Origin of the sequence: Dermacoccus sp. NHGro5, from assembly GCF_017565385.1 — a bacterium.
GTDB classification, from domain to species: Bacteria; Actinomycetota; Actinomycetes; order Actinomycetales; family Dermatophilaceae; genus Dermacoccus; species Dermacoccus nishinomiyaensis.
In genome coordinates this window covers 1-115,343 of record NZ_JAGEKQ010000026.1, presented here as the reverse complement: position 1 = coordinate 115,343, position 115,343 = coordinate 1, and the positions used below count along the sequence as shown (strand labels likewise).

General features: G+C 69.7%; 89 protein-coding genes, 2 tRNA genes, 1 pseudogene and 1 riboswitch (1 of these 93 running past the window's edge). Of the genes and pseudogenes, 29 read left to right on the top strand and 63 right to left on the bottom strand.

Annotated elements, in window-relative coordinates; genetic code table 11:
• The 5 genes from J4Z35_RS11520 to J4Z35_RS11500 form a co-directional block, all read right to left on the bottom strand.
• Positions 1-656: the 5' end (the start) of an AAA family ATPase gene (locus J4Z35_RS11520; RefSeq protein ID WP_074040520.1), read on the bottom strand. Its footprint begins 2,185 nt before the window's first position; the window shows 656 of its 2,841 coding nt (coding positions 1-656); its start codon is at positions 654-656; its stop codon lies beyond the left edge, outside the window.
• A 301-nt stretch (positions 657-957) separates the two neighbouring features.
• Positions 958-2,154 carry a phosphoglycerate dehydrogenase gene (gene serA / locus J4Z35_RS11515; protein WP_074040542.1) on the bottom strand — a complete coding sequence of 399 codons (1,197 nt, stop codon included), beginning with the start codon at positions 2,152-2,154 and terminating at the stop codon, positions 958-960.
• A 163-nt stretch (positions 2,155-2,317) separates the two neighbouring features.
• Positions 2,318-5,245 (bottom strand): vitamin B12-dependent ribonucleotide reductase, encoded by a 2,928-nt coding sequence (locus J4Z35_RS11510; protein WP_074040521.1) that lies wholly within the window; start codon positions 5,243-5,245, stop codon positions 2,318-2,320.
• Positions 5,246-5,325: 80 nt separating this feature from the next.
• Entirely contained in the window at positions 5,326-5,784 is a 459-nt protein-coding gene (nrdR, locus tag J4Z35_RS11505) for a transcriptional regulator NrdR (protein WP_006946570.1), read from the bottom strand.
• A 310-nt stretch (positions 5,785-6,094) separates the two neighbouring features.
• Positions 6,095-6,523, bottom strand: a complete 429-nt coding sequence (locus J4Z35_RS11500) for a LysM peptidoglycan-binding domain-containing protein (protein ID WP_131940810.1) — start codon at positions 6,521-6,523, stop codon at positions 6,095-6,097.
• A 337-nt stretch (positions 6,524-6,860) separates the two neighbouring features.
• On the opposite strand from J4Z35_RS11500, the gene lexA reads away from it, so the two are divergent.
• On the top strand, positions 6,861-7,577 hold the full coding sequence (lexA, locus tag J4Z35_RS11495) for a transcriptional repressor LexA (RefSeq protein ID WP_006946650.1): 717 nt from the start codon (positions 6,861-6,863) through the stop codon (positions 7,575-7,577).
• Positions 7,578-7,667: 90 nt separating this feature from the next.
• On the opposite strand, the gene J4Z35_RS11490 is transcribed toward lexA, so the two are convergent.
• Positions 7,668-8,501: a Sir2 family NAD-dependent protein deacetylase gene (locus J4Z35_RS11490; protein WP_208065578.1), complete on the bottom strand. Its 834-nt coding sequence runs from the start codon at positions 8,499-8,501 to the stop codon at positions 7,668-7,670.
• A gap of 70 nt (positions 8,502-8,571) precedes the next feature.
• Here J4Z35_RS11490 and J4Z35_RS11485 point away from each other — a divergent pair, with 70 nt between their 5' ends.
• Positions 8,572-9,504, top strand: a complete 933-nt coding sequence (locus J4Z35_RS11485; protein WP_062258691.1) for a LysR family transcriptional regulator — start codon at positions 8,572-8,574, stop codon at positions 9,502-9,504.
• On the opposite strand, the gene J4Z35_RS11480 is transcribed toward J4Z35_RS11485, so the two are convergent.
• From J4Z35_RS11480 to hflX, 9 genes are all read right to left on the bottom strand, one after another.
• Positions 9,495-11,981, bottom strand: coding sequence for a ComEC/Rec2 family competence protein (locus tag J4Z35_RS11480; protein WP_074040523.1), 2,487 nt, complete (start codon positions 11,979-11,981; stop codon positions 9,495-9,497). The genes J4Z35_RS11485 and J4Z35_RS11480 overlap by 10 nt on opposite strands.
• Positions 11,978-12,868, bottom strand: coding sequence for a ComEA family DNA-binding protein (locus tag J4Z35_RS11475; protein WP_082740959.1), 891 nt, complete (start codon positions 12,866-12,868; stop codon positions 11,978-11,980). The genes J4Z35_RS11480 and J4Z35_RS11475 overlap by 4 nt, the downstream gene beginning before the upstream one ends.
• Positions 12,869-13,012: 144 nt before the next feature.
• On the bottom strand, positions 13,013-14,188 hold the full coding sequence (locus J4Z35_RS11470) for a DegV family protein (RefSeq protein ID WP_074040524.1): 1,176 nt from the start codon (positions 14,186-14,188) through the stop codon (positions 13,013-13,015).
• Positions 14,188-17,058, bottom strand: a complete 2,871-nt coding sequence (gene leuS, locus J4Z35_RS11465; protein ID WP_062258681.1) for a leucine--tRNA ligase — start codon at positions 17,056-17,058, stop codon at positions 14,188-14,190. Before leuS ends, J4Z35_RS11470 begins: the two co-directional genes overlap by 1 nt.
• Before the next feature lie 225 nt (positions 17,059-17,283).
• Positions 17,284-17,544: a 30S ribosomal protein S20 gene (gene rpsT, locus J4Z35_RS11460; RefSeq protein ID WP_006944584.1), complete on the bottom strand. Its 261-nt coding sequence runs from the start codon at positions 17,542-17,544 to the stop codon at positions 17,284-17,286.
• Between the two features lie 201 nt (positions 17,545-17,745).
• Positions 17,746-18,717: a DNA polymerase III subunit delta gene (holA, locus tag J4Z35_RS11455; protein ID WP_074040525.1), complete on the bottom strand. Its 972-nt coding sequence runs from the start codon at positions 18,715-18,717 to the stop codon at positions 17,746-17,748.
• 63 nt (positions 18,718-18,780) lie between these two features.
• Positions 18,781-21,129 (bottom strand): ATP-dependent DNA helicase, encoded by a 2,349-nt coding sequence (locus J4Z35_RS11450; protein WP_074040526.1) that lies wholly within the window; start codon positions 21,127-21,129, stop codon positions 18,781-18,783.
• Positions 21,130-21,246: 117 nt separating this feature from the next.
• Complete coding sequence (locus J4Z35_RS11445; protein ID WP_074040527.1) at positions 21,247-23,979, bottom strand: glucosidase; 2,733 nt, start codon at positions 23,977-23,979, stop codon at positions 21,247-21,249.
• 152 nt (positions 23,980-24,131) lie between these two features.
• Positions 24,132-25,658, bottom strand: a complete 1,527-nt coding sequence (gene hflX, locus J4Z35_RS11440) for a GTPase HflX (protein WP_006944588.1) — start codon at positions 25,656-25,658, stop codon at positions 24,132-24,134.
• A 173-nt stretch (positions 25,659-25,831) separates the two neighbouring features.
• Here hflX and J4Z35_RS11435 point away from each other — a divergent pair, with 173 nt between their 5' ends.
• Positions 25,832-26,497, top strand: coding sequence for a methyltransferase (locus tag J4Z35_RS11435; protein WP_006944580.1), 666 nt, complete (start codon positions 25,832-25,834; stop codon positions 26,495-26,497).
• Positions 26,498-26,520: 23 nt separating this feature from the next.
• On the opposite strand, the gene dapF is transcribed toward J4Z35_RS11435, so the two are convergent.
• The 7 genes from dapF to J4Z35_RS11400 all read right to left on the bottom strand — a co-directional run bounded on the left by dapF (position 26,521) and on the right by J4Z35_RS11400 (position 34,023).
• Positions 26,521-27,393: a diaminopimelate epimerase gene (dapF, locus tag J4Z35_RS11430; RefSeq protein WP_062258675.1), complete on the bottom strand. Its 873-nt coding sequence runs from the start codon at positions 27,391-27,393 to the stop codon at positions 26,521-26,523.
• 12 nt (positions 27,394-27,405) lie between these two features.
• On the bottom strand, positions 27,406-28,383 hold the full coding sequence (gene miaA / locus J4Z35_RS11425) for a tRNA (adenosine(37)-N6)-dimethylallyltransferase MiaA (protein ID WP_062258673.1): 978 nt from the start codon (positions 28,381-28,383) through the stop codon (positions 27,406-27,408).
• A gap of 17 nt (positions 28,384-28,400) precedes the next feature.
• On the bottom strand, positions 28,401-29,699 hold the full coding sequence (locus J4Z35_RS11420) for an MFS transporter (protein ID WP_208065577.1): 1,299 nt from the start codon (positions 29,697-29,699) through the stop codon (positions 28,401-28,403).
• Positions 29,700-29,745: 46 nt separating this feature from the next.
• Positions 29,746-31,284 carry a tRNA (N6-isopentenyl adenosine(37)-C2)-methylthiotransferase MiaB gene (miaB, locus tag J4Z35_RS11415; RefSeq protein WP_006944587.1) on the bottom strand — a complete coding sequence of 513 codons (1,539 nt, stop codon included), beginning with the start codon at positions 31,282-31,284 and terminating at the stop codon, positions 29,746-29,748.
• Between the two features lie 63 nt (positions 31,285-31,347).
• Complete coding sequence (locus J4Z35_RS14560; protein WP_083603909.1) at positions 31,348-32,274, bottom strand: regulatory protein RecX; 927 nt, start codon at positions 32,272-32,274, stop codon at positions 31,348-31,350.
• An 82-nt stretch (positions 32,275-32,356) separates the two neighbouring features.
• Positions 32,357-33,451 (bottom strand): recombinase RecA, encoded by a 1,095-nt coding sequence (gene recA, locus J4Z35_RS11405; RefSeq protein WP_006944576.1) that lies wholly within the window; start codon positions 33,449-33,451, stop codon positions 32,357-32,359.
• A 338-nt stretch (positions 33,452-33,789) separates the two neighbouring features.
• Positions 33,790-34,023, bottom strand: coding sequence for a DUF3046 domain-containing protein (locus J4Z35_RS11400; RefSeq protein ID WP_038567672.1), 234 nt, complete (start codon positions 34,021-34,023; stop codon positions 33,790-33,792).
• A 98-nt stretch (positions 34,024-34,121) separates the two neighbouring features.
• Here J4Z35_RS11400 and J4Z35_RS11395 point away from each other — a divergent pair, with 98 nt between their 5' ends.
• Positions 34,122-39,515, top strand: a complete 5,394-nt coding sequence (locus tag J4Z35_RS11395; RefSeq protein WP_074040528.1) for a DEAD/DEAH box helicase — start codon at positions 34,122-34,124, stop codon at positions 39,513-39,515.
• Positions 39,516-39,564: 49 nt separating this feature from the next.
• Here the strand turns inward: J4Z35_RS11395 and J4Z35_RS11390 are convergent, their stop codons facing one another.
• From J4Z35_RS11390 to rimO, 4 genes and pseudogenes are all read right to left on the bottom strand, one after another.
• Entirely contained in the window at positions 39,565-39,858 is a 294-nt protein-coding gene (locus J4Z35_RS11390) for a helix-turn-helix transcriptional regulator (protein ID WP_006944575.1), read from the bottom strand.
• Positions 39,859-40,008: 150 nt separating this feature from the next.
• Positions 40,009-40,509 carry a nicotinamide-nucleotide amidohydrolase family protein gene (locus tag J4Z35_RS11385; protein WP_074040529.1) on the bottom strand — a complete coding sequence of 167 codons (501 nt, stop codon included), beginning with the start codon at positions 40,507-40,509 and terminating at the stop codon, positions 40,009-40,011.
• Positions 40,506-41,147 carry a CDP-diacylglycerol--glycerol-3-phosphate 3-phosphatidyltransferase gene (gene pgsA, locus J4Z35_RS11380; protein ID WP_074040547.1) on the bottom strand — a complete coding sequence of 214 codons (642 nt, stop codon included), beginning with the start codon at positions 41,145-41,147 and terminating at the stop codon, positions 40,506-40,508. The genes J4Z35_RS11385 and pgsA overlap by 4 nt, the downstream gene beginning before the upstream one ends.
• 52 nt (positions 41,148-41,199) lie before the next feature.
• A pseudogene (gene rimO, locus J4Z35_RS11375) lies at positions 41,200-42,680 on the bottom strand (30S ribosomal protein S12 methylthiotransferase RimO).
• A 68-nt stretch (positions 42,681-42,748) separates the two neighbouring features.
• On the opposite strand from rimO, the gene J4Z35_RS11370 reads away from it, so the two are divergent.
• On the top strand, positions 42,749-44,506 hold the full coding sequence (locus J4Z35_RS11370) for a MauE/DoxX family redox-associated membrane protein (RefSeq protein ID WP_074040530.1): 1,758 nt from the start codon (positions 42,749-42,751) through the stop codon (positions 44,504-44,506).
• Between the two features lie 266 nt (positions 44,507-44,772).
• On the opposite strand, the gene J4Z35_RS11365 is transcribed toward J4Z35_RS11370, so the two are convergent.
• Complete coding sequence (locus J4Z35_RS11365; RefSeq protein WP_143181253.1) at positions 44,773-47,733, bottom strand: DNA translocase FtsK; 2,961 nt, start codon at positions 47,731-47,733, stop codon at positions 44,773-44,775.
• 578 nt (positions 47,734-48,311) lie between these two features.
• A riboswitch (SAM riboswitch) is annotated at positions 48,312-48,426 on the top strand.
• A 43-nt stretch (positions 48,427-48,469) separates the two neighbouring features.
• On the opposite strand from J4Z35_RS11365, the gene J4Z35_RS11360 reads away from it, so the two are divergent.
• Complete coding sequence (locus tag J4Z35_RS11360; protein WP_074040531.1) at positions 48,470-50,035, top strand: aminotransferase class V-fold PLP-dependent enzyme; 1,566 nt, start codon at positions 48,470-48,472, stop codon at positions 50,033-50,035.
• 283 nt (positions 50,036-50,318) lie between these two features.
• Here J4Z35_RS11360 and J4Z35_RS11355 read toward each other — a convergent pair whose 3' ends face one another.
• Together J4Z35_RS11355 and dapA are read right to left on the bottom strand one after the other, a co-directional pair.
• Positions 50,319-51,998 carry a ribonuclease J gene (locus tag J4Z35_RS11355; RefSeq protein ID WP_062258077.1) on the bottom strand — a complete coding sequence of 560 codons (1,680 nt, stop codon included), beginning with the start codon at positions 51,996-51,998 and terminating at the stop codon, positions 50,319-50,321.
• A complete protein-coding gene (gene dapA / locus J4Z35_RS11350) occupies positions 51,998-52,888 on the bottom strand; it encodes a 4-hydroxy-tetrahydrodipicolinate synthase (protein ID WP_074040532.1) in 891 nt (296 codons plus the stop codon). The genes J4Z35_RS11355 and dapA overlap by 1 nt, the downstream gene beginning before the upstream one ends.
• 130 nt (positions 52,889-53,018) lie before the next feature.
• Here dapA and J4Z35_RS11345 point away from each other — a divergent pair, with 130 nt between their 5' ends.
• From J4Z35_RS11345 to J4Z35_RS11330, 4 genes are read left to right on the top strand one after another with little or no spacing between them, the layout of a single operon-like run.
• Positions 53,019-53,813, top strand: a complete 795-nt coding sequence (locus J4Z35_RS11345; protein WP_062258080.1) for a thymidylate synthase — start codon at positions 53,019-53,021, stop codon at positions 53,811-53,813.
• On the top strand, positions 53,810-54,307 hold the full coding sequence (locus J4Z35_RS11340; RefSeq protein WP_062258083.1) for a dihydrofolate reductase: 498 nt from the start codon (positions 53,810-53,812) through the stop codon (positions 54,305-54,307). The genes J4Z35_RS11345 and J4Z35_RS11340 overlap by 4 nt, the downstream gene beginning before the upstream one ends.
• On the top strand, positions 54,304-55,212 hold the full coding sequence (locus J4Z35_RS11335) for an AzlC family ABC transporter permease (RefSeq protein ID WP_062258085.1): 909 nt from the start codon (positions 54,304-54,306) through the stop codon (positions 55,210-55,212). Before J4Z35_RS11340 ends, J4Z35_RS11335 begins: the two co-directional genes overlap by 4 nt.
• Positions 55,209-55,514, top strand: coding sequence for an AzlD domain-containing protein (locus tag J4Z35_RS11330; protein WP_038567630.1), 306 nt, complete (start codon positions 55,209-55,211; stop codon positions 55,512-55,514). The genes J4Z35_RS11335 and J4Z35_RS11330 overlap by 4 nt, the downstream gene beginning before the upstream one ends.
• Before the next feature lie 48 nt (positions 55,515-55,562).
• On the opposite strand, the gene J4Z35_RS14745 is transcribed toward J4Z35_RS11330, so the two are convergent.
• The 3 genes from J4Z35_RS14745 to J4Z35_RS11320 all read right to left on the bottom strand — a co-directional run bounded on the left by J4Z35_RS14745 (position 55,563) and on the right by J4Z35_RS11320 (position 58,390).
• Entirely contained in the window at positions 55,563-55,694 is a 132-nt protein-coding gene (locus tag J4Z35_RS14745; RefSeq protein WP_144693322.1) for a type II toxin-antitoxin system VapC family toxin, read from the bottom strand.
• A gap of 269 nt (positions 55,695-55,963) precedes the next feature.
• Entirely contained in the window at positions 55,964-57,127 is a 1,164-nt protein-coding gene (locus J4Z35_RS11325; RefSeq protein WP_038570627.1) for an acyl-CoA desaturase, read from the bottom strand.
• Positions 57,128-57,241: 114 nt separating this feature from the next.
• Positions 57,242-58,390, bottom strand: coding sequence for a ferredoxin reductase (locus tag J4Z35_RS11320; protein ID WP_208065576.1), 1,149 nt, complete (start codon positions 58,388-58,390; stop codon positions 57,242-57,244).
• A gap of 85 nt (positions 58,391-58,475) precedes the next feature.
• Here J4Z35_RS11320 and J4Z35_RS11315 point away from each other — a divergent pair, with 85 nt between their 5' ends.
• Positions 58,476-59,624, top strand: a complete 1,149-nt coding sequence (locus J4Z35_RS11315; RefSeq protein WP_062257527.1) for a helix-turn-helix domain-containing protein — start codon at positions 58,476-58,478, stop codon at positions 59,622-59,624.
• Positions 59,621-60,445: a hemolysin III family protein gene (locus J4Z35_RS11310; RefSeq protein WP_062257525.1), complete on the top strand. Its 825-nt coding sequence runs from the start codon at positions 59,621-59,623 to the stop codon at positions 60,443-60,445. The genes J4Z35_RS11315 and J4Z35_RS11310 overlap by 4 nt, the downstream gene beginning before the upstream one ends.
• A gap of 110 nt (positions 60,446-60,555) precedes the next feature.
• Here J4Z35_RS11310 and J4Z35_RS11305 read toward each other — a convergent pair whose 3' ends face one another.
• Entirely contained in the window at positions 60,556-61,452 is an 897-nt protein-coding gene (locus J4Z35_RS11305) for a FadR/GntR family transcriptional regulator (RefSeq protein WP_082740689.1), read from the bottom strand.
• Positions 61,453-61,548: 96 nt separating this feature from the next.
• Between J4Z35_RS11305 and J4Z35_RS11300 the strand changes: the two genes are divergently transcribed.
• The 3 genes from J4Z35_RS11300 to J4Z35_RS11290 are packed head-to-tail and all read left to right on the top strand — an operon-like array spanning position 61,549 to position 64,663.
• Positions 61,549-62,310 (top strand): (Fe-S)-binding protein, encoded by a 762-nt coding sequence (locus J4Z35_RS11300; RefSeq protein ID WP_038567617.1) that lies wholly within the window; start codon positions 61,549-61,551, stop codon positions 62,308-62,310.
• Complete coding sequence (locus J4Z35_RS11295; protein WP_006946361.1) at positions 62,307-63,947, top strand: LutB/LldF family L-lactate oxidation iron-sulfur protein; 1,641 nt, start codon at positions 62,307-62,309, stop codon at positions 63,945-63,947. Before J4Z35_RS11300 ends, J4Z35_RS11295 begins: the two co-directional genes overlap by 4 nt.
• Positions 63,944-64,663: an LUD domain-containing protein gene (locus J4Z35_RS11290; RefSeq protein WP_006946357.1), complete on the top strand. Its 720-nt coding sequence runs from the start codon at positions 63,944-63,946 to the stop codon at positions 64,661-64,663. Before J4Z35_RS11295 ends, J4Z35_RS11290 begins: the two co-directional genes overlap by 4 nt.
• On the opposite strand, the gene J4Z35_RS11285 is transcribed toward J4Z35_RS11290, so the two are convergent.
• The 11 genes from J4Z35_RS11285 to J4Z35_RS11235 all read right to left on the bottom strand — a co-directional run bounded on the left by J4Z35_RS11285 (position 64,650) and on the right by J4Z35_RS11235 (position 77,429).
• Positions 64,650-65,327: a DedA family protein gene (locus J4Z35_RS11285; protein ID WP_006946364.1), complete on the bottom strand. Its 678-nt coding sequence runs from the start codon at positions 65,325-65,327 to the stop codon at positions 64,650-64,652. The genes J4Z35_RS11290 and J4Z35_RS11285 overlap by 14 nt on opposite strands.
• A 155-nt stretch (positions 65,328-65,482) precedes the next feature.
• The gene (gene dapB, locus J4Z35_RS11280; RefSeq protein ID WP_006946352.1) at positions 65,483-66,229 is read right to left on the bottom strand and encodes a 4-hydroxy-tetrahydrodipicolinate reductase; all 747 of its coding nucleotides are present in this window, start codon (positions 66,227-66,229) and stop codon (positions 65,483-65,485) included.
• A gap of 10 nt (positions 66,230-66,239) precedes the next feature.
• Positions 66,240-68,024, bottom strand: a complete 1,785-nt coding sequence (locus J4Z35_RS11275; RefSeq protein ID WP_235006122.1) for an alkaline phosphatase D family protein — start codon at positions 68,022-68,024, stop codon at positions 66,240-66,242.
• Positions 68,024-69,130, bottom strand: coding sequence for a YihY/virulence factor BrkB family protein (locus tag J4Z35_RS11270; protein WP_062257533.1), 1,107 nt, complete (start codon positions 69,128-69,130; stop codon positions 68,024-68,026). The genes J4Z35_RS11275 and J4Z35_RS11270 overlap by 1 nt, the downstream gene beginning before the upstream one ends.
• Before the next feature lie 135 nt (positions 69,131-69,265).
• Entirely contained in the window at positions 69,266-71,746 is a 2,481-nt protein-coding gene (locus J4Z35_RS11265; RefSeq protein ID WP_062257521.1) for a polyribonucleotide nucleotidyltransferase, read from the bottom strand.
• A 170-nt stretch (positions 71,747-71,916) separates the two neighbouring features.
• Positions 71,917-72,186: a 30S ribosomal protein S15 gene (gene rpsO / locus J4Z35_RS11260; RefSeq protein WP_006946370.1), complete on the bottom strand. Its 270-nt coding sequence runs from the start codon at positions 72,184-72,186 to the stop codon at positions 71,917-71,919.
• A gap of 181 nt (positions 72,187-72,367) precedes the next feature.
• Entirely contained in the window at positions 72,368-72,799 is a 432-nt protein-coding gene (locus J4Z35_RS11255; RefSeq protein ID WP_062257519.1) for a hypothetical protein, read from the bottom strand.
• Positions 72,774-74,942, bottom strand: a complete 2,169-nt coding sequence (locus tag J4Z35_RS11250; RefSeq protein ID WP_062257517.1) for a penicillin-binding transpeptidase domain-containing protein — start codon at positions 74,940-74,942, stop codon at positions 72,774-72,776. The genes J4Z35_RS11255 and J4Z35_RS11250 overlap by 26 nt, the downstream gene beginning before the upstream one ends.
• Complete coding sequence (locus tag J4Z35_RS11245) at positions 74,939-75,502, bottom strand: hypothetical protein (protein ID WP_062257515.1); 564 nt, start codon at positions 75,500-75,502, stop codon at positions 74,939-74,941. Before J4Z35_RS11245 ends, J4Z35_RS11250 begins: the two co-directional genes overlap by 4 nt.
• Positions 75,499-76,257, bottom strand: a complete 759-nt coding sequence (mreC, locus tag J4Z35_RS11240) for a rod shape-determining protein MreC (RefSeq protein ID WP_062257513.1) — start codon at positions 76,255-76,257, stop codon at positions 75,499-75,501. Before mreC ends, J4Z35_RS11245 begins: the two co-directional genes overlap by 4 nt.
• A 146-nt stretch (positions 76,258-76,403) precedes the next feature.
• On the bottom strand, positions 76,404-77,429 hold the full coding sequence (locus tag J4Z35_RS11235) for a rod shape-determining protein (protein WP_074040534.1): 1,026 nt from the start codon (positions 77,427-77,429) through the stop codon (positions 76,404-76,406).
• Between the two features lie 949 nt (positions 77,430-78,378).
• Between J4Z35_RS11235 and J4Z35_RS11225 the strand changes: the two genes are divergently transcribed.
• Entirely contained in the window at positions 78,379-78,726 is a 348-nt protein-coding gene (locus tag J4Z35_RS11225; protein WP_062257508.1) for a TraR/DksA family transcriptional regulator, read from the top strand.
• Positions 78,727-79,024: 298 nt separating this feature from the next.
• Here the strand turns inward: J4Z35_RS11225 and ndk are convergent, their stop codons facing one another.
• From ndk to ileS, 5 genes are all read right to left on the bottom strand, one after another.
• On the bottom strand, positions 79,025-79,444 hold the full coding sequence (gene ndk / locus J4Z35_RS11220) for a nucleoside-diphosphate kinase (RefSeq protein WP_062257506.1): 420 nt from the start codon (positions 79,442-79,444) through the stop codon (positions 79,025-79,027).
• A 97-nt stretch (positions 79,445-79,541) separates the two neighbouring features.
• A complete protein-coding gene (locus J4Z35_RS11215; protein WP_006944409.1) occupies positions 79,542-80,405 on the bottom strand; it encodes an undecaprenyl-diphosphate phosphatase in 864 nt (287 codons plus the stop codon).
• Entirely contained in the window at positions 80,402-80,812 is a 411-nt protein-coding gene (locus tag J4Z35_RS11210; protein ID WP_006944394.1) for a DUF4233 domain-containing protein, read from the bottom strand. Before J4Z35_RS11210 ends, J4Z35_RS11215 begins: the two co-directional genes overlap by 4 nt.
• Entirely contained in the window at positions 80,809-82,500 is a 1,692-nt protein-coding gene (locus J4Z35_RS11205) for a folylpolyglutamate synthase/dihydrofolate synthase family protein (protein ID WP_006944412.1), read from the bottom strand. The genes J4Z35_RS11210 and J4Z35_RS11205 overlap by 4 nt, the downstream gene beginning before the upstream one ends.
• A complete protein-coding gene (gene ileS, locus J4Z35_RS11200) occupies positions 82,497-85,913 on the bottom strand; it encodes an isoleucine--tRNA ligase (RefSeq protein WP_083603912.1) in 3,417 nt (1,138 codons plus the stop codon). The genes J4Z35_RS11205 and ileS overlap by 4 nt, the downstream gene beginning before the upstream one ends.
• Before the next feature lie 667 nt (positions 85,914-86,580).
• Between ileS and J4Z35_RS11195 the strand changes: the two genes are divergently transcribed.
• Complete coding sequence (locus J4Z35_RS11195) at positions 86,581-87,276, top strand: SDR family oxidoreductase (protein WP_074040536.1); 696 nt, start codon at positions 86,581-86,583, stop codon at positions 87,274-87,276.
• A gap of 37 nt (positions 87,277-87,313) precedes the next feature.
• On the opposite strand, the gene J4Z35_RS11190 is transcribed toward J4Z35_RS11195, so the two are convergent.
• Positions 87,314-87,808 carry a DUF6584 family protein gene (locus J4Z35_RS11190; RefSeq protein WP_074040537.1) on the bottom strand — a complete coding sequence of 165 codons (495 nt, stop codon included), beginning with the start codon at positions 87,806-87,808 and terminating at the stop codon, positions 87,314-87,316.
• 264 nt (positions 87,809-88,072) lie between these two features.
• Positions 88,073-88,660, bottom strand: coding sequence for a GAD-like domain-containing protein (locus tag J4Z35_RS11185; RefSeq protein ID WP_074040538.1), 588 nt, complete (start codon positions 88,658-88,660; stop codon positions 88,073-88,075).
• 176 nt (positions 88,661-88,836) lie between these two features.
• Between J4Z35_RS11185 and valS the strand changes: the two genes are divergently transcribed.
• Complete coding sequence (gene valS, locus J4Z35_RS11180) at positions 88,837-91,551, top strand: valine--tRNA ligase (RefSeq protein WP_074040539.1); 2,715 nt, start codon at positions 88,837-88,839, stop codon at positions 91,549-91,551.
• A gap of 66 nt (positions 91,552-91,617) precedes the next feature.
• Here valS and clpX read toward each other — a convergent pair whose 3' ends face one another.
• Positions 91,618-92,859 (bottom strand): ATP-dependent Clp protease ATP-binding subunit ClpX, encoded by a 1,242-nt coding sequence (gene clpX, locus J4Z35_RS11175; protein WP_074040540.1) that lies wholly within the window; start codon positions 92,857-92,859, stop codon positions 91,618-91,620.
• A 243-nt stretch (positions 92,860-93,102) separates the two neighbouring features.
• On the opposite strand from clpX, the gene J4Z35_RS11170 reads away from it, so the two are divergent.
• Genes J4Z35_RS11170 through ugpC form a run of 4 tightly spaced genes read left to right on the top strand, consistent with a single transcriptional unit; the run spans position 93,103 to position 97,425 of the window.
• A complete protein-coding gene (locus J4Z35_RS11170; protein WP_208065575.1) occupies positions 93,103-94,053 on the top strand; it encodes a sugar ABC transporter permease in 951 nt (316 codons plus the stop codon).
• On the top strand, positions 94,050-94,988 hold the full coding sequence (locus tag J4Z35_RS11165) for a carbohydrate ABC transporter permease (RefSeq protein WP_143181295.1): 939 nt from the start codon (positions 94,050-94,052) through the stop codon (positions 94,986-94,988). Before J4Z35_RS11170 ends, J4Z35_RS11165 begins: the two co-directional genes overlap by 4 nt.
• Before the next feature lie 40 nt (positions 94,989-95,028).
• Positions 95,029-96,345, top strand: a complete 1,317-nt coding sequence (locus J4Z35_RS11160; protein ID WP_074041100.1) for an ABC transporter substrate-binding protein — start codon at positions 95,029-95,031, stop codon at positions 96,343-96,345.
• Positions 96,346-96,348: 3 nt separating this feature from the next.
• Positions 96,349-97,425, top strand: a complete 1,077-nt coding sequence (gene ugpC, locus J4Z35_RS11155; protein ID WP_074041099.1) for a sn-glycerol-3-phosphate ABC transporter ATP-binding protein UgpC — start codon at positions 96,349-96,351, stop codon at positions 97,423-97,425.
• 118 nt (positions 97,426-97,543) lie between these two features.
• Here ugpC and J4Z35_RS11150 read toward each other — a convergent pair whose 3' ends face one another.
• The 5 genes from J4Z35_RS11150 to J4Z35_RS11130 form a co-directional block, all read right to left on the bottom strand.
• A complete protein-coding gene (locus J4Z35_RS11150; RefSeq protein ID WP_006944395.1) occupies positions 97,544-98,209 on the bottom strand; it encodes an ATP-dependent Clp protease proteolytic subunit in 666 nt (221 codons plus the stop codon).
• Between the two features lie 23 nt (positions 98,210-98,232).
• Positions 98,233-98,856: an ATP-dependent Clp protease proteolytic subunit gene (locus J4Z35_RS11145; protein WP_038567538.1), complete on the bottom strand. Its 624-nt coding sequence runs from the start codon at positions 98,854-98,856 to the stop codon at positions 98,233-98,235.
• A gap of 238 nt (positions 98,857-99,094) precedes the next feature.
• Entirely contained in the window at positions 99,095-100,699 is a 1,605-nt protein-coding gene (tig, locus tag J4Z35_RS11140) for a trigger factor (RefSeq protein WP_074041098.1), read from the bottom strand.
• 113 nt (positions 100,700-100,812) lie between these two features.
• Positions 100,813-100,886, bottom strand: a tRNA-Pro gene (locus tag J4Z35_RS11135).
• A gap of 120 nt (positions 100,887-101,006) precedes the next feature.
• A tRNA-Gly gene (locus tag J4Z35_RS11130) sits at positions 101,007-101,080 on the bottom strand.
• Between the two features lie 231 nt (positions 101,081-101,311).
• Between J4Z35_RS11130 and J4Z35_RS11125 the strand changes: the two genes are divergently transcribed.
• Complete coding sequence (locus J4Z35_RS11125) at positions 101,312-101,503, top strand: antitoxin (RefSeq protein ID WP_006945905.1); 192 nt, start codon at positions 101,312-101,314, stop codon at positions 101,501-101,503.
• Positions 101,504-101,617: 114 nt separating this feature from the next.
• Here the strand turns inward: J4Z35_RS11125 and J4Z35_RS11120 are convergent, their stop codons facing one another.
• The 3 genes from J4Z35_RS11120 to J4Z35_RS11110 all read right to left on the bottom strand — a co-directional run bounded on the left by J4Z35_RS11120 (position 101,618) and on the right by J4Z35_RS11110 (position 104,081).
• The gene (locus tag J4Z35_RS11120; RefSeq protein ID WP_074041097.1) at positions 101,618-102,766 is read right to left on the bottom strand and encodes a PP2C family protein-serine/threonine phosphatase; all 1,149 of its coding nucleotides are present in this window, start codon (positions 102,764-102,766) and stop codon (positions 101,618-101,620) included.
• A gap of 140 nt (positions 102,767-102,906) precedes the next feature.
• A complete protein-coding gene (locus J4Z35_RS11115; RefSeq protein WP_038567531.1) occupies positions 102,907-103,374 on the bottom strand; it encodes a ribose-5-phosphate isomerase in 468 nt (155 codons plus the stop codon).
• 56 nt (positions 103,375-103,430) lie between these two features.
• A complete protein-coding gene (locus J4Z35_RS11110) occupies positions 103,431-104,081 on the bottom strand; it encodes a DsbA family protein (protein ID WP_082740853.1) in 651 nt (216 codons plus the stop codon).
• 119 nt (positions 104,082-104,200) lie between these two features.
• On the opposite strand from J4Z35_RS11110, the gene pepN reads away from it, so the two are divergent.
• The 4 genes from pepN to J4Z35_RS11090 all read left to right on the top strand — a co-directional run bounded on the left by pepN (position 104,201) and on the right by J4Z35_RS11090 (position 110,467).
• On the top strand, positions 104,201-106,786 hold the full coding sequence (gene pepN, locus J4Z35_RS11105; protein WP_074046195.1) for an aminopeptidase N: 2,586 nt from the start codon (positions 104,201-104,203) through the stop codon (positions 106,784-106,786).
• A 264-nt stretch (positions 106,787-107,050) separates the two neighbouring features.
• The gene (locus J4Z35_RS11100) at positions 107,051-108,136 is read left to right on the top strand and encodes a mechanosensitive ion channel family protein (RefSeq protein ID WP_074046194.1); all 1,086 of its coding nucleotides are present in this window, start codon (positions 107,051-107,053) and stop codon (positions 108,134-108,136) included.
• A gap of 73 nt (positions 108,137-108,209) precedes the next feature.
• The gene (locus J4Z35_RS11095; RefSeq protein ID WP_006945874.1) at positions 108,210-108,614 is read left to right on the top strand and encodes a globin; all 405 of its coding nucleotides are present in this window, start codon (positions 108,210-108,212) and stop codon (positions 108,612-108,614) included.
• Positions 108,615-108,751: 137 nt separating this feature from the next.
• A complete protein-coding gene (locus J4Z35_RS11090) occupies positions 108,752-110,467 on the top strand; it encodes a glycoside hydrolase family 13 protein (protein ID WP_062258283.1) in 1,716 nt (571 codons plus the stop codon).
• A gap of 158 nt (positions 110,468-110,625) precedes the next feature.
• Here J4Z35_RS11090 and J4Z35_RS11085 read toward each other — a convergent pair whose 3' ends face one another.
• The 3 genes from J4Z35_RS11085 to J4Z35_RS11075 form a co-directional block, all read right to left on the bottom strand.
• On the bottom strand, positions 110,626-111,663 hold the full coding sequence (locus J4Z35_RS11085; protein WP_074046204.1) for a Gfo/Idh/MocA family oxidoreductase: 1,038 nt from the start codon (positions 111,661-111,663) through the stop codon (positions 110,626-110,628).
• Between the two features lie 273 nt (positions 111,664-111,936).
• Positions 111,937-112,650 (bottom strand): hypothetical protein, encoded by a 714-nt coding sequence (locus J4Z35_RS11080; RefSeq protein ID WP_062258270.1) that lies wholly within the window; start codon positions 112,648-112,650, stop codon positions 111,937-111,939.
• Entirely contained in the window at positions 112,647-113,126 is a 480-nt protein-coding gene (locus J4Z35_RS11075; protein WP_038567517.1) for an acyl-CoA thioesterase, read from the bottom strand. The genes J4Z35_RS11080 and J4Z35_RS11075 overlap by 4 nt, the downstream gene beginning before the upstream one ends.
• A 102-nt stretch (positions 113,127-113,228) precedes the next feature.
• Here J4Z35_RS11075 and J4Z35_RS11070 point away from each other — a divergent pair, with 102 nt between their 5' ends.
• Both J4Z35_RS11070 and J4Z35_RS11065 read left to right on the top strand, forming a co-directional pair.
• Positions 113,229-114,200: an acyl-CoA thioesterase II gene (locus J4Z35_RS11070; protein WP_006945875.1), complete on the top strand. Its 972-nt coding sequence runs from the start codon at positions 113,229-113,231 to the stop codon at positions 114,198-114,200.
• Between the two features lie 122 nt (positions 114,201-114,322).
• A complete protein-coding gene (locus tag J4Z35_RS11065; RefSeq protein ID WP_006945991.1) occupies positions 114,323-114,919 on the top strand; it encodes a GNAT family protein in 597 nt (198 codons plus the stop codon).
• The last annotated feature ends 424 nt before the right edge of the window (positions 114,920-115,343 follow it).

The following is a 115,343-nucleotide window of genomic DNA, read 5'->3' as shown; positions in this document are numbered from 1 at the left end:
GGCTTCTCGCCCAGCGCCGTGACGACGCGCTGCGCCCGGTAGGCGTCGGCGGGGCTGAACGCACGGCACAGCGTCACGAAGTCGACGTAGCGCTCGGCGTGCGTGAGGTGGCGCCCCATCCACCCCAGGGTCGCGAACGCGTCCGCCCCACCCGGCCACAGCACCGGCCAGTCCCCCTGGCCGGAGGTGGCCCACACGAGCGACAGGAACGTCGGCACGCGCGCGAGATCAGGCCCACCGGATCCGATGACGTCCTCGAGACGCGCGATCGACGTGCCCGCCTCGTCGAGCGAGGTCGGGGTGACGAGCACCTTCGCCAGCACGTCCTCGAGCTCGCCGAGGCGGTCCTCGCAGTGCGCTACGACGCGCGGCAGCCAGTGCCGCGCGAGCGCGCCGGCCCCGACATATGGGCCCGGCCGCGCGCCCCACTGCGCGAGGGCCTCGGCGAAGCGTTCGATGTCGGGGCGGCGGATCATCGCCTCGACGTCAGCCCTCAGTTCGACGTCGCGGGCGTGCGCGAGCGCGTCGAGCTGCTGCCACGACGCGACGAACGCGGGGTCGGCCTCGACGTGCTCGGCCATGAGGTCGTACGTGCTCCGCCACCGACCCAGATCGGTCTCGCGCTGGCCATCCGCAGCCTCGTCGGACCACGTCATGGGGGCTTGCATCACACCGTCACTCCCGGCACGGCGAACCCTCAGCGAGGGCCGCCGTCACCTGCGTCGAAGGGGGCATTCGGCGACGCGGAGCCTGCGGCTGCGGCGTCGTCGGTTCTGCCGGTCAGTCTAGCCTGCGACTCACCCTTCGGACGGTGTGCGTCCGGTGGCTCGAGAGGACGTCCGAAGGCGCCGGCGCCCACGCGATGGCGCGGGTACGCGCTTCGCGTGGGCGGTTCGTGGGCCGCTGACGCTGCACTCGTACACCGTCGCGGGACGGGTCGCGGCAGGTCGGTGCGGCTCAGCGCACGACGCGCAGCCTGATCGTCTCCGGCATCGCGCGCAGCTGGTCCAGGACGGCGTCGGGCAGCTGGGAGACGACGTCGGTGACGACGTAGCCGGTGTCCGCGGCGGTGTCGAGCATCTGACCCTCGATGTTGACGCCGTGCTCGGCGAGGATGCCGTTCATGCGCGCCAGCGCACCCGGCACGTTCTTGTGGAAATGCACGATGCGGTGCTGACCCGGGCGCTCGGGCAGGTTGAGCGACGGGAGGTTGACGTTGAGCGTCGTCGAACCACGCTGGACGTAGTCGCGCAGCTTCGCGGCGACGAACCGTCCGATGTCCTCCTGCGCCTCCTCCGTCGAGCCGCCGATGTGCGGCGTCAGCACGACGTTGGGGATGCCCTGCAACGGTGAGTCGAACGGATCGCCCTTCTTCTTGGGCTCGGTCGGGAACACGTCGACCGCCGCACCGGCGATGTGACCGGATTCGAGATGCGTCTTGAGCGCGTCGTAGTCGACGACGAAGCCGCGCGAGAGGTTGAGGAACAACGAGCGCGGGCGCATCGCGGCGAACTGCTCGGCGCCGAAGAAACCGGCGTTGCCGGAGCGCCCGTCGACGTGCAGCGTGATGACCTCGGCGATCGACAGCAGCTCCTCGAGCGACGAGCAGCGTGTCGCGTTGCCGAGGGCGAGCTTGTCGTCGGTGTCGTAGAAGTAGACCTGCAGGCCGAGCATCTCCCCGACGACCGACAGCTGCGAGCCGATGTTGCCGTACCCGACGATGCCGAGCTTGCGGCCGCGGATCTCGTGGCTGCCCTTCGCGTCCTTGTGCCACACCCCGTCGTGCAGCGCGCGGTCCTTCTCGCTGAGGCGACGCGCCATCATGATGATCTCGGCGATGGCGAGTTCAACGACCGAGCGCGTGTTGGAGAACGGTGCGTTGAACACGACGATGCCCCGCCCCGCGGCGTGCGCGAGGTCGATCTGGTTCGTGCCGATGCAGAAGGCCCCGATCGCCTGCAGGTCGGGCGCGTTGTCGAGCACGCGCGCGCTCACCTCGGTCTTGGAGCGGATGCCGAGCAGGTCGACGCCCTGCAGCGCCTCGATCAGCTCGTCCTCGTCCATCGCGCCGACGCGCATGTCGACCTCGAAGCCGGCCTCGCGCAGCAGCGCCTCCCCCAGGGGGTGCACGTTCTCGAGCAGCAGTGCCTTCACGGCCGGTTCCTTTCGCTGGCGGTGACGACGACCTGACGCGTCGCTCACATCATGAGACTTCATCGAGGCGATCGCGGGACGATCCATCTCAGTGGACAAGACGGCAGGCGCCGTCGATGACTCCCGTCACCGGCGACGCCTGCCTTCATGCCTCAGCGAAGCGTCAGCTACAGCCGGAGGTGCTTCCGCAGCCCTCGCACACGTAGCAGCTACCGGCCGGACGCATCTTCGTCCCGCACGTCATGCACATCGGCGCATCCGCGGCGTGACCCTGGAACTTCTCGAGCAGCTCGGTGGAGCTGTGGATCTCGTCGCTCACCTCACGGGCCGAGGCTGCACCCGAGCCCGAGATGACCTCGTCGGCGTGCTCCTCGTCCGACGTCGTCGGAGCTGCCGGCGCAGTGGTACCCGCGCGCTCCTGACGGGCCGGGGCGGCCGTCTGCGAGTTCGACTCCGCGTCGAAGCTCTCGTCGTCGCCCTCGCTCGGAGCGTAGGAACCCGTCTCGAGCTGACGCGCACGCTCGGCCGCGGTGTGGATGCCCATGAACGAGCGCGTGTCGAAGTCGAGGTAGTCCAGCGCCAGGCGGCGGAAGACGTAGTCCATGATCGACTGCGCGATGCGCACGTCGGCGTCGTCCGTCATGCCGGCCGGCTCGAAGCGCAGGTTCGTGAACTTCTCGACGAACGTCTCGAGCGGCACGCCGTACTGCAGGCCGATGGAGACCGCGATCGAGAACGCGTCCATGACACCGGCGAGCGTCGAACCCTGCTTGCCGAACTTGAGGAACAGCTCGCCGAGGTCACCGTTCTCGTACGTGCCGGCGGTGAGGTAGCCCTCCGCGCCGCCGACGGCGAACGACGTCGTCTGCGACGAGCGACGCTTCGGCAGACGCTTGCGGACCGGACGGTACTCGATGACCTTCTCCGCAGCCGGGGTCTCGGTGCTGGTCGCGGCGGGCTCGGACTTCTTCTCCGCCTTGCCGTCGGACAGCGGCTGGCCGACCTTGCAGTTGTCGCGGTAGACCGCGATGGCCTTGAGGCCGAGCTTCCAGCCCTCGAGGTGCACCTCGGCGATATCTTCGACGCTCGCGGTCTCGGGCAGGTTGACCGTCTTCGAGATGGCGCCCGACAGGAACGGCTGGCAGGCGGCCATCATGCGCACGTGGCCCATCGGCGAGATGGCGCGCGCACCCATGGCGCAGTCGAAGATCTCGTAGTGCTCGGGCTTGAGACCGGGCGCGTCGATGACGTGGCCCTTCTCGGCGATGTGCTCGACGATCGCCTCGATCTGCTCGTCCTGGTAGCCCAGCTTCTTCAGTGCACGCGGGATCGTCTGGTTGACGATCTGCATCGAACCGCCACCGACGAGCTTCTTGAACTTGACGAGCGAGAAGTCGGGCTCGATACCCGTCGTGTCGCAGTCCATCATGAAGCCGATCGTGCCGGTCGGGGCGAGGACGGAGGCCTGCGCGTTACGGAAGCCGTTCTTCTCGCCGAGCGTGACGACGTCGGCCCAGGCCTTCGTGGCGAGGGCGTGGATGTCGCTCGCCATCGCACCCACGTCCTTGTGCGACGACAGCTCGTCGTTGGCCGCGCGGTGCTTGCGCATGACGCGGTTGTGCGCCTGGCTGTTCTGGGCGTAGCCGGCGTAGGGGCCGACGACGGCCGCCATCTCCGCGGAGCGCTTGTAGGCGGCACCCGTGAGCAGCGAGGTGATCGAGGCCGCCAGGGCGCGGCCACCGTCGGAGTCGTAACCGTGGCCCGTCGCCATGAGCAGTGCACCGAGGTTGGCGTACCCGATGCCGAGCTGGCGGTAGTCGACGGTCGTCTTGCCGATCGACTCGGTCGGGAAGTCGGCGAAGCAGATCGAGATGTCCATCGCCGTGATGACGAGTTCGACGACCTTGGCGAACGTCGCCGCGTCGAACGTGTCGTCTTCCTTGAGGAACTTCAGCAGGTTGAGCGAGGCGAGGTTGCAGCTCGAGTTGTCGAGCGACATGTACTCCGAGCACGGGTTCGACGCCGTGATACGGCCCGTCTCGGGGTTCGTGTGCCACGCGTTGATCGTGTCGTCGTACTGCACGCCCGGGTCGGCGCACTCCCACGCGGCCTTGTTGATCTTGTCGAACAGCTCACGCGCATCGACGGTCTCGATGACCTCACCGGTGTCGCGGGCGCGCAGACCGAAGCTGCCGCCGTCGACGACCGCCTGCATGAACTCGTCGTTCACACGAACCGAGTTGTTGGCGTTCTGGTACTGCACGGAGACGATGTCGCGGCCACCGAGGTCCATGTCGAACCCGGCGTCACGCAGCGCGCGGATCTTGTTCTCCTCGCGCGCCTTCGTCTCGATGAACTCCTCGATGTCGGGGTGGTCGACGTCGAGGACGACCATCTTGGCCGCGCGACGCGTCGCGCCACCGGACTTGATAGTGCCGGCCGAGGCGTCGGCGCCGCGCATGAAGGAGACCGGGCCGGATGCGGTGCCGCCCGAGGAGAGCAGCTCCTTGGAGGAGCGGATGCGGGAGAGGTTGAGACCGGCGCCCGAGCCGCCCTTGAAGATGAAGCCCTCCTCCTTGTACCAGTTGAGGATCGAATCCATCGAGTCCTCGACCGACAGGATGAAGCACGCGCTGACCTGCTGCGGGCTCGCGGTACCGACGTTGAACCAGACGGGCGAGTTGAACGAGAACACCTGGTGCAGCAGGGCGTAGGTGAGCTCGTGCTCGAAGATCTCCGCGTCCTCGTCGGTAGCGAAGTAGCCGTTGTCGCGCCCGGCCTTGGCATAGGTCAGCACGACGCGGTCGATGAGCTGCTTGAGGGAGCTTTCACGCGCGTCGGTGCCGACGGCGCCACGGAAGTACTTGGTCGTGACGATGGTGGAGGCGTTGAGCGACCAGAAGTCGGGGAACTCGACACCCGACTGCTCGAAGATCGTCTCGCCCGTCTTCCAGTTCTGCTGGAGGACGTCCCGCTTCTCCCAGGTGACCTCGTCGTACGGGTGCACGCCGGGCGTGGTGAAAATGCGTTCGATCGTGACGCCGCCGGTGCGGCGTCCCGTCTTGGCGCGGGCCTTCGTCGTCTCGGTCATGACCGTGAGCCTCCTGGCAGGTGGGGTGAGCTGGTACGTGAGGGTGATCTGGGGGGCGCGCCCTCGGCAGGCGCGCGGGGTCAGGACGCCGAGGCGGCGTACTGACGCAACTCGCTGACCGCCGTCTCGAAGTCCTCGAGCGATTCGAAGGCCTGGTAGACGGAGGCGAAGCGCAGATAGGCGACGTGGTCGAGTTCGCGCAGGGGCCCGAGGATCTCGATGCCCACGTCATGGGCGTCGATCTCGGCGGCGCCCTTCGAGCGGATGGACTCCTCCACCTGCTGGGCGAGAACGGCCAACTGGTCGTCGGTGACCGGGCGGCCCTGGCACGCCTTGCGAACCCCGGACATCACCTTGTCGCGCGAGAATGGCTCGCTGACCCCGGAACGCTTGACGACCGTGAGACTCGCGGTCTCCATCGTCGAGAACCGCTTGCCGCAGTTCGGGCACTGACGGCGCCGCTTGATGCAGGTGCCGTCCTCGCTCGAGCGCGAATCGACGACTCGGGAGTCGGTGTTGCGGCAGAACGGACAGTGCACGTCAAACCTTCCGACGGGGCTGGGACACTCGGGACGACGGCGCTCCACCCCGGGATTCCGGCCTCAGAGCGCAGATGCACATCAGCGGAGGAGAATCAACATCTAGGGGGAAGCGGGGGCCGAGGCCCCACATGTAGAGATATTAGGCCCCTGAGACCCGACGCGCAACAGCACCGAGGCCGCGTCCACTCGCCCTGCGCAACCTCGCGACGACCCCCGCCACTCGTGCGCCGCGGAATCCTGCGCCAGCCGGGGGAAGGCGACTCACGCCCCCTCGAACCCTCGAACCGACGATGGCGATCGTCACACTTCACGGTGCGGGGATGATCACCTTCTGGCCGGCCTGCACCTGCGACGAGCCGAGGTTGCTCTCGTGCTCGATCGCGACGACCGCCTGGTCGTTGCGCACGCCCGGCATCTCACGCGCCGCGATCTGCGAAAGCGTCTCCCCCGCGCGAACGGTGACCTCGTGCCGCTGCGTACCGTCGACACCGCTCGCCATCGCCCGGCCCGCGAGGATGGCACCCGCCACGACGACGAGAGCCACGCACACGGCCGTGAAGCGACGACGGGCGAAACGAACGCTTTGAGAGTTCGTGACCACCTGCACCGCGCCACCCGTGGGCACGAGGTGGAGGTGCGAGCGGGATGCCGCAGCGTCGACCCGCGCCACGCGGCGCACGTCGACACCCGAACCCAGCACGGGCTCACGTCGAACTGCAGTACTCGAAGCAACCATCGGAACCACTCCTTCTCTCGGGACACCCCCGAGGCGCCGCCACACCGTCACCGGTGCGGCTTCCTCACGCGACCCGGTCAGCCCGGAGGGACCGAGCGAACACGCGTGCGATAGAACAACTGTACGACACCCGAACGTGCTTTCGAACGGCGCGCACGGGTTTCTTCGTACACATTTTTGAAAACTGTGTGCGACACCGCGTACTGTGGGTGATGTCAGATACACAAGCACCGCGCACCGACAACCCCGTCATGGCGGGCATTTCCATCCCGCCGGAGGGTGCACGTGTCGCCACCGCGACCACCGACGTGCGACGAGGACCAGGAGGGGTCACACCATGGGTGACGTTCATTCGATGCAGGAGCGCACGCCGGGCAAGCTGACGCCACGCCAGCACAAGGTGCTCACCGTGATCCGACGTTCCGTCGACGAGCGCGGCTACCCCCCGAGCCTGCGTGAGATCGGCGAGGCCGTCGGTCTGACGAGCCCGAGTTCGGTGGCCCATCAGCTCGCCGCACTCGAGCGCAAGGGATACCTGCGCCGCGACCCGAACCGCCCGCGCGCCATGGAGGTCGTCTCCCCCGACTCGGGTGCGGCGACCCGCGGCTACCGCGGCAACGCCGTGTCTGCGCTATCCGAGTCGCAGCACGACGAGACGGGCTCGGGCGACGAGCGACCCACGCCGTCATACGTGCCGGTCGTCGGCCGCATCGCGGCCGGTGGCCCGATCCTCGCCGAACAGGCCGTCGAGGACGTCTTCCCGCTACCGCGTCAGATCGTCGGTGACGGCGAGCTGTTCCTGCTGCGCGTCGTCGGCGACTCGATGATCGATGCGGCCATCTGCGAGGGCGACTGGGTCGTCGTGCGACGCCAGGCCGACGCCGCCAACGGGGAGATCGTCGCGGCACTGCTCGACTCGGAGGCCACGGTCAAGACGCTGCGCCGCAGCGAGGGCAAGACGTGGCTCATGCCCGCGAACGAGGCCTACTCCCCGATCGACGGCGACCACGCGAGCATCATGGGCAAGGTCACGGCCGTCCTGCGCAGCATCTGAGGCGCTGGCCGCGCCGCGCGGATCGGTCCAGCGTGTGGTTGCAACTCGACTCTCAGCCCCTTCTGCGCCCCGACGTTCGACGCCGAGACGTCAGGACGTCGCGAGGTCGAGCCCCAGCGCGTCGCACACGGCGGTGAGGGTCGGGCCGAGGGGTTCGCGCACGACGAGGTCGACCCGCTCCTCGCCACGCATCGCGCCGAGCCCGACGAGGGCGACCGGCTTCTGCTGCTTGAGGGCGGCGAGCACGAACCGGTACCCCGACATCACCTTGAGCGAACTGCCGAGCACGAGCACGCCCCGGCAGCGTTCCACTGCCCGCATCTGCGCCTCCACGACCTCAGGAGCGACGGACTCACCGAACATGACGACGTCCGGCTTCACCGTCGTGGCCGTGCAGCGCAGGCACGCCGGCACGATGACACCGCGCTCCAGCTCGACCGCGACGTCCGCGTCGCCGTCGGCGAGCAGGCGCGCCTGCGTCGGCAGCTGGGGGTTGAGTTCGCGCAGGCGTACCTGGAAGCCACGGCGCCCTTCCCGCGTCCCGCACGCGACGCAGACGACGTGCTCGAGCGACCCATGCAGCTCGGTGACGTCGCGGGCACCGGCACGCGCATGAAGGCCGTCGACTTTCTGCGTCACGAGGTGATCGACGAGGCCGCCACCCTGCAGTCGCGCCAGCGCGACGTGCCCGACGTTCGGTTCCGCCGCGTCGAAGATCTCCCAGCCGACGGCACTGCGCGCCCAGTACCGTTGACGCGCCTCGTGGGTGGCGAGGAACTGTTGGTATGTCATGGGAACCGTGCGGCGCGTGCCGTCGGGGCGCCGGTAGTCGGGGATGCCGGATTCGGTCGAGATGCCGGCGCCGGTGAGGACGAAGAGCCCTCCCGCGCGCACGAAATCGGTCAGTTCCGCGACGCCGCTCATCATCCTGCCCCTCCCATAGGTCTGCGTTCGATTGTCTCAACAATGGATAAGAGCACGTTATTCTTGGTGCATGATCGATGCAGCCGGGCTCCGCGTCATGAAGGCGATCAGCGACGAGGGCAGCTTCACCGCCGCCGCTGCCGCTCTCGGCTATTCTCAGCCGGCCGTGTCGCAGATGGTGCGCCGTCTCGAGGAGAAGACCGGGACGGCTCTAGTGGAGCGCCTCGGCCGCTCGGTGCGGCTGACGGAGGCCGGGCAGGTGCTGGCGCGCACTGCGACGCCCGTCCTCAGTGCCCTCGAGGCCGCCGAGAGTGAGGTCGCCGCCATCGCTGGGTTGCGCGCCGGGCGGGTGCGCCTCATGGCGTTCCCGTCGGCATCGTCAACGCTCGTCCCGCGCGCCCTCGCACTCGTCAAGGAGCGGTTCCCAGACGTCAAGGTCAGCTTCGCCGAGGCCGAACCCCCGGAATCCCTGGCGAGCCTGCGTGCCGGCGATTGCGACGTCGCCGTGGCGTTCACGTACGACGACGCGGACCCGCTCCCCGCAGGCGAGGACCTGGACCCGTTCCTCACCCGCGGGCTCCTGCACGACGACGTGCGTCTCGCCGTCCCGCGCGATCACCCCCTCGCCGCAGCCGAGAGCGTCCGCATGGAGGAGCTCAGCGACGCCTCGTGGATCGCGGGGTGCCCCCGATGCCGTGGCCACCTCGTCAGCCTCGCCCAGGGCGCCGGTTACGCGCCCGACGTCGCGTTCGAGACGGAGGACTATGTCACCGTTCTCGGCCTCGTCGCGGAGGGCCTCGGCGTCGCGCTCATTCCCGAGCTGATCCTGCGCTCCACGTCGCATCCGGACGTCGTGACGTTGCCGCTGCTGCCGTCGAGCCGGCGCTGCGTGTTCGCCGTGACGACACCCGACCTGCAGCGGGTCCCCGCCGTCACCGCCACCCTCGAAGCCCTCGCCGACGCGGCAGCACGGGTGCCGAGCGCGCAGCACGCTCATCGCTGAGCCTGCAGGCTGATCGAGCCACCCGTCGCGAGGGCGTCCACGTCACCCTGCGTGTCGGTACGCCACACCCGCGCGTCGTGCCGGGCCAACAGTTCGAGCGTCTTCTTCGTCGGGTGACCGTAGTCGTTGCCGGCGCCCACCCCGATCACGGCCTGACGCGCGGCCGCCGCCTCGTAGAGGCGCTCGTTCTGGTTGGAGCTACCGTGGTGCGCCACCTTGACGAGGTCGAACGCGCGTCGCCGGGCGCTCTGACGCACCTGTTCGATCACCGCGGCCTGCGCCTCACGTTCGCAATCGCCCAGCATGAGCGCGTGATACGCGGGCGCCGATACGTCGAGCACGAGTGAGGCGTTGTTCTGCACCGACCCCTCCGTCATGACGCGGCGCGGCCACAGCACCTCGATCGTCACCTCGCCGATGACGAGGCGTTGTCCCGGTGCGAGCGCCCCGAGCGAAGCCCGAGGCTGTTCGAGCGCTGCTTGCACCGAACCCAACGCGCCCTGCTCGCCGCGCGATCGTGACGACGCCGCTGTACCGCGGCCTTTGAGTCCCTCACTCTCCTGAGCGCCCTCCATGACCCACGTTCCGAGGACCGCCACCGGAGCGTCGGAAGCACGCAAGACCTCAGCCAGTCCGCCCACGTGGTCGGCGTGGAAGTGGGTGAGGATGACGGCGTCGAGCGTCGTGATGCCGTGGCGCTCGAGGCATTGCGCGGGATGGCCGTCGGCAGGCCCCACGTCGATCATGACGGCGCGCGTCGCCCCGGTGCGCACGAGCGCGGCATCCCCCTGACCCACCGCGCACTGCGCATAGACCCACGCGGGCGGTGCGGCCGACTCCCCCGGCAACGGCGCGAGCACAGCCGCCAGGAGCGCCCCCGCGACCCCGAGCGCGACGAGACCGAAGCGACCGGTGAAGACGATGGCCCGCCACGCGCACAGGAGCACGGCCACGACGACAATGGCGAGCACGACTCCGGCCAGCCCCGGGAGCCAGGGCACCGAGCCGCCGGGGACGGCGTCAGCGAGGCGGGCCACTGCGCAGATCACCCAGGTGGGCAGCCCCGGCAACCACACGAGCCACCCTGCGAGCGTCGGAGCGATGACGGCGACGGTCGACACGATCATGCCACCGAGCGTCGCCGGCGCGACGAATGGCTCGGCCGCGACGTTCGCGGGGATCGAGACCCACGACACCGACGAATTGAGGGCGACGAGCACCGGCAGGCACAGCGCCTGCGCGGCGAGCGGGACGCAGGTGATCTCGACCATCCCGTCGACGAACCGGCCGCGCCGCGAACCGAGCTTCGTGAGCAGGGCCTGCGACCAGCGTCGCGCGAACAGAACGAGCCCGAGCGTCGCCAGCGCCGACAAGGCGAAGCCGACGCTGACGGCAAGCCACGGATCCCACACCAACAATCCGACGATGGCTGCCGCGAGCGCCGGGCAGGCGGCGCGTTCGCGTCCCCACGACGTGCCGAGCACTCCCACGGCACCCATCGCGGCCGCGCGCACCACGCTCGGTTCGGGTCGGCACAGGACGACGTACGCGGCGAGCGCGACGAGAGCCAGGGCCACCCGCACCCGACGTGACGTGCGCGACCACCCCAACAACCACATCGTCGCGACGAGGACGACCGTCACGTTCGAACCGCTCACGGCGTTGAGGTGCGACATGCCGGTGGCGTTCATCGCGTCCGTCAGGTCGTCCGGTAGATGGGCCGTGTCGCCCACGACGAGCGCGGGCAACAGGCCGGCGGGGTCGTCCGGCAACTGCGACGAGGCGCCGACGAGCCCGGCCCGAACAGGTTCGAGTGTCGTCACCACCCAGGGCGGAGCGCCGACGACGTCCGGGGCACCGTTGACCTGCACGACGGCGCGCGCCGCCCCGAGACGCTGCGATGGGGCCAGACGCCCGCGCGCCCGCAGGTGGGACTGCCAGGTGAGGTTCGTCCACCGACGATCGCCGACGAGGATGACGGGCGTCGCGACCTCCTGCGTGCGTCCGTGCGCCGTGATGCGGTCGATCTGGGCCGGGACGACGAAGCGCTCGTCGCCTCCGGCGCCGACGACCCGGTGCGGCTGGCCCGTCACTCTCGCCTCGAGTGTCGCGACGGCGCGGTCACGGGCCAGCGTCGTCACCGGCCCGGCTTCCTCGTGCGCCAACGTCACCTGCGCCGCAGCGAGGACGATCGTCGTCAGCGCGATGACCAGCAGCGCCCAGAGCGCCCACCCCGACCCGTGGGATGACGCCGGATTCTCGTCATCCTCGCCCTCGTGCCGGGCTCGGGCTGACTGGTCCGCCCGTAGACCAGGCAAGCGCGTCCCGAACGCGAGGGCCCCGGCGACGATCGTCACGAGGGCGAGGACGACGACCACGATCGCGGGGTCGGGGCGAGCCGAGAGCAGGGTGGCGAGGGCCGCCCAGGCGACGCACGCGGCCGACAACAACCGCATGTCGTGGCCGCCGAGACTCACACGGTGACCTTGCTGCGCAGGCGATCGAGCATCTTGTCGCCGATACCGGAGACCTCACCGAGTTCGTCGACGCTCGAGAACCGACCGTTCTTCTCACGCCACTCGACGATGCGCTGCGCGAGAACCGGCCCGACCCCGGGCAACGCGTCGAGCGATGTCGCGTCCGCGGTGTTGACGTTGACGACGCCCCCGGCCGCGGCCCCGCCACCGGGCGCTCCCGGAGCAGTCGGGCCCGCCACGGCCGCCGGAGCGCCCGGTGCGGTGGCCCCTGCAGCCGGCGCCACGGGCACCGGCGGGGGGACGCTCTCGCCCGGGCGGGGGACGTGGACCTGCTCCCCATCGGCGAGCGGCCGAGCCAGGTTGATCGCCGTCGCGTCGGCACCCGACATCCCGCCGGCCGCCGTCACGGCATCCGCGACGCGGCTTCCGGCCGGCACCTGGACGACGCCCGGGCGCCGCACCGCCCCGACGACGTGAATGCTGAGAGGCGCGCCGCTCGTCGCGCCGGCGACCGAAGCCATGGCAGTGCTGTGAGACGGCGTCGACGCAGCACCCCTACTCCCCGTCGTCGCCACGCTGGCGCTCCCGGCGATACGCGGCGATGACGACGCGATGAGCGCCTTCGGTGCCGCACCGTCATCTCCGGAACTGAGCAGCAGACGCAGCCCCAGCACGGCGACGGCGAGCACCGCGCACACGCCGATGAGCAGGGCAGCCGGACGCGAGGGACGCCATCGGGCGTCCTCGAGGCCGTCCGGTGCTCGGACGAGTCGGCGGGCGGTGCGTTCCGGTTCGGGCACCCACGTCGGTTCGTGGCGGGCGCGTTCGATCTCGGCGAGCACCTCGTCGAGCCGGTCGTCGGTCTCGGGCAGCGTTCTGCGGGTCATGCCTCGACGGTAAGAAGCCCCATCCCTCCACGCTCGCTGACGCGAGCCGAAGGTGTGGAAACGCGTGCAGGCGCGTGCCGGATGGGCCCGTGGCCGTCACAGCTGTGGAAGAGGCGCGCCCGATGCGGCTCGCAGCAGCCTTCGTCAGCCCGGCGGTTCCGGCATCACCGCGACGACGGCGCCGAGTGCTCCGGCGCCCACGTGCGCGGTGACGACGGCTCCCAGGCGCGCCTGCACCGGCGCCATCGCCCACCGCACGGCTGACGACGACGCGGCGTCGGCCTCCGCTGCAGCGCGGGCACCGTCGCCCCGTGTTCCGTCCGGCGAGGACGCTCCGAGCGCAGCCACGTCGCCAACCTGGTCGGCCGCATCGGGGCCCGCCGCGCCTGGGGCACCGTCCGCTCGCGGACCCGCAGCCCGGCTGCCCGGCCGGGCCGGCCCCGTCGCATCGTCACCGGTGCCCCCAGACGAACCGGTCGAGCTCGCTTCAGCGGAACGCGCTTCACCGTCCCGCCCCGCCCCAGGGGACGCGCCACCGCCCAACCGGTCGACGAGCACCTGCGCCAACTCGGAGTGCTGCAGCGAGTGCACGGCGCAGACGCGTTTGCCCTCGCCGAGGTTCTCGGCCTGAGCCAGAGCCCACGTCCCGAGCCGCTCGACGGCCTTGCCCCGCGATCGCACGCGCGTGAGCGGCGCGATGACGCCGTCGTCGACCTGCAGCAGCGGTTTGATCGACAACGCCGAGCCGAACAGAGCCCCGGCTCGCCCGATCCGCCCGCCGCGGCGCAGCGGTTCCAACGAGTCGACGTAGAACGCCGTGCGCGACGACGCGCACGTGGCGCGCGCCGCCTCGGCCACGGCGTCGACGTCATACCCGGCCTGCGACCAGCGCAGCGCCGCGAGCACGCCGAAACCGAGCGCCATGCCCAGCGTGCGCGAGTCGACAACCTCGACGTCCAACCCCGCCTCGAGCGACGCCAGCCGCGCCGAGCTCACCGTCGACGACAACGCCTGCGATGCGTGCAGCGACACGATGCTCGTGCATCCGGCGTCCGCGAGCGCCCGGTAGGCCTCGACGAACGCCGCCGGTGACGGGCGCGACGTCGTCACCGCTATCCCCTCGGCCTGTGCGGAGGCGACCGCGTCAGCCCCCAACTCGTCCTCGGGGCGCGTGACGTCGCCGATCGTGACGTTGAGCGGCGCGACCCTCAGCAGGCTCGCCGCGTCAGGCGCGCAGCCTGCGACCAACTCGGCGGGGAGGCAGGCGGTCGAGTCGGTGACGACACCGACCCGACCGGCCCTGCCACCGGCTCGAGCCATCAGCCCGCGACGATGTTGACGAGCTTCGGCGCGCGCACGATGACCTTGCGCACCTGCTTGCCCTCGAGGAAGTTCTGCACCTTCTCGCTGGCGAGCGCCGCGGCCTCGAGGTCGGCCTCGCTGATGTCGGCGGCGACGTCGAGACGGTCACGCACCTTGCCCGCGACCTGGACGACGGCGACGACGGTGCCCTGCACGAGGTGCGCCGGGTCGGCTGTCGGGAACGGCTCGAACGCGAGGCTCTGCTCGTGTCCGAGGCGGCGCCACAGCTCCTCGCCGAGGTGCGGGGCGAGCGGCGCCGTCATGAGGACGATGGCCTCCGCGGCCTCGCGCGGCACGGCGTCGAGCTTCGTCAGCGCGTTGTTGAGTTCGATCAGCTTCGCGACGGCCGTGTTGAAGCGCAGGTTCTCGTAGTCGCCGGTGACGCCGTCGATCGTGCGGTGCACGAGGCGTGTCGTGGCCTCGTCCATCCCCTCCTCGTCGACCCGCAGCTCACCGGTGTTCTCGTCGACGACGTTGCGCCACAGGCGCTGCAGGAAGCGCTGTGATCCGACGACGGCGCGCGTCTCCCACGGTCGCGAGGCGTCGAGCGGACCCATCGACATCTCGTAGACGCGGAACGTGTCGGCACCGTAGGTGTCGCACATCTCATCGGGCGTCACGACGTTCTTGAGCGACTTGCCCATCTTCCCGTACTCGCGGGTGACTCGCTGGCCCTGCCACTCGTAGATCGTCTCGTCGCCCTCGACGCGCTCGCGCACCTCCGCGGCCGGCACGGGTTGGCCGCGCCCGTCGCGGAAGGCGTACGCCTGGACCATGCCCTGGTTGAACAGCTTGCGGAACGGCTCCTCACTCGAGATGAGGCCGAGGTCGAACAGCACCTTGTGCCAGAAGCGCGCGTACAGCAGGTGCAGGACGGCGTGCTCCGCGCCACCGACGTACAGGTCGACGCCGCCCGGGTCGTTCGCGACACCCTTGCCGAAGCCGCGGCCCTTGCCGAGCCAGTACTCCTCGCACCCCGCGTCGACGAAGCGCTCGGTGTTCGCGGGGTCGGCATAGCGCAGCTCGTACCAGCACGAACCGGCCCAGTTGGGCATCGTGTTCGTCTCACGCGTGTACCTCTTGACACCGTCGCCGAGGTCGAGTTCGACGCTGACCCACTCGTCGGCGCGCGACAGCGGCGACTCGGGCATCGACTCGGCGTCCTCCGGGTCGTACGTCTTCGGCGAGTAGTCGGCTACCTCGGGCAGTTCGACGGGCAGCATCGACTCCGGCAGCGCGTGGGCCGTCCCGTCCTCGTCGTAGACGATCGGGAACGGCTCGCCCCAGTAGCGCTGACGCGAGAACAGCCAGTCGCGCAGGCGGTACGTGGTCGTGCCCGTGCCACGCTCGTTGGCCTCGAGCCACTCGATGACCTTCCTCTTCGCCGTCTCGATGTCGAGCCCGTCGAGCGACAGCCCGGCCGTCGACGAGTTGATCGCGGCGCCCTGGCCCGTGTACGGCTGATCCTCCGGGTGGCCCTCGCTCGGCTGGACGGTGCGCACGATGTCGAGGCCGTAGGCCTGCGCGAACTCCCAGTCACGCTCGTCCTGCGCGGGCACGGCCATGATCGCGCCCGTGCCGTAGCCCATGAGGACGTAGTCGGCGACGAACACGGGCACCGCCCGACCCGTCACGGGATTCGTCGCGAAGGCACCGGTGAACACACCCGACTTGCCCTTCTCCCCCGCCTGACGCTCGACGTCGCTCTTGCGCGAGGCCTCACGGCGGTAGGCGGCGACGGCGTCGCGCGGCGTCCCGGCACCCGCCGTCCACGACTCATTCGTCCCGGCTGGCCAGGCTTCCGGGACGATCGTCTCGAGCAGCGGGTGCTCCGGCGCGAGCACCATGAACGTCGCGCCGAAGATCGTGTCGGGACGCGTCGTGAAGACCTCGATCTGTTCGCCCGAACCGGCCTGGGTCGCGACGTCGAAACGCACCGACGCGCCGTTGCTGCGCCCGATCCAGTTGCGCTGCTGCAGCTTGATCGACTCGGGCCAGTCGAGGCGCTCGAGATCGTCGACGAGACGGTCGGCGTAGTCGGTGATGCGCATCATCCACTGCGGCAGGTTGCGCTTGAACACCGGGAAGTTGCCGCGCTCGGTGCGGCCGTCCGCCGTCACCTCCTCGTTCGCGACGACGGTGCCGAGGCCCGGCGACCAGTTGACGGGGGCGTCCGACTTGTACGCCAGGCGGCGCGCGTTGATCGCCTCAGCGCGCCCAGCGGCGTCGAGGTCGCCCCACGCCTCGCCCGACGGCGTCGCGACGCGGCCGCTCTCGTACGCCTCGACGAGGGTGTCGATCGGGCGGGCCTTGCTCTCGTCCGGGTCGTACCAGGCGTCGAAGATCTGCAGGAAGATCCACTGCGTCCACTTGTAGTACGACGGGTCGATCGTCGCGAACGTGCGGCGCGCGTCGTGCGACAGCCCGAGCTGGCGCAGCTGACGACGCATGTTGACCATGTTGTCCTCGGTCGTCTTGCGCGGGTGCTGGCCCGTCTGAACGGCGTACTGCTCGGCAGGCAGCCCGAACGCGTCGTAGCCGAGGGTGTAGAGGACGTTCTTGCCCTGGGTGCGCTGATAGCGCGCGTAGACGTCCGTCGCGATGTAGCCGAGCGGGTGACCGACGTGCAGCCCCGCACCCGAGGGGTAGGGGAACATGTCCTGGATCATGACCTTGTCACGCCCGGCGACGCCCTGCTCGTCCGCCCACGGTCCGCTCGGGTTGGGGGCCTCGAAGGTGCCTGCCTCCTCCCACGCGTCCTGCCAGCGGCGCTCGATCTGCCCCGCCAGTTCCGCGGTGTAGCGCTGGCTGTGTTCGGTCTCGCTCAAGGGATCGTCCTCACATCGCGTCGGTGCGGGCAGGCCCCGCGAAAGTTCCGGCTCATTATGTCAGGGCGGCCGGGGGCACGTCGTCGGCGTTTTCCCGCGCTGGCCGGTTCGGGCAGCGCGTCGCCTCGTCCTCGGCCCGCCCGGGCCCTGGCATGACGAAGGCCGCCACCTCGGGAGGTGACGGCCCACGTCATGCGAAGCGCTTCTCGCGAAGCACCACGGCGATCAGATCTGGTTGAGCTGCTTCGCCATGGCCGACTTCTTGTTGGCGGCCTGGTTCTTGTGGATGACTCCCTTGGAGACAGCCTTGTCCAGCTTGCGCGAGGCAGCAGCGAGGGCCGTCGACGCGGCGTCCTTGTTGCCGGCCTCGACCTCGGCGCGGAACTTGCGGATCCACGTGCGCAGTTCGGACTTGTAGGCCTTGTTGCGCTCGGTACGAATCTCGTTCGTCTTGATCCGCTTCATCTGCGACTTGATGTTTGCCACGAAAATCTCACTTCTTCGGTCGAATGTGTTCTGTCGTGAGGGCGACAGACGGCCTCTCGGATATGGCGTGGGGACACCTGGCGATGAGAGACCGCTGGTTACTGCTGTTGCGTGTGCGCACGACCTGAGCCCACACGCACTCGCTCAAATCTACCAGCCGAGCCACTGCGCGGCGCAATCGGGGCGGCGGGCCCGAGGCCGTCAGTGACGCTCGCTCGGCGCGTGGCGCTGACGACAGATCTCGAGGACCACGTGCTCGACGGCGTACTGCGGATCGCGTCCACCACCCTTGACGGCGAAGTCGGCCGCGGCGACGGCCTGGATCGCGCGTCCGAGACGGACGCCGTCCCATCCGCGCGACGCCGTCCGCGCCTTGTCGACCTGCCAGGGTGGCATCCCCAGCTGCTTCGCGAGATCCGCACTGCGTCCACTGCCGGCCGAGGCGACCTTGGCGACCTGGCGCAGCTGCGAGGCGAGGACGGCGACGATCGGCACGGGATCGACCCCGGAGGCGAACGCGTGGCGCAGCAGCCGCAGGGCCTCGGGCGCGTTGCCGGCGACGGTCGCGTCGGCCACGCGGAAGCCCGTCGCCTCCACCTTGCCGCCGTGGTAGGTGCCGACGGTGTTCTCGTCGACGACGCCGCTCGTGTCGTCGACGAGCTGACGGCACGCCGCGGCGAGCTCTGAGGTGTCCTTGCCGGCCGCCTCGAGCAGCGCCCGCACGCCCTCGGGTGCGATGCGGCGGCGTGCGCGACGAAACTCGTTCATGACGAACGCCGACTTGTCGCGATCCGACTTGATCGCCGGCGCCTCGATGACGCGCGCCTTCGCCCTCTTGAGTGCATCCAGCACGCGCTTGGCGCGGTTGCCGCCCTTGTGCAGCACGATGAGGTTGGCGTCGTCGAGACCGACCTTCAGCGCGTCCTCGAGCTCGTCGACAAGGGCGTCCGGCGCCTCGTCGAAGTCACGCACGACGATGACGCGGCGCCCACCGAACAGGCTCGGCGACAACTCCGTCGTGAGACGCCCGGGCTGGTACTCGGCGACGTCGATGCGCACGATCTCGGCCTCCGGGTGCGCGGCCGTGATGGCCTCGAGGCTCTCCTCGACGGCGCGCTGGGCGAGGATGCGCTCAGGCCCGGTGACGAGGATGATCTGCGGGACGTCGCTCATGCCGTCACCCTCTCACTCGCCACCGACAACGCGCCCGCGCCACACCATGCGCCATCCGCCACGTCAGGATCCCTGCGGGCGCAGGCCGAGCTGTTCGCAGCGCGCGACGACGGCGTCCTCGCTCATCTCGAGGTGATCGGCGAGTTCGTCGAGCGTCAGGCCCATGCCGATGCCCTCGCGCAGTTCCTCGTCGGCCTCGGCCGTCCAGGCGTGCCCGTCGGTGACGGCGGTGCGGGCGCTCTCCTCGACGGGGGCAGGCTTCGGCGGGGGTGCCTGCAGCGCGCTGGCGGTGCCCATGCCGCTGACGCCGGCCGCCTGCGCCGCGGCCAGGGCCCGGGAGCGCGCCTCCTCACGCCTCGCCCCCGACGCGGCGTCGGCACCGGCCTGCCCGGCCTGCTGTGACGTCGCGGGTTTCTTCGTCGGCGCCTTCGTCGAGCGGGTGCCGGCCTCCGCGACGGCGCGGATCGGGGGCGCGTTCTCGTCGAGGCGCGCGAGGGCCTTGAGGATGAGCGCGCGATCCGTCGTCGGCCAGAACGGTGGGAGCGACCGCTGCAGGAACCCGGCGTAGCGCGCCGTCATCATGCGCGAGTCGAGAAAGGCGACGACGCCGCGATCGTCGGCATGACGGATGAGGCGACCGGCACCCTGCGCGAGCCGCAACGCCGCGTGCGTGCCGGAGACTGCCATGAACCCGTTGCCACCCATCTTGGCGATGGCCTGCGAGCGCGCCGAGGCGAGCGGGTCGTCGGGGCGAGGGAACGGGATGCGGTCGATGATGACGAGCTGCAGGCTCGAACCGGGCACGTCGACGCCCTGCCACAGCGTCATCGTGCCGAACAGGCAGGTGTTCGCGTCGGAGGCGAAACGGCGCACCAGCGTGCCCATCTGGTCCTCGCCCTGGCACAGGACGGGGAAGTCGTCGCCGAGGCGTTCACGCATCGCCTCGGCGGCGCTCTGCGCGGCGCGCATCGAGGAGAACAGCCCGAGCGTGCGCCCGCCCGCGGCGCGGATCAACGTCTCGATCTCGTCGAACGCCTGCTCGGACATGCCGTCGCGCCCCGGCGCGGGCAGGTGCTGCGCGACGTAGGCGATGCCCTGCTTGGGGTAGTCGAACGGTGAGCCGACGTCCAGGCCGTTCCACGCCGGGCCACCCGCGCCGCGCAGGCCGAGCGTGCCGGCGACAGCGTCGAAACTGCCGCCCAGTTCGAGGGTCGCCGACGTCATGACGACGGTCCGCTCGCCGAAGATCTTGTCGCGCATGAGCATCGCGACGCTCATCGGCGCGACCCTAAGCGCCGTGATGTTCGCGCGCGCATTGTGCGAGATCCACAGCACGTCGAGTTCGCGTTCTTCGAGGATGCGCTCGCAGGTGGAGAAGATGTCCTCGATCGCCGCGCGCGCCATCTGACGCACGCCGTCGTTGTCCTGCGGGTTCTTGGGCTTGAGCTCGCTCGCGATCGAGCGTGCCGCGTCGAGGATGGCGCGGATCGCCATCTCGAGCGGGTCGGACAGCCCGAGCAGCCGCCCTTCCTGGTGTTGCTCGAGGGCGTCCTTGAGCAGGTCGGCCGAGCGCTTGAGGTCGTCGGTGTCGGCGAGGCGCCCGCACCGTTTCGCGGCGGCGCTGATCGTGCCCGTCGTCAGCTCGTCGGTGATCGTCGCCGTCACCCGATCGACGAGTTCGTGCGCCTCGTCGACGACGACGACGTCGTGCTCGGGTAGCATCTGGCGGCCCTCGAAAGCATCGATCGCCATGAACGAATGGTTCGTGACGACGACGTCGACCTCCTTCGCGTCGGCACGCGCCAGCTCGACGAAGCACTCCTCGACGACGGGGCACTTGCTGCCGAGGCATTCGTGGCTGGAGACCGACACCTGCCGCCATGCCTTCTCCGAGACGCCGGGCACGAGCTCGTCACGATCCCCCGAGTCGGTCTCGTTCGCCCACTCGCGCAGCCGGACGACCTCGCGGCCCGTGCGACCCGCGTCGGCGTCGACCTGGCCGACACCGAGCAGCGTGTCGGCGTCGTCGTCGGGGTAGCCGCCCGTCAGCTTGTGCTGGCACAGGTAGTTGCGCCTGCCCTTGACGAGCGCGTACGTCGGACGCCGCCCGAGCAGCGGCTCGAGGGCATCGGCGAGGCGTGGCATGTCGCGGTCGACGATCTGCGCCTGCAGCGCAAGCGTCGCTGTCGCGACGACGGCCGGCTTGTTGACGTCGAACGCGTGCCGGATCGCGGGAACGAGGTAGGCGAGCGACTTTCCGGTGCCGGTGCCCGCCTGGACGAGCAGGTGCTCGCCCGTCTCGATGGCGTGCTCGACGGCCTGCGCCATCTTCGCCTGGCCGGGGCGCGGCACCCCACCCACCCCACTGACGGCGGCAGACATGAGCTCATCGAGGGAGGGCAGTTCGGGCATGCCCCAACCCTAGGCCAGCGCGTACCGCGGCACCGACTCGAGCGCGCCGGGGCTGTGGATCAGCCTGCGCCGCCACCCTGACGGCGCCCCCAGCCGTCACGACTGGGGACGACGACGTCACTCCCCCGGCAGCAAACCGGGCAGCGCCGGCGCGTGGTCGGAGCAGATGTAGTGCGCGACGAGCGCGGTCCAGCCCGTCTGGTGCGCGGCGCCGAGGCCGACGCCGGTGTCACCGTGGAAGTACTCGCTGAACGTCACGTGCTCGTCCCACAGCGGGCCCTCGGGGTACTCGCGCTGATCGCCCGGGCGTCCGTTCGGCCCGAGACGGAACAGGTTCGTCAGGCGATCCTCGAGGTCGAGCACGATGTCGGACAGCTTCATGAACCGGCCCGAGTTCGTCGGGTATTCGTACTCGGTGTCGCCAGGCGTCGAGGCCGCGTAGAGGCGCAGCGCGTCGACGACGAGGAAGTTGACGGGAAACCACACAGGCCCACGCCAGTTCGAGTTACCGCCGAACAGGTCGATGTCGGACTCGCCCGGCGTGTAGTGGATCGACATCTCCCGCCCGCCGATCTGGGCGGTGTACTCCTCGCGGTAGGCGGCCGACAGCGAACGGATGCCGTATTCGGAGAGGAACTCCTCCTCGTCGAACAATCGCTTGAGCAGCAGATCCCGTCGGCGCTTGGAGATGAGCGACAGCGTCAGCTTCTCACCGCCCGAGTCGTGCTCGGCCTGCGCGATCGCCTTCATCATCGCGGGCTCGCGCTCCATCATCCACTCGACCTCACGGACGAAGTCGGGCAGTTCGTGCTGCACCCAGCTCGGCGCGATGAGCACGGCCATGAGCGGCAACAACCCCACCATCGAACGCACGCGAAGCTGCGTGATGTGGCCTGCCGGGTCGGACAGGGCGTCGTAGAAGAAGCCGTCCTCCTCGTTCCACAGGCTGGAGACGACGTCGGGGCTCGTGCGGTCCATCGCCCGGGCGAGGTTGATGAAGTACTGCAGGAACGTCGTCGCGGCGTTGTCGTAGCCGCGCTCGCGCCGCGCGAGCTCGAGCGCCATCCGCAGCATCGACTGGGAGAAGAACGCCATCCAGCTCGTCGCGTCCGACTGTTCGAGCTTGTAGCCGGGCGGCACGTCGGTGGAGCGGTCGAAGAGTGTGATGTTGTCCATGCCGAGGAAGCCGCCCTCGAACAGGTACGTCCCGTCGGCGTCCTTGCGGTTGACCCACCACGAGAAGTTGAGCAGCAGCTTGTTGAACACCTGGATGAGGAAGGACTGATCCTGGCCGCCGTCGATGGCGTACACCTGCCAGCACGCCCAGGCGTGGACGGGCGGGTTGACGTCCTCGAACGCCCACTCGTACGCGGGCAGTTGGCCGTTCGGGTGCTGCGCCCACTCGCGGCACATGAGGACGAGTTGATGCTTGGCGAACTCGGGGTCGATGTGCGCGAGCGGCACCGTGTGGAACGCCAGATCCCACGCGGCGAACCACGGGTACTCCCACTCGTCCGGCATCGAGATGACATCCGCGAGCGCCAGGTGCCGCCATCCGACGTTGCGCCCCGGGCGCCCGTCGAGGCCGGTGACGCGCGACAGCGGCGGCGCCTCGCCGGCCGGGTCGCCGGCGAGCCACTCGTCGACGTAGTAGCGGTAGAGCTGCTTGCCCCACAGCAGACCCGCGAAGGCACGACGCGCGATGTGCCGGTCGTCGGGCGAGGCGGAGGTGGGGATGACGGCGTCGTAGAACTCGTCGGCCTCGTCGCGGCGCGTGCGCATGACGATGTCGAAACCCTCACCGAATGCGGGATCGCCGGGCGGCGGCTCCTGGTGGGCGGTGCCCTTCGGTTGGTGCGCGGTGGAACGGCCCACCCCGCGCATCCGCAGCCTGACGGTGACGCTCTCGCCCGGGCCGATGTCGTCGAAGTGGTACCAGAACCCGACCTTCGTGCCGTAGTCGAGGCGGATCGCCTCGCTGTCACCGTGCACGATGCGAGCGTCGAAGCCGTCCTTCGTCAGCTCACGACGGTTGAACTCGTGGCCGAAGACGGCACCTTCGTTCGTCTCGTTGTCGCAGAAGATGATGCGCGGGCTGCCGTCGGCATGCAGCTCGTAGTCGCCGAGCCAGCCGTGCTCGGCGCGCACGGTGTTCGCGTCGACGAGTGAGATCGACGGCTCCCGGTCGTCGCGACCCCACGACCAGGTGTTGCGGTACCAGGCCTGCGGGACCAGGTCGAGCGGTGCAGCATCGGGCCCGTGGTTGGTGACGGTGTACTCGAGGCACAGGTCGGTCGGGTTCGCCTTCGCGTGCTTGACCTCGACGTCGAAGAAGCGATTCTCGGCGAAGACACCCGTGTCGATCAGCTCGTACTCGTCGTCGGTTCGCGAACGCTGCGCCGCCTCGGCGCGCAGATGGTTGTAGGGAAATTTGGCCTGTGGGTAGCGGTAGAGCCAGCTCGCCCACGAGTGCGTCGGCGTCGCGTCCGTCGGCCACCAGACCTCCTTGACGTCCTCGCCGTGGTTGCCCTCGTTGTTCGTCAACCCGAACAGGCGTTCCTTGAGTCGGTCGTCCTTGCCGTTCCACATGGCGAGGGAGACGTTGAAGAAACCGAACCGGTCGCACAATCCTGCGAGGCCGTCCTCGCCCCAGCGGTAGGCGCGCTGGTGCGCCTGGTCGAACGGCAGATACGCCCACGCGTTGCCGTCGGCAGAGTAGTCCTCGCGCACCGTCCCCCACTGCCGCGACGCCATGTACGGCCCCCACAGCCGCCAGGGGTCGCTGTCCTTCGGCGCCTGGGCGAGACGGCGGTGCTCCGCGGTGGCGGTAGGGCGGGAAGTCGGTGACACCCCCGCATTTTAGGTGAAGTGTGGGACACACCACCGCGCCGTCTGACAGGTGAGCCACCTCACCGCGTAGGCGCCGACGAGCCACCACCCTCACGGGAGCGTGACAGTGGTGGCTCGTCGTCGGCCGCCGCTGAACTCGCGACGGCGTGGCTTCAGGCGTTCGTCAGGTACGCCTGGAGTTCACCCTCGAGCTCCGGCATCACCTTGGCGTGGACGTAGGTGCCCTCGCCGCGGTGCTCGATCGAGAGGACCTCCGCGTCCGCGTGGAGGCGGCTGAGCAGGTCGCCGCGCTCGTACGGCAGCAGGACGTCGACGCGGCGCTCCGGCTTCGGCAGCTCGTCGGCGATGAGCTGGAGCAGCTCGGGCAGGCCCGCGCCGGTGCGCGCCGACACCGCGATCGCGTACTTCTCGTGGCGCATGAGCCGATCGATGACGTCGGGGTCGGCGACATCGGCCTTGTTGATGACGATGATCTCCTTGACGTCGCTCGCATCGACATCGGCGAGCACCTCGCGCACCGCGGAGATCTGAGATTCGGGGTCGGGGTGCGAACCGTCGACCACGTGCAGGAGCAGGTCGGCGTCCGCGACCTCCTCGAGCGTCGAACGGAACGCCTCGACGAGCTGGTGCGGCAGGTCGCGCACGAACCCGACGGTGTCGGCGAGGGTGTAGGCCCGCCCGTCAGCCGTCTCGGCGCGACGCACCGTCGGATCGAGCGTCGCGAACAGCTGGTTCTGCACGAGCACGCCCGCGTTGGTGAGGCGGTTGAGGATCGAGCTCTTGCCGGCGTTCGTGTACCCCGCGATGGCGACGCTCGGCACGTTGTTGTTACGTCGGCCGCTGCGCTTGGTGTCGCGCGTCGTCTTCATCTCGGCGATCTCGCGGCGCAGCTTCGCCATGCGCGTGTTGATGCGACGACGGTCGAGTTCGATCTTCGTCTCACCCGGACCGCGCGAACCCATGCCCTGACCGCCCGCGGCCTGACCGCCGGCCTGACGCGACATCGACTCACCCCAACCGCGAAGACGCGGCAGCAGGTACTGCATCTGGGCGAGCTCGACCTGGGCCTTGCCCTCCTTGCTCTTCGCGTGCTGGGCGAAGATGTCGAGGATGAGCGCGGTGCGGTCGATGACCTTGACCTTGACGACGTCCTCGAGCGCGCGTCGCTGGCTGGGCGCCAGCTCGCCGTCGGCGATGACGGTGTCGGCACCCTCGGCGATGACGATCTCCTTCAGTTCCTCGGCCTTGCCCTTGCCGAGCCAGGTGCCGGGGTCGGGTCGCAGCCGGCGCTGCACGACGCCGGCGAGCACCTCGGAACCGGCCGTCTCGGCCAGCGCGGCGAGCTCGCGCAGCGAGTTCTCCGCGTCCTCGGCGTTGCCCTCGCTCCAGACGCCGGCGAGGACGACCTTCTCCAGGCGCAGCTGGCGATACTCGACCTCGGAGACGTCCTCCAGCTCGGTCGACAGACCGTGGACACGTCGAAGCGCCGCGCGTTCTTCGCGCTCGAACTGGTCGCCGTCATAGGCGTCGACGACGAAGCCGCGCTCGTCGTAGGTGGGGGTCGCGTCGTCACTGTCGGCGAGAGCCTGGGCTCGGCGGGACAGGAAGTCGGCGGGGTTGCGCTCGTTCAGGGCTGGATCCTCACGTCGAAGGTCGTCGTTCGTTGCGGTGCGGTTCATTGTCTCGCAAGCGAGAGCCGCACCAGCATCGTCGCAGGAGAGAACGTCCGGGGCCACCGATTTAGTCCCGTCGTGCATGGAGGCAGCGGCCGGTCGTCGGGGCTGATCGCCTCGGGTGGCTGCCTGGTTGCGGCTTCCGGATGCCCCACGGACACGCCGTAGGCTGGGCCCTGATGAACGACCACTACTTCAGCGCCGAGCCCGCCTCCGCCGACGAGCGTCGCACCCTCACGCTCCGCCTCGCCGACCGCGCGGTCTCGATGACGACAGCACCCGGCGTCTTCTGCCCCGATCGCCTCGACGCCGGTACCGCCGTCCTGCTCAACCACGCTCCGACGCCGCCGCCGAGCGGGACGTTCCTCGACGTCGGTTGCGGGTGGGGCCCGATCACGACGACGCTCGCGCTGCGCTCCCCGTCAGCGCAGGTCTGGGGCGTCGACGTCAACCGTCGTGCGCTCGACCTGTGTGCCGACAACGTTGCGGCGCAGGGGTGTTCGAACGTCGCCGTCGCGCAGCCGTCGCAGGTGCCGGACCACGTCCGGTTCGACCTCATCTGGTCGAACCCGCCGATCCGGGTCGGCAAGAAGGTGCTGCACGAGCTGTTGCTGACATGGCTGCCGCGCCTCGTCGTAGGCGGGCACGCCTATCTCGTCGTGCAGCGCAACCTCGGCTCGGACTCGCTGCAGAAGTGGCTCGCCGAGCAGCTCGGCTCGTCGTATGCGATCGAGCGGCTGACGAGCGTCAAGGGATTCCGCATCCTCGCGATCGAACGCCTCGACGACGGCGGGCCGCTGCCGCTGCCGGCGTCCGACGACGTCAGCCGCAGCAGCGACGCCTGACGCGAGCGGTCACAGAGGCAGCCTCACAGCTGCGACAGGTCGATCTCGCCGTCGGCGACGAGCACGGCGGGGCCGGACAGCGCGACCTCGGTGCCCTTGATGTGCACGCCGAGCGTGCCCCCGAGCACGTCGACGCGCCAGTCGACCTGATCGGCCGGCTGGCCGCCCCACCACCACGTCGCGAGCGCCGCGGCAGCCGCGCCGGTGCCGCATGAGCGGGTCTCCCCCGAGCCGCGCTCGTGGACGCGCATGCCGATGTGCGCGTGCTCGATGGCGTGGACGAACTCGACGTTCGAGCCCTGCTCGGGGTGCGGGTCGATGTGCGGAGCGTCGCTCAGGTCCAGGGCCGACAGGTGCACCGACGGCGGCAGCGCAACGACGGTGTGCGGGTTGCCGAGGTCGAGGCTCAGGGCGGGCAGCGGGTCCGGTGACCCGTGAACCTGGACGACCGAGTCCATCCCCCGCCGCTCGGCCTCCTCTGCGCGGGCGAGGCGCCACTGGCCGAGGTCGACGGCCCAGCCGTGCGGCACGGCCACCATCTCCTTGAGCCCGGCACGCGTCGCGATCACGAACGGCGCCCCCTCGTCACCGCTCACGAGACCGCGGGAACGCAGGTACTCGGCGAAGACGCGCGTGCCGTTGCCGCACATCTCGGCCAGCGAGCCGTCAGCGTTGCGGTAGTCCATGAACCACGTCGCCTGCGGCGCGAGGTGGGCGACCTCGGGCACGTTCGCCGTGCGCACGACACGGATGACGCCGTCGGCGCCGATGCCGGCGTGGCGGTGGCACAGGTAGGCGACCTGCTCGGGCGTCAGGTCGAGCTCGCCGGATTCGTCGGGAACGAGGACGAAGTCGTTCTGCGTGCCGTGGCCCTTGGTGAAGTGGATGCGCGTCACGCGCTCATCGTGTCACACCGCGTCGGCGTCAGGTTTCGCCACCGCGCCGTGCCGCTCCGGCGCGTAGGCGACGATCTCCGCGAGCGCACGATCGAGCAGATCGGGAGCGTCGAACGGCAGCCACACCGGCCGCGGATCGGGCCGGAACCAGGCGCGCTGACGGCGCGCGAACTGGCGCGTCGCGATGGCCGTCTCGGCCTTCGCTGCGGCCTCGTCGAGGTCGCCGTCGAGCTGGCGCAGCGCCTGGCTGTAACCGATCGCGCGGCTCGCCGTGCGGCCCTGACGCAGGCCGCGGGCGTCGAGGGCGCGCACCTCGTCGAGCATTCCGGCGGCCCACATGAGGTCGACGCGGCGTTCGATGCGGGCAACGAGGACGTCTGGGTCGGCCTGCAGGCCGAGGACGATCGTCGGGCGCAGGAAGGTCTTGGTCGGCGCGCTCGCGCTGAACGGGCGCCCGGTGATCTCGATGACCTCGAGGGCCCGCACGACCCGCCGCACGTTGCTTGCGAGGATGTCGCGTGCTGCCTGCGGATCCTTCGCGGCCAGCTCGCGATGCAGGGCGCCGGAACCCTCGGCCACCGCGCGTTGTTCGAAGTGGGCGCGCACCAGCGGATCCGTCGGCGGGATGTCGAGGACGTCGAGCGCGGCGCGCACGTACAGGCCCGAACCGCCGACGACGATGGGGCGCCGGCCGCGCGCGAGGATGGCGGCGATGTCGGCGCGCGCCCCCTCCTGGAAGCGAGCGATCGTCGCCTCGTCGAGGATGTCGAGCGTGTCGATCTGGTGATGCGGGATGCCCCGACGCTCGTGCGGCGCGAGCTTGGCCGTCCCGACGTCCATGCCGCGGTAGAACTGGGAGGCGTCGGCGTTGACGATCTCGCCGCCGAGACGCTCGGCGAGGTCGAGCGACAGGTCGCTCTTGCCCGTCGCCGTCGGGCCGACGAGCGCGATGACCTCGAGGGGCGCGGGAGGGCCGTTCACGGCATCCATTGTGGCGGATGCGCCGGTCATGAGGCGCCCGGCGTGGCCGCGGCCTGCGTCCGTCGCGTGACGGCGACCAGCCAAGCCGCGATGAGCGCCGCCAGAACGACGAGCGCGCCGACGAAGAGGCTCGCACCCGCCCAGCCGGAGCGGGAGAACGGCAGCCCGACGAGCGCCCCGACGACGGACGAGCCCGTGTAGTAACCGAACAGGTAGAGGGAACTGGCCTCCGCGCGGTGCTCGTCGGCCATGGCGCTCACCCAACCGCTAGCGCTCGAATGAGCGGCGAAGAACGCGCCCGTGAACACGAGCATGCCGACGAGCACGCCGGGCAACCAGTCGACCCACGCGAGGGCGAGACCGACGAGCATGAACGCGATCGACGCGAGCAGCACCCGGCCGCGGCCGAACCGGTCGGCGAGGCGCCCCGCCCACGCCGACGTCACCGTCCCCGACAGGTACATGACGAACACGAGGCTGACGAGCGCCTGCGGCAGCGCGAACGGCTCATCGAGCAGACGGAAGCCGAGGATGTTGTAGAGCGACACGAACCCGCCCATGAGCAGGAACGCAATCGCCACGAGCGCCATGACGCGTGCGTTGCGCAGATGCGTCGCGACGTTGTGCATCGATGCTCGAACACCGATCGGTTTGGCCGCGAAGAACCGGCTCGGCGGCGCGAGGCGCACGAAAACGGCCGTGAAGACGAGGGCCACGACGGCTGCCGCCTCCATCGCCCACCGCCAACTGACGACGTCGAGGGTCAGCCCCGCGACGAGGCGCCCCGACAGCCCACCGATCGTCGTGCCCGCGATATAACGGCCCATCGCGGCGCCCAGATCGCGCCCGTCGACCTCCTCCGCGAGGTACGCCATGGCGACGGCCGGCACGCCCGCGAGCGTCAGGCCCTGCAGCGCGCGACCGGCGAGCACGACACCGAGATCGTGCGCGAGCGGGATGAGCAGGCCGATGAGCGCGGAGACCAGAGCCGACGCCGCCATGACACGGATGCGCCCGAACCGCTCCGACAGGATGCTCGCCGGCACGATCGCGAAGGCCAGCACGCCCGTCGTCGCGCTGACGGCGAGCGCCGACGTCGCCGGGGAGACATCGAACTCGCGAGCGAGCTGCGGCAGGACGGCCTGCGCCGAGTACATCGAGATGAACGTCGCCATCCCCGCCGCGAACAGCGCGGTCGTGATCCGGGTGTAGCCGTTGGTGCCGCGCCGATAACCGCGCGGCGCCTGCGGCGTCAGCTGCGCACTCGTGGGAATCCTGCTCCTGTCATGACGAGATCGCCGGACGAGCCGACGTGGGTGCCTCACGTGCGGCGGCGCGATGGTCAGCGCCGCCGTCGCTGCCGCGCGAGGTTCAGTTCGCGGCGCAGGCTGGCGCCGTCGCGACGGGCATCTGCGGCTGCCCGATCGACGGCATGCCGAGGCTGACGGCGGGCTTCGCGGCGCCGGTCGGCGTACCGTCGGCCGCCGCGTCCTGCAACGCCTGCCAGGCATCACCACCGCGGGTGCGGCGCACGCTGTACGTGCCGCCGTCGAGACCGGAGTCGGCGACGAGGTGGTGCGGCGCGCCGTACGTGACGTCGACCGTCACCATGTCACCGGGGCGCGGGCGCTTGGCACCCTCCGGCACGGCGAAGTGGACGAGACGGTTGTCCCGCGCCCGGCCCGACATGCGGTGCGTCTCGGCGTCCTTGCGGCCCTCGCTCGGCGCGACGAGCACCTCGACGGTGCGCCCCTCCTGCTCGCGGTTGCCCGCCCAGGAGACGCGTTCCTGCAGCTCGATGAGGCGCTCGAAACGCTCCTGGACGACCTCCTTGGGGATCTGGTCGTCCATCGTCGCGGCCGGCGTGCCAGGGCGGATCGAGTACTGGAACGTGAACGCCGAGCTGAAGCGGGAGGCCTCGACGACGTCGAGGGTGCCCTGGAAGTCCTCCTCCGTCTCGCCGGGGAAACCGACGATGATGTCGGTCGTGATCGCCGCGTCCGGCATCTTCTCGCGGACCTTCTCGATGATGCCGAGGAACTTCTTGCTGCGGTAGCTGCGGCGCATGTCCTTGAGCACCTTGTCGCTGCCCGACTGCAGCGGCATGTGCAGGCTCGGCATGACGTTCGGCGTCTCCGCCATCGCGTCGATGACGTCGTCGGTGAACGCCGCGGGGTGCGGGCTCGTGAAACGCACCCGCTCGAGGCCCTCGATCTCGCCGCACGCGCGCAGCAGCTTGCTGAACGCGTGACGGTCGCCGAACTCGACGCCGTAGGTGTTGACGTTCTGCCCGAGCAGCGTGATCTCGACGACGCCCTGCGCGACGAGGGCCTTCACCTCGGCGAGGATCTCACCGGGGCGGCGGTCTTTCTCCTTGCCGCGCAGCGCCGGCACGATGCAGAACGTGCACGTGTTGTTGCAGCCGACGGAGATCGACACCCAGCCGGAATAGGCCGAGTCGCGACGCGTCGGGAGCGTCGAGGGGAAGACCTCGAGGCTCTCGAGGATCTCCACCTGGGCCTCGGCGTTGTGACGGGCACGATCGAGCAGGGCGGGCAGCGAGCCGACGTTGTGCGTACCGAAGACGACGTCGACCCACGGCGCGCGCTCGACGATCGTCGCGCGGTCCTTCTGCGCGAGGCAGCCGCCGACGGCGATCTGCATGCCCGGCGTCGCGTCCTTCGTCGGACGCAGGTGCCCGAGGTTGCCGTAGAGCTTGTTCGCTGCGTTCTCGCGGACGGCGCACGTATTGAACACGACGAGATCGGGGTTCTCGGAGCGCTCCGTCTCCGGAAGCGCCGCGAAGTCGGTGTAACCGGCTTGTTCGAGCAGCCCCGAGATGCGCTCGGAGTCGTGGACATTCATCTGGCACCCGTGGGTGCGCACCTCATACGTCTTAGCCATGGCCATCCAAGTCTACGCCGGTCGGCGTGGTCGAGTTCCGGGGCGCTACGGGGCCTGATTCGTGCTCGCTCATGACGCTTCCTCCTGCACCTGCCGGATGACGGACCACACGAGCTCGCCCGAGTAGCCCTTGCGAGCGAGCAGCCCGGCGAGGCGGCGCGTCTGCGTCGGCTCGTCAAGCCGGCTCATCGTCACCATCTTCTTGCGCGCCAGGACGAGAGCTTGCTCGCGTTCGACATCGTCGTCGACCTGTTCGAGCGCGACGGTCGCGACGTCGTCGTCGATGCCCTTGCGCTTGAGCTCCTGACGCAGCGCGCGACGGGCGAGCCCCCGGGAGGCGAGCTTCGAACGCACGAGCATGGCGGCATAGGCCTCGTCGTCGACGAGCCCGACGTCCTCCATGCGGTCGAGGACGACGTCGATGACGCCCTCGCTCACCTCCTTCTCACGCAGCTTGTCGGCGAGCTGCGAGCGGCTGCGCGGCATCGCCGTGAGCTGCGTGAGGACGATCTCGCGCGCATACCCGATCGGGTCCTTCTCGCGCTCAGCCGCCTCGGCTTCCCGTCGCGCCGCTGCCCGCTTCTCGCGCCGCTCAGCTTTCTCGGCCCACGTCAGCTGCTTCTTGGCCTTGCGCTTGGCGCCTGAGCGCGCGCCTACGCCCGAGGACGAGGCGCCGAAGGACGACGTACCGAACGATGATTGGCCGAACCCGGACGACGAACCGCCCCGGCCCTGGCGCCGGCGCCCGGCGCGGCCGGGCCGGGCGCTGGCGTTGTCGCCACTGTCGTCACCGGCGAAGCGGCTTTCGTGGCCCGCCGAGCCGAAGGGACGAGCGACTCCGGCCGCAGGGTCGCCGGTCGACAAGCCGCGCGCCGTGGCCGGTCGCTCGTCGCCCCACGTCTGTGACGCGGCGAGGCTCGCCTCGCCGACGTCGACGGGGTCGACGAAGTCGGGCAGCCCCAGAGACTGCCTGACGTCGTCAGGTCGTGAAGGCATGTGTCGCGCTCACCGTCTCCCACACGCGGCGACGTCGATCCCCGGTCGGAGCGGGGGCGTCACCGCCGCGTCGTGGCGTCGATCAGAAGTCGACCATGACCTCGGCGTCGATGGGCGCGTCCGGGTCGAGGCCCTCGAGCACCGCGTCGTCGTCCGGGATGATGCCGAGCTTCTTCTTGATCTTGAGCTCGAGTTCATCGGTGAGCTGCGGGTTGTCCTTGAGAAAGGTGCGGGCGTTCTCCTTGCCTTGCCCCAACTGGTCGCCCTCGTACGTGTACCAGGCACCCGACTTGCGGACGAAGCCCTGCTCGACACCCATGTCGATGAGGCCACCCTCGCGCGAGATGCCCTGGCCGTAGAGGATGTCGAACTCCGCCTGCTTGAACGGCGGCGCCACCTTGTTCTTCACGATCTTGGCGCGAGTGCGGTTGCCGACCGGCTCCGAACCGTCCTTGAGCGTCTCGATGCGGCGCACGTCGATGCGGACGGACGCGTAGAACTTGAGGGCCTTACCACCGGTCGTCGTCTCCGGGGAGCCGAACATGACACCGATCTTCTCGCGCAGCTGGTTGATGAAGATCGCCGTCGTGCCGGTCGAGTTGAGCGCACCGGTGATCTTGCGCAGCGCCTGCGACATCAGGCGCGCCTGCAGACCGACGTGGCTGTCACCCATCTCGCCCTCGATCTCGGCGCGGGGCACGAGCGCAGCGACCGAGTCGATGACGATGATGTCGAGCGAACCGGAACGGATCAGCATGTCCGCGATCTCGAGCGCCTGCTCACCCGTGTCGGGCTGGCTGACGAGCAGCGAGTCGGTGTCGACACCGAGCTTGCGGGCGTACTCCGGGTCGAGCGCGTGCTCGGCGTCGATGAAGGCCGCGATGCCGCCGGCCTTCTGCGCATTGGCGACGGCGTGGAGCGCGACCGTCGTCTTACCCGACGATTCCGGGCCGTAGATCTCGACGACACGGCCACGGGGCAGGCCACCGATGCCGAGCGCGACGTCGAGCGCGATCGAGCTGGTGGGGATGACCTCGATCGGAGGACGCACGTCCTCGCCGAGGCGCATGATCGAGCCCTTGCCGTGGGCCTTCTCGATCTGAGCCATCACGGTGTCGAGCGACTTGATCTTGTCGCCCGATGCTGACGGGTTGGGGGTGGTGGGTGCCTTGGCCATGGCCCTTCTCCTTCGAAATCGTGGGTGGTCGCGCCTACCGGCGATCGACGAGGAGGCCGACGTGCTGGGTGACCTCGTGTCGAATCAGACGCTAGATGCGACCACCGACAACACCGGAATCACGGGCCACGCACGCTGTGGAGAAGGGTTCCCCGGCGTCGCATCTGTGGACCACATTACACGAAATAGAACACGCGTTCGAACAACGTCGCGTGGCGTGTCCGCGTGCGGTCGACGAGCCACCTCAGACCCGCGACGGCGGCACCCGCCATCCTCGTTCCGCTCACCCCTACCCACTGCCGGGACGACCCGCCCGGCTCATCGGAACCGAGACGGCCTCACTCGAACGGGTGGTCGATGACGGGCCGGTCGCGGCCCAGGCGGCGCTCTTCGGGGATGTCGAAGGCGTCGCACACGGCCAGCCAGACCCGTCGGGCGGGGACGCCGGCCGCGAGCGCCTCGTTCGCGGTGCGCCCGTCGAGCGCGCCGAAGACGTGGCTGCTCGCCACCATCGAGCCGTAGGCGTCGCCGAACTCGTCTGCCATGAGGCGGTTGAACTCACTCTCTCGCACCCCGCCACCCTTGCCCACGGGCCACTGCGGGGGCAACCTGACGGGGCGAAAACCGCGAAACGACGGGGTTGTCGGCGCCGCGTGGCACGCTTGGGCGCATGAACAGCCCTGTCGTCGAACGCTTCTGGCCGGCCACCCGTGAGTGGTTCACGGGCACGTTCGGCGCACCCACCCCCGCTCAGGAGGGCGCGTGGGAAGCGATCAGTGAGGGGCAGCACACGCTCGTCGTCGCCCCGACCGGTTCGGGCAAGACCCTGAGCGCCTTCCTGTGGGGGCTCGACCAGGTCATGCACGCAGGCGACGACGCGCAGCCCGACGCCGACCACCGCTGCCGGGTCCTGTACGTCTCGCCGATGAAGGCCCTCGCCGTCGACGTCGAACGCAACCTGCGCTCCCCCCTCGTCGGCATCCGTCACGCGGCGACGCGCCTCGGCCTGAGCGAGCCCGAGGTCTCGGTGGCGGTGCGTTCCGGCGACACGACTCCGAAGCAGCGGCGCGACTTCGCGAGCAAGGGCGCCGATGTCCTCATCACGACCCCGGAGTCGCTGTTCCTGCTTCTGACGAGCAACGCGCGCGAGCGGCTGAAGGGCGTGCAGTACGTCATCATCGACGAGATCCACGCCGTCGCGGGCACCAAGCGTGGCGCGCACCTCGCCGTCACGCTCGAACGCCTCGACGAGTTGCTCGACTCCCCCGCGCAGCGCATCGGCCTGTCGGCCACCGTCCGCCCGATCAGCGAGGTCGAGCGCTATCTCGCCGGCGGGCGCCCCGTCACGACGGTCGCGCCGCCGATCACGAAGACGTGGGAGCTCGACGTCGTCGTCCCCGTCGAGGACATGGCAGACCTCGCCTCCAGCCCGCGGGACGACGACGCCTCGTTCGACGATCACGCCCCGGAGCGGACGGCGTCGATCTGGCCCCACGTCGAGGAACGCATCGTCGACCTCATCGCCGCGCACACCTCGACGCTCGTGTTCGCCAACTCGCGGCGACTCGCCGAGCGTCTGACGGCACGCCTCAACGAGATCTGGGCCGAGCGCCTCGACGCCGCGGCGCAGGCGGAAGCGCTCGGCAGCTCAGCCGGGGCAGACGACATCGACCTCGACACGGCCGATCTGAACGACGACGACGCGACCGCCGCAGACGCGGACAAGCCAGCGCACGCATCGTCGAGCTCCCTCGTCGACCCGTGGGCCACAGGCCCCGTCGGCGACGCCATGACCGGCGCTGCCCGGGCTGACGAGGCTCGCGCCGGAGATGGCCGGGCGACCCGCGACGAGGTCATGCCTGGGTACGACGCGCGCGCCTCGACCCCACCTGCGGCGCTCGTCGGCGGTGCCGGGACGTCGGCGGGCACGCCGGCCGTCATCGCGCGCGCTCACCACGGGTCGGTGAGCAAGGACGTGCGGGCGGAGATCGAGGGCCAGCTCAAGGCGGGGCGCCTGCCCGCCGTCGTCGCGACGAGTTCGTTGGAACTCGGCATCGACATGGGCGCGATCGATCTCGTCGTACAGGTCGAATCGCCACCGAGCGTGGCGAGCGGGCTGCAGCGCATCGGCCGTGCGGGTCATCAGGTCGGGGCGACGAGCCACGGTGTGCTCTTCCCCAAGTACCGCGGCGATCTGCTGAGCGCCGCCGTCGTCGTCGACCGCATGCGGCGCGGCCTCATCGAGTCGATCGCGGTTCCGGCCAACCCCCTCGACGTTCTCGCGCAACAGGTTGTCGCGATGGTTGCGATGGACGAGTGGCGTCGCGATGACCTCGAACGGGTGCTGCGTCGCGCGGCGTCGTTCGCGGGTCTGACGGGCAGCGTCCTCGACTCCGTCCTCGACATGCTGTCGGGGCTGTATCCGAGCGACACCTTCCGTGAGCTGCGCGCCCGCATCGTCTGGGATCGCAGCGACGACGTGCTGCGCTCGCGCCCCGGCGCGCAACGACTGGCCGTCACCTCCGGCGGCACCATCCCCGACCGCGGCCTGTACGGCGTCTTCCTCGCGGGCGGCGACGGGCCGGGGCGCCGCGTCGGCGAACTCGACGAGGAGATGGTCTACGAGAGCCGCGTCGGCGACGTGTTCACCCTCGGCACGAGCACGTGGCGCATCGAGGACATCACGCGCGATCAGGTGCTCGTCACCCCCGCGCCGGGGCAGGTGGCGCGGTTGCCGTTCTGGAAGGGTGACGCACTGTCGCGACCCCTCGAACTCGGTGCGGCGATCGGTGCGTTCACCCGGGAGATGGCCGAGACGAGCGACGACGACGCCCTCACGCGCGCCCGCGAACTCGGGCTCGACGAACTCGCTGCCCGCAACCTGCTCACCTACCTGCGTGAGCAACAGGAAGCCGTCGGGCACATGCCGACCGACCGCACCGTCGTCATCGAACGCTTCCGCGACGAGATGGGCGACTGGCGCATCGTCGTGCACTCCCCCTTCGGCGCGTCCGTGCACGCACCGTGGGCGCTCGCCGTCAGCGCCCGGATGGCGGAGCGGTTCGGCGTCGAGGTGCAGGCCATGCACACCGATGACGGGCTGGTCTTCCGCCTGCTCGAGACCGAGGGCGATGACGACACCCTGACGAACGCCCTCATCGAGGCGATCGTGCTCGACCCGGACGACGTGGCCGACATCGTCACCCATCAGGTCGGCGGCACGCCCCTGTTCGCGGCGCGATTCCGCGAGTGCGCCGCGCGTGCGCTGCTGCTGCCGCGCGGTAACCCGGGCAAGCGTCAGGCGCTGTGGCAGCAACGTCAGCGGGCCGCGCAGCTGCTCGAGGTCGCGAGCGCCTACCCCAGCTTCCCGATCGTCCTCGAGGCGGTGCGTGAGGTGCTGCAGGACGTCTACGACGTGCCCGGCCTCGTGAATCTCATGCGTTCCATCGCCAAGCGCGAGGTGCGTGTCGTGCACACGCAGACGACGTCGCCGAGCCCGTACGCCAAGGCGATGCTGTTCAGCTACGTCGCGCAGTTCCTCTACGAGGGCGATTCGCCGCTCGCGGAGCGGCGCGCCGCCGCGTTGTCGCTCGACCCGGAGTTGCTCGCCGACCTGCTCGGGTCCGCCGGCGGACTGTCCGTCGCCGACCTGCTCGACCCCGACGTCGTGCGGTTGTTCGAGTCGCGCACCCAACGGCTCGCGCCCGACCGGCGTCTGCGCCATGCCGAGGATCTCGCCGATGCCCTGCGCGCCCTTGGCCCGCTGACGCTCGAGGAGATCGCCGCAAAGGCTGTGCCGGCCTCGACGTCGTCGGCCGACCCGGTGGTATCGCAGGCGGAGTCATCCGGTCCGGCGCCGACGGCGGCAGGTGAGCTGGCGGAGACCGGCGACGACGCGGTGGAGGCGACCTCGACGGACGTGACGGCTGACGACGTGGGGTCGGACGCGGCCGACCATGAGTCGGAGCTCGACCCACCTCCCGGTGCCGAGGCCCGCGACGTCGAGCCGTGGTGGCGCGAACTCGTCGCGGCCCGGCGCGCCATCGAGGTGCGTTGGGGCGGTGACGTGCGCCTCGCCGCGATCGAGGACGCGTCGCGTCTGCGGGATGCGCTCGGTGTCGCGCTGCCGCCCGGCGTTGCGCAGGCGTATCTCGAACCCGTGACGGCGCCGCTCGACGATCTACTGCTGCGATACGCGGCGAGCCACGCCCCGTTCACCGCGGCCCGCGCGGCGCGACACTACGGCCTCGGCGTCGCCGTCGTCACGAGTGCGCTGACGCGGCTCGCGCACGACTCGCGCCTCGTCCACGGAGCTCTGCTGCCCGACTCGCTCGGCGGCGGCGATCGTGACGGGGAGTTCTGCGACCCGGGCGTCTTGCGCACGCTGCGACGCATGTCGCTGGCGTCATTGCGCGCGGAGATCGAACCGGTCGCCGCGGAGCAGTACGCCCGTTTCCTGCCGCGCTGGCAGCAGGTGGGTGGGGGGCTGCGCGGACCCGACGGTGTGCTCGCCGCCCTCGAACCGCTCGTCGGGGTGCCGCTGCCCGCGTCCGCGATCGAGAGCCTCATCCTGCCGGCCCGCGTGACGAACTACCGCCCCTCCGACCTCGACGAGCTGCTCGCCGCCGGTGAACTGCTGTGGCAGGGGCACGGCAGCATCTCCGCCGACGACGGTTGGATCAGTTTCCACTTCCCCGACACCGCTCCCCTGACGCTGGCCGCGCACGCCCTTCCGAGTGAGCTCGACGCCCCCGGCCGTGAGGCGCCCGCAGAAGAGCGGTCGACGGCCGCTGCCGCATCGTCCGAGATTGCGAGATCTAGTGCCGCCCGATCTGACGCCGAGCCAGATGCGCAGACATCCGACGCGGCGGCCTCTGGCGTTGTCGATAACACCGACGATGCCGACGTCAATGGCTCGGGTGTGAGCGAACCACCCGCCGACCAACTCGCCGAGGTGGCGGGTGCCGCCGCCCCGATGACGGCTGACTCAGGTGCGCACGGCGCGACCGCTGAGTCCCGCGACGACAGGACGGCAGCGCCCACTCAGACCGGGACGCAGAAGGGGCGTTCGCCCCTCACCGGCGCCGCAGTGGCGCGAGCCCTCGGGGCTGGTGGCAGCCACCTGTTCGCCGATCTGCGCACTCGCCTGGCAACCGCGGACGACTCGGCTCTCACGAGCGCGCTGTGGGACGCGGTGTGGAACGGTCACGTCAGCGGCGATACGTTCGCGCCCGTGCGCGCTCTGCTCACCGGCGGCGCGAGTGCGCACAAGCCGCGGGTGTCGACGGCGCGCGGCTCGCGGTATGCCCGCCTGCGGGGTCCGTCGTTGTCGTCGCGTGCCGGCCGCCCCAGCGCAGCGGCCGCCGGCAGGACCCCTCCGACCGCCGTCGGACGATGGCGCCTCCTGCCCGCAGCCGAGGATGATCTCACCGAACGCACGTTCACGCGGGCCGAGGGGCTGCTCGCCCGCCACGGCATCGTGACGCGCGGCGCCGTCGTCGACGAGGACGTCGTCGGCGGGTTCGCCGCCGTCTACAAGGTCCTCGCCGGCGCCGAGGAGCGTGGGCTCGTGCGGCGCGGCTACTTCGTCGAAGGTCTCGGTGCCTCGCAGTTCGGGGCGTCGGTCGCCGTCGATGCGCTGCGTGCGACGCGCGCGCCGGAGCCCGATCCGTGGGGTGCGCGGCCCGTCGAGTGTCTCGTGCTCGCGGCCTGCGACCCGGCCAACCCGTTTGGCGCGGCGCTGCCGTGGCCACCGGCACGTGACGAGCACGCCGGTCACCGTCCCGGGCGCAAGGCGGGCGCGCTCGTCGTCATCGCCGATGGCGCTCTCGTCGCCTACGTGGAACGCGGCGGCCGCACGGCCCTCACCTGGACGGTCGAGGACGCCGTCTGGCCGGAGGTGGGCGCACGATTGGCGGGGCTCGTCAGCGGCGGCCAGGTCGACTCGCTCAGCATCAAGACGGTGAACGGGATCAGCGCCCTCACCTCGGACGAGCCGATCGTGAAGGCGCTGATGGACGCGGGGTTCGTCGCCGGGCCGCACGGCATCCGCAAGCGACGCTGAGCATCACCGCGGCGGGCTGCCCGCGACGGCGCCGCTCAGCCGAGGGCCGTCACGCAGCCTTGGCGACCGCCGCGCGGTTGGGGTGCAGGACGAGGGGTGCGTGCGCAGCCTCGGCGCGCGCGACGTTCTGGGCGACGAGGTGCAGTGTCTGCGACATCGGCAGCTCGAGCGCCTCGCAGACGGCGGCGAGCAGCTCGGACGAGGCTTCCTTCTCGCCGCGCTCGATCTCGCTCAGGTAACCGAGCGAGACGCGCGCCGCCTTCGAGACCTCGCGCAGGGTGCGCCCCTGCGCCTGACGCTGGGAGCGCAGCACGTCACCGAGCTCTTCGCGAAGCAAGATCATGCGTATCTCCTGGTGACGATGGCACGTGCGTGCCAGTTGTGGTTGCTCTCACTGTAGCGGCGACGGGTGACAACCCTCCGAGGGCCGCCGTGGACGAGCCGCCGACGACGGTTTCGTCGGCGGCGTGTTCCATACGGATCGTGTGAGCCCTCACGCCTGGTCGAGGCTCATCCGCCATGCTGCTTCGCTCGCAGCCCGACGGATCGCCGCGCGATCACCGCTGAAGGTGAACTCTTGAACGTGACAACGCACACCGTCGGGCTTGGATTCCCGGTCCGCGACCGCGATCGCCACGTAGCAGCGTCCGACAGGTTGACCGTCCTGTTCGCTCGGCCCGGCGACGCCCGTCGTCGCGGCGGCCACGTCGGCTTCGAAGAGACGTAGCGCACCGCGCGCCATCTGCGTGGCGACCTCGGCATCGACGGCTCCGCGTTCGGCGAGCAGAGCTTCGTCCACCCCGAGGACGGCGGCTTTCGCCTCCGTCGCATAGGTGACGGCCGCGCCGCGCAGCACACGGCTGGCGCCGGGGACGTCGGCGATCCCCGCGCTGACGAGCCCCGCCGTCAGCGATTCTGCGCAGGCGAACCTCAGCCCGCGACGGGTGAAATCCTCGACGAGCCGCTGAGCCGTCTCGGACGCTCCCACGCTCATGCGGCCCCTTCCTCCCCGCGCCCCCCATGACGGCGGTTGAGCCGCGCCGCCTGGACGAAGTAGTCGACGCCGGTGACGACGGTGACGACGATCGCGCCCGCGAGAATCGCCCACGCCAGCGCGTGCCCGACCCACGGCAGCGGCAGCACGAACAGCCCGGCTGCGAGTGCCTGCAGCGCCGTCTTGATCTTGCCGCCGCGGCTGGCCGGCATGACGCCGTGGCTGCGGCGGATGACGACGAATCGCAGTGCGGTGACGGCGATCTCGCGCGCGAGGATGAGCACGGTCGCCCACCACGGCACGACGTCGATGAGTGACAGGCCGACGAACGCCATGCCGGTGAGGGCCTTGTCGGCGATCGGGTCCATCAGCTTGCCGAAGTCGGTGACGAGACCGCGCTTGCGGGCGATGTCGCCGTCGATGCGGTCGGTGATCGCCGCGACGGCGAACAGCACGAACGCGATGATGCGGAACGTGTCGTCGTGCCCGCCGCGAGCGACGAGGAACCAGCCGAAGAACGGCACGAGCGCGATGCGACCCATCGTCAGGGCGTTCGCAATGTTCCAGTCGCTGACGGTCTCGCGGCCCGCAGGCGCGTCGACGGGGGCCGCAGGCTCGGAGGCTGGGTCGTCCGTCACGCCACCCTCGGTCGCGTCGGGCGTGTGGCCCTGAGTCGCACGATGCGCCACGTCAGCGCAGCTCCCCGACGAGGTCGATGCCTTCGGTGGCGACGACCTCGACCTCGACGATGTCGCCGACGCGCAGTTCGCGCCCGTCGGGGGCCTCGACGTAGGTCATGCCGTCGACGTCCGGGCCCTGCTGCCCGGCGCGGCCGACATGGCGAACGGCGGCCTCGGGGTCGTCCTCGTCGTCCGACTCGGTGGCCTCGATGAGCACCTCGAGACGCTCCCCGACGCGCTCCTCGGCTCGCTGGAGGTTGAGTTCCTCGGTGAGCGTACGGAAGTGCTCGAGGCGGGCTTCGATCTCGTCCGTGGGTAGCTTGTCCGCGTAGCTCTCGGCCTCGGTGCCGTCCTCGTCGGAGTAGCCGAAGACACCGACGACGTCGAGGCGCGCCGCGACGAGGAACTGCTCGAGTTCGTCGAGGTCCTTCTCACTCTCGCCGGGGAAGCCGACGATCACGTTCGAGCGGATGCCGGCGTTCGGCGTGCGGCGGCGCACGTCGTCGAGGAGCGTGAGGAACGACTCGCGGTCACCGAAGCGGCGCATCGTGCGCAGGAGCGGCCCGGAGGCGTGCTGGAAGGAGATGTCGTAGTACGGCGCGACGCCGGGCGTGTTCGCCATGACGTCGAGCAGGTCGGGTCGGATCTCCGCAGGCTGCAGGTACGACACACGCACACGCTCGATGCCGTCGATGGCGGTGAGTTCGGGAAGCATGGTGTCGAGCATGCGCAGGTCGCCGAGGTCCTTGCCGTACGACGTCGAGTTCTCCGAGACGAGGAAGACCTCCTTGACGTCGTGCTCCGCGAGCCAACGCGCTTCGGCGAGAACGTCGGAGGGACGGCGGGACAGGAACGCGCCGCGGAAGGCCGGGATGGCGCAGAACGCGCACCGTCGGTCGCAACCGCTCGCGATCTTGAGCGGCGCCCACGGACGGCCGTCGAGGCGGGCACGGATGACGCGCGGCGTCGCGACGGGCGAGGCCACCTCGACGTCCGACGGCTCGCTGACCGGCGCACCATGGCCGGGCAGTGCGAGACCGTCGGCGCCCTCCTGCCGCTTCGCGGGCGAGATCGGCAGTAGCTTGCGGCGGTCGCCTGGCATGTGCGCCTCGGGCTTGTGGCCGTTGAGCACCGACGTCAGGTGCGTCGACATGTCGGTGTAGGAGTCGAAACCGAGCACCGCGTCGGCCTCGGGCAGCTGATCGGCGAGCTGCTTGCCGTAGCGCTCGGCGAGGCAGCCGACGGCGACGACGGCCTGCGTCCGCCCCGATTCCTTGAGTTCGTTCGCCTCGAGCAGCGCGTCGATCGAGTCCTTCTTCGCCTGCTCGACGAACCCGCACGTGTTGACGACGGCGACGTCCGCCTCTGCGGCATCGTCGACGAGCGTCCAGCCCTCCGCGGACAGACGCCTGCGAGCTCTTCGGAGTCGACCTCGTTGCGCGCGCATCCGAGGGTGATGACGGCGACGCTGCGGGTGGGGGCGGAAGTCATGCTCGAAAGTCTAGTGGCGCCGCCCTCGCCCAAGGTTCGGCCCACGCCGAGCGACCTATCATTGGCGCGTGTATGACGCCCCTCTGATCGTCCCGGCCGTCCTCCTCGCGTTCGTGCTCCTCGTCTCCGGCGTCGCGAAGCTCGCGGATCTCGAGACCGCCGCCCAGGCCTTCACGAGCCTGCGCCTGCCGCGATTTCTCATGCGGTGGAAGGTGCCGACGCTGCTGCCGGTCGCCGAGATCGTGCTCGCGATCGCGCTCATCGTGACGTCGGGGTGGCTCGCGGCCGTGGTCAACGTAGCGGCCGTGCTGCTGTTCGTCGCCTACCTCGTCGTCATCGTGCGCGCGCTGGGCTTCGGCGAGCCCGTCACGTGCTCGTGCTTCGGCAAGCTCGGCCTCGGCTTCGTCGACCGACTCACTGCAGTACGCAACGTCGTCCTCGTCGCGCTCGCGGCGCTGTCGCTGTTCGACGCGGCGCGTGGTGACGGCGTCCTGGCGCGCCTGCGTGATTTCGACGGCGGCGAGTGGGCCTGGCTCACGGGCGTGTTGGGCGCGGTGCTGCTGACGTGGCTCATCGCTGGCCACCGCGGCGACGACTCGGTGGCTTCTGCGGTCTCGGGCCCGGTGGCCACCGCGGGCGGCGGCGACGAGGACGACTACCTGCGCGTCCCCGTCCCCTTCGCCGCCGTCACGACGCCGGGCGGGCAGAGCGTGACCCTGCGCGATCTCGCGGCGCGTGAAGCCGTTCTGCTGCTCTTGGTGTCACCGACGTGCGGCTCGTGCATCGACGTCATCGAGCACGCGCGCACCTGGCAGCGCACCATGCCGGCGCTGCGCACGAGCCTCGTGCTGCCGATGGCGCCGAGCGAGGTCGTGCCGGGCCTCGACGACGCCGACGACTTCGACCTGCTCTTCGACGAGACGTACGCCGTCGCGCGGCTGTTCGGCGTCGGCACTCCCTCGGCCGTGCTGCTCGGCGCCGACGGCAAGCTCGCCGGCGGGCCGGTGGGCGGCACGAAGGACGTCATCGCTCTCATGGGTGACATCGCCGACCAGCTCGATGCCGCGCCGAACGAGAACCCCGCCGACACCTCAACCGTGGGGGTTTCGGACGCCGCGCCATTGGACCCCGCAGTTGCCCCGGCCACCGGCGCCGCGGCCCCGAACCCTCCGAAGCCTCACGCGAGTGGCGCCCCGGCCGCCGACGCCGCCGCGTCGAGCGCCGTCGAGTCTCACGGGGTTGACGCCCTCACCGCTGAGACGCCCGTCGCCCCTGATGGCACTCGCGCCGGTGATGCCCCTGAATCTCCGGCCGCCTCCGTCAACCAAGCGCCTCAAGCCGCGGGCGTTCACAACGTCTCTGACCCCTCAGAGGCGAGCGACGATGATCTGCTCGACTACGTGCCGACGCCGACGCCGTTCATGATGTTCGAGGACGCGACGGGCGCGACGACGTCACTGCGACAGATTGGCGCGATGGGCCCAGCGATCTTTCTCTACGTCTCACCGTCGTGTGGGTCGTGTCTGCACGTCATGGACGCAGCGCCGGCGTGGCAGGAACAGCTCGGTGCCCTGCCGATCCACTACGTCGTCACGACGCACCTGCAGGCGGACGCCATCGTCGAGCGCGGCATCGACCCGGCCCGTGTCATGATCGACGAGCCGCTCGCCATCTCACAGATGATGCGGGTCGGCACGCCGACGCTGTTCGCCGTCGGCCCGACGCAGGAACTCATCGCCGGCCCCGTCTCGGGATTCGATGCCATCGAGGCGACGATGCAGGACATCCTCACCGAGGTCGCCGCTGCCCGCCCGGCTCACTCCTGACGCACCCGTCCTGTCCCCTCGCAGCCGTCCCCATCGGCGATTTACGTCCACGTTCGCGATTCCCGTCCTCTTCTGCGAACGGCGTCCACCTTCGCGATTCCTGTCCACAACGGCGATTCTTGGCCACCTTCATGGAAGTGACCAAGAATCGCGAATGTGGACGGGAATCGCACATGTGGATGTGATTCGCCGATGGGGACGGGAATCGCAGATGAGGACGCGCCCGAGCCGCCGGCGGGCGGGTCAGCGGCGGGCGGACGAGCGGGTCAGCGGGCGTTGCTCGTGAGGTTCCAGGCGTCCTCAGAACCGTCGTCATCGGACGAGTCGTGCCCGTCGTAGTACTGCTCGCCCGGCTCGGCGAGGTCGGCCTGCGACTGCGCGACGAGGTCGATCGGCCCCGCTCCCATCGAACCGCCCGCACCCATCGAGCCGGGTGCACCCGTGGAACCCCCGGAGCCGCCCGAACCCCTACCGCCGAGGGCGTCGTCCTCGTCAGCATCCGCGAAACCGTCGCCACCCGACGCATCGGGCACGTCCTCGCCCTTGAGCAACGCCAGCGTCTGCGGCAGGTCGTCGGGCTTGACGAGCACGTCACGTGCCTTCGAGCCCTCGGACGGGCCGACGATGGCGCGCGATTCGAGCAGGTCCATGAGGCGCCCGGCCTTCGCGAATCCGACGCGCAGCTTGCGCTGCAGCATCGAGGTCGATCCGAACTGTGTCGTGACGACGAGTTCGGCGGCCTGCAGCAGCACGTCGAGGTCGTCGCCGATGTCGTCGTCGATCTCCTTCTTCGGCGCGACCTGCGCGACGTCCTCGCGGTAGTTCGGCGCGAGCTGGCTCTTGACGTGCGCGACGACGGCGTGGATCTCGGATTCGTTGACCCATGCGCCCTGCACGCGCATCGGCTTGCTCGCACCCATCGGCAGGAAAAGCGCGTCACCCTGACCGAGCAGCTTCTCGGCACCGGGCTGGTCGAGCACGACGCGGCTGTCGGCGAGCGACGACGTCGCGAACGCCAGGCGCGACGGCACGTTGGCCTTGATGATGCCGGTGACGACGTCGACGGACGGGCGCTGCGTCGCGAGGATGAGGTGAATGCCCGCGGCACGCGCGAGCTGCGTGATGCGCTGGATCGACGCCTCGACGTCGCGCGGCGCGACGAGCATGAGGTCGGCGAGCTCGTCGACGACGACGAGCAGGTAGGGGTACGGCGCGAGCTTGCGCTTGCTGTCGGGCGGCAGCTGCACCTTGCCCGCGCGCACCGCCTTGTTGAACTCGTCGATGTGCTTGTAGCCGAACGCGGCCAGGTCGTCATAGCGTGCGTCCATCTCGCGCACGACCCACTCGAGTGCCTCGGCGGCCTTCTTCGGGTTCGTGATGATCGGCGTGATGAGGTGCGGGATGCCCTCGTACGCCGTCAGTTCGACGCGCTTGGGGTCGACGAGCACCATGCGCACCTCTTCGGGCGTGGCCCGCATGAGCAACGACGTGATCATCGAGTTGACGAAGCTCGACTTACCGGCGCCCGTCGCACCCGCGACGAGCATGTGCGGCATCTTCGCGAGGTTCGCGACGACGTAGCCGCCCTCGACGTCCTTGCCGACACCCATGACCATCGGGTGCGTGTTGTTGCGCGCCGCCTGGCTGCGCAGCACGTCGCCGAGGCTGACGAGTTCCTTGTCGGCGTTCGGGATCTCGATACCGATGGCCTTCTTGCCGGGGATCGGCGACAGGATGCGCACGTCGGCGCTCGCGACGGCGTACGAGATGTTCTTGCTCAACCCCGTCACACGGTCGACCTTGACGCCGGGGCCGAGTTCGACCTCGTAGCGCGTCACCGTCGGGCCGCGCGTGAACCCGCTGACGACGGCGTCGATACCGAACTGCTCGAGTACCTCGGTCAGCGCGTCGACGACGCGGTCGTTCGCGGCGGAACGCTCCTTGGGCGGGGTCCCCTGTTCGAGGACGTTCGAATCGGGCAGCGTGTACGTGACGTCGCCGCCCATTGCGAGCTGCTCGACACGAGGTGGAAGCTGTTCGGTGGGCTGAGCCTCCACCTGACGTTGAGGGACGGCTGCGGCCGGCGCAGCCTGCTCGACGCGCGTGGCACCGGCATCCTGACGGGCCGCCGCGGCCTTCGGCGACTCCCCCGGCCGCTGTGCCGACGCCGGGCGCGACGCCTGCGCCGCACGTGCGGAGGCCTGGTCGACAACGGCATCGTCGACGGAATCCATGGGTGCGGAGCGGCGCGCTGCCCCACCTGCCGCCTCCCCTGCCGGCGACGCTCCGGAGCGCGATGCCCGGGCTCGCGCGAGCGCAGCGGCGCTCGCGTCGCCGGCGCGCTCGTCGTCAGAGCCGCCGTCGGGCATCTCTCGCGTCTGATCGACGCCCGCCGGGGCGCCGTCGATCGTGTCGATGTCGTAGATCTGCTGCTCACCGCGACGGCGGTTGAGCGGGTTGCGTGATGTGCCACGGCCCTTGCCGCGCGGTCCCTTGCCGACGACCTCGGCGGCCTGCTCGTAGGGCTCATCGCCGCGCCGGGCGTCGTCACCCGCGCCGCGACGCGAGCCGCCCCGCGCGCGGTTGCCGATGTCGGCGCCGTGCAGGTCGTCGGCGACGGCGTCACGCTGAAGCAGCTCGCCCTCGTCGTCGCGTTCATCGAGGGGGTGGCCGAAGATCTGCGCCTCGACCTCGCGGATGCGCTGCGGGATGCGATTGACGGGCGTGCGCGTCAGCACGAGGAAACCGAAGAACGACACGAGCGCGAGGATGATGCCCGCGCCCCACACCGTGAGCGCGGCAGACAGCGGCCCTCCCGTGATGACGCCGAGGATGCCGCCTGCGCCGCGCACCGCGGTCGAAACCCCTGTCGACGGACGCCCGCCGACGAGGTGGGCGATCCCCGTCGAGCCGAGCGCGAGGATCGTCAGTCCGATCGTCATGCGGTTGGTCGGCTGGTGCCCCCGCGGGTGGCGGAACATGTGGATGGCCATGCCGATGAGGACGACGGGCAGAACGTAGGCGATGACGCCGAACGTGCCGGCCGCGACGGCGTGGACGACGTCCCCGAACATGCCGGGCAGCCCCCACCACTCCCGCGCAGCGACGACGATGCCGAGGGCGAGGAGGGCGAAACCGAGCCCGTCGCGACGGTGTTCGGGTTCGAGGTCAGAAGCGGCGGCGCCGACGCGGCGGACGGTGCCGCCGGCGACGTGCGAAACACCCATCCACGCGCCACGAGCAGCGCGACCGGACGCGGAGGGACGCGCTTCAGCAGCCCCTCGCGACGAGCCGGTCTTGCGCGCGGGTGCATTCTTCGTCGTGCCGCCCGAACGTGGTGCGCTCGACTTCGGCGGGGTCGTGCGGGCGCGCGTCGTCGAGGCCGCAGATGCGCCGGCCGGGCGCGAGCTCTTGGCGCGCGGCTGCGAAGAGGCCTTCTTCGCGACGAGGACGCTGTCGTTCGCTGGTCTGTTTCGGGTCGCCACCCCGCAAGGCTAGTGGGGGTTCCGGCCGTTTTCGCGGACCCACGCCGTGACACGGGTCCAATGGTGACGGCGGGTCGGCTCGACACCTTCGAATCCGCGTCCCGATGCGCTGGCGCGTTGACGCGCTCGCATCCGACAGCGCCCTGACCCTTGTCGGAGGCGCCGCCAGCTGCCCGGGGGACCACGGGCATCCCCACCGCGAGACGCCGACTCTTGCGCGCGGCGCTCGCCATCCGCGATCCCACAGGTGATCTCACGATGCGAACCTCTGGCCGCACGTCGGTGGACGCGGCGGAGGGCCGGGTGCGAGCGTTCACGTAGGTCATGAGTTCCAGCGCACAGCCCCGGCTTGCTGGACGGCAACCCTCCACCGCGGTGGGGTGCTCCGGGTGACGACCTGGCCGCCACCAGCACCGGTGTCGGCAAGCGCGGGCCGAGCCATCTGGCGACGGCGAGGCCCCTGATTCGAGGAGCCTCGATGCCCCGTTCTGCCATTCTCTCGATCCTTGACTCCGACGCGCGCCGCCACGCTGCGAGCCACACGACCCGCCCCGCTCACGCCGTAACCCCCGGGACTCCCGTCGCGGACCCCGAGCGTCACCACACCCAGCCCGCGCACCCCGGCGGGTCCCGTCGCGAGACGCCCACGGCTACCCATCATCGCGCGGACGCGCCGCAGCAGGCCAATGCCGCCCTGGCCACGATCGGCGCCGATCTCGGCGTCGCGACGCTCGACGGGCGCGTCGTCGAGCACGCGAACTTCGACCACGGCGCGACGGCTCCCGCGCTGCAGGCCGCCGCGCGGGCCGTCGACACGACCCTGCGCACGTACGGTTCGGTGCATCGCGGTGCGGGACGGGCGTCGCAGCTGACGACCCGGTGGTACGAGGAGGCTCGGCAGGAGGTCGCCGCGTTCGTCGGCGCGCGCGAGGACGACGTCACCGTCTTCACGCGCAACACCTCGGACGCGCTCAACCTGTTGGCTCACTGTCTGCCGCAACAGACGCAGGTCTTCGTGTTCCGCTCGATGCACCACGCGGCGCTGCTGCCGTGGGCGGACGAGCGGACGACGCGGCTGCCGATCCCTCACTCTCACGCCGAGGCTGAGGGCTACCTCGACGTCGCTCTGGCGGAATTCCGCGCCCACAACGATGCTCCCGTGTTGGTCCTCATCACCGGCGCCTGCAACGTGACGGGCGAGGTGTGGCCCATCGAGCGCCTCGCCGCCGTCGCCCGCCGGCATGAGGCGCGGACGGCTCTCGACGCCGCGCAGCTCGCCCCGCACCGCCGCGTCGACATCGACGCCTGGGGCATCGACTACGTCGCTCTGTCCGGCCACAAGGCCTACGCGCCGTACGGTTCAGGAGCCCTCGTCGGGCGCCGCGACTGGCTCGACACCGCCCCTCCGTACTTCCGCGCCGGCGGCGCGAGCCACCGCGTCAGCGAAGATGCGTCAGGCGCCGGCGACGTCGCCTGGGCGCCCGCGCCCGCACGCCACGAGGGCGGCACCCCGAACGCGGTCGGGGCCATCGCGCTCGCGGCCGCAGCCTCGACGCTGTCCGCGCAGCGCGGCGAAGCCGAGGCGCGCGAGGAGAAGATCCACGCCATCGTCCGCGACGGTCTCGCCTCGATCGACGGCGTGAGGATCGTCGAACTCTTCGACGAGCAGAATGCCGCGGACGCTCACCTCGACGATGGCGCGCCAAGGCGGAATGCGAGCGACAACGTCGGCGTCACGACGTTCACCGTCGCCGGATACGACCCGACGCTCGTCGCTCAGGTGCTCGCAGACGAGCACGGCATCGCTGTGCGCGACGGGCGATTCTGCGCTCACCTGCTCTGCGACGCGCGCCTCGGCGAGGGCGCGACGGCAGTGCGCGCCTCGATCGGTCTCGCCACGACGACAGAGCACGCACGACGCCTCGTCGACGCCGTGCGTGCTCTCGTCACCCATGGGCCCACCTTCGACTACACCCACACCCCGGGCCTCGGGTGGAGCCCCGTCACCGACCGACGAGACCTCTCAGAGCCCCGCCCCTGGTGAGGAGAACGAGCGGCGGTGGGCCCCAGCGAGGGGCTCACCGCCGCATTTCGTCAGATACGGGATGCCGACGCGGTGGCTCCTGTCGAAGGGCCCGCTCGCGCGCTCATGCGAGTTTTTTTGACCACGCTCAATAACAAACCTCGACGTCCATTTCGAATCCAGTTGCACCCCAACGGACGAAGGGTGCGACGCGTCACACGCGTCGCACCCTTCATTCATCCGAGATGGCAGCCAGAGGCGATCTCAGCCGCCTCACACGACCCCCTGACATACCCCCGAAGCGTCAGGCGTCGATGACCACCGGGATGATCATCGGTCGGCGGCGCAGCTTGCCGCCGACGAAACCGCCCACGGCGCGCCGGATGACCTGCTGCAGTTGGTGGCTGTCCTTGACACCCTTGTTGCGTGCCTCGAGCAGCGCCTGCTCGATCTTCGGCCGGACGCGGTCGAACACCTCGTCGCCCTCGGCGAAGCCGCGCGTGCGGATGTCCGGGCCGGCGAGGATCGCGCCCGTCTTCGCGTCGCGCACGACGATGACGGTGACGAAGCCCTCGTCACGCAGGATGCGGCGGTCCTTGAGCATGTCCTCGTCGGTCGTACCGACGAGCGAACCGTCGACGTAGACGTACCCGACCGGCACCGCGCCCGTGATGGCAGCCTTGCCGTTGACGAGGTCGACGACGACGCCGTTCTCGGCGAGCAGCACCTGGTCGCTCGGCACACCCGTCGCGGCGGCGAGCTTGCCGTTGGCGACGAGGTGACGCCACTCGCCGTGGATCGGCATGACGTTCTTCGGCTTGACGACGTTGTAGCAGTACAGCAGCTCGCCGGCGGAGGCGTGGCCCGAGACGTGCACCATCGCGTTGCCCTTGTGCACGACATTGGCGCCGAGACGCATGAGGCCGTTGATGAGGCCGTAGACGGCGTTCTCGTTGCCCGGGATGAGCGAGCTCGCCATGAGGATGGTGTCGCCCTCCCCCACGTCGATACGGTGGTCGCGGTTCGCCATGCGCGCCAGCGCCGCCATCGGCTCACCCTGCGAGCCGGTGCAGATAAGCACCTGCTTGTCCTCGGGCATCTGCTCGAGCTTCTTGATGTCGACGAGCACGTTGTCGGGCACCTTGAGGTAGCCGAGGTCGGCGGCGATCGTCATGTTGCGCACCATCGAGCGCCCGACCATCGCGACCTTGCGCCCGTGGGCCTCGGCGGCGTCGAGCACCTGCTGCACGCGGTGCACGTGCGAGGAGAAGCAGGCGACGATGATGCGTCGCTCCGCCTTCTCGAAGACGCGCTCGATCGCGGGCGTGATGTCCTTCTCCGGCGTCGTGAAGCCGGGCACCTCGGCGTTCGTCGAGTCGGTGAGGAACAGGTCGACGCCCTCCTCACCGAGCCGCGCGAACGCGCGCAGGTCGGTGATGCGGCCGTCGAGCGGAAGCTGGTCCATCTTGAAGTCGCCGGTGCACAGCAGGTTGCCTGCGGGGGTTCGGACGAAGACGGCGAGCGCGTCGGGGATCGAGTGGTTGACGGCGACGAACTCGCAGTCGAACGGGCCGATCTTCTCGCGCTGGCCCTCCTTCACCGCCATCGTGTACGGGCGGATGCGGTGCTCCTTGAGCTTCGCCTCGATGAGCGCGAGCGTCAGCGTCGAGCCGATGAGCGGGATGTCGTTCTTCATGCGCAACAGGTACGGCACCGCGCCGATGTGGTCCTCGTGACCGTGCGTCAAAACGATGGCCTCGATGTCGTCGAGGCGATCCTTGAGGTAGTCGAAGTCGGGCAGGATGAGATCGACGCCCGGGTGATCCTCGGGGAAGAGGACACCACAGTCGATGATGAGCAGGCGTCCGCCGTACTCGACGACCGTCATGTTGCGGCCGACCTCGCCGAGACCGCCGAGCGCGATGATGCGCGCACCGTTCTTCGCCAGCGCGGGCGGCGGGCCGAGTTCGAGCGGACTCTTCATCACAGCAGCCCCGCCTTCGTCAGGCCGTCACGCAGGACGGCGTACATCGCCTCGTCCGCGGGCAGCAGCGGCAGGCGGATGGCGTCGGAGTCGATGACGCCCTGCTCCTTGAGGGCGGCCTTCACCATGATGGCGCCCTGGGAGGTGTTCATCAGCGCGTCGATCGCGGGGATGAGCTTGGTGTGGATGGCGCGCGCCGTCGCGAGGTCGCCCGCGTCGACAGCGTCGATCATCGCGCGGAACTCGTTGCCTGCCACGTGGCCGACGACGGAGACGACGCCGACTGCGCCGAGCGCGAGCCACGCGAGGTTGACGACGTCGTCGCCCGAGTACCACAGCAGATCGGTCTCGTCCATGAGCTTCGTCGCCTCGAAGAAGTCGCCCTTGGCATCCTTGACCGCGCGCACCTGGTCGATCGTCGCGAGCTGACGGATCGTGTCGCTCGCGAGCGCCGTCCCCGAGCGCCCGGGGATGTCGTAGGCCATGGCCGGCAGGTCGGTGGCGCCGACGACGGCCTTGAAGTGCTCGACGATGCCCGCCTGCGTCGGCTTGTTGTAGTACGGCGTGACGACGAGGACGGCGTCCGCCCCAGCGTCCGCGAGTGCCTTGGCGGCGCGTACCGAGTGCGCGGTGTCGTTCGTACCGACCCCGGCGGTGATCGCTGTGCGGCCCTTGACGGCGTCGGCGACGGCGCGCACCGTCTCGATGTTCTCCTCGTCGGTCGTCGTCGCCGACTCCCCCGTCGTGCCGTTGACGACGAGGCCGTCGTGCCCGTTCGCGACGAGGTGCTCGGCGAGCTTCTTCACTCCGTCGTAGTCGATCGAGCCGTCCGGTTTCATGGGCGTCACCATGGCCGTGACCATGCGCCCGAAAGGTGTCGTCGTCGTCATGCGCCCAGGTTAGTGCACGAGCGTCCACGTGTGCGGACGCCCGCCGCGCGCGACGTCGCCACCACCAACTCGCCACCACGAAGCGGACGCCGCAGGCGCCTTGTCACCGGCGCGTCCTACAGTGAGGCGCGTGGAGCAATATCACGCACTGCTGAGGCGCATTCTCGACGAGGGCACCCGCAAGGACGACCGCACGGGCACGGGGACGCTCAGCGTCTTCGGTCATCAGATGCGCTTCGACCTGTCCCAGGGGTTTCCCGTTCTCACGACGAAGAAGCTGCACCTGCGCTCGATCTTCGGCGAACTGCTGTGGTTCCTCCGCGGCGACACGAACGTCGCATGGCTGCACGAGCGCAAGATCTCGATCTGGGACGAATGGGCCGACGCCGACGGTGACCTCGGGCCGATCTACGGCCACCAGTGGCGCTCGTGGCCGACGCCGAACGGCGAGACGATCGACCAGATCGCGCGCGTCGTCGAGTCGATTCGCACGAACCCCGACAGCCGTCGTCACATCGTCTCGGCGTGGAACGTCGCCGACGTCGACGACATGGCGCTGCCGCCGTGCCACACGATGTTCCAGTTCTACGTCGCCGACGGAAAGCTGTCGTGCCAGCTCTACCAGCGCAGTGGTGACGTCTTCCTCGGCGTCCCGTTCAACATCGCCTCGTATGCCCTCCTGACCCACATGGTCGCGCAGGTCACGGGCCTCGCGGTGGGCGATTTCGTCCACACGCTCGGCGACGCGCACCTCTACGTCAATCACCTCGACCAGGCGCGCCTCCAGCTGACACGTACGCCGAAGACGCTGCCGACGCTCGTGCTCAACCCCGACGTGACGGCGCTCGACGCGTTCGAGCTCGATGACATCCGCCTCGACGGTTACGAGGCCGACCCCGCGATCAAGGCCCAGGTGGCGGTATGAGCGATGCGCCCCAGCTGACGAGCATCGCCGCCGTCGCCGAGAACGGCGTCATCGGCACGGGCGGCGACATGGCGTGGAACATCCCCGCCGACTTCGCGCACTTCAAGGCGACGACGATGGCTCACCCCATGATCATGGGGCGCACGACGTTCGCGACGATGGGCACCCTGCCCGGGCGCCGCTCGATCGTCGTGACGCACGATCCCGAGTTCGCCCCCGCACAGCCGGCGCGTGACGACACGTCCGTCACCGTCGTTCACTCTGTCGACGAAGCCCTCGAACAGGTCGCCGGCCAGGACGCGTTCGTCGTCGGCGGCGCGCAGATCTACGCCGCGACGATGGACCACGTCACCCGTCTGCTCATCAGCGAGATCCCCCTCGCGCCTGAGGGCGACGCCCACTTTCCCACGATCGACCCGGCCGTGTGGGTCGAGACGCAGCGCGCACCGCGCGACGGGTTCACGCTCGTCATGTACGAACGCCGCACCTCGTGAGCGACGCCCGGCACGAGACGTCGGGAGGTGACGCGCCCGTCGACGTCCGTCATCACCGGACGGCGCACACCCCTGGCGACCACTCCGACCACGACCATCCCGACGCCCTCCACGAGGACGCCGCGGCCGTCAAGAAGGACTCGGTCTCCCTCGCGATCGCGACGGGCGTGTCCGGCGTCAGCTTCGGCGCGCTCGCCATCGCTGCGGGCCTCACGACCTGGCAGACGATGGCGCTGTCGCTGCTGTTGTTCTCCGGCGGTTCGCAGTTCGCCGTCGTCGGGGTGCTCGGTGGCGGTGGGTCGGGAGCGTCGGCCGTCGCGACGTCGTCACTGCTCGGCGTGCGCAACGGCATCTATGGTCTGCAGATCAACCAGTTCCTACGCCCGCGCGGGCTGCGGCGCCTCCTCGCCGCGCAGGTGACGATCGACGAGTCGGCCGCCATGTCGGTCGGGCGCCCCACCGAACAGTTGTCACGCACCGGATTCTGGTGGACGGGCCTGGGCGTCTACGTCATGTGGAACACGATGACGTTCGTCGGCACAGTCGCCGGCAACGCGATGGGCGACCCGAAGAAGTACGGCCTCGACGCCGCCGCCGTCGGCGCCTTCATGGCGCTGCTGTGGCCGCGCCTCGGCACGCTGCAGGGCAAGGTGACGGCGGCGCTCGCCGCGTGCATCGCGCTCGGGTTGTCGCCGCTCACGCAGGCCGGCGTGCCCGTTCTCGCGACGGTCGTCGCGGCCGTCGTCGTCGGCTGGTGGTACTCCACACGGCACGATTCCCCCTCAGCCGACGGCGAGTCGAGCGCCGACGTTCCCGGCGTCGAGACGTCTCGCGCCGATGCGCCCGGTGACGGCGCGACGCCCGGTGGCCCGTCCGACGCCGGCCGGATCGGATCGACGACATGAGCACATGGACGACGGTTCTGCTCGCGAGCGCGTTGTCGTTCGTGCTCAAGTTCATCGGCTATCTCGTGCCGCCGCGCTACCTCGAGGGCAAGCGGACGTCGAACATCGTCGCGCTGCTACCGGTGGCGTTGCTCACCGGCCTCGTGTGTGTCCAGGCGTTCGTCGGCGACGGCGGCCGGGTCGTCATCGACGCGCGCGCAGCGGCGGCCGTCGCAGCGATCATCGCCCTGGTTCTGCGCGCGCCGTTCATCGTCGTCGTCATCGTCGCGGCCGCGACGGCCGCGATCATCCGGTTGTTCTGAGCCGACGCTCCTGGATTCAGATCTCGCTCCCTATGGTGGAGTGAGACCTCAGGACGAGCTTTCGAGGGGATCGATGAGGCGCAGCCCGCCGACCCCGGCGAAATCCTGCGCGTTGCGCGTGGCGAGTGCAGAGCCGGCGGCCAGAGCGATACCGGCGATCTGGGCATCCGCCGTTCCCATGACTCGCCCGACCGACGTAGCACTCGCGAGAACGTGGGCGGTCGCGTGCGCTCACGCAGCGTCTGCAAGAAATTCTTCTCCGGCACGTGGGTCGCTGCCGCGAGAATCGCCCGCACCTCGGCCTCGACGGAACGTCCAGGCTCCGCAGCCTGACGGCGCAGGCGCTCGTGGACGACCTCATCGACATCTGGCATCCTCAGAGTGGCCAAGACGAGCACCTCCTCGGCAGCAAAGCGAGCAAGGAGGTGCTCGTGAGCCCATGGCGAGACTCAGGCGGCTTGGGGCTGCACCTGCCGCTGCACGAGCTGCGTGACGTTCTGGGGCTTCCGCTCGAGCTTCGCGGCGTACTCGTTCGGCAGCGACAGGCGGATGATCGCCCACCAGGCCGACGCGATCTGCTTCGGCAGCGGCCCCGTCACGTAGGACAACCCGTAGCGGCGAGCGATGTCCTGCACCTGCTCGCTGATCTCCGCGTACCGGTTGCTCGGCAGGTCGGGGAACATGTGGTGCTCGATCTGGTAGCTCAGGTTGCCCGTCGCGATGTGCATGGCCCGCGAACCGCTGATGTTCGCCGAACCGAGCATCTGGCGCAGGTACCAGTCGCCGCGCGTCTCCCCGACGATCGACTTCTTCGTGAACGTCTCGACACCACTCGGGAAGTGTCCGCACATGATGACCGAGTGTGTCCAGAGGTTGCGCGTGAGGTTCGCGATGAAGTTCGCCTTGATCGTCTGCTTGCCCGACCCCGTCAGCGCCGAGAGCAGCGGGTGCGCAATGTAGTCCTTCGTCACCTGCTCACGGATCTTGTGCAGCACCTTGCGACCGTCGCGGGCGAATACGTCCTTGTCCTTGCGCCCCTTGAGGTACTTGCCGATCTCCAGGTCGTACGCGGCGATGCCGTACTCGAAGAAGCACGCGTTGATGAAGTTCCACATCGGCTGTGCGAGGTAGAACGGCACCCACTTCTGATCCTCGTCGACGCGCATGATGCCGAACCCGAGGTCGTTGTCGCGCCCGATGACGTTCGTGTACGTGTGGTGCAGCTCGTTGTGGCTGTGCTTCCACAGGTCGGCGGGCGAGGCGTTGTCCCACTCCCACGTACTCGAGTGGATCTTCGGGTCGCGCATCCAATCCCACTGGCCGTGCATGACGTTGTGGCCGATCTCCATGTTCTCGAGGATCTTCGCCACGGCGAGCCCCGCCGTCCCGATGACGAACGCCGGCTTCTTCTTCGAGAACAACAACAGTGCCCGCGACCCCATCTCGAGGCCACGCTGCACCTGGATGACACGACGGATGTACGCCGCGTCCTTCTCGCCCCGGCTCTCGACGACCCGTGCACGCACCGCGTCGAGCTCCTCACCGAGACGCTCGATGTCGGCGCGGCTCAGGTGAGCGATCGGGTTGTGGTCCTTCTTCTGCAGTGCGGTCATGCGACAGCCATCCTTCTTCGTCGTTCTCGTCGTGCGGTTCGTCATGGTCGTGGTTCGTCGTGAGGCGCCCGAGCCGATCTCGCGCCCGGCCGGCGCCCTGCACAGGCGTCGAGTTCAGCGTCCGATCGTGCAGTCCCCGGCGGCGGAGGAGATGCAGGTCTGCACCATGACGCCGTCGCCGTCAGTGCCGCTCGTCACCTCGCCGGTGCGCATGTCGCGCACCGCGCCGGAACGCAGCGGCAGCACGCAGCCGTAACAGATGCCCATGCGGCATCCGCTCGGCACGAGGATGTCGGCGGCCTCGGCCGCGTCGAGGATCGACGTCTCGCCGCTGACGGCGACCTCCCGCGTCGTCGTGCCCATGACGATGGTCGCGGTGCCGCCCTCCCCCGGTTCGGCGAGCTCGACGACGAAGTTCTCGGTGTGCAGCTTGTCCTCAACGCCATTGAGTTCGGCGAACTCGCGCAGCATCCGCAGCATCCCGGCGGGGCCGCACGCGTACACCTCACGATCGCGCCAGTCGGGTACGAGATGGTCGAGCTCGGCCGGTTCGAGCCGGCCCTCGAGGCGTGTGTGGCGCTCGACGAGGGTGATGGCGCCACGCTCGTGCAGCCCGTGCAGCTCGTCGGCGAAGATGACGTCCTCGGGGTGGCCGGCCGAGTGCACGACGACGATGTCGTGCGTGCGTTCGCCGTCGGAACGCTCGCCCTCGGCGGCGAGACGGTGGCGCAGCATGCCCATGACGGGGGTGATGCCGGAGCCGCCGGTGACGTACAGCGTCGGCTCGACACCTCCCGTCCAGACGAACTCGCCGCTCGCCTGTTCGAGGTGCACGATCTGGCCGGAGCGCAACGACTCGTGCAGGTGGGAGCTGACGAGCCCGCCGGAGAGTGACTTGACGGTGATCGTGATGCGCCCGTCGTCGCGCGGCCCCGACGTCACCGAGTACGCACGCCACAGGCGCACCCCGTCGACGTCGACGCCGACGCGGATGAACTGCCCCGGCACGTGCCCTGCCCAACCGAGGCCCGGCTGCAGCGTGACGGTCGCGGCGTCCGCCGTCTCGGGGTGCACGTCGACGACGCGGGCGCGCAGGTAGCGGGGGCTGCGCAGCGGGTCGACGAGGTCGAGGTAGTCGTCGGGCAGCAGCGGCGTCGTCAGGGTGCGCACGGCGTTCCAGGCGAGATGCTTCAGGCGGGCGGAGGCCCGCCGTTCGTCCGACGAGCGGGCCATCGTGGTTGATGAGGAGACGGCGTGCGGCATGCGACCAGCGTATTTGGCGCGCAGCTGATAATTCTTGACCGCGACCTCACATGATCTTTTCGGTATTTGTTCGTAGAGTGTGAACATGTCGACTCTGCGGCAAGACACCATTGCCACCCTGCGAGAGCACCTGCCGAACACGGCCAGCGGGTGCGTCGAGGCCATCATCCGAGAGGTGCCCGGCTACGACCGCGAGTTCGGCGACACACTGCGCGCGAACATCGAGGCGGCCGTCGCGATGGCCCTCGCGGCCTTCCTCGACACCCTCGGTGACGACGGCGACACGACGTCCGCCACGGCCATGCGCACCGGCGCCTACCGCCTCGGCCAGGGCGAGGCGGAAACGGGGCGCTCGAGCGACGCGCTGCTCACGGCCTACCGCGTCGGCGCCCGCGAGGCGTGGACGCACTTCGCCGAACGCGCCGTCGCGCAGGGCGAGTCGGCCGCGAGCATCGCGAGCCTCGCTGCGGGCACGTTCGCGTTCATCGACGAGTTGTCCGTCGAGAGCCTCGCCGGCCACACCGCGGCCATGACGGCCCGCACCCGTGAGCTCGCGCGCCGACGCGACCAGCTGGCGGCGGCATTCGTCGCGGGCGACCAGCCCGACACGCTCGAGCATCTCGCCGAACGGGCTCACTGGAACCCGCCGCGCACCCTCACGGCGCTGGCACTGACGGGCGACGCCCCGGCGGCCGTCGCGAGCGCCGTCGGTGAGAAGGCCCTGTGGTCGCGCACCCCGGACGGCTCGCCGCTCGTGCTCGTGCCCGACCTCCCACCCGGCAACCGCGCGCGCGTCCTCGCTGCCTGCGCTACGACCACAGCAGCCCTCGGGCCGGCGCTCGCCTGGAGCCGCGCCGCCGAATCGGTGACGCGCGCCCGACGCGCGCTGCGATTCGCCCGGGTGAGTGAACCGGCGGACGCCGACACGCTGCTGCCCGAACTGATCCTCGACGCCGACCCGCTCGTCGCGCAGATGCTGCGCGAGCGCGCCCTGGCGCCGCTCGCCGACGTCTCGGAGGCCAAGCGGGCCGTGCTCGCCGAGACGCTGCTCGCCTGGCTGCTGCACCACGGACGCCGCGAGGAGGTCGCCGAGGCCCTCCACGTCCACCCCCAGACGGTGCGCTACCGCCTGGGCACCCTGCGCGAACACTACGGTGACACGCTCACCGACGCCCGCACCGGCCTGGAGCTGACGCTCGGGCTGATCGCCGACCGATCGAGGAGCCCGCAGTGAACACCCCCGCAACCGACCGTCCGCAACCCGCAGCAGCCCAACCGACGAACGCCGACGACACGAACCCCGACGCCATGACCCTCGACCCGATGATCCATGAACCCACACGGTCGGCTCTGCCTGACGGGCACGGCGAGTCCACTGGGCACGGCGAACATGGTGAGCACCCCGCGGGCGAGGCCCTGGCGGTGGCGATGAAACCCCTGCTGCGCGGGTGGCTGCACCTCGTCCTCGCGCCCCTGTGCCTCATCGGTTGTCTCGTGCTCGCCCTGCTCGCCGACACGACCCCGGCGCGCGTCGGGGCGCTCGTCCTCGGTGCTACGGCGACGATGCTGTTCGGCACGTCGGCGCTGTATCACCGCCGATACTGGAGCCCGCGCGCCGACACGATCCTGCGCCGCCTCGACCACTCGAACATCTACCTCATCATCGCCGGCACGTACACGCCGTTCGCGCTGACACTGCTCGCGGGCCGGCAACGGGTGAGTCTGCTCGTCATCGTGTGGGTCGGCGCGCTGCTCGGCGTCGCTTTCCGCACGTCCTGGGTGCATGCGCCGCGTTGGCTCTACACGCCGATCTACGTCGCGCTCGGCTGGGTCGCGATCTTCTACGCCGGGCCGTTGCACGCCGCGGGCGGCACCCTCGTCATGACGCTCATCGCCGCGGGCGGCATCCTCTACACCCTCGGGGCCGTCGTCTACGGCTTCAAACGCCCTGATCCGTGGCCGCGAGTGTTCGGCTTCCACGAGATCTTCCACGCCTGCACCGTCGCCGCGTTCATCGCCCACTTCATCGCGGCGGCCATCGTCCTCACGCGCTGACGGCGGCCTCCCCGCGTGCCTTGCCCGCCCGGCCGTCGGCGCGGGCCACAGGATCGCCACCGTGGGCCTCGCCTCCGCCACGCGAGCACCGACCAGCGCAAGTCGTCCCGTCAGGCGGTGTCGCCGGCTGCCTGCGCGCCGTCCCCGAGGAGTTGCTCGCTCGCGCGTCGGATGTGCGCGTCGAGCAGATCGGCGGCGCGTGAGCCGTCGCCGTCCGCGAGCGCCGCGGCGATGGCCTCGTGCTCCTCGCGCAACCGCGCGCGCACAGCCGGCCAGTCGTCGACGTGGTTCATGCCGTGACGGATGGGGCTGCGCATGGATTCGCGGATGGCGACGGTGAGGTCGGTGGCGAGCGCGTTGCCCGCGGCCCGCGCGATGGCGACGTGGAAATGGGTGTCGCACGCGTTGAAGACATCGGGCGGCAGGTCGTCGTCACGCATCGCGGTGATCAGGTCGGCGAGGCGCGCATGGTCGGCGTCGGTCGCGTTGCGCGCGGCCAGCCGCGCCGACAGGCCCTCGAGGCTGCAGCGCACGTCGACGACGTCGAGGAGGCTGAACTGCGCGAGCGCCACGTGCATGCGCAAGAACCGGTTGAGCGCCTCCGTCGGCACGGCCGTGATGACGGTGCCGCCGGCCGCACCGGCTCCGACGCGCGAGTCGACGACCCCGATGGCGTGCAAGGCGCGCACGCCCTCACGCACCACGGCACGGCTGACGGCGAGTTGCGCGGCGAGGTCACGCTCGGCGGGCAGCACGTCGCCGACACGCAGACGGCCCGAGACGATGCCGTCCTCGACCCACTGCACGACACCCTCGTAGGCACGCCCCGATCGTGACGCGACCGGGTTGGCACCCTGCGCGCCAGCCGGAGTCTCGACCTGGACGGGCGTCGCGTCCGGCGCGGGGGCCGGTTCCGACGCCGGCTGCCCCGGGTTCGACAGACCGGATTCCTCGGCTGCGGGCGGCGGGCCCGGTTCGGGCGAGGCGGGCGCGCAGGGGTGGGTCATGGGCGGCATGCTACGCGGCCTCGACTTCTTGACCGTCGGGGGTCATGCTTCTAGAGTGAGATGCAGCACATTGGTCAGACCATTAAGGATGCCGTCGTGACGATCGCCCCCACCCGCCCACGCGTCGCGATCTTCGCGACCTGCTTCAACGACACGATGTTTCCCAAGGCGCCGATCGCGACGGTGAAGCTCCTACGCCGCCTCGGGGTCGACGTCGAGTTCCCCACCGAGCAGACCTGCTGCGGCCAGATGTTCACCAACACCGGGTACGCGAACGACGCTAAGGGCCTCGTGCGCGGGTTCGTCGACACGTTCGACGCGTTCGACTACGTCGTCGCCCCCTCCGGCTCCTGCACCGGATCCGTCCGCGAGCAGCACGAGATGATCGCCGAGCGGGTCGGCGACCAGGGCCTCGCCCGCGAGGTCGACGCGCTCGCCCCGCGGGTGCTCGAACTGTCCGAATTCCTCGTCGACGTGCTCGGCGTCACCGACGTCGGCGCCTACTTCCCGCACCGCATCACCTACCACCCCACCTGCCACAGCTTGCGCATGCTCGGCGTCGGCGACCGTCCGCTGCAGCTGCTGCGCGCGGTCGCCGGTGCCGACCTGCGCGAGTTGCCCGCCGCCGAGCAGTGCTGCGGTTTCGGGGGCACGTTCAGCGTCAAGAACCCCGACGTCTCCGTCGCCATGGGAAACGACAAGGCGCGCCACGTCGTCGAGACGGGCGCGGAGTACGTCGTCGCCGGCGACAACTCGTGCCTCGCCCACATCGGCGGTCTGCTGCACCGCGGACGCACCGGCGTCAAGACCATCCACCTCGCCGAAGTGCTCGCCTCGACCGAACAGGACCCCGCATGAGCTGCCAGCCCCGCACCGCCGCCGACGCGGGTCTGCCCGTCGGCACGACGACCGCGACGTTCGTCGGGATGCCGGCCTTCCCGCACGAGGCGAAGCACGCCCTCGACGACGCCCAACTGCGCGCCAACCTGCGTCACGCGACCGGCACGATCCGCGCCAAGCGCGCCGAGGTCGTCGGCGAGGTCGACGACTGGCAGCAACTGCGCACGCGCGGCGCCGCCGTCAAGGACGACGTGCTCGCCGACCTCGACACGCTGCTCGTCACGCTCGAGGAGTCGCTGACGCGCGCCGGCGCGACGGTCCACTGGGCGCGTGACGCCGAGGAGGCCAACCGCATCGTCGTCGACCTCGTCAAGGCGACAGGCACGCAGGAAGTCGTCAAGGTCAAGTCGATGGCGACGCAGGAGATCGAGCTCAACGAGGCCCTCGAAGCCGCGGGCATCGACGCGTGGGAGACCGACCTCGCCGAGCTCATCGTCCAGCTCGGCCACGACCGCCCGTCGCACATCCTCGTGCCCGCGATCCACAAGAACCGCAGCGAGATCCGCGACATCTTCCGCACCGAGATGGGCGAGGTCGGCCGCCCGGCCCCCGAGAACCTGAGCGACGATCCCGCCGCGCTCGCCGACGCTGCCCGTCGTCACCTGCGCGAGAAGTTCCTGCGCGCCAAGGTCGGGATCTCGGGCGCCAACTTCGCCGTCGCGGAGACGGGCACGCTCGCCGTCGTCGAGTCCGAGGGCAACGGACGCATGTGCCTGACGCTGCCGGAGACGCTCATCTCCGTCGTCGGCATCGAGAAGGTGCTGCCGACGTGGGACGACCTCGCCGTCATGCTCGAACTGCTGCCACGTTCGTCGACCGGTGAGCGCATGAATCCCTACACGTCGATGTGGACGGGGTCGAGCGAGGCCGACGGCCCGCAGGACGTCCACGTCGTGCTCGTCGACAACGGCCGCACGCGCGTGTTGTCGGACACCGTCGGGCGCGAGGCGCTGCGCTGCATCCGCTGCTCGGCGTGCCTCAACGTCTGCCCCGTCTACGAACGCGTGGGCGGGCACGCCTACACGAGCGTCTACCCCGGACCGATCGGCGCCATCCTCACCCCGCAGATGCGCGGCCTCGACTCCGATCGCGACAAGGCGCTGCCCTTCGCGTCGTCACTGTGCGGCGCGTGCAGCGAGGTGTGCCCCGTCAAGATCGACTTTCCGAAGATCCTCGTCGAACTGCGCACGCAGGTCGTCGAGAAGAAGCGCGCCGCCTCGCGCGTCCCGAGCTTCGAGCGCACCGCCATCGCGGGCGCCGAATGGGCGCTCGCCTCCGGCAAGCGCATGGGGCGTCTGCAGACGCTCGCGACGGTGGCCGGCAAGGTCTTCAAGCGTGAGGACGTCTCCTACCTCGGCGCGATTCCCGGGCCCCTCGCGCCGTGGAGCGCAGCGCGTGACATCCCCGCTCCCCCGACCGAGACGTTCCGCGAGTGGTTCGCGCGCACCGACGGCGGCCGGCTCGACGAGAGCGGCCAGGCCGCAGCGGGGTCGCGTCCGAACCGCGCCGGAGTCGACGTCGAGGGCCACTACGGCACGAGCGCCCGCGACGCCGGGCTCCCCCACCCCACCAGCGACAGCGAGGACGAGGCATGAGCAGCGCACGCGAGGAGATCCTGCAGCGCATCCGGACGGCCAACGCGAACGCCGGGGTGACGAGCACGTCGTCGCAGCGGGCCGATTCGGCGACGACGCAGCGGGATTCGTCGTCGGGCAGCGCCGGCGCCCAGGCGACGTCACTTGATGCGGACGGTTCGCGCGCTGCGGCCGACGCCACCCCCGCGGCGGGGTCGCCCGACCTCGTCGACCTGTTCGTCGAGCGCACCGAGGACTACAAGGCGGTCGTCGAACGTGCCTCGGCAGCTGACGCCGGCGCGCGTGTCGCCGCGGCGCTCGAGGGCGCGAACGGCGTCCTGCTGCCGGCCGGGCTGCCCGAGGCAGTCGTCGGCGCGGTCGATGCGTCGATGGCGCGCGAAGACCCGGGCACGCCCGACGGTCTCGACGCCATCGAGGCGGTCGTCACGACGTGTGCCGCGGCCATCGCCGAGACGGGCACGATCGTCCTCGATCACACTGCGGGGCAGGGGCGTCGTGCGCTGACGCTCGTGCCCGATCTGCACGTCTGTCTCGTGCGGGCCGACCAGATCCACGCGGACGTGCCGGCCGCCGTCGGCGCCCTGCGCGCGAGCGTCGAGGCGGGGCATCCGCTGACGTGGATCTCCGGTCCGAGCGCGACGAGCGACATCGAGCTCGATCGCGTCGAAGGGGTGCACGGCCCGCGGCGCCTGCACGTCATCGTCACGACTGACTGACCTCGACGGACGACGCCGCGTCTCGGGTGGAATCACCACTCGCGGCGTGGCTTTCGCGCGTCATGCGGCGTTTCGTTCGGACGTGGCGCACGCCTTCGAGCAGCGACGCGACCGCCATCGCGAGCCCCATGCCGGTGAGGATGCCCGCGAGGTGGTTGTCGCCGAACGCACGGCCGCCGATGTAGCCGATGAGGCAACCGTGCAGGGCCCACAGCAGCGTCGCGAGCAGGTCGTACGGCGTGAACTGCCGCAGGAGCGGGTAGCGTGCAGCGCCGAGCGACATCGTGCCGACGCTGCGTCCGCCCGGGATGAAGCGCACGACGAGCAACGCCCACGACCCTCGTTCGTGCAGCACGCGCGAGACCTTCTCGAACGTGCGAGCACGCCGCGAACCGTGCGCCCCGAGCGAGCGCGCACCGACGACCCGGCCGATGCCGTAGGAGAGGTGATCGCCCAGTGCCGCCCCCAGCGTGGCCACGAGCACGACGAGCACGAGCTGCGGCCCGTTCGGATCGGACGCGGCGTACACCCCGGCGAGGATGAGCGGGGCTTCGCTGGGAAAAACAGGCACGAACGCATCGAGCGTGCACAGGCCGAAGAGCGCCGGGTAGATCCACCACGACGTCATGAGGTGTTCGAGCGGCGCGAGCACGGCATCGAGCATTCCAGAACGCTAGCCGCGCGACGTGGCCCCGACCTGACGCCCAGGTGTCCGGCACGCGACGCCAGCGCGACCGTCCGGGCCTTCGACGTTCACGCGGACGGACGCTGTCGGCGCACCGCCCGGGCGGACCTCAGGCCCAGACGGAGCATCCGAGCTCAGAGCCCGAGGAAGTTTTCCAGGCCCACCGTGAGCCCCGGGGTCGTGACGACGCCGCGCACGCCCGTCAGCACGCCCGGCATGAAGCTCACGCGCTCGAAGCTGTCGTGACGGATCGTCAGGGCCTCACCCTCGGCGCCGAACTGCACCTCCTGGTGCGCGACGCGCCCGCGCATGCGGATCGCGTGCACCGGGATGCCGTCGACGCGGGCGCCGCGCGCGCCGTCGGGGTCGGATTCCGTCGCGTCTGGCACCGGCCCCAGCCCCGCCTGCTCACGTGCCTCGGCGATGGCGCGCGCCGTGTGCGCGGCCGTGCCGGACGGCGCGTCGACCTTGTTCGGGTGGTGGATCTCGACGACCTCGACGCTCTCGTAGAACTTCGCCGCCTCGCGGGCGAACTTCATCATGAGCAGCGCACCGATCGAGAAGTTCGGCGCGATGAGCACACCGACGCCGGGCGCCGCGTCGAGCTGCGCCCGCAGCGTCGCGAGCTTCGCGTCGTCCCACCCCGTCGTGCCGACGACGACGCTGACGCCGCGCTCGATGCACTGCGCGACGTTCGTCGGGGACGAGGCGGGCACCGTCAGCTCGATCGCGACGTCGGCACCCCCGAGGTCGCCCAGGTCGTCCCCGGCGTCGAAGCCACCGACGAACGTCATGTCGTCCGCGGCCTCGACGGCCTTGACCGCCTCGCTGCCCATGCGCCCGGCGGCACCGATGACTGCAACCTTGATCGTCTCGCTCATGGACGCGACCCTATCGACGAAGGTGCGCCACGCGCGTCAGGATCCGAATGCCGAGTGGCTGCCACGTGTCGAGACGCTTCGACTCACCGTCACCCTCGATGCGGATGTCGCTGACGACCCGCGTGTGCGGGTGCTCGAGGTCGCCGTCGCGGATCTCGCCGGTCAGCCAGCGGAAGTCGAGACCGTCGCCCGTCACCTCGACGACTGCGAGGTTGTTGTCGAACCACGGCCCGTGCGTCGTGCGCCAGCGGAACGACGGCGTGCGCACGCTCGTGCGCTCGACGACGGCGCGCAGCGGGAACGCGAGGCCCTTGCCGATCATCGCCTGCAGCGCGCGCACGTGGCGCGGCAGCGGGTTACGGATCGGCGAGCAGACGGCCTGGAAGATGCGCGACGTCAGCTCCTCGCCGCCGTTGACCTCCGACAGGAACGAGTTGTGGATGTCGCCCGACAGGAACGTGATCGTCCTCGGCGCTCGGCCACGCTCACCACGCGCGACCTCGAACAGCATGTCGCTGACCTTGAAGAACGTGTCGCTGAACGCCGCCCAGTGCTCGAGGTCGACGACCTGACGCAGCTTCTCCCCCAAGAACGCCGCCGGACGGCCCCACGTCCCCTCGGCCGCGGCCTCGTCGAGCGCCTCGAGCATGTGCAGGCCCTCGGGCATGAAGAACGGCAGCGAGGTGCCGATGAACAGGTGCTCGACGTCGCCGCGCAACTCGTCATCGAGCCAGCGCAGTTCGTCCGCGTCGAGCATCGCGCGGTGATCGGGACGTAGGTCGCGCGCCGCCCGCGAGTCGACGACGATGAGCTTCGACTCGCCCAGATCACGGGTGTAGGAGAAGCGGTACGTCGTCGGGTCCTCGTCAACCCGCTCGGCAAACGCGTCGACGGCGGCGGTGATGTCGAGCTCGTCGTCCCCGGTGTGCGACGTGATGAGCTGCCACAGCTCGTCATCGGCGAGCGCCTCGGGCGAGAGGTTGCCACAGTGCTGATAGACCCAGTACGACCCGAGTGCGCCGACGATGCGCTCGTGCCACCAGGGCGTCGCGTTCATCTTCTCGTGCCACGTCTGCGACGTGTTCCAGTCGTCACGCACGTCGTGGTCGTCGAAGATCATCGCGCTCGGCAGCGTCGACAGCAGCCACCTCACCGCCGGTTCGCTGTAGGCGAGGCGGTACAGGTGCGCGTACTCGACGTAGTCCTTGAGCTCCTCGCCGGGCGGCGCGTCGAGCCCGCGGCGCGCCTCGATGTACTCCTGCATCGCCTCCGACGTCTCGTCGGCGTAGACCTGGTCGCCGAGCAGCACGACGAGGTCGGGCCACCGCTCGTCGTGAGGGTCGCGGGCGATCTCGTGCGCGACGGCGCGCAGCGAGTCGATGCCGTTCTTGCGGTTGCTCTTCGCATCGTGCGGTTCGCTCGTGCGGCAGCTGCCGAACGCCATCTTCGTGGGGCGTGAGTGCAGCAGCGTCTTGAAGAACGGGTCGGGGAACGGCGAGTCCGCCAGGGGCCACGCCTGTTCGCCGTTCACCTCGACGCGGTAGCCGTACGTCTGCCCCGGCTCGAGACCGTCCAGGATCACGAGGGCGTAGTGATGCCCGTGTGCGCCGAACGTGCGCGCGCTCCAGCGCCCACCGTCGGTGATGACGGCGACCTCCCCGGCGTCGCGGGTCTCGACCCACATCGACGCTTCGCATTCGCTGGTGTAGCGCACCATCGGCCCCAGGACGATCGGCTCGTCGCTGGTCTGCATCACCGTGTCATTCTTGTTCGTCACCATGGTCTGCTCCCCCATCATTCGCTCCCGTCCGCGCTGCTGCGATCCTCGTTCTCGGCGTTCAGGCCCCACATGCCGCTCGGGCGCATCGGGTGGCGAGTCTGCAACCAGTCGTCGTGAGCCCGCACCGCATCCTTCCACCGCACGTCGAGATCCGAGGGCTGATCGGCGAGACCGTCGCCGTCCTTGTCGAAGACGACGTCGATGGATTCGTAGTTCTTGAACCGTTGCATCTGCGCCTGCCCCGCGTACGCCTGCTGGTCGGCGAGCGTCAGGTCGACGTCGTCGGTGAACTGTGTCATGAGGGAACGCGGGTACAGATGCTTGTGCAGCACGACGTTGATCTCGGTGCCGATGACGAACGACAACGACATGAGGTAACTGGCGAGAAGCAGCGTCAGGATGCCGCCATAGGTGCCGTAGGTGCCTGTCGAACGGGCCCCGAAGATGTTCGTGAAGGTCGTGCTGTTCGCGACGAAGAACTGCCAGGCGAAACTGATGAAGAACGCGCCCGGCGCGAGACGCCCCCAGCCCTCGCCGCGCGCGTTCGTCATCTTCATGAGCAGCAGGAAGATGCCCGTGCCGAACACGACGTTGAGCAACCACGCCCAGCTCTGCAACGGCTTCCACAGCGTCGGCAGGATGCCGATGGCGATGAGCGCCGCCCCGAGGAACATGATGATGGCGCCACTGCGCACGCGCATGAGGATCGGGTTCGGGCGGCTGTTGCGCGGCACCGCCCAGCAGTGGTTGCTCGTGTGCTGGATCGCCTGCGCCACGCCGAGGCCACCGTAGAGCGCCACGATCGCGCCGATGACGATGGCCGACACGCTGCCCGTCAGCGACTCGATCGACGCGGAGTGCAGCGACGGCCCGAGCACCGGGATCTGCGCGAGCACCGAGTCGAGGATCTGCTGACGCAACCGGTCGTCACCGTCGATGACGAAGCCGAGAACCGACTGCAGCAACAGCAGGAGCGGAAAGATCGACAGGAACCCGTAGTACGTGATCAGCGCCGCGAGGTAGGCGCCCTGGTCGTCGACGAACTTGTAGATGACACCGATCGGGTAGCCCAGCGCCGGATGTCGACGCTGGAACCCGTCGGCACGCTCCACTGAGTTCACCTGCGCATCATCCCATGCGCCCCACACGGGTGAGATGACGAACCCGCCCCCGAGCCGCGGGTCGCGGATCGGGGGCGGGTTCGTCGGACGGAGCAGCTCACCTCAACGGTGGGCGCGCTCCCTCACGTGAGCGGCTCAGGCGTCCTCGGACGTCGCGGATGCCGCCTGGTCGTCGTCACCGGCGTCGACGAGCTGGTCGGACGCGGCGTCACCGCGGCCCTCGGCAGCGTCGTTGCCGCGGCCACGGCCACGGCCGCCACGACGACGCTGACGCGGCTTGCGCTCGCCGTCCTCATCGCTCGCGTGACCGGAGTCCATGTGGCCCGCAGCGTCGGCGATCTTCGCGGCGGCGTCAGCGCTGTCGGCGTCGACGTCGGCCGGAGCGGCCGGCGTCGTCTCGTTCGGCGCCTCGGGCGCGTCGTCGGCCTTGGCCTCCTCGACGACACCGAGCGACAGCTTGCCGCGCGGGTCGATCTCCTTGAGCTCGACCTGGACCTTCCGGCCGATCTTGAGGACGTCCTCGACGGCGTCGATGCGCTTGCCGCCGATGAGCTTGCGCACCTCGGAGATGTGCAGCAGGCCGTCCTTGCCCGGCAGGAGCGAGACGAACGCGCCGAACGTCGTCGTCTTGACGACGGTGCCGAGGAAGCGCTCGCCGACCTCCGGCATCTGCGGGTTCGCGATGGCGTTGACGGCGTTGCGCGCAGCCTCGGCGCTCGGGCCGTCCGTCGCACCGATGTAGACCGTGCCGTCGTCCTCGATCGACAGGTCGGCGCCGGTGTCCTCCTGGATCTGGTTGATCATCTTGCCCTTCGGGCCGATGACCTCACCGATCTTGTCGACGGGGATCTTGACGGCGAGCACGCGCGGAGCGAACGGCGACATCTCGTCGGGAGCGTCGATTGCCTCGTTCATGACGTCGAGGATGTGCAGACGCGCGTCGCGGGCCTGCGTCAGCGCGCCGGCGAGCACCTGCGCGGGGATGCCGTCGAGCTTCGTGTCGAGCTGGATGGCCGTGACGAACTCGCGCGTACCGGCGACCTTGAAGTCCATGTCGCCGAACGCGTCCTCGGCGCCGAGGATGTCGGTGAGCGCGGCGTACTGCGTCTCACCGTCGATCTCGGCGGAGACGAGACCCATCGCGATACCGGCGACGGGCGCGCGCAGCGGCACACCGGCGTTGAGCAGCGACAGCGTCGAGGCGCAGACCGAACCCATCGACGTCGAACCGTTCGAGCCGAGTGCCTCGGAGACCTGACGGATGGCGTACGGGAACTCCTCACGCGTCGGCAGCACCGGCATGAGCGCACGCTCGGCGAGCGCGCCGTGGCCGATCTCGCGACGCTTCGGCGAACCGACGCGACCCGTCTCACCCGTCGAGAACGGCGGGAAGTTGTAGTGGTGCATGTAACGCTTGCGCGTTCTCGGCGACAGCGAGTCGATCTGCTGCTCCATGCGCAGCATGTTGAGCGTCGTGACGCCCATGATCTGCGTCTCGCCGCGCTCGAAGATCGCGGAACCGTGCACGCGCGGCAGCACCTCGACCTCGGCCGAGAGCGCGCGGATGTCGGCGAGGCCACGGCCGTCGATGCGGACCTTGTCGCGCAGGATGCGCTCGCGCACGAGCTGCTTCTGCAGCGAGCGGAACGCGGCGGAGACCTCGGACTCGCGGCCCTCGAACGGCTTGCCCTCGCCGGCCAGCTCGGCCTTGAGCGCGTCCTTGATCTCGTCGAGCTTGCTCTCGCGCTCGGCCTTGCCCGCGATCGTCATCGCGGCGGCCGTCTGGTCGGTGCCGTCCTTCGCGACGGCCTCGTACACGTCGTCCTGGTAGTCGAGGAAGACCGGGAAGTCCTGGACCTCCTTGGCCGCCTGCTTCGCGAGCTCCATCTGGGCCTCGCACAGGACGCGGATGAACTTCTTCGCGGCCTCGAGGCCCTCGGCGACGACCTCTTCGGTCGGGGCCTGTGTGCCGTTCTTCACGAGGTTCCACGTCGACTCCGTCGACTCCGCCTCGACCATCATGATGGCGACATCATCACCCACGATGCGGCCGGCGACGACCATGTCGAACGCCGAGCGCTCGATGTCGGAGAAGTTCGGGAAGGCGACCCACTGGCCGTCGATGAGGGAGACGCGGACGCCACCGATCGGGCCCGTGAACGGCAGACCGGAGATCTGCGTCGACGCGGACGCACCGTTGATCGCGAGGACGTCGTACTGCACGTCCGGGTTCTGCGCGAGCACGGTGATGACGACCTGGACCTCGTTGCGCAGACCCTTCTTGAAGGCCGGGCGCAGCGGGCGGTCGATGAGACGGCAGGTGAGGATGGCGTCCGTCGAGGGGCGACCCTCGCGGCGGAAGAACGAGCCGGGGATCTTGCCGGCGGCGTAGCTGCGCTCCTCGACATCGACCGTCAGCGGGAAGAAGTCGAAGTGCTCCTTCGGCTGCTTGCTGGCCGTCGTCGTCGACAGCAGGCACGTGTCGTCGTCGAGGTACGCCATGACGGCGCCATTGGCCTGCTTGGCCAGGCGGCCCGTCTCGAAGCGGACGGTGCGGGTGCCGAACGAGCCGTTGTCGATGACGGCTTCGGCGAACTGGATCTCGGGACCCTCCATGTGGGGCCTCCTTCTTGTTTCATCTTCGTCTCGGGACGCGCATCGTCGTTGTGCGCGGCCCGTTTCTTGCTGCTTCGAGGCGACGCGGCGCGTGCCTCGAAAACACCGAGAGGCGGCCACCCTTTCAGGGATGACCGCCACTCGGCGTCAGATCATGGTGATCAATGCGATCAACGGCGCAGGCCGAGACGCTTGATCAGCGAGCGGTAACGCTCGATGTCGACCGACTCGAGGTAACGCAGCATGCGCTTGCGCTGACCGACGAGCAGGAGCAGACCACGACGGCTGTGGTGGTCGTGCTTGTGCGTGCGCGAGTGCTCCGTCAGGTCCTTGATGCGCTGCGTCAGCAGGGCGATCTGAACCTCGGGCGAGCCGGTGTCGCCTTCGGACGTGCCGTACTCGGCGATGATCTTCTTCTTCGTTTCAACGTCCAGGGGCATACCTGACTCCTTTGAACTCTCGCTGCGCGGTGCTCCCAGGCCTGTTCACTGGGGCGCTCTCGATCCGCGGCCGGTCTACGGCTTCGTTCAGGCTATCAGCGGCAGGAGGTGGCGGCCTAATCGACGAACTCGCCCCGGGCCTCGAACGCGGCCCGGCGCGACGCGCGTCGCAGCGCCGTCATCACGGGCCGGCCGACGGCCAGGACGAGGGCGACGTTCGTGATGACGCGCCCCAGATCCCAGCCCAGCGACGTGGCGAGGCTGAACGCGACGAAGTGCGCGAGGTTTGTCGCAAGCTGCGCCCCGGGACGGGGCTGATGCCGGGGTCGCCGGTCGTCGAGAACGGCCAGAACGACATGTTGAGGACGAAGCCGTACGCGAGTGACGCGAACGCCGTGTAGCCGCACAGCAGCGCGAGCTCGGCGGGCCAGCGCAGCCCGCGCCGCCACGGCAACAGGCCGGCACCGAGCGCGACCCAGCTCGCACCGAGCATCTGGTAAGGCAGCCACGGGCCGATGCCGGCCGTCAGGATCGCCGAGGCGAACATGCTCGTCGCGCCGAGCGCGAAACCGAACCCCGCGCCCGCCTCAGGCGCCCCGACGTGCGATGGCATCCCACACAGCGCGCCCGATGGGTGCCGCCACGCGTCCGCCCTCGCCGCCCTGGTCGACGCGCACGACGACGACGTAGCGGTGCCCCGCGACTGGCTCGGGCATGTAAGAGGCGAACCACGCGGTCGCCTGCTTGCCGTACACCTCGGCGGTGCCGGTCTTGCCGCTGATCGGGAAGCGGGCGAGGTCGAACCCGGCGAAGGCGTCCGACGCCGTCCCCGAGCGCAGGACGCGGGCGAGACCGTCGCGCTCGACGGCCAGCATCGCGGGGTCGAGGTGCAGGCTCGTGGTCTCCGTCTGCGCGGACGTCGCGTTGGGCACGAGCGTCGGCGTCACGCGTGTGCCGCCCGTCGCCACCGCGGCGTACGTCGCCGCCATCTGCAGTGGCGTTGCGCTGACGTCGCCTTGACCGATCGCGAGGTTGACCGCGTCACCGGCGTGCAGCACGTACCCGCTCGTGCAGTTCTCCTGCGCCACCTGCTTCAGGTAAGCCGCCCGCGCCTTGTCCGTGACCTCGGGGTAGCCGCGCTTCGCGCGCTCGCAGCTCCGGGCGCGCGTCGCCTCCCAGTCGCGTCGCTTCTGCGCCCGGTCGGTGACGGCGCCGCTCGCCTCGCCGGGCAGGTCGACGCCGGTGCGGGCACCGAAGCCGAACGTGCGGGCGGCTGCGGCGAACGCGTCGGGTGCGTCGACGGAGGCTTTCGCCCCGCCTGCGTCGAGCCAGCTGCGGTAGGCCCAGCGGTAGAAGACGGTGTCGCAGGAAACCTCGAGGGCCGTCGGGATGTCGATGCGACCGTGCGCCTCCGACTCGAAGTTGGTGAACGTGCGGTTGCCGATGCGCAGCGAACTCGGGCAGTCGTACGTCCCCTTCGGGTCGACACCAGCCGCGGCCGCCCCGAACAGCGACACCGCCTTGAACGTCGACGCCGGCGGCCCTGCCACCGTCACCGCACGGTTCGAGAGCGGGTCGGAGCCGCCGCGCGTCAACGTGTCCCACTCGGCCTGGGTGATGCCGCCGTTCCAGACGCTCGGGTCGTAGGTGGGCTGGTTCGTCAGCGCCGCCACCTGACCCGAATCGGCATCCATGACGACGACGGAACCCGAATCGGCCTTCGACCCGCCCTTACGGGCCGCGGCGATCCCCTTCGTGAGCGCGTCGGCCGCGGACTTCTGCAGCCCGGGGTCGAGGCTCGTGCGCACATCGGCGCCGTTCGTCGGCGCCTCGTCCGCCACGACGCGCTCGGCCTCCCCCGTCGGCGTGATGCTCACGACGCGGCGTCCGTCGCGGCCGCGCAGTTGCGTGTCGTACTGCTGCTCCAGGCCCGCGCGCCCGAGCAGCGCCGTCGTCGCGGGAGCTTCGCGGCCGGCCTCGCGCGCGGCGGTGACGTCGTCCGCCGTCGTCGTCGTGAGATAGCCGAGCACCTGCGCGAGCGAGCTGCCGCTCGGGCCGTACGTGCGTGTGGGGCGGGTCGTCGCCGCGACGCCCGGGTAGCGCTCCGGCTGTTCGAGGATGCCGCTGACGGCCTCCGTCGGGACGTCCGAGGCGATCGGCACGGGCTCGAACGGCTGACCGGAGAAACACACCGGTGCCGGCGCGGCGCCTTTCGTGCCGCAGGTCGCGGTGCGCCGTTCGAGGTCGGCGACGGGGCGGTCGATGGCGTGCGCGACGCGGCTCAGGATGCGATGCGCGTTCTCCGGACGGCGCAGTTGGTCGGGCGTGATCGTCAGCGTCGTCGTGGAGCCGTTGCCGACGAGCACACTGCCGTCCGCGGCAAGGATGCGTCCGCGCACGGCGGGGACGACGACGGCCCGCGTCGTCATCGCATCGGCGGCCGCGCGGCTCGCCCGAGCGTCGACGAGCTGCAGTTGGGCCAGGCGTCCGACGAGCACGATCGCGGCGACGAACGTCAGGACGAGGTAGATCGCGAGGCGCCGTTGGGCCGCCGAGGTGCCACCCGTACCTCGCCGAGAACCGATGCGTTCCGGCAGGAGAAACGGCCCCAGCGTGGCGCGTCGGCCACCCGCGGCACGCGAACCGGTTCGTGGCCGGCTGGCCTGACGGCGGCGCCCGGGCTCGGCATGGCCACGAGAGGCACGTCGCTCCGGCCTCGAGCCGACGCGACGACGGAGCCGCGCGAGCCGCCTCATGCCCGGCCTCGCGCTCGTTCACGCGCAGCCCAGCGGTTCCAGCGCCCGACGACGGCGAGGCCGATGACGCCGCCGACTACCACACGCACGAGCAGCGGCAGGACGGCGACGCCGACGCGTCCGCTCTGGGCCGCGGCGAGCGCGACGAGCGTCAGGTCGTGCACGAGGACGGCGACAGCGGCTAGCGCCGCAGCCGACCAGGCACTCACCGTCGCGGCCACCCGCAGGCGTCGCAGGACGAGCACGGTCGCGATGATCGCCGCCGCATGCGCGACGATGTCGACGCCGCCGGGCGGCAGCACGACGGAGAGCACGAGCCCGGCGAGCAGCCAGCCGAGCGCGGCGAGCGCCCCCGCGTCGAGCACGACACTCACCGCGAGCGGCGCGCCCAGCCACGCCACCCATTGGCCCAGGTGCGGGGGCAGCAGGACGGCGACGACGCCCGCGCCGAGCGTCCACAGAGCCCGCGTCGCGGCGAGCGCGGACGGGCGCGCGAGGATCGTCGCGGGCTCGCGCAGCGGTTCGGGCGCGAAGAGGACGCGCTGTTCGGCGCTCGTCATCGCGACGCCCGCGGGCGCAGCACGCCGACGACGTCGAGGCTGCTGAGGTCGACGGCGGGGCGGACGGTGGCGCTGCGCTCCAGGCGGCCACGGTCGGGGTCGATCGAGGTGACCGTCCCGATGCGCAACCCCGCCGGGTACGGCCGGCCCTGGGGGCTGCCGGCGGTGACGACGCGGGCTCCCTTCGTCGCCGAACCGCCCGCCGCGAGAACGAGACTGACGGATCCCTCGGCGCGCGCGGCCACCCCGTCGGGCGCCGCTCCGCTGACGCGGGCCAGCGTGCCGCCCGGTTCGAGGCGCGCTCCGACGACGCTCGCCGGGTCAGTGATGAGCGTGACCGTCGCGGCGTGCTCGTCGACCGCCGTGACCCGTCCGACGAGCCCGCCGGCCGCGACGACGGCCTGCGCCGTCTCGAGCCCGGCGTCCCGGCCCGCGTCGATCTGGACGCGCCGGGCGTCACCGGCCGCCGTCGCGGGCGTGAACGCGACGACGCGCGCTGTCACGACGTCGCGTCCTGACGCGGCGAACGAGCGCGACAGCTTCGAAGCCTCGTCGACGACGTGGTCGGCGTCGCTGACGGCGGCGGCCCGCGCCTCGGCGCGGATGCGCGCTTCCTTCGCCTCGCGCAACGCGTCGTCGCGGGGGGTCACCCAGCCGGCGATCGCACCGAGCGCACCCGAGGTCAAGTGCTGACCCCGTGCGCGCAGCGCGGGTGAGGCGGTGAGCGCGAGCAGCAGGACGGCGAGCACGGCCACCGCGACGAGTCGGCCGCGGCGGTGCGGGTCGCGTCGCGGCGGGGCAGCACCGAATTCACCCGACGACCGCCGAACCGATCGCCCCCCGCGCCCGGATCTCGCCGTCGGTGACGACGTCGACCTTGTTCGCGCCCGGCGCGGGTTCTTCACCGCGTCACGGGCATGAGCAGCCCACGCATGAGGTCGTAGTTCTCGACGCACGCACCGGCGCCGAGGACGACGGCGTTCGCCGGGTCGGCGGCGACGCGGACGGGAACGGCGAGTTCGTGGTGCAGGCGCACGTCGAGCCCGCGCAGCTGCGCTCCCCCGCCGGTCAGGACGATGCCGGTGTCGAGGATGTCGCCGGCCAGCTCCGGCGGGCATGCGTCGAGGGTGGCGCGGACGGTGTCGCAGATCGCGAGCAGGGTCGGTTCCAGCGCGCGCCGGATCTCGACGCTCGTCACGGTGACGCTGCGCGGCAGCCCACCGATGAGGTCGCGTCCGCGCACCTCGCACGTCAGTTCCTCGGTGAGCGGGAAGGCGCTGCCGACGTCGAGCTTGATGCGTTCGGCGGTGCGTTCGCCGAGCAGCAGCGCGTATTCGTTCTTCAGGTGGGCTGCGATCGCGTCGTCGAGTTCGTGGCCGCCGAGGCGGACGGAGCGTGAGCGCACGACCCCGCCGAGGCTCGTGACGGCGACGTCGCTCGTGCCGCCGCCGATGTCGACGACCATCGACGCCTGCGTGGCCTGCACGTTGAGCCCGGCGCCGACTGCGGCGGCGACGGCTTCTTCGATGACGTCGACGTGGCGCGCGCCGGCGCGCATCGCGGCGTCCTCGAGGGCGCGGCGTTCGACGCCGGTCACCTCCGAGGGGACGCAGACGACGACGCGTGGGCGGATGAGGCGGGAGGGTCGCGAGCGGGCGATGAAGTAGCGCAGCATGCGCTCGGCGGCGTCGGCGTCGCTGATGACGCCGCCGACGAGGGGGCGGACGACGGAGACGCGCCCGGGGGCTCGTCCGAGCATCTCCTTGGCGTCGTGGCCGGCGGCGAGCAGGTCGCCGGTCGCCGCGTCGAGTGCGACGACGCTGGGTTCGTCGACGACGATGCCCTGCCCGCTCTCGTAGACGAGCGTGTGCGCGGTCCCGAGGTCGATCGCGAGATCACGCGAGGGGGTCTTCAGTCGTCCGAGCACCGGGTGAGTATTTCAAAGTTGTCTGGGTGCCGCCGTTCGCCGAGCAAGGGGCGGACGCAAATTCGCTGGCCGGGCGCCGCGCCGCGCCGGCACGGCACGATGACCGTGGCGCCGCCTGCGCCCAGCTCACGCCCGGCCTCAGCCCGGATGCGTCGGAGCGAAGGGAAGCGGATTCTCAGGCGGATCATCTCCCGCAGCATGCGCCTGACGCGTCGTGCGGCTGGGGCGTTCTCGACGCGCGAAAGCGATTGACATGACCCGAGATGCCGATTTCAAGAAGTTCGTGCGCGCCCGGATGGCCGCGTCTGACGCGACCTACCTGCAGGCACGCACCGAACTGACGCGGACGCAGCCTGCGATCGAACAGCCTCCGACCGACCGGGCGGCGTCCCCCATCCCGAACGGCGCGCCAAGCCCTCTCGCCCAGGACCCCATCATCCCGACGGCTCTGGGGAAGTCGGCTCGTCAGTTCTTCGACGACAGCCGCCTGCGCACCATCCCCACGAAGCGAACGAAGCGCATGGCCGTGCTCCTCGTCTCGTCACGCGTTTCGAACCGCGTCGAGCGTACCCGGAGGCCGAGGTGTCGCGGATGCTGGCTGAGGTCCACGAGGACCCTGCGTATCCGCGCTGCGAGCTCGTCAACGTCGGTTGTCTCCGGCGCGAAGCGGGTGAGTACACGTTGGCACCTGCGCCACCGGCCCGCGACACGCGGTGGGCCAGGAGTTTCCCCGCGAGGAGGCCGACGTGTTCGCGGCGCTGTGGCAGCGCACGCCGCAGCGGTGACGCCCGGCGTGGCGCTTCGTCGTGGCACTTCGACGGGGCGCGTGACGCGGCGGTCGTCTTGAGGCGTCCCCGTCCCGACGCGACGCACTGCGGTGCAGCTCGGCCCACTGTCGCTCGTCCCGGTGCCGTGGCGGGTTGGCCGACGGTGACCGTACGATGGGGGCATGACCCCGGACGCTGCTCGCGCGCTGCTGGTCGAGAAACGTCGGGAGACGGTGGCTCGCCTGCGGGGGTTGGATGAGAGTTGGGCCGACATCGTCGAGTCGGCGCGCGATGCGAACATCGACGACGAGCACGACCCGGAGGGTTCGACGGTCGCCGTCGCCCGGGCCCAGGTCTCGTCGCTGGCTGACGAGGGACGTGGCCGACTCGCTGCGATCGACGCTGCGCTCGCACGCGTCGACGTGGGAACGTTCGGTGTGTGCGAACGCTGCGGCGCGACGATTCCGGACGCTCGTCTCGAGGCTCGCCCGACAGCCACCCGCTGCGTTACGTGCGCGGCAGCGCGCTGAGCCCCACCCCCTGCCGTCCGGGTGAGCCCGATGTGCAGTCAACGCCTCACCGCACACCGATCCTCGCTCGGTGGCATGCGCATCCGATCAGCGCCTCACCGGAACCGACCCTCGATCCACGCGAACGCGGGCCCGGGATGACGGACGCCGCCCCGGCCGGACACCGAGCGTGCGAGGTGAGCGGTCGAGGCGGCGTCCGTCATCCCGCCCGAAGCTGTGTCGCACCGAGCGAGCGACAGGTGTGGGCGAGCCTGCGAGCCCACACCTGTCGCTCACCGGAAGACACAGCGAGGGAAGGTCAGAACCAGATCGCGATCTCGCGTTCGGCGGATTCGGTGGAGTCGGAACCGTGGACGATGTTCTGCTGCACCTTGAGGCCCCAGTCGCGGCCGAGGTCGCCGCGGATGGATCCGGGGGCCGCTTCGGTGGGGTTGGTGGCGCCGGCGAGGGAGCGGAAGCCCTTGATGCAGTCGTTGCCTTCGATGACCGCGACGACGATGGGGCCGGAGCTCATGAATTCGACGAGCGGTTCGTAGAAGGGCTTGCCTTCGTGTTCGGCGTAGTGCGCAGCGAGCTGGTCGCGCGTCGCCTCCGTCACCTGCAGCTTGGCGATCGTGTAGCCCTTCGCTTCGATGCGGCGCAGCACCTCGCCGGTGAGGCCGCGGCGGTAGCCGTCGGGCTTGATGATGACGAGGGAGCGTTCGAGCTGTGCGGTCATGGTGTCCTCCAGGCAGAGAGTGCGGATCTGCCCCCAACCTATCGAAGGTCGGGGGCAGATCATGAATGCCGTTCGTCGCGGCGGGCGCGTGGATCGCTCAGTTGACGGCGGCGTCGATCGTGCCGGTCGCGAGCAGCCCGAAGACGACGAGTGCGAGCGCGATGCGGTAGATGACGAACGGGCGGAAGTTGTGCGTCGAGATGTATCGCATGAACCAGGAGATGACGGCGTAGCCGACACCGAACGCGAGCAGTGTCGCGATGGCGATCATGCCCCAACTGCCGGAGTCGTGATCCTTGCCCTTGCTGATGACGTCCATGAGTTCGAGCAGGCCGGACGACAGCACCGCCGGGATGGCGAGCAGGAACGAGTAGCGAGCCGCGGCGGGTCGGGAGTAGCCCATGAACAGACCACCGGCGACGGTGCCGCCCGAGCGCGAGACGCCGGGGATGAGGGCGAGTGCCTGGAAGAAGCCGTACTTGACGCCGTCGGCCCACGTCAGCTCGTCCAGGCCCTTCTCGTGATGGCCTTCCTCGACGCGCTTGTCGGAGACGACATCGGCCAGCATGATGACGAGCGCGAAGACGAGCAGCATCGTCGCGGTGATCCACAGGTTGCGCAGCGTGCCCTCGATCGCGCTCTTGAACAGGATGCCGAGGATGCCGATCGGCAGGGTGCCGATGATGACGAGCCAGCCCATCCGCGCGTCGGGGTCGTCCTTCGCGACGTGGCCGCGCAGCGAGCCGAACCACGCCTTGATGATGCGGACGATGTCCTTCCAGAAGTACACGAGGACGGCCGTCTCCGTGCCGAGCTGGTTGATGGCGGTGAACGCGGCGCCGCCGCCGTCGTTGTCGAAGAACACGCGACCGACGAGCAGTTGGTGCGCCGACGACGAGATCGGCAGGAACTCGGTGAGCCCTTGCACGATGCCGAGGACGACGGCCTCGAGCCAGTTCATGAATACTCCCTCATGAAGTTACGAGTGAGCTCGTCCATCTTGTCGCCCTGTACGAGCGCGGTGATCCACAGCGAGAGGAAGATGAGGCCGACGACGAGCATGGACGGGACGATGAACGCGGTGAGCAGCGTCGCTGCCTGCAGCACCCATCCCAACGGAATGCCGAGCGGTTTGCGCATCGACGCGCTGGAATACAGGCAGAGCACAGCCAGCGCAATGCCGACCCAGAGCAACGTCGTCGCGTTGCCGCCACCGTCGGGGTGCCGGGAGTGGTCGAGGCCCCACGCGACGAGCGCGAAGAAGAACAGGACGAACGCCTGGCAGCCGATGACGGCGCCCGCAAGCTGTCGCGTCTTTTTCTCGCCGACGCCGGTGAAGCGGAGGCGACGGATCCATTCGGCGATCATGACGACGTCACCCCCAGCAGCATGCGCACGTCCGCGGCCGTGACGACGGAGCCCGTCGCGAGGACGCCACTTCCGACGCCTTCGTCGTCGGCGAGGGCCGCCGCGCGGTCGAGGGCGTCCGGCAGGCTGTCGACGACGGTGACGCGATCGTCGCCGTACAGTTCGGCGGCGAGCTGGCCGAGTTCGCGCGGATCCATCGAGCGCGGCGACGTGTTGCGCGTGACGACGACGTGGTCGAGCGTCGGTTCGAGCGCGAGCAGCAGCTCTTCGGCGTCCTTGTCGGCGAGCACGGCGACGAGCCCGACGAGGCGGTTGAACTGGAAGGAATCCGCGAGCGCCTCACGCAGTGCCTGCGCGCCGGCCGGGTTGTGCGCGGCGTCGACGAGGACTGTCGGCGAGCGCCGCACCACCTCGAGTCGCCCGGGCGAGGTGACGGCGTCGAGCGCGGCGCGCAGCACGCCGTCGTCGATCTTAGTCTCTCCTCCCCCGAGGAACGCCTCGACGGCGGCGATCGCCGTCGCGGCGTTGTGTGCCTGGTGCGCGCCGAACAGGGGCAGGAAGAGGTCGTCGTACTCACCGGCGAGGCCCTTGACGGAGATCATCTGCCCGCCGACGGCCGCCTCGCGCGCGGTGACGGCGTACGCGTCGCCCTCGCGCAGCATCGTCGCGTCGACCTCGAGGCACTGTTCGCGCAGGATCTCGTCGACCTCCGGCACCTGCGCGGCGACGACGGCGAACGCGCCGGGCTTGATGATGCCCTTCTTCTCGTGCGCGATGTCCTCGACCGTGTCACCGAGCAGCCGCTGGTGATCGAGCGCCACGGGCGTGACGACGCTGACGACGCCGTCGGCGACGTTCGTCGCGTCCCACGCGCCGCCGAGGCCGACCTCGACGATTGCGACGTCGACGGGCGCGTCCGCGAACACGGCGTAGGCGAGGACGACGACGACCTCGAAGTACGTCATCCGCACGCCGCCGTTGCTCGTGCTCTCGTGGTCGACCATCGCGATGAACGGTTCGATGTCGTCCCACACACGCACGAGCCGTTCGACGTCGACGGGTTCGCCGTCGAGGCTGATGCGCTCACGGAAGTCGTGCAGGTGCGGTGAGGTGAATCGCCCTGTCTTCAAACCGCGTTCGCGCACGAGCCGCTCGACGATGCGGGTCGTCGACGTCTTGCCGTTCGTGCCCGTGAGGTGGATCATCGGGAAGCTCGTCTGCGGGTCGCCGAGCAGTTCCATCGCGCGACGCACACGTTCGAGGGACGGTTCGGGGTTGTTCTCCGGGGTGCGCGCGAGGATCTCGTCCTCGATCTCGCGCGCCCGCAGCCGCAGCGCTGCAGCTTCCTCGGCCTCGCGAGCGGCGGCCCGGGGGTCGCCGCTGCGCTGGGCCTTCTTGCTCACGAGGTTGTCGCCGACGATGCCCGTCGTCAGGGCGCGCTCCGTGGGGTCGGCGGCGTCGCCCGTCTCACCGCCCGGGCCGGCCGAGCCGTCACCGATGACGTGCTCGGCGACGTACTCGTCGAGATCCATCTCCTCGTTCGCGTGTCCGAACGATTCGCCCTGGATGCCGAACGTCGCGTACCCGTCGCGCGGGCTCTCACCCTCGACGAGGTGTTCGTTGACGTCGGCGCCGTCGAATCCGTCGCCGTCGTAGTCGTTCTCGTCGCGCGGACGCTGGTCGCTCATTTGTTCTCCACCTTCTTCACGACGATACGCACCTGCTGCTTGTCGCCGACCTCGGCGCTCGTGCCGACGCCGTCGGGCAGCTGGTGCTGCGTGCCCGCCGAGCCGAACTGCACCGCGAGCGTCTCACGCATGATGAGGTCCTGGTGCGCGACGGTCGCCGCCCACACCTCGTCGTCACCGGTGATGGTGAGCGAGATACGGTCGGAGATGTCGAGACCGGCGTCGCGCCGGGCCTGCTGGACGGCGCGCACGACGTCGCGCGCGAGGCCCTCGGCGGCGAGCTCCGGCGTCACCTGCGTGTTGAGGACGACGAAGCCACCACCGGGCAGCATCCCGGCGGCTGTGTCGGCGCCGGCCTTCTCGGTGTCGACGACCATGTCGAGCGTGTACTCGCCCTCCTCGAGCGCGAGCCCACCGGCGGTGACGACGCCGTCGGCGCCCAGCGACCAGTCGCCGGACTTGCTGCCCTTGATGGCCTGCTGCACGTTCTTGCCGAGCCGAGGGCCGGCCGCGCGAGCGTTGACGGTGAGGCGCCGGCTGACGCCGAGCGCATCCGCGTCGACGTTCGCCGAGTCGGCGAGCACGACGTTCTTGACGTTGACCTCGTCGGAGATCAGATCGGCGAACTGCTCCAACGGGTGCGGGTTCTCACCGACGAACGTCACCGACTCCAGCGGCAGGCGCACGCGCAGCTTCTCGGCCTTTCGGATGGCGAGCGTTGCGGAGCACACCTCACGGGCGCGGTCCATCGCCGTGACGAGGTCGGCGTCCGCGGGCAGGTCGTCGGCGACGGGGAAGTCGGTGAGGTGCACCGAGCGTCCGCCCGTCAGGCCGCGCCAGATCTGCTCGGTCTCGAACGGCAGCAGCGGCGCCGCGGCGCGCGTCACGACCTCGAGCGCGGTGTAGAGCGTGTCGAACGCCTCGTTGCTCGACGCCTCGTGCTCGGTGCCCGTGCTCGCGGACGATCCGGTGCCCCAGAACCGCTCGCGGCTGCGGCGGATGTACCAGTTCGTCAGCACGTCGAGGAAGCTGCGGACGCTGTCGCACGCCCCCGCGATGTCGTACGCGTCCATCTGCGTCTGCACCTGCGCGACGAAGTCGTGCAGCTTGGCGAGCAGGTAACGGTCTAGCACGTCGTTCGACGCCGTCGACCACTGCGCGTCGTAACCCTCACCACCGTTTGCGGCGTTCGCGTAGAGCGCGAAGAACGAGTACGCGTTCCACAGCGGCATCATGACCTGACGCACGCCGTCACGGATGCCCTGCTCGGTGACGGACAGGTTGCCGCCGCGCAGGATCGGGCTCGACATGAGGAACCAGCGCATCGCGTCGGCGCCGTCACGGTCGAACACCTCGGACACGTCCGGGTAGTTGCGCAGCGACTTGCTCATCTTCTGCCCGTCGCTGCCGAGCACGATGCCGTGGCAGATGACGGAGGAGAACGCGGGCTTGTCGAACAGCGCCGTCGCGAGGATGTGCAGCGTGTAGAACCAGCCGCGCGTCTGACCGATGTACTCGACGATGAAGTCGGCCGGGAAGTGGTTCTCGAACCACGATTCGTTCTCCATCGGGTAGTGCACCTGCGCGTAGCTCATCGAGCCCGAGTCGAACCAGACGTCGAGGACGTCGTCGACCCGACGCATCGTCGCCTTCCCCGACGGGTCGTCGGGGTTCGGGCGCGTCAGCTCGTCGACGAACGGACGGTGCAGGTCGACCTCGCCGTCAGCATTGCGGGGCAAGGCGCCGAAGTCACGTTCGATCTCCTCGAACGAGCCGTAGACGTCGAGGCGCGGGAACTCCGGGTTGTCCGACTTCCACACGGGAACGGGGCTGCCCCAGAAGCGGTTTCGGGTGATCGACCAGTCGCGCGCGTTCTCGAGCCATTTGCCGAACTGGCCGTGCTTGACGTTGCCCGGCACCCAGTCGATCTCCTCGTTGAGCGCGAGCATGCGCTCCTTGATCGCCGTCACCTCGACGAACCAGGAGCTCACCGCCATGTAGATGAGCGGCTGACGGCAGCGCCAGCAGTGCGGGTAGGAGTGGTCGTAGCTCTCGCGGCGCACGAGGACGGTGCCGTCGCTGGCGTGCCCGGCGTTCGCAATGTCGCCCTTCGTCGCCGCTTTGAGGTGGTCGATGACGTGCGGGTTCGCGTCGAACACCTGCATGCCCTCGTAGTCGCTCACCGGGTAGGTGAACCGGCCGTCGGGGCCGACGGGCACGACGACGGGGATGCCGGCCGCGTCGGTCGCGGCCTTGTCCTCCTCACCGAACGCGGGAGCCATGTGGACGAGGCCCGTACCGTCGTCGGTCGTGACGTAGTCGGCCGACAGGATGCGCCACGCCTTGCCCACGACGCGCTCGTCGTCGAGGAAGTACGTGAACGGCGCGGTGTAGGTGAGGCCGACGAGCTCGGAGCCCTTCATGCGACGCACGACCTTCGCGGCGAGCGCGTCGGCGTCGAGCTTCTCGCCGAACAGGTCCTTGCTGTAGGCCGCGAGGCGCGCCTCGGCGATGACGTACTTCTCGTCGCTGCCGGTCGGGCCTGAGGCCTCGACGACGACGTAGTCGATGTCCGGGCCGACGGAGACGGCGAGGTTGCTCGGAAGCGTCCACGGCGTCGTCGTCCAGATGAGGGCCTTCTCCCCCGTCTCGAGCGTGAAACCGACCGTCACCGCCGGGTCCTGACGGTTCTTGTAGACGTCCTCGTCCATGCGCAGCTCGTGGTTGGACAGCGGCGTCTCGTCGTTCCAGCAGTACGGCAGCACGCGCAGGCCCTCGTAGATGAGGCCCTTGTCGTAGAGCGACTTGAACGCCCAGATGACCGACTCCATGTAGCCCGAGTTGTACGTTCGGTAGCCGCGCTCGAAGTCGACCCAGCGGCCCATGCGGGTGACGTAGTCCTCCCAGTCGGAGGCGTATTTCATGACGCTCTTCTTCGCGGCGTCGTTGAACTTCTCGATCCCCATGTCGAGGATGTCGTCCTTGGTCTTGAGGCCGAGCTGGCGCATCGCCTCGAGCTCGGCGGGCAGGCCGTGCGTGTCCCAGCCGAAGACGCGGTCGACGCGCTTTCCGCGCATCGTCATGTACCGCGGGACGAGGTCCTTGACGTAACCCGTCAGCAGGTGGCCGTAGTGCGGCAGGCCGTTCGCGAAGGGCGGGCCGTCGTAGAAGACGAACTCGTTGTCGCCGTTCTCGCCGGCGTCGCGCTGCTCGATCGAGGCCTGGAACGTGTCGTCGCGCCGCCAGTAGTCGAGGACGGCCTTCTCGATGGACGGGAAGTTCGGGCTGCTCGGCACGCCCTTGGGGATGCCGAACGCCTCGCCGGTGCCGGGGGTCGTGGCGGCCGCTCCCGCTGCGTCATCGGGGGTCGCTGCCGCGTGCTCTCGCGTGAGGTCGACCTTGGGGTAGGTCATGGTGGCATCCTTTGCGCGTCAGATCGTCGAGCAAGGACGACGTCGCCGGCGTGTGCCGGGTGGCCGCGGTACCACCTTGCTTGCCATCTCGAACCCGCGCTCTCGCCCGGTGGCGGGCGCACGAGGAGCGACATGACCGCTTCATGCCGGCTGTGACGGGCCACTCCCGCCCGGTTCTACTGGGGTGCGCTCGCGGTGTGCGCAACCTGTTCTTCCGGGGACTCGCCGCTGATGACGGCTCGAACGTCGTTGCCACCATGTTACCCGCCGTGGCGGAGTGTTCGATCGCACGGGCAAGCCGGTGCCCCCCGGCCTGTTGCCACCTGCCCCGGAGCGACTCGACGAGCCCGGACCAGCTGCACCAGTGGTGAGTCGGCCAGCCCGGGCCGACTGCATGAGTAATGTGCATCTGCACGACTTTCATGACGCACATTCCTCGTGCAGATGCACGATTCTCGGGCAGCTGAGAAACCGGCCGCTGCGGGCAGGATCTGTGGGGCCGGGAAGCGCAGCAACGGGCCCACCGAGCAGATGGAGCCGGGCCCGCCGCGTGGTCTTCGTTGCGAACCGACCCGGGCCCGCCGCGCGGTCTTCGTTACCGTGAGTCCAGCCCCGCCGCCCTGCCGACCATGCCTGTCGACGGGCCCACCCTTTTGAGGAGAACATCATGACGTCTCGCCCCACCGTCCTCGTCACCGGCGGTACGCGCGGCATCGGCCGCGCCATCTGTGACGCCCTGGCCGCCGATCACGACCTCATCATCGGCGGCGCGTCTGCCGACGCCGTCACCGAGGCGTGTGCGCGATACGAGAACGCCCGGCCGTTCGTCGCGGATCTGGCGGACGAGGCCTCGACGACTCGCGCCGTCGAAGCTCTCGGATTGACGCGTCTCGACGGCGTCGTCCACTCCGCCGGCGTGCTCGGCAACGGCGCGCTGACGGATCTGCGTCGTGACGACTGGCGCCGCACGTTCGAGATCAACGTCGTCGCCGTCGCCGATCTGACGCGGCTGCTCCTGCCCGCCCTGGAGGCGGCTCGCGGCACCGTCGTCGTCATCAACTCCGGTTCGGGGCTGACGGCGGGTGGCCCCGGCGGCGTCTACTCGGCGTCGAAATTCGCAGCCCGCGCCCTCACGGACGCGATGCGAGAGGAGCTGCGCCCGATGGGGATTCGCGTCTCGTCCGTGCACCCGGGGCGGGTGGCGACCGACATGCAGGTCGAGCTCAATTCCTTCGAGGGCCGCGAGTACGACGAGGCGAACTACCTGCGGCCCGAGTCGGTCGCGAGCGCCGTCCGCCTCGCCCTCACGGCGACGCCGGACGCGAACGTCGACATGATCTCCGTCCGCCCCGGCCCGCGATGAATCACCTGAGCGACACCATGGGCGAGCGTGTCCCTGGTCAGTGCAGCACCCACTGAGAGAAGCTCCACGCGCCCCACAGCATGAGGAAGAGGCTCCACGAAGTGGCCAGCACCATCGTCAATCCGCACCCGATGTCTCCGGCGCGTTCACGCCAGCCGGCTGTGTAGCCCTCCTGTGGGGCCCGATCCCCGTGCCATCGCCGCGGCTCGCCCGCCTCGACACGCAACTGCGCAACCTGCGGCGCCGTGGACACCATGCGAACCCGTCTGGGGATGCTGCGCCACTGCGCCGCAGGCCCTCCGCGGAAGGTCCGCCATGCGGCAATTGCGTCTCGCGCCACTTCGTCTTCGCGCCCGAGGACGAAGAGCAGCGCGCCCGCCGCGGGCAGATCCCCCATCTCGAGGTGCACCTGCGCGAGCAGCGCGATGACCTCGTCGTCGGGCGACTCCACGAGATAACTCGTCAAGCGCTGACGAGCCATCCAGAGGCGGCCTTGCGCAATGTCGCCGCGGGCTCGGTCGAGGGCGGTCATGGCCCTGATGATGCCCTACCGGCGGGCCGACGCACGACCCCATTCTCAGCGCGTCATTCCACCGTCACCGACTTGGCGAGGTTGCGGGGCTTGTCGACGTCGTGCCCGAGCACCTGCACGTCACTCGCTCAGCGCTGGTGCGCCATTTGGCCGGTACGACTAAGCACGCCCCACTTCCATTGAAGTGGGGCGTGCTTTGTCGATCCTCACCGAGGTGGGTGTTCGGGGCTCCCGCAGGTCAGCGCATGACCACAGGCTGGCGGATCAGCGCTGACGCTGCTCGCGCACCATGCGGTGCGTCAGGAGGGCGTGCTGGACGCCGTCACCCTTCGTCAGTGCGTCGGGGCTGACGGTGCCGCCGAGCGGCAGCATCGGCGTGAACGAGTAGAGCTCGCCCTCACCGAGCAGCCCCAGCTTGGTGCGCGCACCCTGGTGCGGTCCGCGCAGGTCCGCGAGGTGCGACGACGGCCCGACGAGGTGCTCGGCGAAGAACTCGTCGGCCGACTCGGCAACGACGAGGTTGGTCAGGAAGTGCGGGTCGAGGCACTGCACGCGGCCGTCTTCGTCGAGGTGGTACACGTGCCCGAAGCTCGTGACGGCGAACGGGATGCTCGCGACGCCGACACCGAACCACTCCTGCAGCACGGGCGTCCACACGGCGGGGTCGACGAGCTGCAGCTCCTGCTTGCCGTACCAGCCAATGCCGTAATCGCGGTACAGCGCGAGCAGCGACTGCGGCAGCCGGTCGGCCGCGTACTCGACGAACGCGGGCCCCACGGGGGTGACGTCGCTCGGCGCGAAACGCGCGACGAAGGGCTCGATCGCGGCGGCGCCGCGCGGCGTGGCGTTCATGTTCGTGTGCTCCCTCGTCCGAGCGACGTCTCGCCCTGATTCTCCTACGCGCCCGGCATGTGGGCGCGTCGCCGACCATCTGCTCATAGCCTAGGCCCCCGCCCCGGCGTTGTCGCACCGAGCCCGCTTCGTCGCCGCCGGTCGCACCAGGACGTCAGGCATGGAAAAATGACCCCATGACTTCCGACACCACCCCAGCCCAGCAGACGCCCCCCGGCGCCCGCACGATGCCCGACAAGCCCACCGTCGACGGCCTCGAGGACGTCTGGGGCCAGGTATGGAAGGAACGCGGCACGTACACGTTCGACCGCGAGCGCGCCCTACAGCTGCCGCGCGAGCAGGTCTTCGCCATCGACACTCCCCCGCCGACCGCATCGGGCAGCCTGCACGTCGGGCACGTGTTCAGCTACACCCACACCGACTGCATGGCGCGCTACCAGCGCATGCAGGGGCGCGAGGTCTTCTACCCGATCGGTTGGGACGACAACGGCCTGCCGACGGAGCGTCGCGTCCAGAACTACTACGGCGTGCGCGGCGACGCGACGAAGCCCTACATCGAGAACTACACCCCGCCACTCGAGGGCGCCGAGGGCAAGAGCGTCAAGGCCGCCGACCAGCAGCCGATCGGGCGCAAGAACTTCATCGAGCTGTGCGACGTGCTCACCGTCAAGGACGAGGAGACCTTCGAGGCACTCTTCCGCCGCCTCGGCATCAGCGTCGACTGGAACGTGCAGTACCGCACGATCGACGAGCGCTCACGCGCCGTCGCGCAGCAGGCGTTCCTGCGCAACCTGAAGCGCGGCGAGGCCTACCAGCAGGAGGCACCGGGGCTGTGGGACGTCACGTTCCAGACGGCCGTCGCCCAGGCCGAGCTCGAGGCACGCGACTACCCGGGCGCCTATCACCGCGTCGCCTTCCACACGAGCGACGGCGAGAACGTCTACATCGAGACGACCCGCCCCGAACTGCTGCCCGCCTGCGTCGCCCTCATCGCCCACCCCGACGACGAGCGCTACCAGCCGCTGTTCGGCACGAACGTGAAGAGCCCGCTGTTCGACGTCGAGATCCCCGTCCTCGCGCACCCGAGCGCCGAGATGGACAAGGGAGCCGGCATCGCCATGTGCTGCACCTTCGGTGACCTCACCGACGTCCAGTGGTGGCGCGAGCTGCAGCTGCCGACGCGCTCGATCATCACGCGCAACGGCCGCATCACGGGCGAGGTGCCCGAGTGGATCGCGGGCGGCACGGGCGAGCAGCTGTTCGCCGACGAGCTCGCGACGAAGACGACGTTCACCGCACGCGAGAACGTCGTCAAGGCGCTCATCGCCTCCGGTGACCTCGACGGCGAGCCGAAGAAGACGCAGCGCAAGGCCAACTTCTTCGAGAAGGGCGACAAGCCCCTCGAGATCGTGACGAGCCGCCAGTGGTACATCCGCAACGGTGGCCGTGACAAGGATCTGCAATCGGCGCTCGTCGCTCGTGGCAACGAGATCGACTGGCACCCCGCGTTCATGCAGAGCCGCTACACGAACTGGATCGAGGGCCTCAACGGCGACTGGCTCATCAGCCGTCAGCGTTTCTTCGGCGTCCCGTTCCCGATCTGGTACCCGCTGGACGCGAACGGCGAGGCCGACTACGACAACCCGATCGTGCCCGACGAGTCCGAGCTGCCGATCGACCCGCAGGGCCAGGCGCCGAAGGGCTACGACGAGAGCCAGCGCGGCCGGGCCGGCGGGTTCATCGCCGACCCCGACGTCATGGACACGTGGGCGACGTCGTCGCTCTCCCCGCAGATCGCGACGGGCTGGCCGATCGCCGACGGCACCGTGCACAAGAGCGACCCGGAGCTGTTCGACAAGATCTTCCCGATGGACATGCGCCCCCAGGGCCACGACATCATCCGCACCTGGCTGTTCGCGACGGTCGTGCGCGCGCATCACGAGAACGGCACCGTGCCGTGGAAGAACACCGCCATCTCCGGCTGGATCCTCGACCCCGACCGCAAGAAGATGTCGAAGTCGAAGGGCAATGCGCAGACACCGGAGGACGTCGTCAGGGAGTTCGGCGCCGATGCCGTGCGCTACTGGGCCGCCTCGGGCCGCCTCGGGACGGATGCCGCCTACGACACGGGCCAGATGAAGGTCGGCCGTCGCCTCGCGATGAAGGTGCTCAACGCCTCCAAGTTCGCGCTCATGACGCCTCCGGTGACGCCCGATGCCGACGCCGCACCGACGATCGAGGCGCTGCTGCCGCACGTCACGCAGCCTCTCGACGTCTCGCTGCTGACGGCCCTGCGCGACGTCGTCGAGAACGCGACGAAGAGCTTCGAGACGTGGGACTACACGCGTTCGCTCGAGTTGACGGAGACGTTCTTCTGGGCGTTCTGCGACGACTACATCGAGCTCGTCAAGGAGCGCGCCAACAACCGTGACGGTGCGTTCGACGAGGCCGAGTCGGCGTCGGCGCGTGCCGCCGTCCGCATCGCGCTCGACGTCCTGCTGCGCCTGTTCGCGCCGTTCCTGCCGTACGCCACCGAAGAGGTGTGGTCGTGGCAGCACGCCGAGTCGGTGCACCGCGCCACCTGGCCGACGCGCGACGAGCTCGCGTCCCTGCCCGACGGTGACCCGCTCGTCCTCACCGCCGTGTCTCAGGCTCTCGCCGGTGTGCGCCGCGCGAAGTCAGAGGCCAAGCTCGGCATGCGCGCCGAGGTGACGGCGATGACGCTCGCCGGCCCGGCGGCGGCCCTCGCCGCCGCAACCAAGGGTGAAGCCGACCTGCGCGCAGCCGGTCGCATCAGCGCCATGACGAGCGTCGAGGAGGAGACGGAGAACGGCGTCCTGCTCGTGCGCGACACCGAGCTGCTCGCTCCCCCGCCGAAGGTCAAGAACTGACGAACGACTGAGAGCCGCGACCCTGCCCGGCAGGATCGCGGCTCTCAGTGCGTCAGGACGCGCGCGTCAGGCAGCGCGACGTCGCACGATCGTCGGGGTGATGCGGTCGAGCACGACCTCGCGCGTGATGACGACCTTGTCGATGTCGTCCTCGCTCGGCACGTCGAACATGACGGGCAGCAGGACCTCTTCGAGGATGGCGCGCAACCCGCGCGCGCCGGTGCCGCGACTCATCGCCTGCTCGGCGACGGCGTCGAGGGCGTCTGGTGTGAACTCGAGCTGCACACCGTCGATCTCGAACATGCGCTTGTACTGCTTGACGAGTGCGTTCTTCGGCTCGGTGAGGATGCTCACCATGCCCTCTCGATCGAGCGGCTCGACGGTCGTGATGACGGGCAGGCGGCCGATGAACTCGGGGATGAGACCGAACTTCATGAGGTCCTCGGGCTGCACGTCGGACATCGACGCATCACCACCGGCGGGCAGGTGCAGCTGCGAGCCGAAGCCGAGCCCCTTCTTGCCCTTGCGGTCCTCGATGATCTTCTCCAGGCCCGCGAACGCGCCACCGACGATGAACAGCACGTTCGTCGTGTCGATCTGGATGAACTCCTGATGCGGGTGCTTGCGCCCGCCCTGCGGCGGCACCGACGCGGCCGTCCCCTCGAGGATCTTGAGCAGCGCCTGCTGCACGCCCTCACCGGAGACGTCACGCGTGATCGACGGGTTCTCGCTCTTGCGCGCCACCTTGTCGATCTCGTCGATGTAGATGATGCCGGTCTCGGCGCGCTTGGTGTCGAAATCACTCGCCTGCAGCAGCTTGAGCAGGATGTTCTCGACGTCCTCACCGACGTAGCCGGCCTCCGTCAGCGCCGTCGCGTCGGCGATGGCGAACGGGACGTTGAGCATGCGCGCCATCGTCTGCGCGAGGTAGGTCTTGCCGCAGCCCGTGGGGCCGATGAGCAGGATGTTCGACTTCGCGATCTCGACCGGATCCTTCGAGCCCGACGCCTCGGCGGCCTGGACGCGCTTGTAGTGGTTGTAGACGGCGACGGCGAGCGAGCGCTTCGCCGCGTCCTGTCCGATGACGTACTCACGCAGGAAGTCGAAGATCTCGCGCGGCTTCGGCAGCTTCTCGAGGCCGATGTCGACCGAGTCGGTCAGCTCTTCCTCGATGATTTCGTTGCACAGGTCGATGCACTCGTCGCAGATGTAGACGCCCGGGCCGGCGATGAGCTTCTTGACCGACTTCTGGCTCTTGCCACAGAACGAGCACTTGAGCAGGTCGCCGCTCTCTCCCACGCGTGCCATCCGTCATCCCTTCGTCGAGCGACCCGCCGCGAGACGGGTGTGCGTACCCGACGACGGTAGTCGACGGGGCCCTCGCTGCCCCTCATTGAATCCCGCGTGGCGGGCGCCGGCCAAGGCTGTTCGCGCTGGGCGCAACGGACGCGGAGTCCCCGCACGCCTCGCGCCGCGAATCACTCTCAAATGGACTCACGACCAACACCTGTTGTTCATTTCCAGGACACCTTGTCAGGACAACGTTTGCGCGTGCTCGAAGACCCCCCCACGCCCTCGCCGCAGGCGCACCCGCCCGCGCCCCTCGGCCCCCCGCCGCCACGCCGCGGCCGGCCCGTCGGTGAATGGTTGACGGCGGCAGCGCTGCTGCTGCCCAACCTCGCGCTGTTGGCCGTGTTCACCTACCGACCGCTGATCGACAACATCCGGTTGTCGTTCACGGACTGGACGCTGTCGGCGCCGACGCTCAACTACATCGGTCTGCAGAACTACTCGACGTGGCTGCACGACGCCAACGCGCACCAGGTGCTGCGCAACACCGCCATCTTCACCGTCGCGACGGTCGGATTGTCGATGATGATCGGCCTCGGGCTCGCGCTGCTGCTCGATCGTCAGCTGCGCGGTCGCAACCTCGTGCGCTCGGCGATCTTCGCGCCGTTCGTCCTGTCCGGCACCGCCGTCGGCCTCGCGTTCCAGTTCGTCTTCGACCCGCACTTCGGTCTGCTCTCCGACCTCGCGCACCGCGTCGGCCTCAGCGTCCCCGACTTCTACCAGGATCCGAACTGGGCCCTCGTCATGGTGACGCTCACGTACGTGTGGAAGAACATCGGCTACACGTTCGTCATCTACCTCGCCGCGCTGCAGGGCCGCCGCACCGACCTCGACGAGGCCGCGGAGATCGACGGCGCGTCGTCATGGCGTCGCTTCACCAAGGTGCTGCTACCGCAGCTGCGCCCGACGACGTTCTTCCTGTCGATCACGGTGCTGCTCAACTCGGTCCAGGTCTTCGACATCATCCAGATCATGACGCGCGGTGGCCCCCAGGGCTACGGCACGTCGACGCTCGTCTACCAGGTGTACCAGGAGACGTTCGTCAACCAGCGCGCCGGCTACGGCGCCACGATCGCGACCATCATGTTCCTCATCCTGCTCGTCGTGACGGTCGTGCAGGTGCGGGTCATGGACAAGGAGCAGAAGGCATGAGCACCGCAGCCCCGCAGGAGAACGCCGCTGCGGCCACGCCGAAGCGGTCGGGTTCCTCCCCGTTCCGACGACGCCCCCGCGAGGAGGCGCACAGCAACGAGGTCCTCGACCACGGCGGGTTGCCGATGACGATCGCCGGTTACGCCGCGATGATCATCGCGTTCGCGATCGTCGCGATCCCGCTGTACTGGATCTTCATGACGTCGATCAAGCACCGCAGCGACATCTACACGACGCCCGCCGTCTGGTTCCCGCACTCGGTCACGGGTGAGGGTTACAAGACCGCGACGCAGTCGATCCCCTTCTGGGACTTCTTCCGCAACTCGGTCATCGTCACCGTCATCCTGTCGCTCGCCAAGATCGTCCTCGGTGTCATGAGCGCCTACGCCCTCAGCCTCATCCGCTTCCCCGGGCGCAACCTCGTGTTCATCGTCGTCATCGCGGCGCTCATGGTGCCGAACCAGATCACCGTGATCTCGAACTACGCCCTCGTCAGCCAGCTCGGCTGGCGCAACACCTACCAGGGCATCATCCTGCCGCTGGCGGGCGTCGCGTTCGGCACGTTCCTCATGCGCAACCAATTCCTGTCGATCCCCAGCGAGATCATCGAGGCCGCGCGCATGGACGGGGCCGGGCCGATGAAGCTGCTGCGCAAGGTCGTCATGCCGATGTCGTGGCCGACCCTCATCGCGTTCTCCATCATCACCGTCGTCAACGAGTGGAACGAGTACCTGTGGCCGTTCCTCATGTCCGACGACCAGCGCACCGGCACCCTGCCGGTCGGCCTCACCCAGTTGCAGAACAACGAGGGCATCACGGACTGGGGCCCTGTCATGGCCGCCACGATGCTCGCCATGCTCCCCGTTCTCGCCCTGTTCCTCGTCCTGCAACGCCACATGATCAAGGGCCTCACGGCCGGCGCCGTCAAGGGCTGACCCTCTCCCCCACGCTTCACCCAGACGAAGGAAGAAACTCATGTCCACACTCTCGCGCCGCAACCTCTTCGGCCTGACGGCTGGTGCCGTCGTCACCGCAGGCCTCAGCGCCTGCGCCGGCTCCGGCGGCTCCTCCAGCGGTGGTAACAACGGTGGCGGCGACTCGAACACGATCGAGTTCTGGAGCAACCACCCCGGCAAGTCGAAGGCGACCGAGCAGAAGCTCATCGCCGAGTTCGAGAAGGCCAACCCGAACCTCAAGGTCAAGCTCGTCGACGCCGGCAAGAGCTACCCCGACGTCGCGCAGAAGTTCAACGCGGCCCTGTCCGGCGGCAGCCTGCCCGACGTCGTCATCGTCTCCGACACGACGTGGTTCAACTTCGCCCTCAACGACCGTCTGGCCGACATGTCGGCCCTGACGTCCGAGAACAAGCTCTCGACGGACGACTACGTCAAGGGCCTGTACGACGACTACAAGTACGAGGACAAGCACTACGCCCTGCCGTACTCGCGCTCGACGGTCATCTTCTACTACAACAAGGACGCCTGGAAGAAGGCCGGTCTGCCGGACCGTGCGCCGACCTCGTGGGACGAGTTCGAGCAGTGGGCGCCCAAGCTGCAGTCGGCCATGGGCTCGGGCAAGAAGGCCATCGTCCTGGACGACGGCTCCGACTACCTCGACTGGACGTTCCAGTCCATCGCGTGGAGCTACGGCGGCGGCTACTCGAAGGACTGGACGCCCACCATGGCGTCCGAGGGCACCGTCAAGGCCGCCACGAAGATCCAGGGGTGGGCCAAGAAGGGCTGGATGCAGACGTCGAAGGACAGCCAGGCCGACTTCGCCTCGGGCATCGGCGCCTGCGCCATCGAGTCGACCGGTGGCCTCGCCGGCGTCATCAAGGACGCAAGCTTCAAGGTCGGCATCGGCTTCCTGCCCGCGCCGGGCGGCATCAAGACCGTGCCGACGGGTGGCGCCGGCCTCGCGGTGCCGAAGGGCATCTCCGCCGAGCGTCAGAAGAACGCCGTGAAGTTCATCGAGTTCATGACGAACAAGGACAACACGATCACCTTCTCCCAGGCGACCGGGTACCTGCCGGTGCGCACCTCCGCCATGGACGACGCGAAGGAGAAGGCGTACCTCGAGAAGAACCCCGAATACGCCGTCGCCGTCAAGCAGCTGCCGAAGGCCCGCCCCCAGGACAACGTCCGCGTGTTCCTGCCCGGCGGTGGCATCGACATCGGTACCTCGCTCGACAAGATCATCGCCGGCTCGGACGTCAAGTCGACGCTCGAGGCGCTCGACAAGGCGCTGCAGGCGAAGTACGACTCCCAGATCAAGCCCAAGCTGAAGAAGTAATTCATGGCATCCGTCACCTTCGACGAGGCCACCCGCCTGCACAAGGGTGCGCCCCGTCCCTCCGTCAACAAGGTCACGCTCGACATCGCCGACGGGGAGTTCCTCGTCCTCGTCGGCCCGTCGGGCTGCGGCAAGTCGACGACGCTCCGCATGCTCGCCGGCCTCGAACCGGTCGACGAGGGCCGCATCCTCATCGACGGCCACGACCAGGCCGGCGTGCGTCCCCGTGATCGCGACGTCGCGATGGTCTTTCAAAGCTACGCGCTCTACCCGACCATGACGGCACGTCAGAACATGGCGTTCGCGCTCGAGAACGCAGGCACCTCGAAGGCGGACATCAACGCCCGCGTCGAGGAGGCGGCGAAGATCCTCGAGCTCGAGCCCCTCCTCGACCGCAAGCCGGGCGCGATGTCGGGTGGTCAGCGTCAGCGTGTCGCCATGGGTCGCGCGATCGTGCGCCAGCCCAAGGTGTTCTGCATGGACGAGCCGCTGTCGAACCTCGACGCCAAGCTGCGCGTCTCGACGCGTGCACAGATCGCGGCGCTGCAGCGACGCCTCGGCGTCACGACCGTCTACGTCACGCACGACCAGGTCGAGGCGATGACGATGGGTCACCGTGTCGCGGTGCTCAAGGACGGCATCTTGCAGCAGTGCGACACCCCGGAGGAGCTGTACGAACGGCCGCGCAACACGTTCGTCGCGGGCTTCATCGGTTCGCCGTCGATCAGCCTCATGGACGCCGCGCTAACCGGCGGTGACGCGACGTTCCACGGCATGCGGGTGCCGCTGTCGCGCGACACCAAGGCGACGTCGGATCGCGTGACGATCGGGGTGCGCCCCGAGGCGTTCGTCGTCGCGCAGCCCGGTGAGGCGGGTGCGCTCGAGCTCGAGGTCGAACTCGTCGAGACGCTCGGCTCGGAGGCGTTCGTCTACGGTCGCCCCGCAGGCGAGCCTGACGGCCCCCGCATCGGCACGCGCGTCGACAAGCGCGTGCGCCCGACGCAGGGTGACCGGTTCGCGGTGAAGCCCATGACCGACCACGTCCACGTCTTCGACACGGAGACCGGCGAACGGCTGTGACACCCGGGCCGCTCCCCCGCCGCGGGTGATGCCGACATGACGAATGTGCCCGCCCCTTCCACACGGAAGGAGCGGGCACGTTCGTCGTGGCGGGTCAGGCCCGGTGGGCCCGGAGCCGTCAGCTCTCCAGCGAGGCCTTGCGGCTCGTCAGCACCTCGTCGATGAGGCCGTACTCCTTGGCCATCTCGGCGGTGAGGATCTTGTCGCGGTCGATGTCGGCACGCACCTGCTCGATCGAGCGGCCGGAGTGCTTCGCGAGCGTCTCCTCGAGCCACTCACGCATGCGCATGATCTCGTTGGCCTGAATCTCGACGTCGGAGGCCTGGCCGCCCGAGCCCTCCATCGCCGGCTGGTGGATCAGCACGCGCGCGTTCGGCAGCGCGTACCGCTTGCCGGGCGCGCCGGCGCCGAGCAGGACGGCGGCGGCCGAGGCAGCCTGTCCCAGGACGAACGTGTGCACGTCCGGGCGGATGTACTGCATCGTGTCGTAGATCGCCGTCAGCGCGGTGAACGAGCCACCGGGGCTGTTGATGTACATGACGATGTCGCGGTCCGGATCCTGCGACTCGAGCACGATGAGCTGCGCGATGATGTCGTCGGCCGACGCGTCGTCGACCTGGACGCCGAGGAAGATGATGCGGTCCTCGAACAGCTTCGTGTACGGGTCGAGGCGCTTCGTGCCGTACGAGGTGCGCTCTTCGAACTGGGGCAGGATGTAGCGGCTCGTCGGCATCGGCGCGGTGACGCCGCCCATCGGGTGGCCCATGGAGCTGTGGGTGTTCATGAAGGTCTCCTTCGTGGGCGAGATCAGTGGTCGGACGACTCGGAGAATGCCGCAGCGTCCCCGGTCGCGTCCTTGGTGGCGTCCTGCGAACGCTCGAAGACGTGGTCGACGAAGCCGTACTCCTTGGCCTCGGCCGCGGTGAACCAGCGGTCGCGGTCGGAGTCGGCCGAGATCTTCTCGACCGGCTGGCCCGTGTGCTCGGCGATGAGCTCGGCCATCTGCTTCTTGATGTGCAGCAGCTGCTCGGCCTGCGTCTTCACGTCGGAGGCCGTGCCCTGGATGCCGCCGAGCGGCTGGTGCATCATGATGCGCGCGTGCGGCGTCGCGTAGCGCTTGCCCTTGGCGCCGGCGGACAGCAGGAACTGACCCATCGACGCGGCCAGACCCATCGCGACGGTGCACACGTCGTTCGGCACCCACTGCATCGTGTCGAAGATGGCCATGCCGGCCGTCACCGAACCACCGGGCGAGTTGATGTAGAGCCAGATGTCCTTCTCCGGGTCCTCTGCGGCGAGCAGCAGCAGCTGCGCGCAGATGGCGTTCGCATTGTCGTCGCGAACATCCGAACCGAGGAAGATGATGCGCTCCTTGAGGAGCCGGTTGTAGATCTGGTCGTCGAGGCCGGCGGCCATCTGCGGGCCTGCCATGACCACGTCCGAGGACTGGGCATTCGTCAAGGGATCACTCCGTTCCGAATCTGCCACCCCGAGCGGGTGACATCACGCTTGAACTCTTCACTGACCCTAACGCGCGGGCCCGAGCGTTTCGTCCCCGTCTCGGGGCTTGTTCGCCGTCAGCGCAAGGCTCGACGTTCGCCTGGGCCCGGACGCGACGAAGGGCCGCCCGATTGCTCGCGCGGCCCTCGTCTCAGACGTCAGTGACGACTCACTCGCCGTCGACAGCCTTCTTGGCCGTCTTCTTCGCAGCGGTCTTCTTGGCGGCGGTCTTCGTCGCCGTCTTCTTCGCAGCCGTCTTCTTGGCGGCTGCCTTCTTGGCCGGCTTCTCCGCGGCCTCAGCGGAGTCGGCGTCAGTGGCCTCGGCAGGGGCGGCGACCTTCTTCGTTGCCGTCTTCTTCGACGCGGCCTTCTTGGTCGTCGTCTTCTTCGCGGCAGCCTTCTTGGCGGGCTTGTCCGCAGCGTCGGCGTCGGCGTCCTCGGAGGCGACCGGAGTGGCGTTCTCACCGTCGGCGGCGTCGGCGGCCTGCGCCTCGTCCTCGTCATCGCCGGTGTCGACGGCGGCGTTCAGGTCGACGACGTTGCCCGCCGTGTCCTTGACCGTGGCGGACTCGAGAACGGTGGCGAGCGCCTTGCGGCGAGCGACCTCACCCATGATGGCGGGCACCTGGCCCTGCGCGTCGAGCGCCTGCGCGAACGTGTTCGGGTCCATGCCGTACTGCTGCGCCGACATGATGAGGTACTCGATCAGCTCGTCCTGGCCGACCTGGATCTCGTGCTTCTCGACGATCTCGTCGAGCAGGAGCTGCGTCGCGACCTGCTGACGCGTCGATTCGGTGACCTCGGCGCGGTGCTCGTCATCGTCGAGACGGTTCTCGCCCTCGAGGTGGTTCGTCACCTCTTCGGTGACGATGGACTCGGGCACCGGGATGTCGAGCTGCTCGAGGAGGACCTCGAGGACCTTGTCGCGGGCCTGGACGCCCTGCTCGAAGCGCTTGGTGCGCTCGACCTCGGCGCGCAGGTCGGCCTTGAGCTCGTCGATCGTGTCGAACGACGACGCCAGCTGGGCGAACTCGTCGTCGAGCTCGGGCAGCTCACGGACCTTGACCGACTCGACCTTGACGGTGCACTCGGCGTTCTCGCCCTCGTGCTCACCGCCGGCGAGCGGCGAGGTGAACGTCGCCTCCTCGCCGGCCTTGAGGCCCGTCAGCGCCTCGTCGAGACCGTCGAGCATCGTGCCCGAGCCGATCTCGTAGGAGACACCGGAGACCGCGTCGATCTCGTTGCCGTCGATCGTGGCCGACAGGTCGATCGTGACGAAGTCGCCCTTCTTGGCCTTGCGCTCGACCGACTCGAGCGTGCCGAAACGCTCGCGCAGCTCGGCGATGCGCTCGTCGATGTCGGCGTCGGAGACCTCGATCGGCTCGACCTCGACCTCGAGCGTGTCGAACGCCGGGAGCGTGATCTCGGGGCGGATGTCGACCTCGGCGGTGAAGCTCAGGCCCGCGCCGTCCTCGAGCGGGAACTCGGTGATGTCGACCTCGGGCTGGCCGAGGACCTTGACGTCGTTCTCGACAATCGCGTTCGTGTACAGCTCCGGAAGCGCCTCGTTGACGGCTTCCTGGATGACGGCCGCGCGGCCGAAACGCTGCTCGATGAGCTTCGCGGGAACCTTGCCCTTGCGGAAACCGGGGATCTGAACCTGCGAGCCGATGGTCGTGTAGGCCTTCTCGATGCTCGGCTTCAGTTCGTCGGCCGTGACGTCAACGGTGAGCTTGACCCGGGTCGGGGTTAGGTTTTCGACAGCGCTCTTCATCAGCGGTGCACTCCAGTCGATCGGTGATGGTGGGCGCGCCCGCACTGGCCGGCCGATCATCGGCCCTGCCTGCGGCGCGGCGCACTCCTCTTACTCGTCGTTCATGCTAACGGTCGGGGTGACAGGATTCGAACCTGCGGCCTTCCGCTCCCAAAGCGGACGCGCTACCAAGCTGCGCCACACCCCGTCAGCCCCGCTCACCAGAGGCGAGGCGGGCCGCTCCGCGCGCGCCGTCCTGCTGCGATCGCGCCGGGGCGCGCTCTCGCAAGACGAACGGCGGCCCCCGCGGGAGCCGCCGTCGCGGTGCTGGAGCGGGCGACGAGAATCGAACTCGCGTGATCAGTTTGGAAGACTGAGGCTCTACCATTGAGCTACGCCCGCACGTTTCTCGGACACATTACCCGAACACGCCGTGACGCCCCAATCCGCGGGGGCTGACCTGGCCCGCCGCCGTCGCCCCCGTGCTCGCGCGAAGCGCCGCCGACGGTCGTCTTGGCCACCGAGACGTTCGCCAACGAACGATGCCGGCGGTCTCGACGCCGCCCCCGCGCATGTGCTTCGGTGAAGATGAGTCCGGTTCGCCGGAGCACTTCCATTCGCAGGAGGCACATCATGGGCATTTTCGACAGCGCCAAGGACAAGGCCAGCGAGTTCGCCCAGGACAACCCCGACAAGCTCGACCAGGGCGTCGAGAAGGCCGGCGACTTCGCCGACGACAAGACGGGCGGCCAGCACGCCGACCAGATCGACAAGGGCCAGGACTTCGCGAACGAGAAACTCGACGGCGCCTTCGGCGGCGAGTGAGCTGCCTCCGTTGAACGCTGACGGCGCCGCTCCCCGGTGGGGGGCGGCGCCGTTCGTCGTTCAAGCAGGATAGGTCGATCGGGCAGATGCACTCGCTCAGAAGGGCGCGCTCACTCAGACGGACGCGGTTCCGCGCGCGTGGCGCGATTCGGACGACTCAGGCACGGGCCGCCAGATGACGACAACGGAGCGATCGTCCTGCCCCCCGGTGCGCGCCGAGGCCTCGCAGATGCGCTGGGCCGCCCCCTCCGGGCCGGCGCTGATGGCCCGTTGCGCGAGGCCGAGCATCTGCTGCGTCCCGGCCGCGAGGTCGCCGTCAGGGCCCTCGACGACGCCGTCGGTGTAGAGGAGCAGGACATCGCCGGGCTCGAGCACCCCGCCGGCGCGCGCGTAGTCCTGCGGCCCCTGGTCGAACAACCCGAGCAGCAGACCGGCCGCGCCGGTGATCATCTCCCAGCGGCGCGTGCCCGCGTGATAATGCGCGGCGCTCGGGTGACCGGCCGTACCGACGCAGTACTGGCCGTCCTCGACGTTGATCGAGACGTGGATGGCGGAGGCGAACCCGTCGCGCCAGCCCTGGCGGATGAGGTAGCGGTTCGCGCCGGGAAGAAAATCCTCCGGGCGCGTCTCCCCCAGCAACCCAGCGAGGGCGCCGGAAAGCAGCAGCGCACGCATCCCCGCCGACGGGCCGTGCCCGGAGACGTCGGTGAGGGCGAGGTGCAGGTGGTCGTCGCGTCGGGCGGCGACGACGAAGTCACCGCTGAAGGCATCCCCGCGTGAGGGCATGACACAGTGCTCGACGCGCATCCCGTCCGGCATCTCGGGTGGCAGGGCCTGGGTGTCGAGCCGCTGGCGCAGATCCTTGAGCATGCTCGAGCCCACCGAGAGCGGCACACCCATCGTCAAGCGCTGACGGTTCGCGAACGCGACGATGCCGACGATGAGGGCGAGAGCCACCGCGACGGACCACTGCGTCGGCGCGTCGGACCAGGTGATCGCGGCCGTCGTCACGTAGCCCGTCAGGACGATGGCGATGGCGAGCGCCAGGCGACGCCCCGACAACAGGAACGCTGCGGCGACGATGAGCGGGATGAAGACCGCATGCGACATCGTCGGCGTGAGCGCGATGGCGGCGGCACAGACGATCGCGGTGAGCAGCGCGAACGCGACGACGACGCTGTGCGGCTTGGAGATCGGAGTGGCCACGGCACGCTGCACCGACTGACGCAGGCGCGTCTGTTCGCGTTGAGCCTCCAGAACCACGCGCGCCAGCCTATAGGGGTTGCCTCACGCGCACCAGGGGTGGTGGAGCATGCACCTGCGTGGGTGACAGGCTCCACCGACCCGGGCCGACGGCCCGTCACGCGGCGAGAAGATCGCGCCGCGCGGGCCGTTCGAAGGCCTCAGCCCTCGGAGGGCAGCGTGCCGTCCCGTTCGTACTTCTCGACCATCGCGAGGCGGCGCGCGTGACGCTCGACGCCCGCGTACGGCGTCTCGATGAAGGTGCGGGCGATCTGCTTGGCCTCGTCGATCGAGACGAAGCGACCACCGATCGACAGGATCTGCGCACCGTTGTGCTCGCGTGCGAGAGAGGCGAACTCGGGCGTCAGGCACAGCGCGGCACGGATGCCCTTGACCTTGTTAGCTGCCATCTGCTCGCCGTTGCCGGAACCGCCGAGAACGATGCCGAGCGAGCCCTCGTCGTCACGCACGCCCTCGGCGGCACGCAGGACGTAGACCGGGTAGTCGTCCTCGGCGTCGTACTCGCTCGGGCCGTGGTTGATGACCTCGTGACCCTGCTCGGTCAGGTAGGTCAGCAGGGCCTGCTGGGTCTCGAAAGCTGCGTGGTCGCCACCGATGTGAATGCGCATGTGTGCTCGTCCTTGTCGCGAAGATATGGCCTGAGGGGCAGTGGTGGTGCGGAGGGTCAGCTGAAGTCGGGGCCGACGTCGCGGCTGCGCTTGAGTTCGTAGAAACCGGGCGTGCCCGCGACGAGGAGGCAACCGTCCCACAGGCGCCCGGCGTCCTCACCCTTGGGCGCCGGCGTCACGACCGGGCCGAAGAACGCGGTGCCGCCGAACGCGACGACGGGGGTGCCGACGTCCGTGCCGACGAGGTCGGTCGCGCGCTTGTGCGCGGCCCGCAGGGCGACGTCGACATCGTCGCCGGGCACGTTGGTCGCCGCGTCGACGAGCTCCGGCTCGAGACCGCACTCGGCGAGCGACTCCACGAGCACGCGCCGCACGCTCTCGGCGTCACGCGGGTCGGCGCCGCCGGGGTGGAAGCGGGTGCCGATCGCGTCGTAGAGCGGCTTGACGACGTCGTCGCCGTGCGCCTGTTGCGCCGCGATGACCAGGCGTGCGGGCGCCCACGCCTGTTCGAGGAAGGCCCGGTAATCATCGGGCAGGTCGCGGCCCTCGTTGAGGACGGCGAGGCTCATGACGCGCCAGGTGACGCGCACGTCACGCACCTTCTCGACCTCCATGAGCCAGCGGGACGTCATCCACGCCCACGGGCACATCGGGTCGAAGAACATCTCGACGGTAGGGGCTGCGGACTCGGGCTGATTTTCGCTCACCGTCCCATCCTGCCACCTCGAGCGCTCGTGCAAGGATGGGCAGCACCGCCCGAACGGCTGTGGCGCACACCACTTCGCGCACCGCCGTTCCTCAACCCTGCTGGAAGGACACCACTGACGTGAACGGGGCCAACCTCACCCGCGACGACGCGCAGACCCGCGGCGAGAACATCACCGTCGACTCCTACGCCGTCACCCTCGACCTCACCACCGGCCCGACGACGTTCGCGACGTCGAGCGTCGTGCGCTTCAGCGCGCAGCCCGGCAGCGAGACATGGCTCGATTTCCTGGGCGAGTCCGTCAGCCGCGTCGTCGTCAACGGCGAGGAGCGTGACGTCGACTGGAACGGGGCGCGCATCCGCCTCACCGATCTCGCCGCCGAGAACGAGGTGCGCGTCGACGCCGTCGGCGTCTACATGAACACCGGTGAGGGCCTGCACCGCTTCGTCGACCCCGCCGACGACGAGGTCTACCTCTACTCGCAGTTCGAGGTGCCGGACGCGCGACGCATGTACCCCGTCTTCGAACAGCCCGACCTCAAGGCGACGTTCCAGTTCACCGTCACGGCGCCCGCGCGCTGGCAGGTGCTGTCGAACGAGACGACGCCGGAGCCGAAGCCCGCGACGCAGACCTACACGGGTCCGAACGGGGTGAGCGAGCCGGCCGCGACGTGGGAGTTCGCCCCCACCGCCCGCATCTCCTGCTACGTCACCGCGCTCGTCGCGGGCCCCTACGAGGCGTACCGCGACAGCGTCGAGACGCGCGCCGGCACCATCCCTCTCGGCGTGTTCTGCCGCAAGTCGCTCGCTCCGCACATGGACGCCGACGAGATCTTCGACATCACCAAGCGTGGCTTCGCGTTCTTCGAGAACGAGTTCGACCAGCCCTACCCGTTCACCAAGTACGACCAGATCTTCACGCCGGAATACAACGCGGGCGCGATGGAGAACGTCGGCTGCGTGACGTTCTCCGAGATCTACGTCTTCCGCGCCAAGGTCTCGGAGGCCGTCGTCGAGCGCCGTGCGCTGACGGTGCTGCACGAGCTCGCGCACATGTGGTTCGGCGACCTCGTCACGATGAAGTGGTGGAACGACCTGTGGCTCAACGAGTCGTTCGCCGAGTGGGCCTCGACGACGGCGCAGGCCGAGGCGACTCGTTGGGAATCGGCGTGGACGACGTTCGGCACGTCCGAGAAGGCGTGGGCCTACCGTCAGGACCAGCTGAGCTCGACGCACCCCATCGTCGCCCCGATCCGCGACCTCGCCGACGTGGAGGTCAACTTCGACGGCATCACGTACGCCAAGGGCGCTTCGGTGCTCAAGCAGCTCGTCGCCTACGTCGGGCGTGAGCCGTTCACCGCCGGTCTGCGCGCTTACTTCGCGCGCTATGCGTGGCAGAACACGACGCTGCCGCAGCTGCTCGCCGAGCTCGAGACGACGAGCGGACGCGACCTCACGCAGTGGTCGAAGCTGTGGCTCGAGACCGCCGGCGTCAACACGCTGCGCCCGATCGTCGAGACCGACGACGACGGCCGCATGACGAGCGTCGTCATCGAGCAGAGCGCCGCCGACGACTACCCCACGCTGCGTCCGCACCGCCTCGCCGTCGGCTGCTACATGCTGCGTGACGGCGCCCTGACGCGCACCGCGCGCGTCGAGCTCGACGTCGACGGTGAGCGCACCGAGGTGAGCGAGCTCGTCGGCACGCCGCAACCCGCCCTGCTGCTCGTCAACGACGACGACCTCGCCTACGCGAAGATCCGTCTCGATGCGCGCAGCCTCGCCACGGCCATCGCCCACCCGCGCGCGTTCACGGATTCGCTGCCGCGCGCCCTCGTGCTCGGCGCCGCCTGGGACATGACGCGCGATGCGGAGATGTCGGCGCGCGACTTCATCGACATGGCCCTCGCGACGCTGCCGGGCGAGAGTGACTCGACGCTGCTGCGCACCCTGCTCGGGCAGCTGACGACCGCCGCGCGCACGTACACGGCACCGGAGCACCGCGACGACGTCGTCGCCCTCGTGGCCCGCACTCTGCGCGGTCTGCTGCTGTCGGCCGAGCCCGGCTCCGATGCGCAGCTCCAGCTCGCGCAGGCGTTCACGTCGTTCGCCGCGAGCGCCGACGACCTCGCGTTCGTCCGCGGCCTGTTCGAGGGCTCGTCCGTGCTCGACGGTCTCGCCCTCGACACCGAGATGCGCTGGACGCTGCTCACGAGCCTCGTCGCCGGTGGCGTGCTCGGCGAGCTCGAGATCGCGGCCGAACTCGAGCGGGACAACACCGCGACCGGCGCTGAGCGCGCCGCGCGTGCCCGGGCGGCGATGCCGACGGCCGAGGCGAAGGCCGCGGCGTGGGCGTCCGTCGTCGACTCCGACGCGCTCGCGAACCAGACGATCGCCGAGACCGCCGCGGGCTTCGGGCACGTGCACGACGAGGCACTGCTCGAGCCGTACGTCGAGCGCTACTTCGAGATGGCCGAGGGCTACTGGGCCTCGCGCACGCACCACATCGCGGAGCTGACGATCGGGTCGTTCTTCCCGTTCACCCTCGCCGGGCCGCAGCTGCTCGCGCAGGCCAACACCTGGCTCGACGCCCACCGTGACGCCCCGGCCGGTCTCGTGCGCACCGTTGCCGAGAACCGCGACACCGTGGCGCGCGCCGTCGAGGCTCAGCGCTTCGACGCACAGGCGGCGCGACAGCACGGCTGAGCCCGCCGCGACGGGCGGTGATGCGCGCGAGCCGTGAGTGCTCGTGCTTCCCGCGTCGTGATGCACGTGACGCGGCCCGGGACGGTTTCGATCGTCCCGGGCCGCATCGTGTGTGCCATCGCGACGCAGCTGCGCCGGCGGCAGTGATCGCGCAGAGCCCGGGGAGCCTGGGCTCTGCGAGACTCTCGCTTCACGTGGGGCGGCAGCGAATCGGCCCACGTCGGTCGTTCGAGACGAGCTGGGCGCGGGTGATTGGATGACGGCATGTCATCGATTCCCCTGAGCCTCGTCCCACTGCGCACGTCGACGATGGGCGATCTGTGGCACCACGTCGGTGGCACTCCGGTGCAGGTGGTCATCATCGTCGTCGCGGCCGTCGCGGTGCGTTGGCTCGCCCACCGCGCGATCTCGCGGGCCGTCGAGGCGATGATCGCCCGCCCCCGCTCGACGCGTTCTGGGCAGGACGAGACACGTGGGGCCACTGACGAGGCGGGTCAGCATACGGGCGCCGCCACCCCTTCCGCCCAGGCGCCAGAAGGCGCGGGCGACGCTGCGGGAGAGGCGGAAGGCGCTGCGGGGAGCACCGCCGTCAGCGCGGGCGACCTGCTCGCTCCGACCCGCGCCCGGTTGCGTGCCGCCGCAGGTCTCGACGACGAGCGTCGCCGTCAGCGCGCCGCGACGATGGGGTCATTGCTGCGCTCGATCACGACGGTGGCGGTCGTCGTCGTCGCGACGCTGACGATCGCCGCGCAGTGCGGCATCCAGCTCAACCCGATCATGGCGAGCGCCGGAGTCGCGGGCGTCGCGCTCGGCTTCGGCGCGCAGTCGCTCGTCAAGGACTACCTGTCGGGCATCTTCATGATCTTCGAGGATCAGTACGGCGTCGGTGACGTCATCGACACCGGCGAGGCGATCGGAACCGTCGAGGAGGTGACGCTGCGCATCACGCGGCTGCGCGACGCGAACGGTGTCGTCTGGTACGTCCGAAACGGTGAGATCGTGCGCGTCGCCAACCGTTCGCAGGGATGGTCGACGTCGCTCGTCGACATCCCGGTCGCCTACGACTCGGACATCCACACCGTCACCCATGTGCTCGAGGGCGTCGTCGACGCGCTCGAGGCCGACCCCGAGTGGAGCGAGAAGCTGATCGAGCGCCCGAACGTCGCGGGTGTCGAATCGGTGGCGGGCGGCACGATGACGTTCCGCATCATCGCGAAGACGGCGCCGAACGAGAACTTCGGCGTGAGCCGCGAACTGCGCCGACGCAGCGTCATCGCGCTCGAGGACGCAGGCGTCAAGGGCCCGCCGGCCCAGCCGTTCGCCGCCGTCAACACCGCCCTGCCGAGGTGAGGCCGACCTCGGCACCGATGAAGGGACATCCGGCCACGCGACGGCCGTGGCGCGCGGGTGAAAGACTGGACGCATGAGTGAGCCGACGCTGTACGACCGCATGGGCGGCCACGCCACGTTTCACCGTCTCGTCGAGGTGTTCTACGACGGCGTGGCGCAGGACGCGACGCTGCGAGCGATGTACCCCGAGGCCGATCTCGAGCCCGCGAAGCGCCGTTTCGAGATGTTCCTCGAACAGTACTGGGGCGGCCCGACGACGTACTCGGCCGAGCGCGGCCACCCGCGCCTTCGGATGCGACACATGCCGTTCGCCGTCACCCCCGAGCAGCGCGACCGCTGGCTGACGCACATCATGGCGGCGTGCGACGACGTCGCCCTGGAACCGGAGCTCGACCGCCTGCTGCGCGACTACCTCGTGCGCGCGGCCTACAGCCTCGTCAACACCCCCGGGCCGGAGCCGGAGCACCCGGTTCGCTGACGCGCCGCCGTCACCGAGTCGAACGGCTCGGGCAGCGATGGGCCTGTCGAGCCCCTCTCGGCCGCGGGTGATGCGGACGGTTTCGTCCCAGCGCCCGTGGTTGGCAGACTGGGGCGGTGAGTGAACAGACTTCGTGGATCAAGCAGACCTCAGCGACGCACGTCGGCCTCGGCGGCCAGGAATGGTGGCGTACGTCCGCCGTCTACCAGGTGTATCCGCGCTCGTGGGCCGATTCGAACGGTGACGGTGTCGGCGACCTGCCCGGCATCACCGCCAAGCTGCCCTACCTGCGCGACCTCGGCGTCGACGCGCTGTGGATCTCGCCGTTCTACACCTCCCCGATGGCCGACGCGGGCTACGACGTCGCCGACTACCGCGACATCGACCCGCTGTTCGGCACCCTCGCCGACGCCGACAAGCTGATCGCCCGCGCGCACGAGCTCGACCTGCGCGTCATCGTCGACCTCGTGCCGAACCACTCCTCCGACGAGCACGAGTGGTTCAAGGCGGCCCTCGCGGCCGGCCCTGGTTCGCCGGAGCGCGAGCGCTACCTGTTCCGCGACGGCAAGGGCGAGAACGGTGAACTGCCGCCGAACGACTGGCAGGCGATCTTCGGCGGCAACGCGTGGACGCGCGTCAGCGACGCCGACGGCAACCCCGAGCAGTGGTACCTGCACCTGTTCGACCCCAAGCAGCCGGACTTCAACTGGAACAACCCCGAGGTCCGCGACGAGTTCGTCTCGATCCTGACGTTCTGGCTCGACCGCGGTGTCGACGGCTTCCGCGTCGACGTCGCGCACAGCCTGATCAAGGCCGACGGGCTGCCCGATCACGCGGCGCACGCGCAGATGGCCGGCACCGGCGATGCGAGCCACGACAACGGCGGCCCGATGTGGGATCAGGAGGGCGTGCACGAGATTTACCGCGCGTGGCGCGAGTTGCTCGACTCCTACAACCCGCGCGACACCGAGGGTTACGACTCCGCCGCCGACCGCGCGATGTGCGCCGAGGCGTGGGTCAGCCCGCCCGAGCGCCTCGCCCGCTACGTGCGCCCGGACGAGTTCCACCAGGCGTTCAACTTCGCCTTCCTCGAGACACCGTGGCGTGCCGCCGACCTGCACGAGAGCATCACGTCGTCGTACCGCTCGAACGACTCCGTCGGCGCACCGACGACGTGGGTCCTGAGCAACCACGACGTCGTGCGTCACGCCACTCGTCTTGCGCTGCCCGTCGGGCAGCCGCGCCCCAACGGCATCCGCGCCGAGGACCCGCAGCCCGACGCGGCACTCGGCCTGCGTCGCGCCCTCGCGGCGACGGCACTCGAGCTGGCACTGCCCGGCGGCGCCTACCTGTACCAGGGTGAGGAACTCGGCCTGCCCGACCACACGACGATGCCCGACGAGGCGCGTCAGGACCCGACGTGGGAGCGCTCCGAGCACACCGAGGCCGGCCGTGACGGCTGCCGCGTGCCGATGCCGTGGGTCAAGGACGCGCCGTCGTTCGGGTTCGGCCCGTCGGAGGCGACGTGGCTGCCGCAGCCCGAGGTCTACGGTGACCTCGCCGTCGACCAGCAGGACGGCGTGGCCGGTTCGACGCTCGAGTTCTACCGCCGCATGCTGCGCGAGCGTCACGCCCGCGAACTGGGCTCCGGCTCTCTCACGTGGGTCGAGGGTGCCGGCGACGACGTCCTGGCGTTCGTCAACAGCCGTGACGGCCACGAGGACCTGTGGGTCGTCACGAACTTCGGTGAGCCGGTCGCCCTGCCCGACGACGCGTTCGTCGTCCTGAGCAGCGGTGAGGCCGACAGCCTCACCGTCGAACGCGACGTGACGGTCTGGTTCACGCGAGCCTGATCGAGGCCCACCCGGTCGCAGCGCGACGCGATGATGGCGGGTAACTCACGCGTAGTCGCGTCACGAGGCGCCTACCTGTGAGTTACCCGCCATCGTGCGTCGACGGTAGCCGGAGCTGTCGTGTGTGCGTCCTGGCATGACGCGTGCTTGGCGCACGGTCACTCCCCCGGGTAGACCACCCCGAGCTGACGGCGGATCTCGTCCATGAGACCCATGACGCGCAACGTCTCGGCGTGTGGCATGAGGGGCGACTCGCGGCGGCCGTCGCTGATGCAGCGGGCCACCTCGACGGCCTCGAAGTGCAGCGCGTGCAGGTCGTCGGCACCGTCGAAGGTGTCGAGCACCTCGCCGTCGTTGCTGACGAGTCGCACCTGCGTCGGGAAGTAGAACCACCCGTCGAGTTCGAGGCGCCCTTCGGTGCCGGCGACTACGGCGGTGTTGGGCGTCTGCGTCGCCATCGTCGTGCCGAGACCGGCGATGGAACCACCGGCGCGCAGGGTGATCGTCTCGCATTCGTCGACGCCCTGCGGCGTGAGGATGCCGGTGGCGACGACGTCGTCGACCTGCGGTATGAGCATCGCCGCGAAGCTGAGCGGGTAGATACCGAGGTCGAGGAGCGCACCGCCGGCGAGGGCGGGATCGGACAGGCGCCGGGGCCCCTCCGGGTAGAGCGCCTGACCGTGGTCAGCGGCGATCCAGCGCACGTCACCGATGAGGCCGGCGTCGATGGCCTGACGGATCACGTCGTAGTGCGGCAGGAAGCGCGACCACATGGCTTCCATGACGAACACGCCGGCGCGCTCCGCCGCCTCGAGCACCTCCCGAGCCTCGGCGGCGTTGCGCGTGAATGCCTTCTCGACGAGGACGTGCTTGCCCGCCTCGATGGCGAGCAGTGCGTGGTCGCGGTGCGCGCTGTGTGGCGAGGCGACGTACACGACGTCGACGTCGACGTCGTCGTCAGCAACGAGTTCGCCGTAGGATCCGTAGGCCGTTGCTCCGGAGGCGAATTCGTCGACGAACTCTTGCGCCCGCTGAACATTTCGAGAACCGACGGCTACGATGCGTTGCGACGTCCGCGCCGTGAGCGCTTGCGCGAACGTGCGGGCGATGCCGCCGGGCGCGATGATGCCCCAGCGCAGGCTCGGTGCGTCCATGGGGTCGAGGGTGCGTGGCTGCGGTAGTGAACGGTGCGTCATGGTCACGACGATAACCGCGCAGGCACCCTTCGTTCGGCTCGGCGGGCTCGCGTGCACGGCGCCGGATGCCCGACCGCTCAGGTGCGGAGGATTTCGACGGTGACGCATCGCACCCGAACGCGCGCCGCCAGGTGCGCACCCCGCGTCAGCAACGTCGCGCACCCCAGCCGATCGGCACGCTCGCGGTCCGAGCGACGAGCGACATCCCCCGCCCGCGCGGCCCACCCTTGAGGTGCGCAAACCCGCGTCAACGACGCCGCGCGCCCCGAGCCATCAGCGCACGAGAACGTGCCCGACGTCTGTCGAGACGCGATGCCAGCGGGCCGTGCCGTACACCGTCGCGACATCGCCGACGGCGAATCCGAGCGCGTACAGCCCGAGCGCGGCCCCGGTGGGCAACCCGTCGGCGCCGCCGAGATCACCCTCGATCGGGCGGTTCCAGACGCGTTCACGGAGCTGTTCGACGGCTGCGGCACCGGCGCCCTCGGGGGTTCCGGTGGCGACCTCCTCGATGCCGACGCGCGCGACGTGCACGAGACCGTCGACGGGCAGGCGCGCCAGCGGCGACCATCCGCTGCGCGGGGGCGTGACAGCAGCCCAGGACGTGCGCACCGTCATCGGCGGGATCTCGAGCGTGAAGGCGCCATCGGATTCGTCGACGACCTGGGGGCTTGCACCGGGCGCGGCGTTCGCGACCGCACCACGCGGCGAACCGCTGCGAGCCAGACGATCGGCGACCGCCGCCAATGGGACGACGACGTCGACCGGCTCGTCGACGGCGCGCGCGAGCGGCAGCACCCGCAACCCTATGACGGTGCCCTCCCCCATGAGTCCGCGGCCCTTGCGCACGCCGACCCACGCGGCGAGCGTCGCTCCACTCGCCTGGAGGCGGATCGCGCCGTCGGCGTCGAGCGTGCGCGCGCGGGCGACGTACGTCGTCAGGTCTGCGGCGACCTGGACGTCCGCGAGCTCCAACCCGTCGCTCACGCCGAGGCCTCGCGGCGCTTCTCGGCAGCGCGGTGGCGGAACGGCACGGGCGGGCCGACGAAGCGTCGCAGCTGTGTCTTGTCGTGCTCCTCGAGCCGGCGCGGCCGCTCGGTCTGGAAGTCGTAACCGACGAGCGTCGTCTCCGCGAGCGCGTACGTCGTCGAACCGTGCCCCCCGTCGCGCACCTCGTACCCGACGTCGTACGCCGCGCCGCCGAGGTGCGTGATCCACATGGCGACCTCGATCGGCTCGATGCGGAACAGCAACGGCGCCCGGTACTCGATCTCGTGACGCGCGACGATGATGCCTTCGCCGACGACGGAACGCTCACGACCGAACCACTGCGCGAACGCGAGGATGCGGGCGTCCTCGAGCAGACGCAGGAACTGGACGTTGTTGACGTGGCCGTAGGCGTCCATGTCCGACCACCGCAGCGGAACGGGCACGACGGAGGCATAGTCGGGCGCGTAGGTCATGGCGGTCATTATCCCCCGCGCCCAGGCCCGATCACCAACCGACGGCGGTGTCATGTCACGCGGTTGCGCGCGGGAGGCGCCGTTCATGGGTAGCCTCGCCTCGTGACTTCCCTCGTTTCGATCGAACCGTCCGACGACCCGGTCGGCGACCTGCTGAACATCCTCGACGTCCGCCCGGTGGGCAGTGCAACGATCTCCGCGTCCTTCGACGAGGACGGTGAGCGCCGCGTCGACCTCGGTCAGAGCGCCGCGGACCTGTTCGTCGGCGAATCGCAGCCGCAGCCGCACGGGCGCATCTTCGGCGGGCAGGTTCTCGCGCAGTGCATCGTCGCGGCCGGCCGCACCGTCGGTGAGATCAAGCCCGGGGCGCCGCGCCACATCCACTCCCTGCACGGGTACTTCCTGCGCCCGGGGGACGCTGCGCAGCCGGTGCGTTTCGCCGTCGAGCGACTACGTGACGGTGGGTCGTTCTCCGCGCGGCGCGTGCACGCGATCCAGAACGGCGCGCCGATCCTCAGCGTCATCATGAGCTTCCAGGAGGACGCCGGCGGCATCGACCACCAGGTGACGATGCCGGACGTGCCGGCCCCCGAGTCGCTGCCCACGACCGCGGACATCGTCGGCGACATCGATCACCCGATGGCGCAGCACTGGGCGCGCGGACGCGCTGTCGACGTTCGACACGTCGAGGGCGGGCTCTATCTCGCGCCGGCGGACGAACGTCAGCCGTTCCAGAACCTGTGGATGCGCACACTGCGTGAGGTGCCGAACGACCCGCTGCTCAGCGCTGCGATCCTCGCGTACGCCTCCGACTACTCGATGCTCGAGGCGGCGATGCGCGCCAACGGCATCGCCTGGTCGTCACCCGGCTACCGCGCTGCGAGCCTCGATCACGCGATGTGGTTCCACCGACCCGTGGATCTGACGCAGTGGATCCTGTTCGCGCAGGAATCACCCTCGACGTCGGGTGGGCGCGGCCTCGGCGTGGGGCGCATGTTCACCGAGGACGGCACCCTCGTCGCCACCGTCGCGCAGGAGGGCATGATGCGCCTCAAGGACGCCCCCCGCCCCTGACCTCGCGTACCGCCATCCCCTGCACGACTGCGATTCCCGTCCCCATCTGCGATGTTCGTGCCCATCCGCGATTCTTGGTCACATCCGTCGGGCTGCGACGCATGGGCGCTACGTTGAGGGGCATGACTGATTTCGACGCTGACATCACGCTGACCGGGTCCTTGGTGCGGTTGGAGCCCTTGACGCTCGAGCATCATGACGGCCTCGTGGACGCCGTCAACGACGGCGAGATGTGGACGCGCTGGTACACGAGCGTTCCGCGCGCTGACGGTGTTCGCGCGATGATCGAGCAGCGCCTCGCATGGCGCGAGTCGGGGTTCATGGTGCCGTTCGTCGCGGTGCGGCTGGCGGACGAGCAGGTGTTGGGGTGCACGACGTTCTACGACATCGTCGACGCGGTGCCGCGCGTGTCGATCGGCTACACGTGGAATCGCGCGTCCACGCACGGCACGGGCACGAACGCGGAGAGCAAGTTGTTGCTCATGACGTACGCCTTCGAGACGGTCGGGGTCGAGTGTGTGCGGTACGAGACGAGCTGGATGAACCAGCAGTCACAGGCCGCGATCGAGCGTCTCGGCGCCAGGCGCGACGGCGTGTTGCGCGCCGATCGTCGCGAGGGCAACGGCGCATTGGGCGACAAGGTTGTCTATTCGATCCTTGCGCACGAGTGGCCGGCCTCGAAGGCTTCTCTCGAGGCGCGCCTCGCGAAACGGCGCTGACCCGTCAGCCCGACGGTCCGGATCCCCAGACCGCGGCACTGACTGCGCCGGCGATGCCGGCCGGCTCTGACGGCGCGGCGCCACCACGAGCACGCGTCATGACGCAGCCCTTCCCCGAGCCCAATCCGTCCCCCACCTCACGACGCAGGGACAGCGGACAGTGACCCGGCGCACCATGGACTCTGGATGACAGCAACGCCCCTCACGAACACCGAGCGTGCGAGGTGTGAGTGAGAGGCGTTGCTGTCATCCAGCCCGAAGGCCTGTCGCACCGAGGTGGCGCGGCGCTCCTGGGCGAGCCCGCGAGCTCAGGATCCGCGCCGCCCGGAAGACGGGTCGAGGGAGTATCAGTCGCGTGTCCTTACCGCGACTTCGTCAGCGCTTGCTGCGGCAGGATCCTCACTTCGCTGCGGTCCTACCTTCG

Coding starts and splice junctions, on each gene's coding strand:
- dapA (WP_074040532.1), bottom strand. CDS start 52,888: ATGACGACGACGACACCTTTCGGGCGCATGGTCACGGCCATGGTGACG.
- J4Z35_RS11365 (WP_143181253.1), bottom strand. CDS start 47,733: ATGGGTGTTTCGCACGTCGCCGGCGGCACCGTCCGCCGCGTCGGCGCC.
- J4Z35_RS11275 (WP_235006122.1), bottom strand. CDS start 68,024: ATGGGGGAGCAGACCATGGTGACGAACAAGAATGACACGGTGATGCAG.
- J4Z35_RS11475 (WP_082740959.1), bottom strand. CDS start 12,868: ATGACCCGCAGAACGCTGCCCGAGACCGACGACCGGCTCGACGAGGTG.
- J4Z35_RS11315 (WP_062257527.1), top strand. CDS start 58,476: ATGTCGACTCTGCGGCAAGACACCATTGCCACCCTGCGAGAGCACCTG.
- J4Z35_RS11145 (WP_038567538.1), bottom strand. CDS start 98,856: ATGGCAGGCCCGCAGATGGCCGCCGGCCTCGACGACCAGATCTACAAC.
- J4Z35_RS11330 (WP_038567630.1), top strand. CDS start 55,209: ATGAGCACATGGACGACGGTTCTGCTCGCGAGCGCGTTGTCGTTCGTG.
- J4Z35_RS11435 (WP_006944580.1), top strand. CDS start 25,832: ATGAACGACCACTACTTCAGCGCCGAGCCCGCCTCCGCCGACGAGCGT.
- ugpC (WP_074041099.1), top strand. CDS start 96,349: ATGGCATCCGTCACCTTCGACGAGGCCACCCGCCTGCACAAGGGTGCG.
- J4Z35_RS11340 (WP_062258083.1), top strand. CDS start 53,810: ATGAGCGATGCGCCCCAGCTGACGAGCATCGCCGCCGTCGCCGAGAAC.
- rpsO (WP_006946370.1), bottom strand. CDS start 72,186: ATGCCCCTGGACGTTGAAACGAAGAAGAAGATCATCGCCGAGTACGGC.
- J4Z35_RS11325 (WP_038570627.1), bottom strand. CDS start 57,127: ATGACCGCACTGCAGAAGAAGGACCACAACCCGATCGCTCACCTGAGC.
- J4Z35_RS11250 (WP_062257517.1), bottom strand. CDS start 74,942: ATGAGGCGGCTCGCGCGGCTCCGTCGTCGCGTCGGCTCGAGGCCGGAG.
- J4Z35_RS11225 (WP_062257508.1), top strand. CDS start 78,379: ATGACCCCGGACGCTGCTCGCGCGCTGCTGGTCGAGAAACGTCGGGAG.
- J4Z35_RS11295 (WP_006946361.1), top strand. CDS start 62,307: ATGAGCTGCCAGCCCCGCACCGCCGCCGACGCGGGTCTGCCCGTCGGC.
- J4Z35_RS11075 (WP_038567517.1), bottom strand. CDS start 113,126: ATGACCTACGCGCCCGACTATGCCTCCGTCGTGCCCGTTCCGCTGCGG.
- J4Z35_RS11210 (WP_006944394.1), bottom strand. CDS start 80,812: ATGATCGCCGAATGGATCCGTCGCCTCCGCTTCACCGGCGTCGGCGAG.
- tig (WP_074041098.1), bottom strand. CDS start 100,699: ATGAAGAGCGCTGTCGAAAACCTAACCCCGACCCGGGTCAAGCTCACC.
- J4Z35_RS11290 (WP_006946357.1), top strand. CDS start 63,944: ATGAGCAGCGCACGCGAGGAGATCCTGCAGCGCATCCGGACGGCCAAC.
- J4Z35_RS11360 (WP_074040531.1), top strand. CDS start 48,470: ATGCCCCGTTCTGCCATTCTCTCGATCCTTGACTCCGACGCGCGCCGC.
- J4Z35_RS11095 (WP_006945874.1), top strand. CDS start 108,210: ATGAGTGAGCCGACGCTGTACGACCGCATGGGCGGCCACGCCACGTTT.
- J4Z35_RS11255 (WP_062257519.1), bottom strand. CDS start 72,799: ATGCCATCGCACGTCGGGGCGCCTGAGGCGGGCGCGGGGTTCGGTTTC.
- J4Z35_RS11190 (WP_074040537.1), bottom strand. CDS start 87,808: ATGACCGCCCTCGACCGAGCCCGCGGCGACATTGCGCAAGGCCGCCTC.
- J4Z35_RS11390 (WP_006944575.1), bottom strand. CDS start 39,858: ATGATCTTGCTTCGCGAAGAGCTCGGTGACGTGCTGCGCTCCCAGCGT.
- J4Z35_RS11355 (WP_062258077.1), bottom strand. CDS start 51,998: ATGAAGAGTCCGCTCGAACTCGGCCCGCCGCCCGCGCTGGCGAAGAAC.
- J4Z35_RS11165 (WP_143181295.1), top strand. CDS start 94,050: ATGAGCACCGCAGCCCCGCAGGAGAACGCCGCTGCGGCCACGCCGAAG.
- J4Z35_RS11195 (WP_074040536.1), top strand. CDS start 86,581: ATGACGTCTCGCCCCACCGTCCTCGTCACCGGCGGTACGCGCGGCATC.
- valS (WP_074040539.1), top strand. CDS start 88,837: ATGACTTCCGACACCACCCCAGCCCAGCAGACGCCCCCCGGCGCCCGC.
- miaA (WP_062258673.1), bottom strand. CDS start 28,383: ATGGATGCCGTGAACGGCCCTCCCGCGCCCCTCGAGGTCATCGCGCTC.
- J4Z35_RS11305 (WP_082740689.1), bottom strand. CDS start 61,452: ATGACCCACCCCTGCGCGCCCGCCTCGCCCGAACCGGGCCCGCCGCCC.
- J4Z35_RS11185 (WP_074040538.1), bottom strand. CDS start 88,660: ATGAACGCCACGCCGCGCGGCGCCGCCGCGATCGAGCCCTTCGTCGCG.
- holA (WP_074040525.1), bottom strand. CDS start 18,717: ATGAGCGACGTCCCGCAGATCATCCTCGTCACCGGGCCTGAGCGCATC.
- J4Z35_RS11285 (WP_006946364.1), bottom strand. CDS start 65,327: ATGCTCGATGCCGTGCTCGCGCCGCTCGAACACCTCATGACGTCGTGG.
- J4Z35_RS11265 (WP_062257521.1), bottom strand. CDS start 71,746: ATGGAGGGTCCCGAGATCCAGTTCGCCGAAGCCGTCATCGACAACGGC.
- J4Z35_RS11490 (WP_208065578.1), bottom strand. CDS start 8,501: ATGAGCGGCGTCGCGGAACTGACCGATTTCGTGCGCGCGGGAGGGCTC.
- J4Z35_RS14560 (WP_083603909.1), bottom strand. CDS start 32,274: ATGCCTTCACGACCTGACGACGTCAGGCAGTCTCTGGGGCTGCCCGAC.
- J4Z35_RS11065 (WP_006945991.1), top strand. CDS start 114,323: ATGACTGATTTCGACGCTGACATCACGCTGACCGGGTCCTTGGTGCGG.
- J4Z35_RS11115 (WP_038567531.1), bottom strand. CDS start 103,374: ATGCGCATTCACATCGGTGGCGACCACGCAGCTTTCGAGACCCAGCAG.
- dapB (WP_006946352.1), bottom strand. CDS start 66,229: ATGAGCGAGACGATCAAGGTTGCAGTCATCGGTGCCGCCGGGCGCATG.
- J4Z35_RS11385 (WP_074040529.1), bottom strand. CDS start 40,509: ATGAGCGTGGGAGCGTCCGAGACGGCTCAGCGGCTCGTCGAGGATTTC.
- recA (WP_006944576.1), bottom strand. CDS start 33,451: ATGGCCAAGGCACCCACCACCCCCAACCCGTCAGCATCGGGCGACAAG.
- J4Z35_RS11510 (WP_074040521.1), bottom strand. CDS start 5,245: ATGACCGAGACGACGAAGGCCCGCGCCAAGACGGGACGCCGCACCGGC.
- J4Z35_RS11215 (WP_006944409.1), bottom strand. CDS start 80,405: ATGAACTGGCTCGAGGCCGTCGTCCTCGGCATCGTGCAAGGGCTCACC.
- ndk (WP_062257506.1), bottom strand. CDS start 79,444: ATGACCGCACAGCTCGAACGCTCCCTCGTCATCATCAAGCCCGACGGC.
- J4Z35_RS11470 (WP_074040524.1), bottom strand. CDS start 14,188: ATGGCTCGAGCCGGTGGCAGGGCCGGTCGGGTCGGTGTCGTCACCGAC.
- J4Z35_RS11150 (WP_006944395.1), bottom strand. CDS start 98,209: ATGAACACCCACAGCTCCATGGGCCACCCGATGGGCGGCGTCACCGCG.
- J4Z35_RS11160 (WP_074041100.1), top strand. CDS start 95,029: ATGTCCACACTCTCGCGCCGCAACCTCTTCGGCCTGACGGCTGGTGCC.
- J4Z35_RS11125 (WP_006945905.1), top strand. CDS start 101,312: ATGGGCATTTTCGACAGCGCCAAGGACAAGGCCAGCGAGTTCGCCCAG.
- J4Z35_RS14745 (WP_144693322.1), bottom strand. CDS start 55,694: ATGGGAACGGCGGATGCCCAGATCGCCGGTATCGCTCTGGCCGCCGGC.
- clpX (WP_074040540.1), bottom strand. CDS start 92,859: ATGGCACGCGTGGGAGAGAGCGGCGACCTGCTCAAGTGCTCGTTCTGT.
- hflX (WP_006944588.1), bottom strand. CDS start 25,658: ATGAACCGCACCGCAACGAACGACGACCTTCGACGTGAGGATCCAGCC.
- ileS (WP_083603912.1), bottom strand. CDS start 85,913: ATGACCTACCCCAAGGTCGACCTCACGCGAGAGCACGCGGCAGCGACC.
- J4Z35_RS11085 (WP_074046204.1), bottom strand. CDS start 111,663: ATGACGCACCGTTCACTACCGCAGCCACGCACCCTCGACCCCATGGAC.
- J4Z35_RS11320 (WP_208065576.1), bottom strand. CDS start 58,390: ATGCCGCACGCCGTCTCCTCATCAACCACGATGGCCCGCTCGTCGGAC.
- J4Z35_RS11245 (WP_062257515.1), bottom strand. CDS start 75,502: ATGACGAGCGCCGAACAGCGCGTCCTCTTCGCGCCCGAACCGCTGCGC.
- J4Z35_RS11100 (WP_074046194.1), top strand. CDS start 107,051: ATGTCATCGATTCCCCTGAGCCTCGTCCCACTGCGCACGTCGACGATG.
- lexA (WP_006946650.1), top strand. CDS start 6,861: ATGGGTGACGTTCATTCGATGCAGGAGCGCACGCCGGGCAAGCTGACG.
- miaB (WP_006944587.1), bottom strand. CDS start 31,284: ATGGCCATGGCTAAGACGTATGAGGTGCGCACCCACGGGTGCCAGATG.
- J4Z35_RS11395 (WP_074040528.1), top strand. CDS start 34,122: ATGAACAGCCCTGTCGTCGAACGCTTCTGGCCGGCCACCCGTGAGTGG.
- J4Z35_RS11450 (WP_074040526.1), bottom strand. CDS start 21,129: ATGCCCGAACTGCCCTCCCTCGATGAGCTCATGTCTGCCGCCGTCAGT.
- J4Z35_RS11205 (WP_006944412.1), bottom strand. CDS start 82,500: ATGAGCGACCAGCGTCCGCGCGACGAGAACGACTACGACGGCGACGGA.
- J4Z35_RS11500 (WP_131940810.1), bottom strand. CDS start 6,523: ATGGTTGCTTCGAGTACTGCAGTTCGACGTGAGCCCGTGCTGGGTTCG.
- J4Z35_RS11485 (WP_062258691.1), top strand. CDS start 8,572: ATGATCGATGCAGCCGGGCTCCGCGTCATGAAGGCGATCAGCGACGAG.